We start from the raw sequence: 115,343 nt of genomic DNA, 5'->3' as shown, positions 1-115,343 counted from the left end.
GAAACGGATACCGATACAATAAATCGAGAGCCTCCGCCGAAATTCCGCGTACCGTTTTATCGCTACTCTCTTGTTGTTGCTGAAGAAAAAAGTTCGCCAGCCGCTCAATATCTTCACCTCGCTCACGCAAAGGAGGAACGCGCAAGCTGAACGTTTCCAGACGATAAAATAAATCCTGCCGGAACTTACCCTCTTCAACCAAACGCTCTAAGTCCTGGTGCGTCGCAGCAAGGATGCGAACGTTCACTTGCTCTTCTTTATCGCTACCAACAGCTCTTATAGTGCCTTCTTGTAAAACACGCAATAATTTGGCCTGGAGCGCCATCGGCATTTCGCCAATTTCATCAAGCAATAAGGTGCCGCCATCAGCTTGTTTTAAAAGACCCTGACGTTTATTCTGCGCGCCGGTAAAAGCGCCCGCAGCATGGCCAAAGAACTCACTTTCCATTAAGTCAGCAGGAATGCCCGCACAGTTAACGGCCTGAAACGGTTTGTCAGCTCTGTCGCTCAGTTCATGCAGGGCTTTAGCGACTAGCTCCTTGCCAGTGCCACTTTCACCGGTAATAAGGACACTGCCACCCGTTGGCGCAATGTGCTCAATTTGGTCATAAAGCTTACGCATGGCGGGGCTTTGCCCTACCAGGCCACCGGGACCTTTCTGCTGCTGTTTGTACCGTTTCAGCTCCCGCTGCAATGAACGATGCTCTAGTATCCGATCAACGCTCAACAGTAGGTGCTCGATATCCAGCGGTTTAGTCAGAAAGTCATCGGCACCTTTTTTCAGCGCATCCACCGCCTGGTCAACTGTGCCAAATGCTGTTATCAGCAGCAGTGCCGGTGGGTTATCCTGCTGTTTTAAGCTTTCCAGCAAAGTGAGCCCTGACTTTCCCGGCAGTCGTATGTCGCTGACAATTAAATCGGGACTTGCCTTGCTGCATTGAAACTCTTCTAAGCTTCCCCAGGCGCTCACTTGGTAGCCTTCCGCTTCAAGTTCTTCGACCAAAAGCTCCTGCAAAGCTGGGTCATCTTCAACCACACCAATGACAGCTTTAAGTACAGCCATTATTGTCCTCCTATCACTGACCTATCAGCCAGGCTCGACGCCGGTAAGCTTAAAATAGCTCGACAGCCACCCTTGTCATTATTCGTTAACGTCAATTCACCCTGATGATCACTCAATACATGTTTCACTATGGTCAGCCCCAAGCCGGTTCCTTTACCTTGTGGTTTATTAGTTTCAAACGGGTGCAGAGCTTTTTCTTTCATGTTTTCCGGCAAGCCCTCACCGTCATCGTCGATAATAATATTCAAGGTATTGCGGTTATCGAGCTCGGCATGCAAGTGCACTCTATGTTTTGCTGCCTGTAACGCATTGCGCATGACATTCACCAGCGCCAGTTCAAGCCGCTTACTATCCACTTTTAACGTGACATCCGGTAACTCACCCAGCTCGACTTTGGCTGAGCCTTTATCTTGCTCAAACTGAATACTGGTTACTGCCGTTTCAACCAAAGACTGAAGCGATAAGGTTTCTCTCTGCTGAACCGGTGTTCTGGAGAATGCGAGAAGCTGATTCACCAACCCGGTTAGGCGTTGCACTTGACCACGCACCGCTTGCAGCTGACGCTGACTTTCTTCATCTTTGTGGGTTCTTAGCAACCGACTGGCACGTCCGTCGATAACGGTAAGCGGGGCCCCTAGTTCGTGTGCGACCCCGCTAGCGACGCTACCTATAGCCGCCATTTTTTCCTGTTCGCGCAATGCCTGCTGAAGTGAGGTTTCGTGCTGACGTCGCTGCTCTAGCTCCTTTTCGGCATTTTCAATACTGTCCAGCATTCGATTCAGCCCCTGAGCAACCTCCTGCAGTTCAGAGGGACCTTCAGGCTCTACACGCGCGTTGCGGTTACCTTCCGCCACTTGCAGCATGGCGTCTTTCAGTTTGACAACGTGTCGTCCCACACCGCGATAATGACCGAATACCAATACGGCGATGGTGATAACGGCAAAAGCGCCCCAGGTTAACCAGGCATATTGACTAAGTTCTTCGAAAGACTCATCAAAGTCACTGGCTCGGCGGTTAATTTGCAATAACCCGATAATTCGACCGCCTCTGTCCACTATGGGAAGGAACTGTGAGAAAACATCACGTCCTTCTACCCGTCGGTAGTCGTCCTGTTTTATTCCGGTTTGCACCGTTTGTAACGCTAACTGACTATTACTTAAATCCGTTTCCGTTACCCCCGCCTCAGCAACTTGCTCGCCGTAAACGTTGTAAACCGATGCACCATAAACACGGCCGATACTAAAAACAGAGTCGAGGTTAGCCTGTACCGTATCTAAGTCATTATTAACCAACGCATCACTAATCGGTAAGCTGATAGCGCGCCCCAAAAGCTCTAAGTCGCTTTTTAAACGATCATTAGCTTCCTCTGAAGCAACCTGTAAGCCCACACTGATAGCTACGCCCGAAATAAGCAGCATAGGGAAAACGACGTAAACAAGTAAGCGGCGTTGCAAACTAGAAAGCGGCCATCTGTATACTTTTGTCACACTCTCCTCCTTTGGCTGTGTACTCAGGATACACATTTTCCAAAGCGCCTGCCTTAAAGATCACTCCTTAAATAAAAAGAACATTAATAACAGTGTCTTATAGAGTTGGCACAGTCTTCGCTTTAAATAGAGTGTTAGTTAATCTGACAGAATCAACAAGGAGATTATCATGCAAAAGACAATCATCGCATTAGCTACGGTATTCGCACTGGGTAGCACTGCCGCTATAGCACAGCAGCAACAAGCGCAAGACACCATGGCTCAACAGCAAACTCAGGAAATTACGGAAGGTATGCTGGTTAAATTTGTTTCAGCAATGGAAGAAGTACAGGGTGTTACTGAAAAATACCGTGCAAAATTCCAAAATGCAGAAAACCAGGAAGAAGCTCGTAAAATTCAGCAGTCTGCTCAACAAGAAATGATTGCAGCGGTTGAAGATGCGGGTCTGACGCCTCAGCAGTACAACATGATCATTCAACAAGCACAGAATGATGAAGAGTTACGCGCTCGCTTAGAAGAGTTAACGTCTGACTCTTAATTCGTTTTAATGTAAAGCTGTTACAAAATCCGCAATCAGTTTGGTCTGATTGCGGATTTTTTTGATCATATCTCCTATGCTTTACGTAACTCATTAAACTAAAAAGAATTAAACGCAAGGAGACAGCGACGTGAAAGCATCCGATTTATTCGTAAAAGCTCTGGAAAACGAAGGTGTTGAATACGTTTTCGGCATTCCGGGGGAAGAAAATCTGGACCTATTAGAGTCTCTTTCAAAATCTAAAATTGAGCTTATTTTAACCCGACATGAGCAAGGCGCTGGCTTTATGGCCGCAACTTATGGTCGTTTAACGGGCAAACCCGGCGTTTGTTTATCGACGTTAGGGCCTGGCGCAACCAACCTGGTGACGCCAGTAGCCTATGCGCAACTGGGCGCTATGCCAATGGTGGTTATTACCGGCCAAAAACCCATTAAAGAGCGTCACCAGGGTCAATTTCAGATTATCGACGTTGTCGATATGATGACGCCCATTACCAAATACACACAGCCTATTATCAGCGCCAGCAGCATTCCGTCCCACGTTCGGGAAGCGTTTCGTCGTGCAGAAGACGAGCGGCCGGGTGCGTCTCACCTGGAGTTATCCGACGATATTGCGCGCGAAGAAGTGAACGCTAATCCAATAACGCCGAGCTTCTCGCGCCGGCCTATCACAGAGCATAAAGCGGTTCGTCATGTTCTGCAGCTGTTAAAAGACGCGAAACACCCTGTGCTGCTTATTGGTGCTGCGGCAAACCGAAAAATTACCGCAAAAATGCTCAGAGCTTTTGTCGATAAAACCGGCATTCCATTTATTACAACGCAAATGGGTAAAGGGGTTATTAATGAAGATCACCCTCGCTGGTTAGGTAATGCAGCAGTCTCAGACGGTGACTACCCACACCGGGCAATAGAAAAGGCCGACTTAATTCTGAATGTTGGTCATGATGTTGTCGAGAAGCCTCCGTTTATGATGAAAACCGGAGTCAACGACGAAAGAAAAGTGGTTCATATCAACTTCCAGGGCGCCCAGGTAGACTCGGTCTACTTCCCACACGCCAGTATGATTGGTGACATTGGTAATAGTATTTGGCAGCTAAAAGAAGGCATTGAGCCGCAAGAGCACTGGGACTTTGACTTTATGCTGAAGGTTCGCGACCACATGCGGGATCATACCGATGAAGGTGCCGACGACAGTCGTTTCCCTATTTTACCTCAACGCTTAGTCGAAGACGTGCGGGAAGTCATGCCAGACGATGGCGTTATTGCATTGGATAACGGCATTTATAAAATTTGGTTTGCCCGTAATTATCCCGCTCGCGAACCGAATACCGTATTACTGGATAACGCATTAGCATCGATGGGCGCTGGTTTACCATCAGCAATGGCCGCGAAGCTGGTTAATCCAGAGAAAAAAGTCATGGCAATATGCGGAGACGGTGGGTTCATGATGAACTCACAAGAGCTTGAAACCGCAGTTCGAATGAACCTGGACATTGTCATTGTCATTCTAAATGACAGTGGCTATGGCATGATTAAATGGAAGCAGCAGCACATGGGCTTAAGTGACTATGGTTTGGACTTCAATAACCCAGACTTTGTGAAATACGCTGAGTCTTATGGTGCCAAAGGGTATCGAGTAGATAGTATAGAAAACCTGATACCAATGATGAAAGAGTGCCTGAACAAGCCGGGTGTACACCTGATTGATGTCCCCATGGACTATTCACAAAACGACCGGCTGCTGAACGAGGAAATTCCTGAACGCAGCCGGGCAATAAAAGCCTATTAAGCTTTAGATGGGTCGGTATCCGCGAAGTAGGGGTAGTCGTTAAGCTTATCAACGAAAGCCTCAAGTCGCGGATACTTATCCAAATTAAAACGCTGACGGAATAATCCCCAACTCAAGAAGCAACCTAGTCTTAACTCACCGTCACTAAATGGGTGGGGACCTTCATAAGCGACCGCATGATCCTTTTCTTCCATCAGTTGCAGTATGTCGTTAATACGCTCTTGCTGGCGCTCTAAATAAGGTGCTTGCGTACTTTTTATTCCGTCTTTTTCCAGTAGAAATATATTAATAGCGGCATCCATTGCGGTGTTAACCAGACAATATTGGTCAAAGTCCTTCGTATCGGCAAAAAACCGTTCACCCGCTTTTTCCCGCACATACTTCAAAATACTGGTGGAGTCATGCAGCCTTAAATCGTTATGGTGCAAAAAGGGTACTTTTTTCGCCGGACTCAGCTTTGCACTAGTATCGTAGTCTGTTTCTGTCAGTGAAAACTTAATATCCGTTTCTAAAAGAGCAATACGACAATGCCGTACAAAAGGTGACGTATAGCTGCCAAACAATTCCATGGTAAACCTCCGTTAATGATCACGACAGGCTTCGTCGGGATACTCCAGCTCTATCGTTGTATGAGCTAATTCAAACTCGGCCAGTTGTTCTGATATTTTTTCTTTCAGCACAGCCCTCTCAGTGCTGGTCAACTCCTTTGATACCACAATATGAGCGGTTAATACATGGCGTTCGCCATCGAGCGACCAAAAGTGCAGATGGTGGGCATTATCAACTAAGTCCAGCACCACCAACTTTTTATGAATTTGCTGATAGACCTCCGGGTCAGGGGAAGCTTGGACAAATAATTTAATCGTTGCTCCAAGGTGACGTATCACATTCACCAAAATAAATAACGTAAAAGCAATAGAAAGCAGAGGGTCAAGAATAGGCCAGTCGACAAACAATAAAACAACAGAAACGATCAGTACGGCAACCCAGCCCAAAACGTCTTCCAACAAATGCCAGTTTAAAACCCTTTCGTTCAGGGACTGGCCCTTTGAGAGTTTAAATGCGGCGTAACCATTCACAATAACGCCAAACACGGCCAGTAATGCCATCCCCTCCGCCATGGGCATAACTGGGTTCCACAGCCTCGGGATAGCTTCAAATAGAATCCAAATGGAACCTGCTGTAAGAATCACGGCATTGATAAAGGCACCGACTAACGAGAGGCGCCGATAACCATAAGTGAAGGTGTTGGTCGCGTCTTTTTTGCTGAATTTATCAAGCAACCAAGCCATACCAATAGATATGCTGTCGCCCAAATCGTGTACCGCATCTGCGAGTATTGCCGTACTGTTTGTCAGTATTCCACCAATAAACTCAATAACGGTAAAACACAGATTCAAGAAAAACGCCCAGCCAATGCGTTCAGACGCTGTGTCATGATGATGGTGGTGGTGGTGCATATTATCCCTAATGTTAATAAATGTTTGTTTTAATGACTGAAAAGCCGTTTGAAAAACGTAATTCTTGTTAATGTAACACTCATTTATAACGCAAATGAAGTATTGCTTACACACGTCGAACAGTCCAAAATTTCGCCAACTTTAGATATCGCTAAATTATAGTGTTGTAACCTTCCTTTAGGAGTTTTTCATGAAGTACTCTTTATTAGCTTCTATCAGTGCAACCGCACTGGTTATGAGCTCTTCTGCGCTTGCCCAGGATCAAATTGAATGGAGTGGCTTTGGTAGTATTGCCGCTGGCATGACAACCGGCAGCGACGACCAGCTGTTCGGCTACGATAACGATTTGGACTTTAACCCAGGCAGTCTATTTGCACTGCAAGCAAAAGCGAATTTGTCTGACAAGCTTAGCGCCACTACACAAATTATGTCGCGCGGCTCTGAAGATTTTGACCTTGGCGTTGAGTGGGCATACCTACAGTATCAGCTGACTGACTCAGCCAGCGTGAACGTCGGTAAACTGCGCTTACCTTTTTATATGTATTCGGACTATCTGGATGTCGGTTACAGCTACCACTGGCTGCGCACCCCTCAGAGCGTTTATCGCGTGCCTTTCGATAATTACACCGGCGTTAGCTTTCAGCATAATGCGTTCGTTGGTGACTTCACTTTTAACACGCAACTTGTTGCCGGCAATATGCAGGACGACATTAGTGTAATTGGTGGTGAAACGGCCGAAGCTGAATTAAACAACCTTATCGGCTTTAATACCAGTGCTATGTACAGCAACCTGACGATGCGAGTCGCGTACTACCAAACCAATGACGCAAACATTCAGTTACGCGGTATTGACGGTAATGTAGACGCATTACTTACGCTATTAGAGCAAGTTGGAGCTGATCAAATCATCGCTGAACTTGATGCATCGGAAGATAAAGGCACCTTCGCTGGTGTCGGCGTTATGTACGACAATTTTGATTGGTTTGTCGGTGCTGAATATACGGAACTAGAGTTAGAAAATAGCTACGTTCCAAAACAGCGTTCAGCTTACATTACCGCCGGAAAACGTTTCGATTCCTGGGCACTGCATGCGACTTACGGCAAAACTGACGACAAAGTCATGAATCCTGAGCGCTTTGCTGTACCCGACCCACAATTACAAGTCGTTGTGAATCAAGCAGCCAATATCGTTGTTACCGAAACGGCTTACAGCTCTATCGGTGTTAACTTCAACATTGCGCCAAGTGCGGTTTTGAAATTTGACGTTACTCACGCTGACAACAAGTTAACCGACGATTCTGATGTATTGGCATCAGCTGCCGTTCAATTTGTATTTTAAGGAAGTATGATGAAAAAGTTAGCCGTATTTCTCATCGTGTTGTTCGCCGGTATGCTCAGCTTCTCAGCGTCGGCAAACAATGGTGTTGTCGTATCTCAGACTGAGATTAACGAAGAGTCTATCGCCCGAATTTATTTGGGGCAGTCCCGTGTTTTAACCGGCGTTAACCTGCCTGAAGATTCAGCCACTCGTACCGCTTTTGAAGAAGCGTTAGTGGGTCAAACCGGCAACCAGTTAAAGCGTCATTGGGCTAAATTAAAGTTCACTGGCCGGGCGACGCCACTTGAAACCTTAAACAACGACGATGCGGTCATCGAGTTTTTGAAGAGCAACCCGCAAGGTATTGGGTATGTTTCAGACAAAAGCAAAGTATCCGGTGATTTGAAAGTTATCGCGACGTTCTAAAGAACTTAAGCCCTCAGCCTCCCGCTGAGGGCTTATTTTTTATTGAACTGCGTAAGTCACCATACCGCCTGCTAACCAAAGGACGCTCACAACACATAAAGTGTTCATCACTTTTTCGCCAACAGACGACGACCCGCCGTGATCATGGTGGTGATGATGCTCATGCCCTTTTTGTTTCTTACGCCAAAGTACAATCATGACCACACTGAGCAGCAAGAAAACAATATTGAGGACAAAACCATAGTTCAGTTTGAAATGCTCCTGTTCAGCCGGTGATGACCATTGAGAGGCGTCGGGTAGTGCGTCAAAAGCTAACAGGCCATAATGCATAGATAGCGACGCCGCGACCAGACAAACGAACAACATTAAAGCGATGTACAAGGCCATTTTCCAGCCGTAATAGCGCGCATTAATCTTTAATACCGGCAAGACAATTAAATCAGAGAAAATGAATGCCATAACACCCGCAAAAGCGACACCTTCACCAAAAAGCACCGCCGCCAATGGGATGTTCCCCATGGAACCTATGAATGTGAAAAATGCAGCGATAGGACCAACAACCGCTTGCTGTAATAATGACCAGAAGTCAGGCTCACCCTGAGTACCCACTCCAATAAACAGCCACTCGAAGAAAGTACTGGGCACGAAGGCCGAGATCACACCGGCGACAGTAAAGCCAATAAGGACATCCTGCCAGACCATCTGCCATTCCATCACGTACTTCTGACCAACTTTTTGCCACGTATCGACACTGAGCAAATCGGAAAGCGTGCTTTCATGATGATGTTCGTCGTCTTCATCTTCCTCTTTACGGGCACTTTTAATGAGGTTTTGAGGGTTGGTTAGGGTGATGAATAACCAGACGAAGAGAATAAGCAACAATCCGCCGACATACTCACCAACGACAAATTGCCAGCCTAGAAATATTGAAATAACAAAACCCAGTTCAATAACCAGGTTTGTAGAGGCCAGCATGAAAGCCATAGAGGCGCTAAACGCTGCGCCTTTGTTAAATAAAGCCCGGGTCGTTGAAAGAGCAGCGAAACTACAGGAGCTGGAAATAAATCCAAAAAAGGTACCCAGCGATACTGACTTAAGGTCATTGCCGCCCATTGCCTTGCGCATTCGCCGCTTAGTAATAAGCACTTGAATTAAGCTACTGATCAAATAACCTAATACAAACGCCCATAACGCCATCCAGAAAAAACCGAGGCTGGTATACGCCGATTCGCCCCATAGCGATATGAAATTATCCATAATGGCTCCTTATCGTTACGCTCTTCTATTATAGCTACGTATTTTTTAAGAGTTTGATCGCTTTTCGGGTATTTACTGTGAGAAGAGACGGCAACCAACAAAGCACGTTATGACAATTATCCAACTAAGCTCTTTCTTTATTTTCCCTAGCTTTTAACCAATAAAGAAAAACATCCACCGCTCCACTGAGAGAGGAAAACAAAAAGATAAATTTAGTTGCCTGCCATGAAACTAGACTAAAATGTTGCACAGTCAACTCTTCGTTTAGTCCAAATTTAATAGCGAAAATAGTGAATATAATAGCAGCACTTATGACTAACCAGCGCAGAAAGCCCTTTAGAAAAATTTTTGCTGGAAACCACATATAAGTAACCTACCGTAAGTAATTATTAATCAATAGAAATCATCTCAGTTACCACAAACTTGTCAGCTAAGTTCACTAAAAAGTCCAATAACATGACTATCTCGGCAACATTGTTGGTGAGGTGAGAGTATATTTGCCTAGATCGACCGAGAGATGTAACTTCATCGCTCCATGTCCTTCCTTATATTCTTTTCGCAATCTGCACCTTGCTCAGCAAGTATTTTTTATTTTGCCATTTCATCAACTCGATATGCTTTATTTCAGCATAACCGAGTTTCTATCTTTATCAAGATAAGCTAACTCTGGTTCTTTATTACTAGGTAATAAACTTTATTACTACGCCACAAAAAAGGGCCTTTCGGCCCTTCCTTATTCCACAGTAACTGACTTAGCCAAATTTCTGGGCTGGTCCACATCCGTACCTTTTATCAGAGCTACGTAGTAAGACAGCAGCTGCAACGGAACGGTGTAAACAATAGGCGCTATCACTTCGTCGCAGTGACAAACGTTCAACACGTTCATTGTGTCATCACTCTTGAAGTGGGCGTTTTTATCAGCAAAAACGTACATCAAGCCGCCACGGGCTCGTACTTCTTCCACGTTCGACTTCAGCTTTTCCAGTAAGTCGTTGTTCGGCGCCACAACAATAACCGGCATTTCTTCATCAATCAGTGCCAGTGGGCCGTGCTTTAACTCACCAGCAGCATAGGCTTCTGCATGAATGTAAGAAATTTCTTTCAGTTTTAAAGCGCCTTCCATAGCAATAGGGTATTGGTTACCACGTCCGAGGAACAGGCTGTGGTCTTTATTCGCAAAGTCCTGAGCCAGCTCTTCAATTTCATCAGCCAACGCCACCGCTTCTTCAAGCTTGGTTGGCAAGGCTTGCAGTGCATGAACAACGGCCTCTTGCTGCTGCTCTGGCATACCGCGGTATTTACCAATGCCTAAGGTCAGCATTAATAGACCGGTAAGCTGTGTTGTGAAAGCTTTGGTCGACGCCACGCCAATTTCCGCGCCAGCGCGAGTTAAAAAGGCCAGATCCGACTCGCGCACCATAGACGACGAGCCCACATTACAAATGGTCAGGCTGCCTTTATAGCCCAATTCTTTGGACAAGCGCAGTGCCGCCAACGTATCCGCCGTTTCACCACTTTGGGAAATAGTGACTAATAAGCTGTTCGGATGAACATAGGATTTGCGGTAACGGAACTCTGAGGCAATTTCGATATTGCATGACACATTAGCCATAGATTCCAGCCAGTAGCGGGCAACCATACCAGCATGATAACTGGTGCCACAAGCGACAATTTGGACATGCTCAATGCCCTTTAAAATTTCCGCTGCGTTCTCACCAAACGCGTTATCCAGCACGCTGGTTTCCGACAAACGGCCTTCCAACGTATTACGAACCGCTATTGGCTGTTCATAAATTTCTTTCAACATGAAGTGACGATACTGACCTTTACCGCCAGCGTCATAGCTGACATCAGACTCGACCACCTCACGCTCTACCGAGTTGCCTTCAGCGTCGTAAATAGCAATATCTGTACGGTTGATATCGGCAACATCGCCTTCTTCCAGATAAATAAACTGGCGGGTAACCGGTAACAGTGCCAACTGATCAGAGGCGACAAAGTTCTCGCCAATTCCAACACCGATAACCAATGGGCTGCCAGAGCGAGCAACGACCAGACGTTCAGGATGCTTAGTATCCATAACAACGGTGCCATAAGCGCCTTCCAACTGACGAACAGCAGATTGAACAGCTTCTAACAAATCGCCCTTGGTTTTGCGCTCATGATGAATTAAGTGAGCGATGACTTCGGTGTCTGTTTGTGAATTAAACACATAGCCTTCGGCTTTTAACTCTTCGCGTAGACGTTCATGGTTTTCAATAATCCCGTTATGCACTACAGCAATTTCATCCTCAGAGCGGTGAGGGTGAGCATTCGCTTCGGTCACACCGCCGTGTGTTGCCCAACGAGTGTGTGCAATGCCAATAGTCCCGTCCAGTGGGTTCTGATCTATCGCGTCTTTCAATTCCTGGACTTTGCCGGTTCGTCTGACGCTTTTTAATTCGTTGTTAGCATCAATAACAGCAACACCTGCCGAGTCATACCCTCTGTATTCAAGGCGTTTTAGACCTTCCAACAAAATACCGGCGACACGGCGTTCTGATGTTGCACCTACTATACCGCACATAACTTAACTTCCTTTTTTCTGAGGGCGTTGCCAGCCACTGATATTACGCTGTTTACCACGCGCTACCGCAAGTTCTTCGTCAGCCACTTCCCGGGTCACTACCGAGCCGGCTCCAACGGTTGCATTGTTACCTATTTTTACTGGTGCAACCAACGAGCTGTTAGAGCCAATAAATGCACCATTACCAATTTCGGTCAGGAACTTATTCACGCCGTCGTAGTTACAGGTAATGGTTCCCGCACCAATGTTCGCGTAATCACCAACCTGAGCGTCGCCCAAATAGGTTAAGTGACTTGCTTTCGAGCCTTTACCTAAACGGCTTTTCTTCATTTCAACAAAGTTTCCGACCTGCGCTTCATCAGCAAGTTCCGCACCGGGGCGCAAGCGAGCAAATGGACCCACTTTGCAATTTTGCGCTACTGTCGCACCTTCAATGTGTGAATTCGCACGAACCACGGTGTTGTCGCCGATTTTAGCGTCTTTAATGACACAGTTAGGCTCAATAGTGACGTTATTACCAATAGTGACATCACCTTCAATAACCACGTTAATATCGAAAGTGACATCGTTGCCTACGGTTAACTTACCGCGACAATCGAAACGGGCAGGGTCAATTAAAGTGACGCCCTGAGTCATTAATTCGTCGGCTTTGCGGCGCTGAAAAGCTCGTTCTAGTTGAGCTAACTGCTGGCGATTATTCGCCCCCTCAACTTCATAGGTCGCATCGGGTTGCGCAGTAGCAATTGTCACGCCTTGTTCAGCGGCCATAGCAACAATGTCAGTCAGGTAATATTCTTTCTGGGCATTGTCGTTACTTAAGTTCTCTAGCCACGCTTTAAGCTTAGCGCCATCGGCAATCATAATGCCGGTGTTCACTTCCTGAATAGCGAGTTGCTCGGCATTTGCGTCTTTTTGCTCGACAATGCCGGTCACTTGTTTACCCGTATTTCTGACGATACGACCATAACCGTTCGGGTCGTCGAGAGTCATCGTTAGAAGGCCTAACTCTGTCGTCTGGGTGGCCGTTAAAAGCTTAATTAAGGTCGATTCGGTTAATAACGGCACATCACCGTACAAAATAACCACTTTTTCATCATCATTCAGGAAGGGAATAACTTGTTGAACCGCATGTCCAGTGCCGAGTTGTTCGCGTTGCTCTACCCAGGTTAAATCGTCGCCCTGAATACTTTGCTGTAATTGCTCGCCGCCATGGCCGTATATCAGGTTTATTGCCTCAGGCTTTAACGAGCGCGCCGTATCAATCACGTGCTCAACCATTGGTTTATTCGCCACCTTATGCAGCACTTTGGGTAAGTCCGAGCGCATTCTGGTTCCTTTACCAGCCGCCAGAATCACAACGCGTAACTTCATAATTATCGAGTCCTTAATAAAACATTCATAATCGGCATTGTAACGACAAAAAAGGCCTTGTTGTACTCACAACAAGGCCTTTTACAGGTTATATACAAACTTTTAGCGTCTAAGCTTACGAATAACCTCAAGCTGAGCTAGCGCACGTGACAATTCAGCAATTGCTTCTGCGTAGGTGACATCGGCACCTGAATCGGCAATAGCTTCTTCTGCACGTTTTTTCGCAGCTTCTGCGGCTTGTTCGTCCAGTTCGTCACCACGTACTGCTACGTCAGCTAGTACAATGACGTGACCCGGTTGAACTTCTAAAACACCGCCAGCGACATACATAAGCTCTTCATCACCTGCTTCACTGACATAACGCACCATACCTGGCTTAATTTTTGTCAGTAGAGGTGCGTGACCCGGGTAAATACCCAGCTCACCTTCGCTACCAGAAACCTGAACCGTTTGTACAGCGCCGGAGAAAAGCTTTTCTTCAGCGCTAACAACGTCCAGAGTTAATGTCTGTGTGGCCATTTAAACCTCCAGATTGGTTACAGGTTTTTGGCTTTCTCAACCGCTTCTTCGATGGTACCTACCATGTAGAAAGCTTGTTCTGGCAGATCATCGTATTCGCCTTCAAGAATACCTTTAAAGCCAGCAATCGTGTCTTTCAGCGATACATATTTACCAGGAGCTCCGGTAAATACTTCGGCTACGAAGAACGGCTGTGACAAGAAACGCTGAATTTTACGAGCGCGGGCAACAGTACGCTTGTCTTCTTCTGACAATTCGTCCATACCCAAGATAGCAATGATGTCTTTCAGCTCTTTATAACGCTGAAGTACTTCCTGAACACCCATTGCCGTGTTGTAGTGCTCGTCACCGATAACCTGAGGGTCCAACTGACGTGACGTTGAATCCAGCGGGTCAACCGCAGGGTAGATACCCAGTGACGCAATGTCACGGTTCAATACAACTGTCGCATCCAAGTGAGCGAAGGTTGTTGCCGGAGATGGATCCGTTAAGTCATCCGCAGGTACGTAAACGGCCTGAACAGACGTGATTGAGCCCGTCTTAGTTGAGGTGATACGTTCCTGAAGAACACCCATTTCTTCAGCAAGTGTAGGCTGATAGCCAACCGCTGAAGGCATACGACCTAACAGTGCTGATACCTCAGTACCTGCCAGTGTGTAACGGTAGATGTTATCGACGAAGAACAGTACATCGCGACCTTCGTCACGGAATTTCTCTGCGATAGTCAAACCAGTCAGAGCAACACGCAAACGGTTACCCGGTGGCTCGTTCATCTGACCATAAACCAGTGATACTTTATCCAGAACGTTTGAATCGTTCATCTCGTGATAGAAGTCGTTACCTTCACGAGTACGCTCACCAACACCTGCGAATACTGAGTAGCCGCTGTGCTCGATAGCGATGTTACGGATAAGCTCCATCATGTTAACGGTTTTACCAACACCAGCACCACCGAACAGACCGACTTTACCACCCTTAGCGAATGGGCAAATCAGGTCGATAACTTTGATACCCGTCTCTAACAGTTCGTTAGTGTTTGACTGGTCTTCATAAGTTGGCGCTGCGCGGTGAATAGACATACGCTCTTCTTCACCGATAGGACCCGCTTCATCGATTGGGTTACCCAATACGTCCATAATACGGCCCAGAGTTTTCTTACCTACTGGAACCATGATTGGCTCACCGGTGTTCTCAGCGGTGATACCACGACGCAAACCGTCAGTTGTACCCATTGCGATGGCACGTACAATTCCGCCGCCCAGCTGTTGCTGAACTTCGAGAATCAGACCTTCTAAACCACCGTCGGTCACTTTCAGTGCGTCGTATACTTTTGGTACAGCGTCTTGTGGAAATTCTAAATCCACAACGGCGCCGATAATTTGTACGACCTTACCTTGACTCATGACGTTTCCTCTAACTCTTCAATTCTTTTTACCGTTGCCGCGTTATACCGCTTCGGCGCCGGATACGATTTCCGAAATTTCTTGCGTAATTGCTGCCTGACGCGCCTTGTTGTACTGCAATTGCAGCTGATCGATAAGATCTTCGGCGTTGTCGGTTGCGGCTTTCATCGCAATCATCCGTGCGGCTTGCTCGCTTGCAAAGTTATCTACGACGCCTTGGTACACCTGCATTTCAACAAAGCGGCGAATAAGCGTATCTAAGATACTTTCAGGATTCGGTTCATACAGGTAGTCCCAGCTGCCTGTTTGTACATCATCTTCCGAACCTGTTTGCGGCAATGGCAACAATTGATGAATGGTCGGCTCTTGGGTCATCGTATTCACAAACTTGTTGAATACAACGTACAAGCGATCGATTTTGCCTTCTTCGTAGGCATCCAACATTACTTGGATAGAACCGGTAATTTCTTTCAGCTCAGGTTTTTCACCCATGCCTGATACTTGCGCCTGCAATTTACCAAAGCGCTTAAAGAATCCAGTTCCTTTACTGCCTATCGCAGCAAAATCGGCTTCTACACCTTGCTCTTTCCACTCGTTTGCGTGCTTAACGACTTTCTTGAACTCATTACCGTTCAAGCCGCCACACAAACCACGGTCGGTAGAAATCACAATATAACCCACGCGTTTTACCTGGCGTTCTTCCATAAATGGATGACGATATTCCAGATTACCGCGTGCCACATGACCAATCACCTTGCGAATGGTTTCAGCGTATGGGCGACTTGCTTCCATACGTTCCTGCGCCTTTTTCATCTTAGACGCAGCCACCATTTCCATAGCGCTGGTGATCTTCTGAGTATTACCGATACTCGAGATCTGAGTTTTTATCTCTTTACCGCTGGCCATGACGATTCTCCTGTTAACTCAACGACAAATGGCCGCGAATAGGGCGGCCACGTTCGATTACCACGATTGCGTTTGCTTGAATTTCTCAAGCGCCGCTTTCAACTGGGCGTCGATGTCGTCGTTATAGTTGCCAGTTTTATCAATCTCAGCCATTAGGTCGGCGTATTCACTCGCCATGAAAGATTGCAGAGACTCTTCAAAATCCATGATTTTGTCGACAGCAACGTCTTTCAGGAAGCCTTTTTCAACGGCGTAAATTGATACAGCCATTTGAGCAACGCTCATTGGCTTGTACTGTTTCTGTTTCATCAGTTCGGTAACACGTTGACCGTGTTCCAACTGCTCGCGAGTCGACTCATCAAGGTCAGATGCGAACTGAGCGAAAGCCGCCAATTCACGGTACTGAGCAAGAGCAAGACGGATACCACCGCCCAGTTTCTTGATGATTTTGGTCTGTGCTGAACCACCGACACGAGAAACCGAAACACCCGCGTTAACTGCAGGACGAATACCTGAGTTAAATAAGTCAGTTTCTAAGAAGATCTGACCATCGGTGATTGAGATTACGTTAGTTGGTACGAACGCAGAAACGTCACCCGCTTGGGTTTCAATGATAGGTAACGCAGTCAATGAACCGGTTTTGCCTTTCACTTTACCATCGGTATGTTTTTCAACGTAGTCGGCGTTTACACGCGCAGCACGCTCAAGCAAACGAGAGTGAAGATAGAAAACATCACCCGGGAATGCTTCACGACCTGGTGGACGACGCAGCAACAATGAAATCTGACGATAAGCAACAGCTTGCTTAGACAGATCATCGTATACGATAAGAGCGTCTTCGCCGCGATCACGGAAGAACTCACCCATTGTACAACCTGAGTAGGCTGCCAGGTATTGCAGTGCTGCTGATTCAGAAGCAGAAGCCGCAACTACAATGGTGTTTTCCATTGCGCCGTGTTCTTCCAGCTTACGAACAACTGCAGAAATAGTGGAGTTTTTCTGACCGATAGCAACGTAAACACACTTAATACCAGAGTTTTTCTGGTTAATGATAGCGTCAACGGCTAATGCAGTTTTACCGGTTTGGCGGTCACCGATGATAAGCTCACGCTGACCACGACCAACTGGAATCATCGAGTCAATTGATTTGTAACCAGTTTGCACTGGCTGATCAACAGATTGACGCTCGATAACGCCCGGTGCGATTTTCTCAACCGGCTCATATCCGTCTGCTTCGATAGGGCCTTTACCATCGATAGGCTGGCCTAGCGTGTTAACCACACGGCCTAACAGTTTTTCACCAACCGGAACTTCTAAGATACGACCGGTAGATTTTACTTTGGTGCCTTCTTGCAAATCTGCATACGGGCCCATAACAACCGCACCGACCGAATCACGTTCAAGGTTCAATGCGATAGCGTAACGATTACCAGGAAGCTCAATCATTTCACCTTGCAGACAGTCTGCAAGTCCGTGAACACGAATGATACCGTCTTGAACAGACATAATGGTACCTTCGTTGCGAGCTTCGCTGGTGACTTCGAACTTCTCAATTCGCTGTTTGATCAGTTCTGCGATTTCATTTGAATTCAATTGCATGCTCAAGTCCCCAATTAGGATTGCAGTGCGGTGGCAAGTCTATCGAGCTTGCCACGCAAGGTGCCATCGATAACGGTGTCACCTGCTTCAATTACCAGTCCACCAATGATGGACTTATCAACACTGCAGTTCAGCTTAATTTTGCGTTGCAGACGTTTTTCCAGTGCTTTGCTTAACTCTGTTTGCTGCGCTTTGAGCAAACGAGTGGCTGATTTGACATCGACAGTAACTTCTTTGTCATGTTCTGCACGAAACGCCTGATAAAGCTCACTAACCGCCGGAAGTGCCGGTAAACGTTCGTTTTCCGCCATAACCTTCAGGAAGTTTTTAACGTTTTCGTCGATTTCATCGCCGCAAACACCTAAAAATACTTCCGTGGTTTTCCCAACAGTCGCAGAGCTGCTCAAGAAAGACGCGATAATGTCATCTTGTGCTACCGAAGCAGCAAAAGAGAGCATTTCGTCCCATTTATCAAGCGCTCCTTGTTCCAAAGCAAAATCAAAAGCTGCTTTAGCGTAGGGGCGAGCGACCGTAGTCAATTCTGACATAAGCTCTAAACCCCTTTATTAAAGTTCAGCGACCAGTTTTTCAACAATGTCGCTGTGAGCGTCTTTATCAATTTCACGCTCGATGATTTTCTGAGCCCCTGTTACTGCAAGAACAGCAACTTGCTTGCGCAGCTCTTCGCGAGCGCGGTTACGCTCAGCAGTGACTTCTTCGTGACCCGACGCAACGATTTTTTCACGTTCTTCGTGACCACGTTGAGTTTCTTCCTCAACGATTTTAGCGCCACGTTTTTTCGCCTGTTCAACGATTTCAGCCGCCTGCTGTTTCGCTTCTTTTAGCTGCTCAGCAATTTCTTCCTGGGCTTTTTCTAAATCTTTTTGAGCGCGTTCGCCCGCATTTAGACCGTCAGCAATTTTCTTCTGACGCTCTTCGATAGCATTGATGATCGGTGGCCACACGAACTTCATGCAGAACCACACGAACACGATGAACGCGATCGTTTGTCCAATTAGAGTTGCGTTGATATCCACAACGGACCTCCTTTATCTGGTGACCGTCGAATCGCGCTTAGCCTAACTGAGTTAAGAACGGGTTTGCGAAAGTGAATAGCAATGCAACCGCAACACCGATCATCGCGATAGCATCGATAAGACCCGCTACGATGAACATTTTAACTTGCAGCTGAGGCGCTAATTCAGGTTGACGAGCAGCAGCTTCCAGGAATTTACCACCCAGCATACCGAAGCCAAGTGCTGTACCTAGTGCAGCAAGACCGATCATGATTGATACAGCGATAGCAGTAAAAGCAACTACAGTTTCCATTGATTTCTCCAGTTTTTCAGTAGATTAAAGTTAAAAAGTAAAACAAAAACTTTTCAGTTAAAACGTATTAAAACTTAGTGTTCAGATGACGCCATACTTAAGTAAACAATGGTCAGCATCATGAAAATAAACGCTTGCAATGTAATGACCAGAATGTGGAATACCGCCCACGCAAAGTGCGCCGGTAGCTGGAACAAACCAATCATTGCAATCAGGATGAAGATTAACTCACCCGCATAAAGGTTACCGAACAAACGCAGCGCCAGTGACGCAGGTTTTGCCAGTAAGGTAATGCTTTCAAGCACAAAGTTGACCGGAATAAGCGCCCAGTGATTGAACGGGTTCATGGTCATTTCTTTGGTGAAACCTTTTATCCCTTTGTACTTTATTGAGTAGATAATGATTAGAGCAAAAACACTCAGACTCAATGCAAAGGTGGTGTTCAAGTCCGTGGTTGGAACCACTTTAAAATAAATGTCATGCGGATTTTCAGCAAAACCTAACCAGTAACCAATATACATAGCCGCTGTTGGCAGCCAGTCTACCGGCACAAGGTCCATTAAGTTCATCAGGAATATCCAGACGAAAATGGTTAACGCTAAAGGTGCAATGAGTTTATCTTTGCCGTGGAAGGACTCTTTGACGCTATTATCGACGAATTCGACGATCATTTCGACAAAGCATTGCCACTTACCAGGTACCCCCGCAGAGGATTTTTTCGCTACTTTGCGGAAACTCCACAAAAATAGCGTACCCAGTAACACGGACCAAAGGATAGTATCGACATTAACCGCCCAGAATCCTTCACCAACCTGCCAATTTTGAAGATGGTGTTGAATATACTGAGTCGGAGTTTGCTCTCCACTTATCATGTTGTTTCCCAGTTACGTTGATTTTAAATACAAAATTGGTGCAATCCACTGCATGATGACGGTTAAAACAAAGCCCACCAGTAACCACACAGGATTAAAATTTGTTACCAGCAACGCTAATACGAGTAGCACTGCCGTTAAAATTAACTTTACGCCTTCACCCACAAAAAAACTCTGGACGACTTTTTTATTCGCTCTTGCCCCTGCATAGCGAAACGCAATGACTGCAAATAGAGCGTTGGGTATTACCGCTGACAGCCCACCAGATAAAACGCCGAGGCCTGACTGTAAGCTAAAAATTGTTATCGTGACTAATGATGCAACCAGCAACACCACAAATTGTGTTGCAACGATTTTTCCTGCCAGTTGTTTGCCTACCGCATTCAATGCCTGTGTCACGATGAAAACCTTTTAACTGGCGGCTCTTGTTGCACAGCTTTTAGACAGCTGTAATGAAACTGGCGCTAGTATAAAGATCTACCCCGAAATTGCAAACAAATTTGGCTGTAGGCGTTGTTTTCTATGCCATTTAACAAAAGTTCTACACGTTTCAGTAAGATGCAGATTTTTACTTGATGTGAGTCAGTATTCCGTCCAATTCATCAAGACTTGTATAGTTGATAACCAGTTTACCTTTGCCTTTTCGACCGTGATTAATTTGCACTTTTGCACCAAGTGTTTCTGACAACTTAGTTTCCAAATGTTCAATGTTGGCGTCAGGCTCTGGTTTTTCAGGTTGTTTAGGAGGGTCAATGGTACGGCGAACAAGTTTTTCAGCGTCACGTACGGTCATATCTTTTGCGACGATTTGCTGAGCAACATCAGCTTGTTGCTCACCTTGCAAAGCTAGAAGTAATTTTGCATGGCCAAGTTCGATATCACCGCGCTCTAAAAGTACTTTAACTCCTTCCTCAAGGTTATTAAGGCGCAATAAATTCGTCACAGTGGTACGTGATTTTCCCACGGCTTGAGCCACGTCCTGATGAGTCATTTGAAATTCATCAAGCAAACGTTGTAACGCGGTGGCTTCTTCCATGGCGTTTAAGTCTTCGCGCTGGATATTTTCAATGAGCGCAATAGCAACGGCAGCTTCATCTGGTACCTCTTTCACTAAACAAGGCACCATATCAAGCTTCGCCAGCTGTGCAGCACGCCAACGTCGTTCGCCAGCAATAATTTCGTATTCATCTTCACCGGTAGGGCGTACCACAATCGGCTGGATAATGCCTTGCGCTTTAACGGAAGCCGCTAAATCTTCCAGCGCTTCAGGCGACATGTCTTTACGAGGTTGGTAACGACCCGGCTTTAACTGCTCAATAGGTAACTTCTGCAGTTCACCTTTCGCTTCTTCAGAAGCTTGCTCCGAAGATTGACGCTCAGAGTTTTGCTGGTTACTCGTTAAAAGCGCATCTAAACCGCGACCCAGTCCTCGTTTTTTTGCCGACATGCTGAATAAATTCCCTTGTTAAGATTCTTCTACAACGCTGTTATTTTTGCTTTCTGCTCGTCGAATCAGCTCACCGGCCAATGACAAGTAGGCTTTCGAACCGGTTGACGATTTATCGTAGTACATTGCCGGCGCACCAAACGAAGGCGCCTCGGCTAAGCGAACGTTACGGGGTATGACTGTACGATAGACCTTATCACCAAAGTGATTTTTTAACTGTTCTGACACATCATTTGCCAGGCGATTGCGAGGGTCATACATGGTTCGCAGTATACCTTCAATCTCAAGCCCCGGGTTCACAACATCAGCAAGCTGACGAATCGTCTCCATTAATGCCGTTAAACCTTCCAAGGCATAATATTCGCACTGCATTGGTACTAAAATAGAGTCAGCCGCCGCCATACCATTCACGGTCAACATATTCAGTGATGGAGGACAGTCAATAAAGATAAAATCGTAACTGTCCTGAACCGACTTCAATGCATTACGCAACCGCAGTTCTCGGGCAAACACTTCCATTAATTTTATTTCAGCGGCAGTAGCGTCAGCGTTAGCGGCAATAAGATGGTATTTTCCATTGGTGTCTGTAATAGCAACGTCTTTGACCGGCTTTTCTTCTATCAGCAGTTCGTAAATGGTGTTTTCAACGTCGTACTTATCGACGCCGCTGCCCATAGTGGCATTACCCTGTGGATCTAAATCAATAAGCAGCACTTTACGGCGAGTAGCAGCCATAGAGGCCGCTAAATTCACCGCCGTTGTTGTTTTTCCAACGCCACCTTTTTGGTTTGCAATAGCAATGGTTGTAGCCACGGGTTTGGTAACCTCTTGTTGTTGTCGTCTACTCGACGCTCGGTTTTACGACCGTTTGCTTATAATGACGATATGTCGGCTCGCGTCAATGCCCGGAACGTTAATTTGCTGAATATCATCGACTTCAAAACCCTCAGTCAACTCGTCCAACTCATCTTGAGGGTATAAGCCTTTCAATGCATAAAATTTACCGTTCTTTTTCGGTAAATGCTGACACCAACTCAGCATATCATTAAGCGAGGCAAAGGCTCTACTGATAACGCCATCAAACTGAGCTTCGTCCTGATATTCTTCTACGCGAGCCTGAACAGCCGTGACATTATCAAGTTTTAGTTCATGACAAACTTGACGAATAAAACGAATTCGCTTGCCCAGGCTGTCCAGTAATACAAACTCTTTGTCTGGCTCTGCTATAGCCAGCGGCAGTCCTGGTAAACCCGGACCGGTTCCTACATCGATAAAACGCTGCCCCTGCAAATATGGGCGTACTGTCACACTGTCCATAATATGCCGTGTTAGCATATCGTTCGGATTACGGACACTGGTCAAATTGTACGCTTTATTCCATTTATCCAATAAACCAACAAGCGCGACTTGTTGTTGAACTTGTTGGTCTGTCAGGGTTATGTCAGCTTGCTGTAAATACTGCTTTAACTGCTCTTCCACACTCAATCCTTAAGCACTTTTGCGCAATAACCCTTGTTTTTTAAGATGCACCAATAACATAGAAATTGCGGCCGGCGTAATACCTGAGATACGAGCTGCTTTACCCACGGTTTCCGGCTGATGATCATTCAGTTTCGCAATGACTTCGTTCGATAAGCCTTTAATTTTAGCGTAATCGAACGGCGAGGGCAGCAGCGTATTTTCATGTCGTTGCTGTTTTGCAATTTCATCCTGCTGACGAGAAATATAACCGGCGTACTTAATTTGAATTTCTACCTGTTCAGCAGCTGCAGGATCAGTTACTCCCGGGGCGAAAAATTCTGTTTTAGCCAAATCTTTGTAATGAATTTCCGGGCGACGTAACAGTTCTTCACCGTTAACTTCTTTGGTAACCGGACTTTTCACTAGCGCATTAATCTGCTCAACCGCTGGATGATCTTTATGAACCCAGGTCGCTTTCAAGCGTTGTTTTTCCTGCTCAACAGCTTCCATTTTTTCATTAAATGCCGCCCAACGTTCGTCATCAACTAAGCCCAGGTTTCGACCAATTTCAGTTAAACGAATATCAGCATTATCTTCCCGCAGCAACAAACGATATTCCGCACGCGACGTAAACATGCGATACGGCTCTTGGGTTCCCAGAGTCGATAAATCGTCGATCAATACGCCCATGTAGGCTTGATCGCGACGTGGCGACCAGGACTCTTTACCTTGTGCCTGTAATGCCGCATTAAGACCTGCTATAAGACCTTGTGCACCGGCTTCTTCGTAGCCTGTAGTGCCATTAATTTGTCCGGCAAAGAACAAGCCATTAATAACTTTGGTTTCCAAAGACTGTTTTAGATCTCGCGGATCGAAATAATCATATTCAATGGCGTAACCCGGACGCGTAATGTGGGCATTTTCAAACCCTTTAATGGAACGAACCAACTGCTGTTGCACGTCAAATGGCAGGCTTGTAGAAATACCATTAGGGTAAACTTCGAAGGTATTTAACCCTTCTGGTTCAACAAAGATTTGATGCGATCCTTTGTCGGCAAATCGCATAATTTTATCTTCTATCGATGGGCAGTACCGAGGTCCTACGCCCTCGATTACTCCTGAATACATGGGCGATCGGTCGAGCCCTGAACGAATAATATCGTGGGTATTTTCATTGGTGTGAGTGATATAACAAGGGATCTGTTCAGGATGATCAGCCTGAGAACCCATGTAGGAAAATACCGGGGTTGGATTATCACCGGGTTGTTCCTGCATCACTGAAAAATCAATGCTATGGCTGGCAATACGTGGCGGTGTACCGGTTTTCAGTCGTTCTACTCGTAAAGGCAGTGAACGCAATCGTTTCGCCAATGCGTTTGCCGGAGGATCACCAGCACGTCCACCCTGGTAATTATCTAAACCAATATGAATTTGGCCACCCAGGAACGTACCAACGGTTAATACAACGGTTTTAGCCGTAAATTTAAGACCCATTTGGGTAACCACACCCGTTACCTGATCGTTCTCTACGATCAAATCATCACAGCCTTGCTGGAATATTGATAGGTTAGGCTGTGTTTCTAATGCATAGCGTATGGCTTGTTTATAAAGCTGTCTGTCGGCTTGGGCACGTGTTGCACGTACTGCCGGGCCTTTCGATGAATTCAATGTTCTGAATTGAATGCCTGCTTTGTCGGCGGCTTTAGCCATAACACCGCCTAAAGCATCAATTTCTTTAACTAAATGACCTTTCCCTATGCCACCAATAGCGGGGTTACAAGACATTTGTCCTAAAGTATCAATATTGTGCGTAAGCAATAGGGTATTAACACCTGAACGTGCGGCAGCAAGCGCGGCTTCCGTTCCGGCGTGTCCTCCACCGACAACAATAACATCAAAGTGTTGTTGGCTCTGTTGTGACATTTAAATGACCTTTCGTTAAAGAAGAGAAAAATAGCCGAGTATTTTAACGTGCTTTGACTCAGATCGAAACGGTTAAATTTCGTTCACTGGTTTTGATCTAAAAAAAGATCAATAAAGGATCTTATTTAGATCTTTTATTATTATTACTACTAGCTAGCGGTTTTCTGTGAATAGATCGCTGAATGCTTTTATTTGCAGTGCTTTTAGAGCGATCAAAAAGTGTAGATAACTGCATAATAACCCCGATCATAGATCGTGGATAACTAGGGTAGTTATACACAGATCGAATTGTCCCCACAGTTATACCCACCTCGTGGACAGTGCTTAACTGATCTTATACTTATCTTAATCACAGCTGTATAAGTCTGTGCAAAAGCCTGTGGGTATGATCACAGAGCCTTTAATACATCTGCCATTGACGGGATCCACTGCGACGCTTTTTGTTCTGGATCGTCCTGGAGCATATCTATTTCAAGTCGCTCTAACATTCGGGTACCACCAAGTTCTTGCAAACGTTCGTCACAGTGACGACCTGCTTTGCAGAAGGTGTCATAAGAAGACTCACCGATGGCAATAACCGCGTAATTAAGATCGCTTAAATCCGGTGTTTGTGGAGCAGTAATTTCGTCGTAAAAGTCGAGCATTGAATCAGCGTAGTCACCAGCGCCATGACTTGATAGGAGTACTAACCAGGGTTCTGAGGTTGGTAAGGCTTCAAGCTCCGGTTCATAATGAAGCTCGGTTTCGAACCCTTTTTCTATGAGTTCATCGCTTATGGTGTCCGCTAAAAATTCGGTATTGCCGGAGGTTGTGCCTACTAATATGTGTAAAACAGCCATATTTCGAGTTACCTTTGCTATATTAGAAAAATACGAATCATACAGGAGAACAATTATGGTAAAAGCTTTCGTTAATGTATTAGTACTTATGTGCGCGGTTTTAGTTTCAATGAATGCTCATGCTGGTATTGAGTCACCCAAACAAGTCTCTGATAACCTTTGGGTTATGGGTACGCCGTCAGACGCGCAATTGTCTGAGTTTGCTGAAAAAGGTGGTGAAGTGGTTATTAATTTGCTGTCTCAAAAAGAAATGACGGACAGTAATGAAGCCGCTGTTGTCACAAAAAATGGCATGGCGTATTACCATGTTCCGGTCAACGGCGCTGACGGCGTGACGTTGGAAAATGCTCGTATGGTCGATCGTATATTACTGAAAAATAGTGACAAGAATGTATTGGTTCACTGTGCATCAAGCAACCGGGTCGGGGCATTAATGGCATTACGAGCGGGTTGGTTAGACGGTATGTCTGTCGATGAAGCAATTGCTGTAGGTAAAGAGCATGGTATGACATCGTTAGAAGCGAAAGTAAAAGCTATGTTGTCTCAGTAAATAGTTAAAGAAGGTAAAAAAGCCAGTTCAAAAACGTGAAAACGCTCTGAACTGGCTTTGTATTTTATAAATGTTCTTTGAGTAACTCAGGCTGACGCTCTGGCGTGAATATCTCAATCCAGTAGCCGTCCGGGTCTTTAATGAAGGCAATGCCTTTCATATTACCGTCGTTTGGACGCTTCTGAAATTCCACACCCATTTCTTCAAAACGCTCACAGGCGGCGTCAATATCTGGTACGGCGAAGCCAATATGGCCAAAACCTTTAGGCTCTTCGTTACCGCTGTGGTACGAAACGGAATCGTCGTTTTCGTCGCCCCAGTTGTGAGTCAGTTCTAACATGGCCGGGCGACCAAAGGTTTGCTCAATGCGCTTATCGTGGTCTGTTGACCAGTCACTGCGTTCCTCCGGCGACATAGACGCCATGAAATACAGCGTAAACTTCATTTCTGGGAAGTCCAGGCGTTTTACTAATGTCATGCCCAGTACATCGCTGTAGAATTTTAACGTGCGCTCTGGGTCTTTAATCCGAAACATGGTTTGGTTGAACACAAAATCATGTGTCGCCGGGTCATGGTTTTCAGATAAACCTTTTGCTTCATCGAAATGTCTGCTCATAATGGAATCCTTCTGTGTCTCTTATGCCTCTCTTGGTACACTGTTATCTGAGGTTGATTACCAAAGAGTTCAAGTCATGTCTTGGTTTGTTTACATTCTTAAGTGCTCTGACAATACTTACTACACCGGCGTCACAAAGGATCTAAAACGGCGTGTTGAGGAACATAATGGTGATGACAAAAAAGCAGCGAAATACACGAAAAGCCGTCGACCGGTTTGTTTATTTTGGTCCGAGCCACATGAATCACGTTCATCTGCCTGCCAAAGAGAAGCGGCGATAAAACGAATGAGGCGAACTGAAAAAGTCGAACTAGCCAGTGGCGTTTAGGCGGCTTTGCCCTTCCAGTAATTGTTTGATAATTGGGGATTTGTCTTTCATCGCGAGTTTGTCAGCCAATTGAGTGAGCTTAAATATACGATGGTAAAAGCGTGCTTTGCGGCGTTTGTACTGGCTTAATGTGAGTGATGTTTTGTTGAGCGCTGTTATTTCCTTTTCCAGTAAGTCAAACAGTTGGTTATAGCGCTTTTTCAAGCTGGTTGGATAAATAATTCGATAAGCGAACATTGCTAAAAGTGGCGCAGATATAACTGCTAATGCAATGGTTATTGAGTGGCTCAAATTGAATATATAGGGCACGGTCGGTTGCATGAGCAGTAAAAAAACTAAGTTAAAATCCATGCTGCCATTGGCCGTTTTTTGATGGGACATGGGGAAACCACCCAGTAGAATAATCGGCATAATCGCTATTAGCATCCAAAAAACAGAATGACTGAACTGCCAAATACCCGCTTGAATCAGTATGGCGGTTAGTGCGCCGACACTTTGCCCAAAAAATACGTATTTCATGGTGAGTGCAGGGTTATCGGCGGTTGAAAACAGGGTCAACATAACCGACGCGCCCAGCATTAAATAAGCCATTTGAAACCAGTGGGTGTACCACCACAACGCACCGATTATGGCGAGTATAATGAAAGTTCTAATCGCAGAGTGACGCGCGCCGCGCCAATCTCTGTGCAGTAATGTCGTTGAAAGTAGCGTTGAATTAGCGGTTTTGCCCGTATCTTTGAACGATAAGCGCTCTTCAGTTGCATCGATAAACTCTTTAAAACGACGTTTTACTGCGTCGTTTTGCATTGCCTGATAGGCATTATTTAACGAGCTTAGAATATCCTTTCGGTGTACAGACGCTTTTATTTTATTTGAAGCTTCAAGTAAGTGTGTACTTACTTCTATATTTTCTTCAAAGCCCTGTATTTGTAATTCGGTGATAAAACCAAGTTGGGTGTTGATAACCTGGCGAATGGTTTTTGCTGACTCGTGAGCGCTGACTGAACCGGTACCGTGGTCTAACAGCTGTGACTCTAAATTAGCCAGTTCTGAAAGCTTTTTATCCAGTTGAATAACGGTATTTTTTGGGTCTGAGAATGCTTGAGCAAGCTCATATAGGTTAGCGGCCGTGTGTCGACGTAACTCGTTAATGATGGTTTGTTCAGCACGCTTGTAAGTGAATAGAAAACCAATGATTAACGAGCAAATAATTCCAACGAAAACGGTCAGCAGGCGGTCAATACCCAGCGGAATAAGGGCATCCGGGCTTTGGGTAAGAAGCACCACCATAGAGGCCGAGTAGCCCGCCAAAATAGTGCCGTAGGAGATAAGCCCATGCAGGAGGTTACCCGTGTAAACACACAGCGTTACCCACAATGTCAGCCCTACGACTAACCAAAGAATATCACCGCCTGAGGTAACTACCAGAACCATACCAAATAAGGTTCCGAGCAGAGTGCCTAATGCCCGGTATGCGGCTTTTTCTATAAGAAGACCACGGGTTGGTTGCGATACTGCCCAAACAGTCATAGCGGACCACTGAGGGTGTTCCAGACCTAACGCCCAGGCAAAAAGAAGAGACAGACAGGCAGCAACGCCGGTTCGAAAGCCAAACCGTAAACGGACGTAGTCAAACCCCCATTGCGCTAAGCTGTCTTTCAAAAAAGAGTCCTTATTTGTCGGTTTATTTATTTACCGATGCAGAACGACCCAAAAATTTGGCCCAGTAGGTCATCAGAAGTAAACTCACCGGTTATCTCGTTTAGGTGTTGCTGCGTTAAACGTAGCTCTTCTGCGAGTATTTCACCGGCCATATTGGCTTCAAGTTGCTCCTGACCTTGTAGCAAATGCATTTTCGCTTTGGCAAGCGCATCTAAGTGGCGACGGCGGGCCATAAAGCTGCCTTCTGAGGTCGCATTATAGCCAACACAATGCTTCAGGTGTTCGCGCAATAGCTCTATACCGTGGCCTGTTTTTGCTGACAAATGAACGACCGGAATGCCGTTATGTTCATCGATTCCCGTTGGCTCTTCTGACAAGTCGACTTTGTTACGAATAACGGTGTAAGGCATGTCGTCGGGTAGTTGCGCGAAAAATTCCGGCCAAATATCGTCTGGGTGTATCGCCGAGGTTTCCTGACTATCGACCATAAAGAGTACCCGGTCAGCCTGGCGAATTTCGTCCCAGGCTCGCTCAATACCGATTTGCTCAACTTGATCGGGGCTTTCGCGTAAACCCGCGGTATCAATAATGTGTAACGGCATGCCGTCTATTTGAATGTGTTCACGTAATACGTCGCGAGTGGTGCCTGCAATTTCTGTGACAATGGCCGACTCTCGTCCGGCGAGCGCATTCAGTAAGCTCGATTTACCGGCATTGGGGCGACCAGCAATCACAATACGCATGCCTTCGCGCATTAGCGTGCCTTGCTTAGCTTCCTGTTCTATATGGAACAGCTGGTCGATAATGTCGGCTAAATCGTTTGCGACTTTGCCGTCACTTAAAAAGTCGATTTCTTCATCAGGGAAATCGATAGCGGCTTCGACATACATACGAAGATGAATAACCGCATCAACGAGCTGATCGACCCGGTGAGAAAATTCGCCTTTTAAGCTTTGTAATGCGGCTTTTGCGGCTTGTTCTGAGTTGGTATCGATAAGGTCGGCGATGGCTTCTGCCTGCGTTAAATCGAGTTTGTCGTTCATAAAAGCGCGTTCGCTGAATTCGCCTGGGCGTGCAGGACGTATACCCGGCATTTCCAGTATGGCTTTTATGATCATGTCGATTAATACTGGGCCGCCGTGACCCTGAAGTTCTAGGACATCTTCACCGGTAAAGGAGTTAGGACCTTTGAAAAACAGCGCGATACCTTCGTCCAGTAACTCGTTGTTACTGTCATAAAAAGGAAGGTATTCGGCTTTACGAGGTTTTGGGCAGTGGCCTAAGAGCTGTTCGGCGACCTGGGTGGCAGCCGAACCACTAACACGGACAATACCGACACCACCGCGACCGGGTGGTGTCGCTTGAGCGACTATGGTGTCATCGCTAAAGGTATCGTCCATGCTGCTGTCTATCATGCCTACTTCTTCTTATTACCTCTTACCATCATGCCTTTTTTCTCTAGCCCACGGTAGATAATCAGCATTTGTGCAATGGTAATTAAGTTACTGACTAACCAATACAGCACCAGACCTGATGGGAACCACAGGAAGAATACGGTAAAGATAACTGGCATATACTGGAACAGTTTCTGTTGCATAGGATCTGTTGCCGGCGTTGGCTGCAGACGTTGCATCAGGAACATACTCGCACCCATTAGTATAGGCAGTATGTAATAAGGGTCTTTTGTCGATAGGTCCTGGATCCAGAAAATGAATTCTGAATGACGCAATTCGACACTTTCCAGAAGTACCCAGTAAAGCGCAAGGAAGATAGGTAACTGCAACAGCATTGGCAAACAACCACCAAGTGGGTTTACTTTTTCTGTTTTGTACAGTTTCATCATTTCCTGAGACAGTTTTTGTCGGTCACCGCTGTAACGTTCCCGAAGCTCGGTCATTTTCGGCTGCAACATACGCATTTTAGCCATAGACACGTACTGTGCTTTGGTCAGCGGGAATAACAGCGCTTTGACGATAACAGTCGTTAAGATAATCGCCAGACCCCAGTTAATGACAATGCTTTGTAAGAACTGAAGTAATTTGAAAATAGGCTGTGCTAGCCACCATAGGAAACCGTAGTCGACGGTTAAATCCAGGTGCTCGACTAACTGGGCCATTGAGTCTTGGTCTTTCGGACCTAAATAGACTTTTGATTCAATGGTTTCTGTGCTGTTTGGGTTTACCTGAGTGGCTGGGTAAACCACACCGATAATAGCTTGAGAACCATTCGCTACTCGCGAGAATAAACGATTGGTTTGTTGTTGCGTGGGTATCCAGGCAGAAACAAAGTAATGTTCCAGCATACCGACCCAGCCCGTTTGAGAGGTGACATCCAAGCGCTTATCTTGCATATCTTCGAAGTCATATTTCTCAAACTTGTCATCATCATGAGAATACGCCGCACCGAAATAAGTGGGCATTATCATGCTGCCACTTTCGCCAGTGCCCATTGAGCGTTTTAACTGACCATAAAACTGAGTGCTTAAAGTTTCCGCAGTGTTGTTTTCAATTTCGAAGCGAACATCAACGTCGTAGTGACCGGGTGTAAACGTGAATATTTTACGGTATACCACGCCGGTCTCACTGGTATAAGTGAGAGGCACTTCAACTTTCTCTGAAGTAGAGGAATACTCCGTCTTTTCGTAGCTATAAACAGCTCGGCCGTTTTTGTTATCAATGCCGTCAGCACCAATTAAGCCAGACTGAGCTACATAAACAGCATTTGATTTGTTTTGCAGTAACTGAAAACGCTCGTCAGAGTCGAGCTCTTTTGCAAACTCTAGCAATTTTGCAGAAACAATATCGCCGCCACGTGTATCGATTTGTACATCAAGCACATCGGTTTCTACGTGAATAGTGGTTGCGCTCGGTGTCTTCGAGACACTTTCGGTTTCGGGGACATCACTGGATGCAGCAACTGAACCACTTGGAACGTCGGTTGATCCTGCGCTGTCAGCGGATTGCTGCTGCGTAGGTTCAGAATTTGTTGGAGCCGTTGTACCTGGTGCCGATTCCACAACCCAATTTTGGTAAAGGAAAAATGACACCACTAAAAAGGCAATAAATAATATCGAACGTGGCGAATTCATAGTGATTTCGTCTCTGTTGGCTGTTTCGTTAATGATTGACTGTTATTTTCAGCGTTAGCTTTTTGTTCTTGCTCGCAAGGAGGGACGGGGTCGTAACCGCCCGGGTGACCGGGATGGCATTTACCGATTCGCTTGGTGGCAAGAAAAACTCCACGGATTGTACCGTGTTTTTCAATTGCCTCACAGGCGTAATGTGAACATGACGGATAAAATCGACAACGCGGTCCAAGTAATGGACTTATGACCCATTGGTAGATTTTGATTAGCGCGATTGGTATTGCACGCAACGCTTTGCTAATTTTCGCCATAAATAATTCAACGTATCCCTTAAAGCCGCGTTATCTTGCTCAACGATACCTGGCTTAGCAATAATAACAATGTCGAAGCTCGGTAGTTTATGTTGGCTTAAGCGAAAAGTCTCGCGCATTTGGCGTTTGATGCGATTACGATCAACAGCGCGCTTGGCGCGTTTCTTACTAATAGTAACGCCGATGCGTGGATGGCCTTTCGTGTTGGGCGTTGCCAACATAGTAATGTGAGAGGTAACAGCTTTTACAGGAGGATTTGAGAAAACAGTCTGAAAGTCAGAGGGAGTTAGCAGACGTAACTCCCGTCCGTATGAGGTACTATTAAGCACTCAATACTTTACGACCACGAGCACGGCGGCGAGCCAATACTTTACGGCCGTTTTTAGTTGCCATGCGAGCACGGAAACCGTGAGAGCGCTTGCGCTTTAGTACGCTTGGTTGAAATGTTCTTTTCATAACTAATCTTCCATCGGTCAGTTTGCTAGTTCCCACGCTGGCCGAATAAGTTGAAACCAAACGTGACGGGAATTTTTTAGAGCGCGGATCTTACCGATCTTTTCTCGACGAGTCAACGACTATGCGCGTATTTATTGGTCTTTTTCGGTGGTTTTTTAGTGATTTTAGAAAGTTGGCATCATCCACAATTCTATCTGTATTTTTTTACAGTATGTGGATAATTTTTGACTTATGCACTTTTTATATTTTTAACTATTTTTAGAATGGATGCTTTCAAAGCAAAATATGAGCCAAATTTATGCTTTGCTGTAAAATAAAAAAGTCCTTTATTTATGCCGTTTTCGCGTGTTTTTGACTGGCGGAAAAAGAATGACTGAAGTACAATCGTTGGATACTATAATAAATAAACGATCCAGGAGAAGAGTGTGAATAATTCGCTTTGGCAACAATGTGCAGAGCGACTGCAATCGGAACTTCCGTTACAGCAGTTCAACACGTGGATCAGACCACTTCAAGCCGAACAAAACGGTGACACGCTAACCTTATTTGCTCCGAACATCTATTCGGTTGACTGGGTGCGCGACAAGTACTTAAAAACCATTAATGACTACCTTTCAAACCTGTGCAATGGTGAAACAGCACCGAATGTTGTTTTGAAAGTAGGTGAAGTTTCCAATGGCCGCTCCTCTTCCGTAGCGTCGGTGCAAAAGCGTGCCGCGGCTGTTCGCAAAAAGGCAACTGGATTTTCCGGTAGCAGTAACGAGTCATCAGAGGAATTCGAAAGCAATATCCATCCAGAATACACCTTTGATAATTTTGTTGAAGGTAAGTCGAACCAGTTAGCGCGAGCAGCGGCAATACAGGTGGCTGAAAACCCTGGTGGTGTTTATAACCCGTTATTTGTTTATGGTGGTACGGGTCTTGGTAAGACGCACTTATTACATGCTGTTGGTAATGGCATTATGGCGCACAAAAAAGGCGCCAAAGTGTTCTATATTAGAGCTGAGCGTTTCGTTCAGGATATGGTGAACTCAATCAGAAACAGCTCGACCAACGAATTCAAGCGTTATTATCGCTCTGTAGATGCGTTACTTATTGACGATATTCAGTTTTTTGCGAATAAGAAGGGGTCTCAGGAGGAGTTTTTCCATACCTTTAACGCTTTGTTGGAAGGTAATCAGCAAATCATAATGACCAGCGACCATTACCCGAAGGAAATAGAAGGGGTAGAAGATCGCTTAAAGTCGCGTTTTGGTTGGGGCTTGACCATTGCTATTGAACCACCGGAATTGGAGACGCGGGTCGCAATTCTGATGCGTAAAGCTGAAGAGCGTGGTTTGAATATGCCGCACGAAGTGGCGTTTTTTATTGCTAAACGGTTGCGTTCAAACGTTCGGGAACTTGAAGGTGCGTTGAACCGGGTGGTTGCTAACGTCCAACTTACTGGTCGTCCAATAACCATCGACTTTGTACGTGAAGCCCTACGCGATTTGATAGCGGCGCAGGAAAAGCTCGTTACTATTGATAATATTCAGAAGACGGTAGCCGAGTATTACAACATCAAATTGGCTGATATTTTGTCAAAGCGTCGTAGCCGCTCGGTGGCAAGACCACGGCAATTGGCAATGGCCTTAGCTAAAGAATTGACCAATCATAGTTTACCGGAAATAGGGGACGCGTTCGGTGGTCGGGATCACACAACGGTGCTCCATGCGTGTCGAAAAATACAAGAATTAAAAGATGCTCAGAACGACATAAAAGAAGATTATCGTAATTTAATACGGACGTTGTCGTCTTAAGCATGTCGTCATTACAGGGGAATGAGTCATGAAATTTTCTATTAATCGCGATGCGTTTTTAAAGCCGCTTCAGGTAGTGAGTGGCGCAGTAGAAAGACGTCACACGTTACCAATTCTTTCCAATTTATTGTTGCAGGTTGAAAACGGGCAATTGAAGCTGACTGGCACGGATTTAGAAGTTGAGTTGGTGTCGTCTGTTGCATTGGAATCTGCGGATATGGATGCATCGGTAACCGTGCCGGCAAAAAAATTAGTCGATATTGTCCGTAGTTTGCCCGATGGTTCAGTGATTGAGTTTACCGCTGAGGGTGACAGCGCCACGGTAAAATCCGGCCGAAGCAAATTTAAGCTGAGTACACTTTCTGCGGATGACTTTCCTAATATTGATGATTGGAAAAGCGATATTCAGCTCGTAACAGAGCAGGGCATTTTGAAAGACTTAATGGAGAAAACGCATTTCTCCATGGCAAACCAAGATGTTCGCTATTACTTAAATGGTATGTTGTTTGAAACAGATAGCGGTATGCTTCGCTCAGTCGCTACTGATGGACATCGTTTGGCTATGAGCACTTGCGCAATTGATCAACCAGGGTTAACGCAGCGCCAGGTAATTGTGCCGAGGAAAGGGGTGGTGGAATTGCTTCGTTTATTAGGCGAAGATGAACACGAAGTAACGGTATCGATTGGCAATAATCATATTCGTGTTGAAACACCTGAGCTGATGTTTACCAGTAAATTGGTTGATGGGCGCTTCCCTGATTATCGCCGCGTACTTCCAAGCGGCGGCGACAAAGTTGTTATTGCTGATAGAGACACACTTAAGCAGGCATTCAGTCGTGCTTCAATCTTGTCTAATGAGAAATTTAGAGGGGTTCGTTTGAACCTGAGCTCGGGCGAACTTTGCATTACAGCAACCAACCCAGAGCAAGAGCAAGCTGAAGAGATTATTGAAGTTGACTACCAAGGTGATGATTTGGAAATTGGTTTCAACGTTAGCTATTTGCTTGATGTAATGAATAATATTGATGAAGAGCAGGTGTCTTTCACGCTTTCGGATTCTAATAGCAGTGCGTTGATAGAACCTCAACACGACGAGTCTTGCTGTTACGTTATCATGCCAATGCGTTTGTAATATCTGTTTAGATGTTTATAAACTCGCTCAATTTAAGCCACTTCCGAAACTTCCAGGAAGTGGCCATCTCTCCTGATAGACATATCAATTTAATTACCGGCAGTAATGGGTCTGGTAAAACGAGTCTTTTAGAAGCAATTTACTTATTGGGTTTTGGGCGGTCTTTTCGACCTGGTGGATTTCGGCAGCTTATTAATGAAAGCGCTGAGCAATTTACGATTTTCTGTCGTACAGAAAATCACTCAATTGGCGTTAGAAGGACAACCGCGGGTGAGCAAACGCTGCGACTGGATAATACAAACGCAACAAAAATGTCAGAGGTGGCTCGCTTAGTCCCCGTTCAACTGTTGACGCCTGAGTCTGTAGACCTTCTTTTAGAAGGACCAAGTTTACGGCGCCAATTTTTAGATTGGGGAGTGTTCCACGTGGAACATTCATTTTATCGAAATTGGGTGTCCTACACTCAGATACTGAAACAAAGAAACAGTTTATTAAAGCAATACAAGGCCTCCGCAAATCAGGATAAATATTGGGTCGAGCAGCTTTCGCAGTATGGCGAGCTTATTACGGTTAGCCGTGAAAATTATTTGAAAGAACTGGCGGATTATATACAAGAATTAGCGAAATCTTTCCTCTCAAATGTTACAATCGAGGTTCGATTAAAAAAAGGGTGGGATAGTACCCAGTCACTTTTTTCGGCCTTAGAAAGCCATACAGACAAAGATAAGAAATACGGCTTTACATCGGTAGGTCCGCATAAAGCGGATATTAAAATTTTGGCTGATGGGGTGGATGTAAAACATCGTTTGTCGCGCGGTCAGTTAAAGGTGCTGGTTTCAGCATTGAAATTAGCGCAGGGGAAACACTTTCAGACGATGAAAAATGAGTCCTGTGTTTATTTGGTTGATGATCTGACATCCGAGCTGGATGCAGAAAATCAGCGATTGTTTTGCCAACAGCTTGAACAACTAGATGCGCAAGTATTTGTCACAGCGATTACTGGTAAGCAGTTGTCGGATAAATTTCAAAAATCGCCCAAAATGTTCCACGTGGAACATGGGGCAATAAACGAATGATATCGAGATAATAACTATGGAAGAAAATAACTACGGTTCATCGAGTATTAAGGTCCTTAAAGGATTGGATGCAGTTCGTAAACGTCCAGGGATGTACATCGGCGATACGGACGACGGTACGGGTCTGCATCACATGGTTTTTGAGGTTGTCGATAACTCTATTGATGAGGCTTTGGCTGGTCACTGCTCAGAAATTCTCGTCACCATTCACTCTGACGGATCCGTGTCAGTAAAAGATGATGGCCGTGGAATTCCTGTCGACATTCACGAAGAAGAGGGCGTGTCGGCGGCCCAGGTTATTATGACGGTGTTACACGCCGGTGGTAAATTCGACGATAACTCTTATAAAGTATCCGGTGGTTTGCACGGCGTTGGTGTTTCTGTTGTTAACGCGTTGTCAGAGAAGTTACAACTAACAATACGTCGCCAAGGCAAAGTGTATGAGCAAACTTACCATATGGGTGAGCCGGAAAGTGATGTTACCCCTGTCGGTGAAACTGACTCGACCGGTACAGAGCTACGTTTCTGGCCGAGCAGTGAAACCTTTAGTGATACTATTTTTCATTACGACATTTTAGCTAAGCGCTTGCGTGAGCTTTCCTTCCTAAACTCTGGGGTCGGTATCCGTTTGCGTGATGAGCGTGATGACCGAGAAGACCTCTTTAAATACGAAGGAGGTATTGCTGCGTTTGTTAACTATCTGAATCAGAATAAAACGCCTATTCATGAAAAAGCCTTCCATTTTTCTGCAGAAAGAGAAGATGGCATATCGGTAGAAGTCAGCATGCAATGGAATGATTCATTCCAGGAAAATATTTACTGCTTTACGAATAACATTCCTCAGCGAGACGGTGGTACTCACTTAGCGGGTTTCCGTGCAGCATTGACGCGTACGTTGAATGCTTACATGGAAAAGGAAGGCTTCACCAAGAAGACAAAGACATCGGCGACTGGCGATGATGCTCGCGAGGGTTTGACAGCTATTATTTCTGTGAAAGTACCAGACCCTAAGTTTTCATCACAAACGAAAGACAAACTCGTGTCTTCTGAGGTGAAATCAGCGGTTGAGCAAGCAATGAATGAACAGTTGGCAGACTACCTGTTAGAAAATCCAACTGAATCAAAACTCATTATTAATAAAATTATTGATGCGGCCAGAGCACGTGAAGCGGCACGAAAAGCCCGCGAAATGACACGTCGTAAAGGCGCGTTAGATATCGCTGGCTTGCCCGGGAAATTAGCTGACTGTCAGGAAAAAGACCCGGCACTTTCTGAACTTTATATTGTGGAGGGTGACTCCGCAGGTGGTTCTGCGAAGCAGGGTCGTAACCGTAAGAATCAGGCAATACTGCCGCTTAAAGGTAAAATCCTGAACGTTGAAAAAGCGCGGTTCGACAAGATGCTATCTTCTGCAGAAGTTGGGACGCTAATAACAGCAATGGGCTGTGGTATTGGTCGCGACGAGTACGATCCGGATAAAACGCGTTACCATCGAATCATTATCATGACCGATGCTGACGTCGATGGTTCTCACATTCGTACGCTGCTGTTGACGTTCTTCTATCGTCAAATGCCTGAGATTATCGAGCGTGGCTATATTTATATTGCGCAGCCTCCGCTTTATAAAGTGAAAAAGGGTAAACAGGAAGTCTACATAAAAGATGACCCAGCACTTATTCGTTACTTAACTAGTCTAGCGCTGGATAATGCTTCCTTGCACGTCAATGAGACAGCACCAGGCATATCGGGCGAGCGTTTGGAAAACCTAGTAAATGGTTATCAGATGGCGCAAGAAAATATAAAGCGTTTAAGCCGCCGTATGCCTGAGAAGTTCCTTCAGCGTCTATTCTATGCGCCTCGTTTGACTGACGAGCGCTTAAAAGACAAAAGCTATATGGAAGGTTGGGTTAAGACACTTAATGATGATTTAACCGCTCGTGAAGTGGACTCAGCCAGCTACAAAATGTCATTGCATGAAGACGAAGAGCGTCAAATGTGGCTGCCAACAACCACGATTCGTCAGCACGGTGTCGATACCGACTACCCACTAAACTACGAGTTTTTAATGTCGAAAGATTACGAGCAAATCGTAACGCTCGGCGAAGAAATTGACTCGCTGGTTGAAGAGGGCGGCTATGTACTCCGTGGCGATAAGAAGCAACCAATCGATCACTTTGTAGATGCGGTTGAGTGGTTAATTAGCGAGTCTAAACGTGGTTTGTACGTACAGCGTTATAAAGGTTTGGGAGAGATGAACCCAGACCAACTTTGGGAAACCACCATGGATCCAGAAACGCGTCGTATGCTTCAGGTAACGATTGAAGATGCGATAGGAGCGGATCAGTTGTTTACGACCCTTATGGGTGATGAAGTTGAGCCACGCCGTGCATTTATTGAATCTAATGCACTGAAAGTAGCAAACTTAGACGTTTAGTCTGTTACTTTTGATACAAAAAAGGCGGCTACCGTTTCCGGAGCCGCCTTTTTCTCTATCTTCTAAACGGTTATTGCAGTAATGAAATATCCGCTATTTCCAGGAAAAGCTGGCGTAAACGGTACAGTAAATTCAGGCGGTTAAGACGGATATCATCCTGTTCAGCATTCACCATAACGTGCTCGAAGAATTCATCGACAGGCTCCTTCAGGTTAGACAGTTGCGTTAGGGCATCGGTGTAGTTACCATCCTGAATGAGCGGTTTAACCGTTTGCTCTGTTTCATTTAGCAACTGATACAATGCTTTTTCAGGCGCTTCTTGTAAAAGGCTTGATTGAACCTGACCGTCTATCGACTCCTTGGATTTCGCCAATATGTTACCTACGCGCTTATTTGCGGCAGCTAAACTCTCTGCTGAATCCAGCGACTTAAATGCTTCAACGGCCTTAACACGCCTGTCGAAATCAACCGGTTTTGACGGTGAGCGAGCAAGTACCGCCTGAATGACATCAACGGAAATGCCTTGCTCTTGATACCATGGGCGGAAACGTCCGAGTAGGAAGTCGAAGACATCCGCTTTAACCGCTTGGTTAGACAGCTTATCTCCAAAACCGTCGGCAGAGGACGCTAAAAGCTCATTTAAGTCGAGTGGTAAGTCACGCTCGACCAATGTGCGTAAAAGCCCAAGCGCAGCTCGGCGCAGAGCGAATGGGTCGCGGTCCCCTTTAGGCACTTGGCCAATACCGAAAATACCGACCAGAGTATCTAGCTTATCCGCAAGCGCAACAGCGCATGCTTCTTTGCTTTGAGGTAAATGGTCCCCTGAGAAACGAGGCCAATAGTGTTGCTCTATAGCCTCTGCAACACTGGCTGTTTCGCCATCATTAAGCGCGTAATGCTTTCCCATAACGCCTTGTGTTTCAGGGAATTCTGAGACCATGTCGGAAACTAAGTCAGCCTTACACAGCAGACCGGCGCGCTTAGCTGCTTGAGCGTCAGCTTTAAGAAGCGACGCAATTTTTTCTGCTAATTCAGCAATGCGGCGAGCTTTGTCGCCAATACTGCCAAGTTGCTTCTGGAAAAGAACCGAATCGAGTTTGGCAATTCGTGACTCAAGCGTTTGCTTCTTGTCGGACTCAAAGAAGAACTGAGCGTCTGCCAGGCGAGGGCGAATAACTTTCTCATTACCATGAATGATTTGCTGTGGGTCGCGGCTTTCTATATTCGTAATGAATATGAACTGCGGCAGTAACTGACCGTTATTGTCCTCGACCGGGAAATAACGTTGATCGTCTTTCATGGTGACAATAAGCGGCTCTTTAGGTACATCCAAAAAGCCTTTATCGAAACTTGCCGTTAAAGCAACTGGCCACTCGACTAATGCAGCAACCTCTTCGACTAAATCATTGTCCTGAATAACGCGACCACCAAGTTCGTTTGCTAAACGCGTAACTTCGGACTGGATAATATCAATGCGCTCTTCGAAGTTAGCAATCACTTTCGCTTCACGCAGCTTACTTAGGTAGTTATCAACGTGGTCGAGCTCGAAACCTTCCGGTGAATGGAACCGGTGACCTTGAATAAAGCGGGCGCTTTTGGTTTCCAGTACTTCGGCTTCAATCAGTTCACCGCCAAGCATGACGGTCAGTGTGTGCACCGGACGAATAAATTGAGCCGTACTGTCGCCCCAGCGCATGGGTTTCGGAATCGGTAGTGTCTTAATCGCTGACTCAATAAATCCTTGCGCTAATTGTGTTAAAGGCTGGCCTTTAACCGTTGCGTTATGAAGTAGCCATTCGCCTTTATCGGTTTTTAAGCGCTCAGCCTGGTCAACCGTAATGCCATTAGAGCGAGCCCAGCCTTCTGCTGCCTTGGTCGGGTTGCCTGCATCATCAAAGGCTACGTTAACCGCAGGGCCTCGTTTTTCAACAACTTTGTCTTGTTGTTCTGTCTCTACCTGATTTACAAGCACCGCTAAACGACGTGGTGTTGCATAAGCTTCAATGCTTTCGAAAGAGAGTTCAGCCGATTCCAAACCTGCTTGTATGCCCGACTTAAAACTGTCACGTAATGCTTTCAAAGCCTTTGGAGGAAGCTCTTCCGTGCCTAATTCAATCAGTAGGTTGTCTTTATTCACAGCTATGCTCTCCTTAGTCTTCGGCTTTCTTGTCGGCCATAGGGAAGCCTAACGCTTCTCGTGCCTGATAATAAGTTTCAGCAACTGCCTTAGCCATGGTTCGCACTCGCAATATATAACGCTGCCTTTCGGTTACGGATATGGCGTGTCGGGCGTCTAACAAGTTGAACGCATGTGATGCGCGCATTACCTGCTCATAAGCGGGTAGAGGCAGGGCCTTTTCTATCAGCAATTGGCATTCTTTTTCGCAGTCTTCAAAACGCTGAAACAGCACATCGACATCAGCGTACTCGAAGTTATAAGTGGATTGCTCAACTTCGTTTTGATGAAAAACATCGCGATATAAGATTTTTCCACGTGGTCCGTCTGTCCAGACTAAGTCGTAAATGCTGTCCACGCCCTGAATGTACATTGCCAGGCGTTCAAGGCCGTAAGTAATTTCGCCGGCAACCGGACGACACTCTAAACCACCGACTTGCTGGAAGTAGGTGAACTGGGTGACTTCCATACCGTTCAACCAAACTTCCCAACCTAAGCCCCAGGCACCGAGCGTTGGCGACTCCCAGTTGTCTTCCACAAAGCGTATGTCATGCGTCAAAGTGTCAAAACCGAGCATTTCTAAGGAGCCCAAATAAAGCGCCTGGATGTCTTTTGGCGACGGCTTCATAATGACTTGAAACTGATAGTAATGCTGAAGACGGTTCGGGTTCTCGCCGTAGCGTCCGTCAGTGGGGCGGCGACAAGGCTGTACATAAGCGAAGCTAGCCGGCTCCGGCCCTATTGAACGCAGAAAGGTCATTGGATGAAATGTACCGGCGCCCACCTCCATATCCAGAGGTTGAACCACGGCACAGCCTTGCTGAGCCCAGTAATCTTGTAAGGCTAGAATAAGCCCCTGAAAGGTTTTTACATCGTATTTCGACATACGCGTTCTCTGCTTTGTTATTTGTGGTTGACCGATGGTCGAAAAATATGCGTAGATTATACCCTCTGAAGCGCCTTGGTTATAGGGGATGGCTTGACAAATAATCAGCCGGAGCGGTGTTCGTGGTGTGAATCGGCCGATGACTATAGGGCTTATCATGACAATGTCTGGGGAAGGCCGGTACGAGAATCGCAAGAACTCTTTGCGAAGTTGTGTCTGGACGGCCAACAAGCGGGTCTTAGCTGGATAACCATTTTGCGCAAACAAGCCGGTTACGAAAAAGCCTTTTTAAACTTTAATCCACAGGCTATTGTGGCAATGAGTGACGAACATCGGGAAGCGCTTTATACCAACCGTGATATTATTCGCAGTAAGAAAAAAATTGACGCCATATTTACCAACGCCGAAGCGTATTTAGCGCTTGAAAAACAAGGCGAAGACTTTGGTCGGTGGTTGTGGTCTTTTGTTGGTGGAAAACCTGTTATCAACAGTTATAAGACACAAGCGCAAATTCCCACCGAAAATGAAGCCTCCAGAGCAATGGCCAAAGCGTTGAAAAAGGCAGGATTCAAGTTCGTTGGCCCCACCATTTGCTATGCTTTTATGGAAGCAGTTGGTATGGTTAACGACCATGTTGTTAGCTGTCATTGTTACGAACCTGTCGTACAGCAAATGAAGCAATTTACGTTGTAAAACGTTGTTAAAAGAGCGAAGGAAGAATGATTGATATAACATTAGCGGATTACAGCAATCCCAAACATCGCAGCGCGGTTATCGCAATGCTTGACGCCTATGCTAAAGATCCCATGGGTGGCGGAGAAGGTATTTCTGAAGAAGTGAAAGAAAACCTGATTGATGAGATGGCAAAAAGAGATCATGTTTTTTCATTGCTGGCGTACGACGGTGACACTCCGGTTGGCGTTGCTAACTGTGTGGAAGGCTTCTCTACATTCGCTGCTAAGCCGCTGATGAACATTCATGATATAGCTGTTATACCGGAATACAGGGGTAAAGGAGTTGCACGTAAACTGCTGGACGAAGTGAAAACGTTGGCAGAATTTCGTGGCTGCGTGAAGCTGACCCTGGAAGTACTGGAAAATAACGACCGAGCCAAGCAAGCGTACAAAAATTTCGGCTTTGAACCTTACGAGCTCGGCGATGTTGGTCAGGCTGAGTTCTGGGAAATGTATTTAAATAAAGACAAAACCTGACACCCAAACGTCAGGCTCTTAGTGGGACTTCCTAACCCAGTAGCGGTAAGGCATATCTTCGGTTTCAGAGCCCACTAATTCATGCTCCATAAACTCGCAAAAGCCCGGAATGTCCCGGGTTGTTGCGGGGTCGTCCGCTATAATCAGTAACACTTGGCCAACTTCCATTTTACGAATAGCCGCTCTTACCAGCATGACGGGCTCCGGGCATTTAAGACCAAGGGTATCGAGTTCTTTGTCGCAGGTAATTTGAGTCATTAGCTTTAAAAAATTAAGTGGAATTAACGGAGAGTTTAACACTTTCGCGCTTAAGAGGTGAGGGGGAGAGGAGCCATTTGGCAGCTCCTCCTTTTATTTAACGCAGGGTACTCAGAAACACGCCGTGAACCCATCCCTGGGGGCTTGACTGCAGCCATCCATGGCTGCAGACAGTTTCTGAGTACCCTACGTCAATTAACAGCGGAGGAGCTACCAAATGGCTCCTCTACTGAGAGCGTCGTATTAAACCGCCCTAATTTTGCTGTTTCTTTTAAACGCGTTCGAAGACAGTAGCAATACCCTGACCTAAACCAATACACATGGTTGCTAAGCCAAGCTTCGCGTCTTTCTCTTCCATCAGGTTGATCAGCGTCGTTGAGATACGTGCGCCGGAACAGCCTAACGGGTGACCTAATGCGATAGCACCGCCGTTCAGGTTCACTTTTTCTTCCATTTTGTCGAACAGCTTCAAGCCCTTAAGAACAGGCAGAGACTGTGCGGCAAAGGCTTCGTTCAACTCAACAACGTCGATGTCGTCAATAGACACACCAGCACGTTTAAGTGCTTTCTCGGTTGCCGGTACTGGTCCGTAACCCATGATAGAAGGATCGCAGCCTGCAACCGCCATTGAACGGATTTTAACGCGTGGTTTGAGACCCAGTTCTTTGGCTTTGTCAGCCGACATAACCAACATGGCAGCTGCGCCGTCAGACAAGGCTGACGAGGTACCTGCGGTTACCGTGCCGTTGGCAGGGTCAAACACCGGGCGAAGCTGTGACAGGCCTTCTGCAGTGGTTTCCGGACGAATCACCTCGTCTTCAGTGACACGTACCAGCTCACCGTCGGCGTTGTGCCCGTTAATTGGATAAATCTCTTTTGCAAAACGGCCTTCCACGGTCGCTTCGTGCGCTTTCTTGTGAGAGCGAGCGCCGAATTCGTCTTGTTGTTCACGGGTAATACCGAATTTACGAGACAACAATTCAGCGGTCATACCCATACTGCCCGACGCTTTTGCTACAGACTTATTCATGCCCGGGTGAAAGTCGATGCCGTGAGTCATTGGTACGTGACCCATGTGCTCAACACCACCGGCCATAAAGATCTCACCGTCGCCATTCATAATAGCGCGGGCTGCGTCGTGCAGCGCCTGCATTGAAGAGCCACACAGACGGTTTACGGTAACGCCGGCCACTTTATGCGGAATACCCGCAATGAGTGCTGAGTTACGCGCAATATTGAAACCTTGTTCTAAAGTTTGCTGCACACAACCCCAGTAAATGTCTTCCAGTTCTTCAACATCTACTTCCGGATTACGTTCAAGTAAGCCCTTCATCAGCGCAGCTGAGAGGTCTTCGGCACGAGTATGGCGGAAAACACCATTTTTTGAACGCCCCATTGGCGTACGAATACAATCTACAATGACGATGTCTTTCATTTTAATAACCTCCTCAAGCCTTACTTCGCGCTGGTTGTGTCAAAGTAAGATTTACCGGCTTTAGCCATTTCGCGCATGCCGTCAGTCACTTGGTAAATTTCGCCTAAGTGTGCGTATTTGTCAGCCAGTTGAATAAAGTTGTCGATACCCACTGTTTCCAGATAACGGAATGGACCGCCTCGGAATGGAGGGAAGCCTAAGCCGTAAAGTAATGCCATGTCTGCTTCGGCAGCAGAGCCGACAATGTCTTCTTCCAGACAGCGAACGACTTCGTTCACCATGGGGATCATGCAGCGAGCAATGACTTCGTCTGCGTCCAGCTTTTTGCCTTGCTCACAGCCAAGTAATTCGTAAGTCGCCGGATCCGCTTCTTTGGTTGGCTTACCTTTTTTGTCGGTACCGTATACGTAGAAGCCTTTACCGTTTTTCTGACCGTAACGCTCAGCCGCTGCCAGTTTGGCTATAGCGCTTGAGGTGTCACGTTTCATGCGGGTAGGGAAGCCGTCTTCCATAACTACCGTACAGTGGTCTGCGGTGTCGATGCCGACAACGTCGCTTAAGTACGCAGGACCCATCGGCCAACCGAACTGCTTCTCCATAACCTTGTCGATGCCGACGAAGTCAACGCCTTCATCAACCATACCGGCAAAGCCTGCCAGGTAAGGGAAGAGTACGCGGTTTACCAGGAAGCCTGGGCAGTCGTTAACAACGATAGGTGTTTTGCCCAGCTTCAGAGCGTAGGCAACTACCGCATTAACGGTTTCGTCTGAGGTTTTTTCGCCACGAATAATCTCAACCAATGGCATTTTATGTACCGGGTTGAAGAAGTGCATACCGCAGAATTTTTCAGGGCGTTTCAGGTTTTTAGCCAGTTCAGTAATCGAAATGGTTGAGGTGTTTGATGTTAAGATAGCGTCGTCACCAATGACACCTTCAATTTCAGCCAGCACCGACCCTTTAATTTTTGGGTTTTCAACAACGGCTTCTACGACAATATCAACGTCTTTGACTGCTTCATTCAGCAGGGTCGGAGTAATTGACGACAAGACTTTAATCATCTTCTCGTTATTTACTTTGCCGCGCTCAACGCCCTTTTTCAGGATCTTACCGGCTTCTTTCATGCCCAGATCCAGTGCGTCTTGCTTAATGTCTTTCATGACAGCAGGAACACCTTTAAGCGCTGACTGGTAAGCGATACCGCCGCCCATAATACCAGCGCCTAATACACCCGCAGTTCTGATTTCTTTGGTTGCGGCTTTGGCGTATTTCTTGGACTTACTTTTAACAGCTTGATCAGCCAGGAATATACCAACCTGTGCCTGGCATGCGTCAGTTTGAGTCAGGTCGAAAAACGCATTATTTTCTGCTTTCAATGCGCCTTCGCGATGTTCGCGAGCACCTTTCTCAATTGCTTCTAGCGCCTTGTGTGGTGCCGGGTAATGTTTACCGGCTTTCGCTGCGATCAAGCCTTTTGCTGTAACCAGAGTCATCATTAACTCGGTATCGTTAGCTTTCAGCGGCTCTAACTTCGGCTGACGCTTGGCTTTCCAGTCTTGCTCACCGGCAGCAGCAGCTTTTGCTAAATTCAACGCCGCTTTTGTCAAGTTCTCTGGTTCAACAACCGCATCGACAGCACCCACTTTAAGGGCGGCTTCTGCTTTGTTGTTTTTGCCGGTAGTAATCCACTCCAAAGCGTTGTCCGGACCAATCACCCGTGGTAAACGCATGGTGCCGCCAAAGCCCGGGATAAGACCCAGCTTAACTTCTGGCAGACCGATGGTTGCTGTGGTGTCTGCTACACGGTAGTCACAGGCTAATAGGGCTTCACAACCACCGCCTAACGCGAAACCTTTAACCGCACCAACTGTTGGTACTGGCAGGTCTTCCAATTGGTCAAATACACGCGATGCTTTTGCTACCCAGCTGCGGGTTTTTTCCTGATCAGAGAATAGTGTCAGGAACTCTGTAATGTCAGCGCCGACAATAAAGGTCGACTTGCTACTGGTGACAATGACGCCACGCAGGTCATCGGTATTTTTAAGTTTTGTCAGCGCTTCGCTGAATTCTTCTAATGTTGCCTGGTCGAATTTATTAACCGAGCCTTTCGCATCAAATTGTAATTCTGCGAAACCTGGTTCGATAAAATCGACCCGAATGCTTTCACCTTGATAGATCATCTTGGGTCTCCCACGACTTCCATTAATTTGTTGCTGTAAAGAAACTGATTCTGTTATAGCTTTGGGTTAAGGTAGAGAGAGTTTGGCGCGAATACGCTAATTTTTCAACGGTTATTTAAACATGCGTTTGAATTAATGAAGAAGCAATCGTTTATCATTCGTTACAGTCGGCCTTTTATTCTCGCTTGTGCAATTGCTGCAGGCGGGATCTCGCATGCAGAGCCTGCGGTAACAGAAATCATGGGCTCAGAACAACGAGAGCAGCAGCGCGAGTTATTCAAAAAAGCGGAATATGCCGCCAAAAGAGGGCGCTTAAATGAATATCGGCAGTTACTTCAGGAATTAGACGGTTATCCGTTAAAACCTTACCTAGAGCTAACTCGGCTCGAGCAGGTGGGTTATTTGGCGAATGAAGACAGAGTGCTTCAGTTTTTAAAAACCTACGAAGGCACCCCTTTGGACTGGCAGTTACGCCAGCCCTGGCTCAGTTATTTGGCAAGTGAAGGTGAAAACAAGCGCTTTATTCGTGATTTCAGGCATCCAGGCACGCTGACGCATCGTTGCCAGTTTATTCATGCTCGCCGTGAAGAAGGGCTTGAAGATGGCCCGTTTAAGCGACAAGTCGACGCGATTTGGCAGCATGGGTTCTCTTTGCCTCAGGCTTGTGATCCCATCTTAAAAGAGTGGACAGAGCTGGGTGGGCGAACGGACGAGATGGTTTGGGAACGGTTGCGGTTGGCCGCCACCAGTGGCAACGCAACACTAATTCCTTACTTAACGGGACTGTTACCAGAACTCCAGCAATATTTAGGTGAGTTTTATCATAAAGTGCGCTATTCGCCCGCGGCATTAGAAGATTCAGGTTGGTTCAAAGGTCGTTATCCATCGCGTGAAGCTGAAATTGCTACCTTCGGTTTGAAAAAATTGATTTGGCGGGACGAAAATATCGCTCTTAGAGCGTATGACAAGCTGAAAGACAGCCTTCCATTTCGCGAAGAGCAGTTGGCAGAGATTGCCGAAGAGTTTGCGGTGGCTCTTAGCTTGGACGACCACCCAGAAGCGCGAATATGGCATTCGCGGGTTCCACCGGAAGCCCTTAACGAACGAGTATTGCAGTGGCGACTGGCCGTTCATATAAAGGACAACGATTTTCAAGGTTTAAAAGCGGTTATCAACGCGTTGCCGATGGCCATAAAGCAGGGGAATCAGTGGCGCTACTGGTTAGCCAGGAGCGAAGAAAAGCTGGGGAATGACTTAGCGGCGCAACAGCTTTATGAAGACCTGTCAGATGAACGACATTACTATGGCTTTCTCTCCGCCGCTCGTTTACAAAAGCCAATCAGCTTAGAGCAGGAAAAGCTGGAAGTCAGCGTGGTTCAGCTTGAGCAGGTGCGAAGTCATCCCAGTGTCCAGCGAGCCTATGAATTTATTCAATTAGAGCGATGGGTGGACGCACGCCGAGAATGGAACCATTTACTGACACAGCTTGACGGCGAAGAGCAAAAAGTTGCTGCGTACTTAGCAAGTGAGTGGGGATGGCACGATCAGGCCATTTGGACACTCGCGCAAATTGGGCACTTTGACGCCGTGGGTATTCGCTTCCCGCTTGCGTATCAGGGAATTTTAAGTCGGGCGTCTCAAGCGGCAGGAATCGATGAAGAATGGGCTCTGGCTATTACGCGTAGAGAAAGTGCGTTTCGGCATGACGCTTACTCAAGTGCCGGCGCCCGCGGGCTCATGCAAATATTGCCGAGCACCGCCAAAAAACTTGATGGTAATTCGAATTGGCGTCGTCTTAATAACCCGTCGGTCAATGTGCGCTTAGGTACGTATTATTTAGGCCGTCTAAAACATCGCTTCGAGAATAACTGGCTGTTGGCCACTGCAAGTTATAACGCGGGCTATTACCGTGTTAGGGAGTGGTTGCCCGAAGAACCGATGGAAGCAGATGCATGGATTGAAACAATACCCTATTATGAAACCAGAGATTACGTCAAAGCGGTATTAAGTTATCAACAAATTTATCGAATGCTGGGTGGTAAAGAAGATAACTTATTTGAAGACGTGATAGACATGAAAATTGTTGGTTCAGAATAGGACGACTATATGATCGCATCGGCCGGTTTATGGCGGTTGTTTCAAAGCCACATTGATGAATTGCAAAAACGCTCAGAGCGTTTGTTAGAGCGCGAAAACTTAGAGTTATTGGCCATTCATTCGGGGCAGCAGAAGCGCTGGTTTCTGGATGACATGAATTATCCCTTCAGAGCTAACCCTCATTTCAAAGCCTGGTGCCCAGAAACACAATTGCCCAATGCTTGGGTAATTGTTCAGCCTAAGACGAAGCCGACATTGGTTCTGTTGGCAGCGGATGACTTTTGGCACACGGTCAAGTCGGTGGAGTCTGAAGATTGGACACGGGCGTTCCACGTGGAACACCTGAAAACGCCAGAGGCTATTGAAACCCTTTTACCTTATGACAAAAAGCACGCCGCTTATATCGGTGAACATATAGAGGTGGCTAAAGCGCTTGGTTTTGACAATATAAACCCCGACCCAGTTTTGCATTTTTTTCATTATCATCGATTATTTAAAACAGACTATGAGTTGGCGTGTCTGGAAGAAGCAAACGCGCTAGCGGCAAGAGGACATATTGCGGCAGCAGAGAGTTTCGCTGAAGGCGCCTCGGAGTTTGAGTGCCTTTTAAGCTATATGTCAGAAACCCGGCAGGGGCAGAATGAAGTACCTTACGGCCATATTATTGGGCAGAATGAAAACGCTAGCGTCCTGCATCACTGGCAGCTAGCTACCGCTAACAGAACCTCGTTGCGGTCAATGCTTGTGGATGCAGGGGCAGAAGTCTGTGGCTACGCGGCGGACATATCCCGCACCTGGTCGTATGAGCACAACGAATACGAAGAGCTTATTGCGGCGATTGATCAAATTACGTTAGCGCTGATAGATAAGCTAAAACCGGGCGTTAGCTTTCCGGACTTGCATACACTTGCTCATGAGCAAATCGCGAACCTATTATTTGCCTTCGGATTTGTCCGTTGCAGCCCTGATCAAATGGTTGAAGATGGCATCACTACAGTGTTTTTCCCGCATGGGCTAGGGCACCCGCTTGGCTTACAAGTCCATGATGTCGGTGCCGCCCAAGCCGACGAACGTGGCACGCCAATCCCTTCACCAAAAGGACAGCTAACGCTGCGGACAACTCGTACGGTTGAAGCGAGGCAGGTTTATACCATAGAGCCTGGTATTTACTTTATTGAGCCGATGCTTAATAAGTTGGCGTCTTCCAATAAAAAGCACCTGATAAACTGGAAACGCGTGGACGAATTTCGTCCTTACGGCGGTGTTCGTATTGAAGACAACATTGTTGTTTACCGAGAGAAAAATGATAACTTAACGCGCCGAACCGAGCTGAAAGACTTTAAATTGAAGGTGAACTGACGTTGTCGGGTGAGAATTATTTAATAGCCATAGAAGGCGCTGAAGCCGAAATTGAGGTGAAAGGTAGTCGATTTATTGCCTGCTTAAGTCCGACAAAAACATCGGAAGAAGCGTTGGACTTTAAAGAGACGATTAAAAAGCGCTACCCTAAAGCCAGTCACTATTGTACCGCGTCAGTGTTTGGTCACCCCGAGGACAGTCACGGTTATGCCTACAGCGATGACGGCGAGCCGTCAGGAACGGCTGGCAGGCCTATGTTGATGGCACTGTGTGACGTTGGTATAGGACAGGTAACGGCTGTAGTTGTCCGGTATTTCGGAGGGACAAAGCTAGGCACCGGAGGCCTTCAGAGAGCTTATAAAGATGCCGTGTGTGAAGCGCTGCCCAATATAAAAGCGGAAACGCTCGTGTATAAACAGTCGTTCTCAATCCGCTTTGACTATACCGATCAAGGTGCCGTTGAGCAGCTTTTTGAACGCTATGATGCAGAAGTTCGGGAAGCAGAATACAGTGACATTATTGCTCAGGAAGTACGGCTAGAGCCTTCGAAAGTGAATGAATTGCAAGAAAAGCTACAGGCCGCCACACAAGGGCGCGTACAATTGCGCCCGTACTAGAAGAACATGGCACTGGGCTGGAAGACTCTTTCTACCTGATCGATGTATTTTTTATCGAGCAAGAACAGAATAACGTGGTCGTCTGAGTGAATGATGGTTTCGCTGTGCGCCATTAATACTTCATTACCACGCACAATTGCGCCAATGGTGGTGCCTGGTGGTAGTTTGATGTCTTTTATGGCTTTGCCTACTACTTTTGAGGTGTCCTCGTCGCCGTGCGCAATAGCTTCAATCGCCTCAGCGGCACCTTTTCGTAGCGAGTAAACGTTCACAATATCGCCACGACGGACGTGAGTCAGTAGCGCTGATACCGTTGCGCGTTGCGGAGAAATAGCAATATCGATTTCACCGCCCTGAACTAAGTCGACATAGGCACTGCGCTGAATAAGCACCATGGTTTTGCGAGCACCCATACGCTTAGCCAGCATGGCCGACATAATATTCGCTTCGTCGTCGTTGGTGACAGCAATAAATACATCTATATCTTCAACGTGCTCTTCTTCTAAAAGCTTCTGATCAGACGCATCGCCCCGGAATATAAGAGTATGCTCTAAACGCTGAGACAACTCTTCGGCTCGTGTCTCAGAACGCTCAATCAGCTTCACCCGGTGGTCATCTTCAAGCTGTTTTGCTAAGCCGGCACCAATATTACCGCCGCCAACAATCATAATCCGGCGATACTTGTCCTCAAGCTTCTGAAGCTCTTGCATTACCGTGCTAATGTGTCGAGTATCGGCAATAAAGAAAATTTCATCGTCCGCTTCAATCACTGTTGTGCCAGTTGGGCGAATGGGTTTGCCCTGACGGTAAATAGCGGCAACACGAGTGTCGATATTGGGAATATGCTCGCGCAGGGTTGAAATAGCATGACCCACAAGTTTACCGCCATAGTATGCTTTGACGGCGACAAGAGATGCTCGACCGCCGGCAAATTCCATAACCTGCAGGGCGCCGGGGTAGTCAATTAAACGTTTAATATAATTGGTAACAAGCTGCTCAGGTGAAATGATGTTATCGACCGGCGCATCCTGATTATGAAATAACTGGTCTTTGTAACGAATGTATTCTTCTGAGCGAATACGGGCAATTTTCTTTGGCGTATTAAAAATAGAGTAGGCGACCTGGCAGGCAATCATATTGGTTTCATCGCTACTGGTCACCGCAATGAGTAAGTCAGCATCGTCTGCACCTGCGCGTCGTAAAACGTCCGGATGTGCGCCGTTACCAGCCACGACACGTAAGTCGTATTTGTCCTGTAAGTCGTCCAATAGGTCGGCGTTTGTGTCGACAATCGTAATATCGTTTTTTTCGCCGACTAAGTTTTCTGCCAGCGTACCGCCAACCTGACCAACACCCAATATGATTATTTTCATTGTGCTTTTTTAAGTCTCGCGTAAAAGAAGCCGTCGCCGTCAGCATCACCTGGTAAAATTTGAACCATGGTCTGATCCGACTCTATGGGTATGAGAGTAGCATCGCTGTGCTGCTTTAGGAAAGTCTCTATCTGAGACTGATTCTCTACCCGCATCACTGAACAAGTTGCGTAAAGGAGTTCGCCCCCGGGAGTAAGCGTCTCCCATAATGCGTTCAGTATGTGGCCCTGAAGTTCAGCAAGCTCGGTGATATCACTTTGTCTACGCAGCCATTTGATGTCCGGGTGCCTACGAATTACGCCAGTCGCAGAACAGGGTGCATCTAATAATATGCGGTCAAAAGGCTTGCCGTCCCACCACTTTGACGGGTCGGCCGCATCCGCACAGTGAACCTCTGCCGAAAGCTGCTGGCGTGCTAAGTTCTCGTTGATGCGTTCTATTCGGTTTGCGTCAAGTTCGACAGCGTGAACCGGGCAGTCAAAAGAGTGCCTTTCCAATAAGTGTAAAAGTTTTCCGCCCGGCGCGGCACAGCAGTCGAGTACCCGGTGGCTGTTATCCACATTAAGATAGTCAGCGGCCAGTTGTGCCGAGCGATCTTGCACAGACACAGCGCCGTCATGAAAATGAGGTAATTTATCGACAGGGCATGGCGTTAGCAATTTAATCGCGTTACGTGCTTCCGTGTCTGGCACCGCGTCAATACCTTCGCTTTTCAGTTGCGCCATATAGTCATCGCGGGAGAACTGGCGCTCGTTAACGCGAAGCCACATCGGAGGGTGCTGGTTATTTTCCCTGAGAATTGATGCCGCTTTATCGCCGTGGTCAGTTTCAAACTGTTGTACTAACCAACGAGGGTGGTTGTGAGCGTTGTCCTCAGGTAAGTGCCGCTCAAAGTTCTCATCGGCGTCTGGCGCTTCGCGTAATAGCTGGCGCAAAACTCCGTTTATAAGCGCTTTGTTACTGCGCTTTTTCAACACAACGGCAGCTTCAACCGTTGCGCTCACTGCAGCGTGGTCTTTGATACGCTGACAATAGAGCTGGTACGCGCCAACCAATAGCAGGTAGTGCAGGACTTTCAGTTTGCCTTTAAGTGGTTGTTGCAGCTTGGCGCCAACAAGCTTGTTTAACGTAGGAAGAACGCGCAACACGCCGTAGCTAATTGCACTTGCTAAACGCTTGTCCTGCGGGGAAAGCTTTGCGGTGGCGTTGGGCAGCGCAGTGGATAACGACTCGCCTTTTTCTAATACCTGGAAAAGCGCAGTCGCTGCAGCAGCTCGGCTCGTTGCACCTGATCCTTTGCTCTCACTTTTGTTTGACTCACTCATAATAGCTGTAAGCCTTCAGTAAAAACCTTGGCATAACCGTTAATGAGTGTTGCGGCTGGCTGAGGCTTTTTTCCTGGCATTTGTGCTTTCGTGATTCGTAAAACACCATCACCCGTGGCAACATCGATACCGTCGCTAGAGGTTTGTACAATAGTCCCCGGCGCTGCTTGGCTTGCACCCTGTGCAATTTCCGCTTCAATAACTTTTATGGTTTTTTGTTCACCCAATTGGCCGGACTCGCACCAGCTCACCGGCCAGGGGGTAAATGCCCGGGTACAACGCTCAATAAAGGCCGCAGACTTATTCCAGTCGATTTTTGCTTCCGCCTTAGTGAGTTTTTTGGCATAGGTGGCTTGTTGGTCATTCTGAACCTGGGCTTTGGCGTGGTATGCGTCTAAGTTTTTCAGTGTCTGAATTAAAGCTTGCGGACCCAGTGCTTCAAGCTTTTTATACAACGACGCTGAGGTCTCATCAGGGTCAATTGCGCAGCGTTTTTCCAGCAGTACGGGACCGGTATCTAACCCCGCTTCCATTTGCATCACAGCAACGCCGGACTCAGTGTCGCCCGCCCATATCGCTCGTTGAATAGGCGCTGCGCCGCGCCACCTTGGCAGCAGTGAGCCGTGCACGTTCACACAGCCCCGGGTTGGAATATCGAGCACAGACTGAGGCAATAATAAACCGTAAGCCACCACAACCATGACGTCTGGTTTTAATGCCTTTAGCTCTTCTTGCGCTGCTTCTGTTTTCAGCGACTCAGGCTGAAACACGGCTAACTGGTTAGCTTCAGCCAATTGCTTTACGGCACTGGGTTGTAGTTTTTTTCCACGTCCTGCAGGGCGGTCAGGCTGTGTGTAGACACCGACTACGTTAAAGTCGGCGTCTAAAAGATGCGACAAGTGCTGTGCCGCAAAATCAGGGGTTCCGGCAAAAACGATGCGCATTATTGGGCTTCCGACGCAAATTTTTCAGCTAAACGCTGCTCTTTTTCCAGTTTTTTGCGAATGCGCTCACGTTTTAGCGGGGACAGATAATCGACAAACAATTTGCCGTTTAAATGGTCTATTTCGTGTTGAATACAAATAGCCAGTAAGCCTTCTGCATTCAGTGAGAACTCTTCACCGTTTTTATCTAACGCTTTGACGGTAATGGTTTCGGCTCGTTCAACTTTGGCGTAAACCCCCGGGAACGACAGGCAGCCTTCGTCATTTTTAAAATGACCTTCGGCCTTGGTGATTTCCGGATTAATGAACACTAACGGCTCATTTTGATCTTCGCTGCAATCGGCGACGAATAAACGCTGATGCACATCCACCTGCGTTGCGGCCAGTCCGACACCTTGTTCGTCGTACATGGTTTCGAACATATCATCGATAACCGCACGAATAGTATCGTCTACTTTCGGAATTACTTGTGCGACTTTACGTAAACGTTCGTCGGGATATTTAAGAACTGTCATTTTTGCCATAGAAACCTCCAAAACTTCATCTACCCTATAGTTTACCTTAAATTGACCGGTGAAGGACAGGGCATGGATGCTGAGCACTTATGTTTATTAATGGGGGCGTCAAAGGCGCCAAACAAGGTACAGAAAGCGGCGAGAGAGAGCACCTCCATTGCGGAGTTATCGGAACGATGGGGGCAATCGTTTAAACCGGTCAACCCTAAATGGATAAACGCAGCCAAAACATGGGCGCAAACGGAGCGGCAGGGCGTCATTTCGTATTTTTGTGACGACTATCCGGAGCCGCTAAAATCCATTCAAAATCCGCCGTGGCTGCTGTATTACCGGGGGCGCAAAGAATTACTGCAAGGTGCAGGTGTCGCTGTTGTTGGGAGCCGAAAAGCATCGCATAGTGGTTTGCAAATTACGGACTGGATAGCCAAAGATTTGGTTGCTGCCGGTATCGTCGTGGTGAGCGGCCTGGCAATGGGTATCGACGCGCAGGCACATAAAACAGCGGCCGATAAAGGGAAAACCATTGCGGTGCTTGGGACGGGAATAGACCAGTATTACCCGCGCAGGAATAAAACCTTGCAGGATTTCATTGCTCACCAGGGATTGCTGATTTCTGAATTTCCGCCGGGGCAGACCGCCAGAATTGATCACTTCCCCCGCCGCAATCGTATTATTAGTGGTATTAGTCAGGCTGTTGTTGTGGTCGAGGCGGCTCGTAAAAGCGGCTCGTTGTCGACCGCCATTCATGGTCTGAACGAAGGTCGAGAAGTGGGTGCGGTGCCGGGCTCCGTTTTAATGCCGGAGCATCAGGGGTGTCACTGGCTATTGCAGCAAGGCGCTAAGTTGATTAACACGCCACAGGACATCCTCGATTGGTTTGATGTCAGTGCGGCTGGCTCTGTCGATGACAACCGACTGAACGGCGAGAATGAAAGCTTGGCAAACTGCCGTTTGTTCGCTAGTCTGAATTCAGAGCCACGAACAATTGATGACATGGTACAATTGTCCGGACTCGAGGTTGCTGAAGTCATGGAGAAGATAGTGTTATACGAATTAGATGGACTTGTGGCAGCCGTACCAGGCGGTTATATCAAAGTGGGGAGGCGCTAAATCATGTTTGATATCCTCATGTATTTATTTGAAAACTATATCCATTCTGAAATGGAAGTGGTGGTCGATCACGACGAGCTGACCAATGAATTAACGCGCGCTGGTTTCCGTGAACAGGAAATTCAAAAGGCGTTAGCGTGGTTAGAGCGCTTGGCCGACTTACAGGAATTAGAAACCAAATCTTATATTGATGCGTCCGCTACCCAAGCGACTCGCATTTACACAGCCGATGAAATGACTCGCCTGGACAGCCAGTGTCGTGGTTTTATCATGTATCTGGAAAACTTGGGCGTGTTGGATTTTGCCACACGTGAAGTGGTCATTGACCGTGTCATGGAGCTGGAAACAGCCCGCTTTACATTAGACGATCTGAAATGGGTTGTTTTGATGGTGTTGTTTAATGTCCCCGGACAAGAAGCTGCTTACGACCAAATGGAAGGGCTTCTGTTTGAAGAAGCAGATGGACCCTTACATTAATGTCCGCTGATGAACGCTGCCCGCGTTGTCAGCGGCCGTTAGTTATAAAACACGTTGGTCATAACAGTTTTTTAGGTTGTACCGGTTACCCGGACTGTGACTACAAGCGTGGCTTAAGAGAACAGTCTGAAATAGAGCCGGAAAACTTAGGCGTTCCCTGTCCTGAGTGTGGCGAAGAACTGCAATTGAAAAGCGGCCGCTATGGCTTATTTGTCGGGTGCAGCAACTTTCCTGACTGCGAGTTCGTTACTGAGCCTGACGCGGGCAATGACGACACCATTCAATGCCCTGAGTGTAAAAAAGGTCAGTTACGACAAAAAACGTCCCGCCGAGGCACCGTGTTCTATGCCTGTGACCAGTATCCGACTTGCCAATTTACGGTGAATCAGCCGCCGGCCGATGAGTCTTGCCCTAAGTGTGGTTTTGCATTATTAGTGAAGCGGAAAACAGCCTCTGGTATGCGAAAAGTCTGTATACAAAAGCAATGCGACTATAAATCTGACACGCTATAATACCCCGCAACAATTTAACGAGAGAGTGTGTTATGTCTCACGACTGGGAAGCCGCGAAAGAAGCGGTAAAAACCGGGGTGATAGCGTACCCAACAGAAGCCGTTTTTGGGCTTGGCTGTGACCCGTCCAACGAAATTGCTATTCAACGACTACTCAGCTTGAAACAGCGTCCGGCAGAAAAAGGCGTTATTTTAATTGCCGCTGATTACAGCCAATTGCTGCCGTATGTTGATGACACGGCCATACCGCAGGATAAACGGTTTTCTGTGCTTTCGCACTGGCCGGGTCCTGTGACGCTTATTCTGCCGGCAAGGAAAACAACGTCGCGACTGCTGACTGGCGGACGAGATACCATTGCTGTGCGTGTTTCCGCCCACGAAGCAGTGCGGGAGTTATGCCGTGAGCTGGGTCATGCGCTGGTGTCCACCAGTGCCAACCTAACCGGCGAAGAGCCGGCACGTACCGCTGAAGAAGTTACGCAGCAGTTTGGTGACAAAGTCAGCTGGGTAATGGATGCTCCAACCGGCGGCGCTAAGAACCCGACTCGTATTATCGACCCATTTAGCAATAAGGTGCTTCGAGACGATGCATAGTAGCTATTTAACGCAAGTAAAAGACTACTTAATGGCACTGCAGGACAGTATTTGCCAGCAGTTAGAAGAGGCAGACGGTGCAGAAAGGTTTCAGGAAGACAGCTGGGACCGACCAGGCGGGGGCGGCGGGCGCTCTCGTATTTTGAAAAACGGTGCGGTTTTTGAGCAAGGCGGCGTCGGTTTCTCGCATGTGTATGGTGAAAAAATGCCTGCCTCTGCAACCGCGCACCGACCGGAACTGGAAGGTCGTGACTTTAATGCCTGCGGCGTGTCGTTGGTGTTGCATCCTAAAAACCCATTCGTACCAACCGTTCACATGAATGTGCGCTTTTTTATTGCCCAAAAGGAAGGGGAAGAGCCAGTTTGGTGGTTCGGAGGTGGCTTTGATTTAACGCCGTTTTATGCGTTTGAAGAAGACGTCGTTGGCTGGCATAAAACAGCGAAGCAGGCGTTAGACAGCGTTGATAAAGCCTTTTATCCAGAATACAAGCAATGGTGCGACGACTACTTTTTTTTAAAACACCGCAACGAAGCGCGCGGTGTGGGTGGCGTTTTTTTTGATGATTTGAATGACCGGCCATTCGAAGAATGCTTTTCGGTGATAAAGGCGGTGGGCGATGCCTTTACCCGGGCTTATTTGCCGATAGTCGAACGCCGTAAAGAGACCCCTTACACCGAGCAGCACCGAGACTTTCAGCTGTATCGACGTGGGCGTTATGTTGAGTTTAACCTGGTGTGGGACAGAGGAACCCTGTTTGGTCTGCAAACAGGTGGCCGTACCGAGTCCATTTTAATGTCGATGCCTCCGCTTGTGCGCTGGGAGTATAACTGGACGCCGGAGCCTGGTTCCCCCGAAGAGCTGCTAACGTCTTATTATTTGCAACCACGAGATTGGTTGGCAGAGCAATGACGAGTCCAGTGCGTTTGGGGGTTTTCGGGAACCCGGTGGCTCACAGTTTGTCACCAACCATTCATAGTTTATTTGCAGAGCTTCGCGATGAGCGTATTTTGTATGAGCGAATGCTAGCAACGCCGGCTCTTTTTCCAAAAGCAGTAGCGGAGTTTTTTCGAAATGGCGGATTGGGTGCGAATGTTACCTTGCCATTTAAAGAGCAAGCAGCACAACTGGCAAACATCTTAACGGATAGAGCCCGGGTTGCTGGCGTAGTAAACACGTTAATGAGAGTTGGCTCAGGCTTTGTTGTTGGAGACAACACCGACGGTGAAGGCTTAGTTAAAGATTTAAATAGCAAAGGCTTTCGTGTAAGTGGGCGCTCACTTGTTTTGTTAGGTGCAGGTGGCTCAGCTCGCGGCGTGTTACCTGCGTTACTGAGTTTGAGTCCGGCGAAAGTGTATTTGGTTAACCGAACGCTGGAGAAAGCCCAAGTTCTTAAGCAGTTGCTTGTCGACTTGAGTGTTCTCGATGCCGAGAATATTCAGGTTGTATCAAATGCCAACAGTATTAACGAACAGATTGGTGCAGTCGTAAATGCCACCAGCAGCAGTCTTCACAATATGGATATTCCGTTGCCGGGACGTTTTACTTACGACGCCTGGGGCTATGATTTAATGTACAGCGATACCCCCACTCATTTTCTGAAGCAACTGGAAAAGGCTGGCGTTAAAAACCGTGCCGATGGATTGGGAATGTTGATTGAGCAGGCGGCTTCCTCTTACCAATTATGGATGGGTGGAGAGCGGCCGAATACCACCTTTGTTATGTCCAAAATACGAGGCTGAACCCACTGATTTCTAAGTGATTTATAAAAAGTTTTATAAATCCGAAAAATTACCGAACAAAAGAATATAAAAAAATGGATTTTGGTAGTAGATCATCCCGAATTTTGTGGTAGTCTGTTTGACCGGTTTGGGAAAAGTTTTTTCAGTCTTACTGAAGACCAAATCAATAAGTTTCCACAGTGAAGCTTTAGCAATAAAAATAATAAGGTAAGCTAGGGTACCTGCCGTTTTAAACCCATCAATATCAATAAGTTAGCTATATTTAAAGACACGGGGAAACTTTGTTTTCTGACTGTGGAATAGATCGTTGTCAACAAACATATCAACAGCTTATGCACAGTCTGTTCAGTGGTGTGAAACCGCCAGATGTGGCATCCTATTAGGAAATGTTTAATCGGACACAAAACCTATGTCGGCAACCGTTCCTGAGAACCCTTTTATTCTTGTTGATGGCTCATCGTATTTATTCCGTGCGTTTCATGCGCCGCCACACTTAACTAACTCCAATGGTGAACCAACCGGCGCGATATATGGTGTGGTAAATATGCTTCGCAGCCTGTTAAAAAAATACCAGCCCTCGCACATGGCCGTTGTGTTTGATGCGAAAGGTAAAACCTTCCGAAGTGATATCTATGAGGAATACAAAGCGCACAGACCGCCAATGCCGGATGATCTTCGAAGCCAAATTGAGACACTCCACAGTATTGTTAAAGCAATGGGTCTGCCGCTATTGTGCATTGACGGTGTCGAGGCCGACGACGTTATTGGCACATTAGCGCAGCAAGCCGGCGATCAGGGCCGTTTTACGCTCATCAGTACGGGCGATAAAGACATGGCGCAGCTGGTGAATGATCACGTTATGCTGATAAACACCATGACCGATACACTCATGGATACTGAGGGTGTTGAGAAGAAGTTTGGTGTTAAACCTGAGCAAATTATTGATTACCTGGCACTCATGGGCGACAGCTCAGATAATATTCCTGGCCTGCCCAAGGTCGGTGAGAAGACGGCTCAGGCCATGCTTCAGGGCATACCCAGTATTGATGAAATTTACGACAATATCGACGCGGTAACGTCCCTATCATTCCGCGGTGCTAAGTCGATGCCGGACAAGCTTCGTGAGTACAAAGACCAGTTGCTGATGTCGCGTGAATTGGCCACTATCAAACTCGATGTTGAGTTGCCCATGCACCCGGATGATCTCCATATTCAATCAGCAGATGCGGAAAAATTAGCAGAGCTTTATGGTCAGTGTGAATTCCGCCGTTGGCTGGGAGAGCTTATGGAGCAGGGCGCTGCGACTGATCAAGCGCTGGGTGAAGAAAGCTCTGATAAGGTCAGTAGCGATATTTCCTCAAAGTGCTACCGAACGCTACAAACCGAAAAAGACGTAGAAGACTATCTCAATGGGCTTTCTGACGCGGATTTTGTGGCATTTGATACCGAAACCACTAGCTTGAATTATATGCAGGCTGAGTTAGTTGGCGTGTCATTAGCAACCGAGCCAGGTGAAGCGGTTTATATTCCGGTGGGGCATGATTATATGGACGCACCTGAACAGGTGGGCCGCGACTGGTTGCTGAAAAAGCTAAAACCGATTTTAGAGGGCGACAGCCCGAAAAAAGTGGGTCAGAACTTAAAATACGATGCGCATATTTTGCGTCGCTATGGCATTCGGTTGGGTGGCATTTTAAATGACACCATGCTGGCGTCTTATGTGTTTAATAGCGTGGGTACGCGCCACGACATGGACACTCTAAGCCTGCATTATTTAAACCATAAAACCATTGGCTTCGAAGACATTGCCGGTAAAGGTGCGAAGCAGCTGACCTTCAATCAAATTGAGCTTGAGAAAGCCGCCCCTTATGCCGCTGAAGACGCGGATATTACGTTGCGTCTGCATGAGGTACTTTGGAAAAAAGTGGAGGAAACGGGCAGCGAGCTACAAAGTGTTTTAACCGATATTGAGGTGCCGCTTATTTCTGTGCTGTGCGATATGGAGCAGTACGGTGTGCGTATTGACGCTAATTTGCTGGGCAAGCAAAGCCAGGAAATTACCGAAAAGCTGGCTGAGCTTGAGAAAAAAGCGTTCGATATTGCCGGAGAAGAGTTTAATTTAGGTTCGACTAAGCAGCTACAGCGCATTTTCTTTGAAAAGCTGGAGCTTCCGGTCATTAAGAAAACCCCTAAAGGTGCCCCGTCAACGGCAGAAGAAGTGTTGCACGAGCTAGCGCATGATTACCCGCTGCCGGATGTGATATTGCAGCATCGAAGCTTGTCTAAGCTGAAATCAACCTACACTGACAAGTTGCCTAAAATGATAAACCCCGAAACGGGGCGAGTGCATACGTCGTATCAGCAAGCAGTTGCAGCAACTGGACGACTGTCATCGACGGATCCAAATCTGCAGAATATCCCGATTCGAACCGCGGAAGGTCGTCGAGTTCGTCAGGCCTTTGTTCCTGAAGACGGGTATAAAATCGTTGCGATTGACTACAGTCAGATTGAGCTGCGGATTATGGCTCACTTGTCGCAGGATAAGTCACTGTTGAATGCCTTTGCCGAAGGTCTGGATATTCACAGGGCGACGGCGGCAGAAGTCTTTGGATGCAAAACCGAAGAAGTCACGGACGAGCAGCGTCGGCAAGCCAAGGCGGTAAACTTTGGGCTTATTTACGGTATGTCGGCATTCGGCTTGGCTCGTCAGCTGGGCATTGCCCGTAACGATGCTCAGCATTACATGGATAAATACTTTGAGCGTTTCCCCGGCGTCTTGAGATACATGGAAGACACCCGAAAGCAAGCGAAAGACCAAGGTTACGTCAAAACCTTATTTGGTCGCCGCTTGCCGTTGCCGGACATAAAAGCCAGTAACGGCGCGCGTAGAAAGGGTGCTGAACGAGCGGCAATTAATGCGCCAATGCAGGGCACTGCGGCGGATATTATTAAAAAGGCGATGCTGCAGGTGGCTGACTGGATTCAGAAAAATAACTGCCAGGACGATGTCCGTATGCTGATGCAGGTGCACGATGAGCTTGTTTTTGAAATAAAAGAAGCAAAACTGGACGACTATATTAAGGAGTTAACAGCGGTTATGGAAAACGCTGCACACCTTGATGTGCCTTTGATTGCAGAAGCGGGCAAAGGAAAAAACTGGGATGAAGCGCACTAGATTCAAAAAAAGCTGAACTTTTTTTGAGCACCCTAGTCAGATTAATTGAGGGAAATAATCCACCCTCAACAAATTGTTCTCCCTGGATTACTTTTACCCGGCTCTATTGAGCCGGGTTTTTTATGTTTCTTTCTGAGTTGCGGTGTTTTTGCTTTTATCCCGCGCAGGCATGCCTGCAAGCCCTGAACGACCTTTTCGGTTAGCAAACCAGACACCAACTAAAATGGCTGCCATGCCGATACCATGCTGAAACCAGAACGGTTCGCCGTCGAGTACACCCAGCAACACGGCAACAACTGGAATAAGGTAAGTGACTGAACTGGTAAATACCGTATTGGTTAGGCGAACGACGTGGTTAAAAATAACCAAGGCTCCGGCTGTACCAATAATGCCTAATACTAATACCGACACCAATGACAGCATCGCACCCGGTTGTTGAACTTGTGTCACAAACTCGGTACCCACAAACAGGTAGATGGTAGCTGGTACCGCCGCCATTAATAAGGAAATGCCGGTAATTGTCAGCGGCGCCAAATCGGTTATTTTGTGTTTTATCAGGTTGAGGTTAAGTCCGTAACAAACGGTTGCGGCCATGACCAGCAGTGCGTAGAGATTAAAATCCCAACCACCATTCGCTGAGGCCGTTATTAGTAACAGTGTACCGCCTAAACCAATGATAATACCGATAACCTGAGCCACTTTGGCCGACTGATGGAAAAATAGCGCGCCGATAACCAGTGTGGTGATGGGCGTTAATGCATTCAACACGCCGGTGACACCACTGGCGAGCTGCGTTTGTGCAATGGCAAACATGAAAGCCGGTATGAAGCTGCCGACCAATCCAACGCTGGCCAGCTTCAACCAGTGTTTACGAGTAATTTTATTCAGACGTTTTGCTATAAAGGGCGCTAATACAATACCTGCAGAGCTAATTCTTAAAGCGCCCACTTCCATGGGACCAAATGCGATAAGGCCCTTTTTAATCAACAGAAATGAGCTCCCCCAAATAAGGGAAAGTAACCCCAATAACAACCAAGCGCTGAGTGGGTGTTGATTATCCGTCATCTTGGCTGCTAAACCACTCGTTGAGTTTGTTTTCAAGTTGCTCTACGCCAATGCGCTTTAAAGAGGAAAAGGCTTCAACCTGGACGTCACCATTGAAGGCAATGGCGGCTTGTCGAGCTTGCAGAACCGTCGATTTGCGTGGACCTTGCTTTAACTTGTCTGCTTTGGTCAGCAACGCGAGTACAGGAATACCGCAGTCGGCTGCCCAGTAGATAAGCTCTTGATCCGTTTCGCGGAACGGATGGCGAATATCCATAAGTACCACAATGCCTTTTAAGCTGTCGCGTTTTTGCAAGTATTCAGCCAACGCCTTTTGCCACTTTTCTTTAACTGCCATAGGCACTTTCGCGAAACCATAACCGGGTAAGTCGATGAGTCGCTCGCCGCTGTCGAGTTCAAATACGTTAATTAACTGCGTACGGCCCGGGGTCTTACTGGTTCTGGCCAAAGCTTTTTGCCGTGTTAACGTGTTGAGAGCACTTGACTTACCGGCGTTAGAGCGCCCGGCAAAAGCAATTTCAATTCCCGTATCAGGCGGCAATTTCGTTATGTCTGGTGCGCTGGTGACGAAGCTAGCGCTTGCGTAGTTCAGAGGTTTCATTGACACAGATAGGGTCACTTATTGGTTAAAAAATCTAAAACAGACCCCATTATGAATGATCTCAGCACGTCAGCCAACGACGAATTCCAGATAGATTAGCTATTAATCATTTAATCCACACAAGTTTTGTGTAAAATAGCAACCTGTTTAAGGTGATTTGTTGGGGCGCGTGGCGCCATCCAGAACAGAAGAGAAGCAAACATGAAAAAATTCGCAATCTTATTGGGACTTTTCTTCGGTACCACGGGTATCGCATTAGCGCAAAGTGGCGATGCCGAAGCTGGTAAAGAGAAATCACAGGTATGTGCGGCTTGTCATGGGCCCAATGGTGAATCTCCAACCGATATGTACCCGCACTTAGCCGGTCAACACGAAAAGTATTTGTATAAGCAGTTGATGGACTTTAAGCGCGCCTCTGAAACGGGCGGTGAAGAAGGCCGGAACAACCCGATTATGATGGGACAAGTAGCAAGCTTATCTGAACAAGACATGGCGGATCTGGCTGCATTCTATGCATCGCAGGACGAGCCAAAAGGCGAAACACCTAAAGAATTAATTGCAAAGGGCGAAGATTTCTTCCGCCGCGGTAATCCCGAAACCAATATTCCATCATGTGCAGCTTGTCACGGTCCGCGTGGTAACGGCATGGGCTTAGCGGCATTTCCTGACATTTCAGGTCAGCATGCAGCCTACACGGAGTCTCAGTTGAAAATGTTCCGTAGCGGTGAGCGTGCAAATGATCCAAATGGCATGATGCGAGGCGTTGCTGAGAAAATGACGGACGAAGAAATTGAACTCATGTCGAAGTTTTTGAGCGGTTTGTACTAATCGTTGCTCAAAATAGAGTCAATTTGAAAGAAAGCGGCTTGTGGCCGCTTTTTTTATAACTAAGCGCATAAAAAGTCAGTGCTTTTTTGTTTTGTTATCAAAAAGTAATAAAAAAGTTGTTTTTTAGATCAAGAAAGTTGTTGAATTAATATTTGGTTCAAGTATTGTTAACAACGCTCGAGGACGGTCTAGCCTGACAAAAACAAAAATAATTGGCTTGTAGCCCTTGAGAAAATAATAAAAAGACTGTAAAAATACAGCTAACTCGATACAAAAAAATAACAAGAGGTCGAGGCGATTATCGAAAAGTTAGATTTCCGTTTTGTAAACAGTCATCTCATTTATCGATAATCCAGGGAGTAAACAGCCGAGAGGCTTGCGGTTGCTCCATTTAATAATAACAACAATAAAAACAGGTTACGGAAGACCGCAATAACAACTCGGAAGCAGTGACAACCATTCTCATAGTAGCAGTGCGCTGCCCGTCTTATGAGAAAGCAGGCGATGGCAACATCGCCTTTTTTCTTTTCTACACCCTCATTCTTATTCCAACAATGACGTTTTACGCATTCTTGCGTTACAATACCTCTATATCTTTACTTTAACGTTTTCCTAACCAGGAGCGACAATGACTCGCCGAAAGAAAACACGTAAGACAGGTCCTTTGGCACCCTCGAAGCAGCCAAAAGACAAGCGCCCAAGTGAAGTAAGCACTAAGGGGAAAAAGAAAGGGAAAGGTCTGCGGCCGGGCCAGCGCCACCTTGAGCATCAAAAAGCAACCGCGACTCAAAGCGAAAGTTCGGATGAGAAAGATCCTCGCGTTGGCAGTCGCCGTAAAATAGAACTTGTGATGACGCCTGAGCAGGAGTTGCAGCAGCTGCAAAACGATGAGCGCCTACAAAGTTTGGCTGAACGCTTTGAAGAAGGGGAAACCTTGAGTGCCGAAGAGCAGCGCTATTTGGATGAAAAGTCAGAGCGTTACGAAACACTTATCAGCAAGCTGGGTTACGAGCTTGATGACGACTGGGATGACGAGGAGTACTAATGTCCAGTGAACTACTTTGGGTAATAGCCATAGTTGGGCTCGTTATTATTATCGGGCTTGGATGGTATGCGGCAACGCTAATGTTACGACTACGTGGTCAGAATAATATACGCAAAGCGGCCGTACAAAAGCGTGTTGATCGAATTGACGAAAGTATTATTACGATAGCTAAGGCAATGCAACAAGAGCAGTGTCCTTTGTCTGAAGGGTGTTTACGAATCGTTGTGCTGCTCGATCATCGGCCGGAAGCGGTCAAATATGACTACTCGCAGGACTATCCGGCGATGCATGACATGTACGACAAAATTAAACACATGCCGACGCATGAAAACCGCAAAAAGTTTCCTAAGAAAAAGATTCGTGAGCTGGATGATGAGCGTGAAGGATACGAGAAAAGCATGCGCGACATTATCCTTGCCGACGTCGACAAGCTATTGAAGAATTTTCCCGCCGCCTGAGGAGGCCGCATGGCGTTTTTTAAAGGAATGAAAGAAGACATCGCCAGTGTATTCGATCGTGACCCGGCTGCTCGCAATACCATGGAGGTACTGTTCCATTACCCTGGGCTGCACGCCATTTGGTTTCATCGTATAAGCCATAAACTGTGGACGTGGAAGCTTTACTGGTTGGCTCGTTTTCTTTCAAACGTTGCGCGTTGGCTGACCGGTATTGAAATACATCCGGGCGCTAAAATAGGGCGTCGCTTTTTCATCGACCACGGTATGGGCGTTGTGATTGGTGAAACCGCGGAAATAGGTGACGACGTTACGTTGTATCACGGTGTCACTTTAGGCGGCACCAGCTGGCATAAAGGCAAAAGACACCCAACGTTGAAAGACGGTGTTGTTATTGGTGCCGGTGCAAAAGTCTTAGGGCCGCTCACTGTTGGCCAGCAGGCGAGAATTGGCTCGAATGCCGTGGTGGTACGCGATGTTCCTGAGCTAACGACGGTTGTTGGTATTCCTGCTCGTGTGGCGAAGTCGGGTGTTGATAAAGAGACCAGTGAACGCCGGGAAAAAATGGCGCGAGAGTATGGCTTTGATGCATATGCGATTTCGGCGGATAACCCTGATCCCGTCGCGACAGCGATAGGTCGTATGCTTGACCATGTTCAAGTTTTAGATACCAAGGTCGCTGATCTTTGCCAGGCAATCAATAAGCTTGGTGGTGATGTATGCGGCGAAATTCCGGAAGTTGATGTCGATGATGTCGACTTTTTGGAAGAAACTGAGCGCGCCGCTGAGCGACGCACTCATCATAAAGAGCAGGATAACTCTTAAGACTTCAGGTCAAAGCGTTCAATAAGCGAGTAGAGCTGCTTAATGGTTGATTGCAGCTCTGTGCTTGAACTTTGAGTCTGCTCTGACGTTGCCTGAGTTGAGCGTGCAGTGTCCGCAATCGAGGTGATTTGCTCGCTGATATGCTCCGCAACTCCGCTTTGCTCTTCAACGGCCGACGCCATTTGGGTGGACATATCTGAAATTTCCTGGATAGCCGTCGATATTTCGCCCAACGCTGCGTCGGCTTCCCGAACCTTGTTGACCCCATCAGCCGCAGCTTCTTCACCTTTGTTCGATACAGAAACCGCGTTACCCGCTTTATCGCGCAGTTGTTGAATGACCTGATGAATGCTGTCTGTTGATTGAGTTGTGCGTTGCGCCAAGTTACGTACTTCGTCTGCTACTACCGAGAACCCACGACCGTGTTCACCGGCACGTGCTGCCTCAATGGCGGCGTTAAGAGCCAGTAGATTGGTTTGGTCGGCAATCGATGAAATTAAATCGGCTGCTTCGCCTATGGCTCCGGTTGACTGATCGAGCTCATGAACCGTTTGAGCAATTTCCTTAACCGCATCGTGCAAGCTGACAATAACATCACTGGCCTGACGGGCTAAGCGGACACTGTTCTCAACGTTCGCATTAGCAGACTCGGCTTGCTGCGCATTACGCTCTACCGTATCAGCCACTTCTTGAATTGCTGAAGACATTTCGTTCATCGCCGTTGCAGTTTGTTCGGTCGATGCTGTTTGCTTGTCTATTTGCGCTTTACTGTCCGCTGCTTGTTGGTGAGTGTCATCTGCTATCGCTAAAAGCCCTGAAACTGCATCTTTCATGCGGCTAAGGGCGGTTCGGTTTCGTGCGCCTTCGCTTAATAGCTGCATCGCCAATTTGGCTTCTCGCCCCTGCATATCGAAGTAGGTCATTCCTACTAACTCAGAGTCGAAGGCTTCGGGACGTAGGTTAAGTAGTCCTTGCAGCATCCGGCCAATATAAGCGCCATAGGCAAAGGTCGTTACGGCGGTCGCCGCAAGTGCGATAAGCGCAGGCACGGGTTGACCCATTAGTGCAATGACCGCACTGGCCGTAACGCCCGGAATCACAACCGGCATGAGGTCTTTGCAGCCAAGCCATAAACGCTGTGTTAGAGGTAGGGCATGTTTGTCGGCATTTAAGCGATCGTAAATAGCTTGAGCGCGTTTTTTACGCTGCTCGGATGCGGCAACGCGAACGGACTCAAAGCCTTTAGGTTTTCCATCTTCCATAATAGGCGTGACATACGCACTGACCCAGTAGTGGTCGCCATTTTTACAACGGTTTTTGACCAAACCCATCCAGGGCTTGCCGCGCTTAATGGTTTTCCACATTTGCTCGAAAACGCCAGCCGGCATATGGGGGTGACGAAGAATATTGTGGGGAGAGCCAATTAATTCTGCACGAGTATAGCCACTGACATTGACGAAATCTTCGTTGCAGTGGGTGATAATACCCTTGAGATCTGTCGACGAAATGAGTCGATAGTGATCGGGAAAGCGGTTTTCCTTGCCGGTGACCGGACCATTGTTTTTCATAAGAGCCTTTTTGAAAAAGTTTGATTAACATCAATGTTAGTAAGGTTATCGTATTTTTGAAGGGAAAGTTTAGGAATAAAGCAAATAAAGTAATTGGAAGCATAAAAAAACGCCGCTTAAAAAAGCGGCGTTTCGAAATTCTTTAAAACGCTTAATGCACTATGCGCACTAAGAGTTCCTTACATAGGAACTACGTTTTCAGCTTGAGGACCTTTAGGACCTTGAGCAACGGTGAAAGAAACTTGTTGGCCTTCAGCCAAAGTTTTGAAACCGTCTGCTTGGATAGCGCTGAAATGTACGAATACGTCTGCGCCGTTTTCTTGCTCGATGAAACCGAAGCCTTTTGCTTCGTTAAAGAATTTTACTTTACCAGTAGTAGTAGACATGCTGATATTTCCTCGTAGTGCATGTTAAAAACAAAAATGCTCAAAAAACTTGGTATTACTTGGACTTACAAAACGAGGTACAGCAAAAAAGGACTTCGTAAATAATCTCAAATCAATAGCCGAAATTTTCTCAGCGGCTTCGAGTATACGCTTTATACAGCCCGAGTCAACAAGACCTTGTTTTATTTTAACCAGTTACGACTAATGTGGCGGAACGTATCGGTGCCGGACTTCTCAAGCCACTCAAACGCCGCCATTTCGGAAGTAATAATTTCAATGCCGGAGTTTCTCATGCGCTCTATCGCACATTCTTTGTCTGTGGGGCGTCTTGAGCCAACAGTATCAGACGGTAAAAACACCTGGTAGCCGGCGTTTTGCATATCTATGGCGGTTTGCATGACACAAACGTGCGTTTCCATGCCCATGACGACAATGTGTTTTTTATTGTATTCACTAAGAACATCGCGGAAGGTTTGCTCTTTTAATGCACTGAAGTGCGTTTTCTCAACCACACGACCGGCTTCAATAATTTCCTGTAGAGAACTGACGGTGTAGCCCAGGCCTTTGGGATATTGCTCGGTAATTAAAATGGGCACGTCCAGCTGCATAGCAATTTCGCCCAGCCAGCGCATACGTGAGGTGACAACGTCACGTTGGTGAATGGCCGGTAACAGCCGTTCCTGAGCATCGACAATAAGAAGCAGCGAGTCTTGGGCTGAAAGCAACATGGAATACCTCATTAGCAATGTTTTATAGCATTCTACCTTAGCGGATTAACAAGGCGATTAGCAAAAAGTCGTAGCTTGCTTAAAAAATCCGCAGTAAATTTGCAGTCGCGCCCGCCAATAGCTACAATTCCCGCCTTTCCAAATACAGACGCACATCCAAACAGTAAATAAAAGGTGACACCATGGCTCCGGTATTGATTCTAATGGGTTCCCAGTCCGATTGGCCGGTAATGCAGAAAGCAGCAGAGATGCTGGAATCGCTGAACGTAAAGTGGCAGGCGAAGGTCGTTTCTGCGCACCGCACGCCGGACTTATTAAAGTCGACGATGGAACAAGCCGAGCAAGACGGGGTGCCTGTGGTTATTGCCGGTGCTGGTGGTGCTGCTCACTTGCCCGGTATGCTGGCAGCTTATACCGCTATTCCAGTGTTTGGTGTGCCGGTTCCAAGCAAACAGCTGAAAGGTTTGGATAGCCTACTCTCTATTGTGCAGATGCCTAAAGGTGTTGCCGTGGGAACCTTGGCTATTGGTGATGCTGGAGCAGCGAACGCCGGTTTGCTGGCTGCTCAGGTTATTGGCAGTTTTGACAGCGACGTGCGTAAACGTGTCCATGAATTTCGCAAAGCGCAGAAAGAAAAAGTCATGGCGAATTCAGACTTGGAGCTGGCAAAATGAAAATTTTGATCCTTGGCAACGGGCAGTTGGGTCAAATGCTGGGTAAAGCGGTTATTCAGCAGGGGCATGAATGTGTCTTATACAGTGACCGACTGGATAAGGTGATGGCTTTAGGTAGCCAACAACCGTTAGCAATGACGTTAGCCGAGGCCAATGAGTGGGCGGATGTGACCACCTGGGAGCACGAGCACTTAGGCGAAGAACTGGTTGCCCAAACGGCCGATAAATTTTTATTGAAAGCCGAGCGCTTTAACGAATTGGTTGATCGCCGTACGCAAAAAGCGCTATGCGATGAGCTGGGTATTCCCACATCCGCCTGGAAGGCTTATGAGAATGTAGCTGAGCTGACGGCTATTTTAGAAGGCTGTAACCATGCGGTTGTCATTAAGTCGGCGAAAGGCGGCTACGACGGCAAAGGCCAGTGGCGCTGGAAGCCGGGTGAAGACATCGCTGTTGTCGCTGAAGAGGCTGGACAACGCCCGGGCATTGTTGAAGACATGATTAACTTTACCGACGAAGTGTCGGTTGTTGGCGCTCGCTCGCATAAAGGTGAGCAGCGCTGTTTTCCGCTGACTTTGAATGTTCATACGCAAGGTATTCTGTCTTACAGTTTGGCGGGCGCAGAGCACTTTTCTAAAGCGCTTGAAGCGTTAGCCAAAGAGCATCATAAAAAGCTGACCGATGCACTCGACTACGTCGGCGTTTTGGCTATAGAGTTTTTCGTGGTTGGAGAGGGTGACAACCAGCATTTGCTGGTGAACGAAGTGGCTCCGCGAGTTCATAATTCAGGGCACTGGACGATGAGCGGTGCTAACTGTGACCAATTCAACCTGCACATTCGTGCGATTACCGGCTTACCGCTACCAGAACTGCTTATCGCGCCGACATTAATGGTTAATGTGATTGGCGTGGCCGGTATTCCTGAAGCCTTGTGGGAAGCGGCTGCCGCTGAATGTCATTGGTATGGCAAGGATGCGCGACCGGGTCGTAAAGTCGGTCACGTGAATATTATGATCGACTCGTTTGAGCGGGGCGAGAATTTAGCTTCTACGTGGGCGGATAAACTGCAACTGTTAGCGAGTTAATTCCAGCTTAGATGAGCGGTTAAAACCGCTCATCCAGCCATTTCTGCATATCCTGAACCTGCTCTAAGCACAGTGAGTGCGGCATTGGGTAGGTTTGATACGTCACTGAAAACCCTTTCTCTTTCAAAATTGCACAAGCTTTCTGGCCAAGAACTTCCGGAACCACAGGATCTTGGGTACCGTGTTGCACCAAAATGGGCAGTTGTGCATTGGCTTCATTGACCTGAATATCGTCGGCTGTCGCAAAGTACGTAGAATGCGCCATTAAACCCGCCAGCGGTTTCGGGTAGGTTAAAGCAGCTTCATAACCCACGGCGCCGCCCTGTGAGAACCCGGCAATGATAATGCGTTTACTGTCTATGCCTTGAGCAACTTGCTCGTCTATCATGGCGTGTACTTTAGCCGCCGACTCGCGCAGCTGTTTGCTGTCTATCTGGCGATCGATGCTCATGTCGGTAATGTCGTACCAGGCAGGCATAACCATGCCCTGGTTTATAGTGACCGGCATTTGTGGTGCGTGAGGAAACAAAAAGCGAACCTGCGCGTTGGCAAATTTCAGGTGTTCGGTCATAGGCACAAAGTCATTGCCCGAGGCACCTAGACCATGTAGCCAAATGATAACGGCGTCGGCTGTGCCTGCCGGTTCGTGTTTTATAACTTCCAGAGACATTACTGCTTTCCTATTTCTGCGGCCGGGTAAGAACCCAGCCAGTGAATGTTGTTCATAGCGGCCAATTCTTCAAGAGCCAATGCGACACCCAGTTCGCTGCGGTGGCCATCAAAGTCGATAAAGAAATGATAGTCACCAAACTGACTACCCGCCGGCCGCGACACGATAGAGGTTAAGTTGATTTGCTGCTTTGCAAACACCTGCAAGCTGTCGACCAGTAAGCCGGGATGGTCGTTGTCATCAATGAGCAGCAAGCTGCTTTTCCAACGCTTGTCCTTAATGAACTCAGGCTCTTCAGATGTTGCGGATAATACCACGAAGCGCGTTTCGTTGCGTGGGTTGTCAGCGATATTGTTATTCAATATCTGCAACGTCTCCGGGCAACTAATGTGTTGGGGAACGATGGCTGCAGACGACTCCTCAGCTGTCAGTAGAGCTTGAAGCGACGCGGCGTTGCTGGCCGTATGAATAATAGGCAGTCCGAGCTTGTGTAAGTACGAGTTACATTGTCCGGCTGCGACAAACTGCGCCCATATCTGCGTAGGATTTGCGTTGTTGCTAAGACATTGGAAGCCAACAGGAATGCGAATTTCCGCCTGAATGCGCAAGGGTCGTTGAACCAAATAGTCGACGACCGGAGAAACGAAGCCTTCGGTCAAATTTTCAATAGGAACAACGGCAGCGTCGCATTCTCGTCCAACCGATTCCAGGCAGCTAACCAGGTTATCCAGTAACTGAATGTCGTGATCTTGTTCAGGCTGGTAAAGCCCTGCAGCAACCTCGGAAAAGGTGCCGGCAGGACCTAACGTGGCTAGCTTCATTTCTTATACTGCTCAAACCAGGCCAGTGCATGCTCAATTTTGGCAATCATGTTGGAGGGTCGAGCCGTCACCCCATGAAAGGCATCCGGAACACGAACCATAGCCGTATCTACTTTTTGCAGCTTCAATGCCTGATAGAACTGCTCGGTTTCAGATATCGGCGTACGACGATCTTTCTCTCCGGTAAACAGCAACACTGGCGTTTCGACGTCGCCGACCATAGACAGTGGTGAACGTTGCCAATAGTGCTCTAGCTCTTCCCATGGCATACCCGGGAATTGGTTGGTAATTTGACCAATTGAGCTGTCAGCGGTCAGTACTTTACTCACCCAGTTAATGACCGGGTTCGTAGCTGCCGCAGCGTTGAAACGGTTGGTTAGACCTACGGCGTAGGCTGTGGCGATGCCACCTGCAGAACCGCCGGCAATAAAGAGGTTGTCTGAGTCGGCAATGCCCTTATCAATGAGTAAATCAATGCCAGTCATGTGATCAGCAAAGTCATAAGGTGACGAGTAGTTGCCGTCCAGCAGCATGGCAAAGTCTTTACCGTATGAAGTACTGCCGCGATGGTTTACATAAAGCACCACATAGCCTTCGGCTGCATAGCGCTGGTGTTCTGCAGCAAAATGCGGACCGTAAGACAGGTGAGGACCGCCATGTATTTCTAATAGTAACGGGTACTCTTTGTTTTCATCGTAGTTTGGCGGAGTAATGTACCAGCCATGAATCTCTTCGCCGTCATAGCGCGACTCATAGCGAATTTCGTGAACTTCACCCAACTCACGGTGACCAAGAAGGTCTTCATTAAGCTGAGTAAACTGAACCGCTTCGCCATCTTGTGGCTGATAGCCGACATCAGCCGGGCGGTATTCGGAGCCTTTGGTGTAGGCAATAGCGCCGGTTTTTGACGCTGTAAACGAGCCCATGGTGTAAGGGCGGCTGACGTAAACACCGGACACATCATCCACCCGATTCGTCAGCTCGTTGCTCAAGGTGACATCAGCAACCACGGTTTTGCCCTGGTCGGCGTATGAAACCGCCAGTGATTCATTGCCTGTCCACTGTGGCGAGCTGAAAGAACGATCGAAGTCAGCCTGGAGTTCAGTTTCTGAGCGTTCGCTCCAGTCCATGATCCATAGTTGTGATTTATGGTAAGGCACCGGCTCGTTCGAGCTGTGTAAGTAAGCCAGACGCTCGCCGTCAGGAGAAAATTGTGGTGATGACTCGCGGCCAGGCTTGTTCGTAACTTGTGTTACTTCTTTTGAGCTCAGGCTGACGCTGTAAAGGTCGCTTTCATTCACCTGATACGCCCAGTCTTCCGAGCGGTTGCCGGAAAACACGATTTGACCATCATCTTCTGTCCAGGCCAGTGGTCCGCCATGTCGGTAGGGGCCGTCGGTTAGTTGGCGAGCGGTGCCACCCTCAGCGGGAACCACGAAGAGTTGGGTATGTGCCGGCTCCAGAACGCCGCGACCATCGCGCTGATAATAAGCTTCTTCCACAATAATCGGCGATTCAGACCATTTAGCGCCCTTGGGTTTTTTCGGCTTTTTCACGCTTTTAGCGAATGGCGTAGGCTCTGCATTCACCGACATGGTGAAGGCTAATTGAGAGTCGTCGTTTGACCAGCTGATACTGCCGGGGCTATTGCTCACGTGCGTGACTTTTGCGGTACGCTGCTCTTTAATCCAATGAACATGAATTTGGTTTTTATTAGAGCGGTTAGACGCAAAGGCAATACGAGTACCATCATTCGACCAGGCCAGACTGCCGTAGCTGAATTGATCGTCAAAAATCGGTAAATGTTGACCGGTTTCAGTATCAATCAGCCATAATGAGCGACGCGTATTGTCTTCCATATCGTCGAAACTGTTGCGTATGTAGGCAATGTATTTGCCGTCTGGCGAAATACTGACTTGATTGGCGTATTCAAGCTGGAAAATATCTTCCGCCTGGAATGTTGTCTTGGCGGCGTCTTGAGCCAAAGCTGGCACGGAAGTGAAAAGTAGCGCTATGCTACCTGCGATAACGGATTGCTTTAACCACATTGTTGTTCTCCTTTCGGTTATGGCTTTACGTTACTCAAGCTGACGAAGCGATGCAAAGAGTTCCGTTCAAGTTCGCAGAAAATACGGTAAACTGACGCTCTGCCTCCAAAACAGGAAAAAAGGAAATCCCATGCACTACCGCCAAACTCGCGCCGAAATATCGACTGCAGCAATTGTGCATAACGCTCAGTGGGTACGTAAGACAATGAATGGCGGAAAGCTATTAGGCGTAGTAAAAGCGGATGGGTACGGGCATGGTGTTGCGCCTGCTGCTCAGGCGTTGGAGCCTCATGTGGATGGTATGGCGGCGGGTTTTATGGAAGAAGCCTTAGCGGTTCGAGAGGCAGGTTACACCGGGCCCTTAGTCATTTTAGAGGGCTGCTTTTCAGAGTCCGAACTTTCCGTGTGCGCAGAGCATAACCTAAGCCCGGTAGTTCACTGTGAGCAGCAGCTAAAAGCTATTGAACAGAGTACGTTAAACAAACCGCTGTGGGTATGGCTAAAAGTCGATACCGGCATGCACCGGTTGGGTTGGTCTGAAGAGCAGACTCAGCAGGCCATGGTACGGCTAAACGCAAGCGAGAATGTCACGGGCGTCACTCTTATGTCGCATTTAGCGAATGCGGATGCAGACCATGAGCTGAACGCCGAGCAGAAGCGACTGTTCTGCCAGCTGTCAGAAAGCACCAAAGGCTACCAAGCTCGCAGTTTTCATAATTCAGCTGGCTTATTGAATCCGGAAACCCAGTGGGTGCTGCAAGAGAATGACTGGGTCAGGGCCGGATTGTTGTTGTACGGGGTTAATCCGTCAACGGTCACAGAAGTGCAGGCGTGTTTAAAGCCAGCCATGCGCTTAGTTGCTCCCATCATTGCGTTGCATAAGCTAGAGAGAGGAGAGTCGGTTGGCTACGGTAGTGCGTGGACCGCTCAACGACCAAGTCTTATAGCAACCGTGGCAATGGGCTATGCGGACGGGTATCCGCGCCAGGCTGAAAATGGAACGCCTGCTATGGTTCGTGGGCAGACCGTTGGTTTAGCTGGTCGTGTGTCAATGGATATGCTGACCATAGATGTGACGGATGTTGCTGATGTACAAATTGGCGATGATGTTGAACTCTGGGGTCCGAATATCGACGTGCGTCAAATTGCCGCATGTGCTGGTACTATTTCCTGGCATTTGCTCACGGGGGTTAGTGTGAGAGTGCCGAGAATTAAGGTGTAGCGGCTTATCAGGCTATTAGCCATACAAAAAGTATGGCAATTATTAGTATTTGTCCTGCAAGCGTACCTGATCTTTATCAATAAGGGCGTATACTGAAGGCAATCCTAAACAACCGGTGCTTGCCATGTTTGAGAGTTTTGACGCGCTATTTCTGGCGCGCTTTCAGTTCGCTTTTACTGTTGCGTTTCACATTATTTTCCCTGCCTTCACGATTGGGGTGGCTAGTTATTTAGCCGTTCTAGAAGGGCTATATCTAAAAACCAGAAATCCGGTCTACCAGAAATTATTCCGATACTGGGTCAAGATTTTCGCCGTCGCTTTTGGTATGGGGGTAGTCTCCGGCATTGTGATGAGTTACCAGTTTGGTACGAACTGGTCGGTATTCTCAGACAAGGCAGGGCCGGTTATCGGGCCGCTAATGGGCTACGAAGTGCTGACAGCTTTTTTCCTTGAGGCGGGCTTCTTAGGCGTGATGCTGTTTGGCATGAATAAAGTCGGCGAAAAACTGCATTTCTTCGCTACCTTGATGGTGGCATTTGGCACAGCCCTTTCAGCGTTTTGGATACTGTCGGTAAACAGTTGGATGCAAACTCCGGCAGGCTACGCCATGAATGATGTGGGTCAATTTGTGGTGACCGATTGGTTTGAAGTGGTGTTTAACCCTTCTTTTCCCTACCGGCTGGCGCACATGCTGCTGGCGGCTTATCTGACCGTCGCTTTTGTGGTGGGGGCAGTCGGTGCTCTGCATTTGCTGAAAGACAAAACCAATGCGGCGGCACGTAAAATGTTTTCTATGGCCATGTGGATGGCGCTTATTGTGGCTCCGCTGCAAGTTCTTGTTGGCGACTTTCATGGACTGAATACGCAGGAGCATCAGCCGGCCAAAGTTGCAGCAATGGAAGGACACTTCCATACGGAAGCTGAAGCGCCTTTATATCTGTTCGGCTTGCCCAACGAAGAAACGGCGAAAGTGGACTATGCACTAAAAGTCCCCGGCCTTGCCAGCATTATTCTTAAGCACGATATTAACGCCGAAGTCACTGGTCTTGACCAATTTCCGCGTGAGGAATGGCCGCCGGTGGCAATCGTGTTCTGGGCATTCAGAATTATGGTTGGTATTGGTGTGTTAATGGTGCTTGCAGGGTTATGGTCTGGTCTGCAGCGGTTACGCGGTAAGCTTTACGACAACAGCCTGCTGTTGCGCTTCAGTGTGTTTATGGGGCCAATGGGTTTTGTTGCTGTTATTGCTGGTTGGATAGTCACCGAAGTTGGGCGTCAGCCTTGGGTTATTCAGGGCCTTTTACGCACCGCCGATGCGGCGTCTCCTATTGATAAGGCCGGTGTCGCAGGCAGCCTAATCGCCTTTATTGTGGTGTACTTCCTCGTTTTTGGTGCCGGCACGTTCTATATTCTGCGCAAAATGGCTGGAGACCCTGAGAAAGTGACCATTCCTGATTATGCTAAGCATAAGCCGACAATGGCGGCTGAACGCATTTACGATGAGGAGGCCTAAGCTATGGATTACGCACTGATTTGGGCAATACTAATTTCGGTTGCCGTATTTGCTTATGTGGCACTGGACGGCTTTGACCTGGGAATTGCACTGCTTTTCCCCTGGTTTAAAAAAGAAGAAGACCGGGACGTCATGATGAACACCGTGGCGCCAGTCTGGGATGGTAATGAAACCTGGCTAGTGCTTGGCGGCGGTGGCTTGCTGGCGGTGTTTCCGCTCGCGTATTCGGTGCTCATGCCGGCTCTTTATATGCCGGTTATTGCGATGCTGCTGGGACTTATTTTTCGCGGTGTGGCTTTTGAGTATCGCTTTAAAACCAAGCGGGCGAAAGGCATCTGGGACTTGTCTTTTATCGTTGGCTCGCTAATAGCCGCACTGAGTCAGGGGATTATGTTAGGTGCAATGCTACAGGGTATAGAGGTTACTGATAGGGCGTATTCTGGCGGTTGGTTTGACTGGCTGACCCCATTTAGTTTCTTCTGCGGGGTGGCTGTGGTTATTGGTTACATGATGCTGGGAGCGACTTGGCTGGTCATGAAAACCAAAGGCGACCTGCAGCGTCAAAGTTATCGCGCGGGCTGGTATAGCGCCATTTTACTGGTGGCCTGCATTGCCTTTGTCAGTCTTTATTTGCCTTACGTTGACAGCTACATTGCTGAGCGTTGGTTTACTTACCCAGCATCGGTTGGCTTGTGGGTGTTACCAGTATTGTTGGTGGTTATTACTCTGGGCTTACTGCGATCGTTACAAAAACGGCAGGAAGGACGGCCTTACCTCTGGGGGCTTGGTCTGTTTTTACTGTCCTTTGCCGGGTTTGCGGTCAGCATTTTCCCTTACCTGGTACCGCGCAGCATTACCTTGTGGCAGGCCGCCGCGCCGGACAACAGCCTGAAGTTTTTACTTATTGGCGCTGTAGTGCTCTTGCCGATTATCTTTGCCTACACGGGTTATACCTATTGGGTGTTCAGAGGTAAGGTAGACCCGAACAGCGGGTATCACGACTGATGAAACCGGTACTTAAAAAGTGGCTGTGGTTTGTCGGACTATGGTGTTTGGGTGTGCTGGCTGTCACGTTAGTCGGCGGCCTTATCCGCTGGGCGTTACTGTAAAAACAGGAAGGCACCCATTGCGGGGTGCCTTTTTATTTGAGATCTAATGTTGCTTAGTTTTCTAACTGATGAACCCACTCAGTTAATAAGCGCACCCCAAAGCCGGTTGGTCCTGCCGGATGAATACCGGTATCTGAGCTGACCATTGCGTCAGCGGCCATATCGATATGGATCCACGGCGTGTCGCCGGCAAAGTGCTTAAGAAATGCTGCACCTGCCTGAGTACCCGGAGAACCAATGTTACGAATATCAGCCAACGGGCTGTCGATAATACCGTCGTAGCCTTCTAATGGCAGCTCCCAGACTTTCTCACCAGTGATATTGCCAGCCTCGATAATGGCTGAGCGTAAGTCGTCCTGGGACGCAAATAAAGCAGCGTAGCCGGTACCCAATGCACCAACTTTCGAACCGGTTAAGGTCGCAATATTGGCAATGGCGCGAGGTTTGAATTTGTCGTTGGCATACCAGTTACCGTCGCCAAGAATCAGACGGCCTTCGGCGTCGGTGTTGGCAATTTCTACCAAAGTACCGTCACCGGCTTTAACCACGTCTCCCGGTAACGTTGCTGAACCAGAAATAAGGTTGTGCGACAGCGGTGCTACAGCAACCACATTGACCGGTGCTTCTTGCGCTGCCAGCGCCATAACCGCGCCGATAACGGCTCCAGCGCCAGCTTTGTCGGTTTGCATGCGCAAAATAGACGAAGAACTGGTTTTTAAGTTATAGCCACCAGTGTCAAAGGTATTGCCTTTACCGACCAATGCAATTGGGTCGGCGTTACTGCCTTTATAGTGCGCGGCCAGCAGGTAAGAACCGTGTTGGCTGCCCTGGCTAACACTTTTTAATAAGCCCATACCCATTTCGTCGACCTGCTCAGGCGTGACAATGGTCAGCTCAATGTTTAAGTCTTTCATGGCTTCCTGAGCTAATTTCACAATAGCTTCAGGGTAGCCGTCGCTGCCGGGCAGAGCGGTAATGTCGCGGGCAACAAACACGCCTTCAGCAATGGCGCGCGAGGCCAGATATTTCTTCTCTGCCATGTCAGGGCTTTTCACTAACCAATGGTAAGCCGTTTGTGGACGCTCTTTTGGCTCGGACTGATAACGGTCAAAGCGATAGTTGCGCAAGTCGATGCCATGAGCAATGTGTGCACTCAGCTCAGCAGCAATGCCTGGGTTGCTGATCAGGCGTGTATCGAAAACAACGCTTTCTAACTCAGGCTTTAAAGCAGCGGCAATAGACGCGCCTAACTTCTCGGCTTCAAAACGGGAAAGTTCAGCCGGGTTACCGACGCCCGCCAGAAGCAGGTGATTGGCCTTGGTGTCTTCCGGGGCAATCACTGTGGTTAACTGTGACGCTTCGCCTTTAAATTCTTCAATTTCTGCAGCGCGGCTAACGGCATTTACATCAGAGCCTGACCATTCTGGTAGCTCAACTGTCGTACCTTCTGGTACGAAAATAACGCGAGTTTTGGTGTTTTTGTTTTCATCAGAAAAGCTCGTGGACGTGTCCAGGTAGTCACTTGCCAACGCAGGCAGCGACAAAACCGAAGAAACAGCCAAAGCACTCATGACTTGTTTTAACGACATAGTGTTTTCCTTGAATTAGGTTTTCTTGAGTTGTCTGTGCTTAATATAAAACCATAACCCACTGACAGGCAAAGCGATTAAGGCCAAACCCGATAAAAGCACGACGAATTCAGTTTCAGCTATAGTTGATATCGGTAAAAATTAAGTCGGTTGTGGTAGTCTGTTAGAAAACAAGAAAAAGGTTAGATCATCATGAAAACGCTCTCCAAAATTTTGTGTGTTAGTGCCATTGCTGGCGCTTTAGTGGCTTGCTCTGACAGCGTAAAGGTTGAGCAAGAAGAAGGTACTTCACTCGAGCAAAAAATTCGCCAGACCGCAGAGCAGTCGTTGGATGCTTTTAACATTCCGGGCTTGGCGGTAGTTGCGGTAAAAGACGGTGAAGTTATTCTGGCCGAAGGCTTCGGTGTGCGCGATATGGAGTCGCAGCAACCGGTTACGCCAACCACCTTGTTTGGCATAGCTTCTCATACCAAGGCATTTACCGCTGCGGCTATGGCGACTCTGGTTGAGCAGGGCAAGTTAGACTGGAATGACAAAGTCATTGAACACTTACCCAGTTTTAAACTGGCAGACCCGTACATTACTCGCGAACTGACCATTCGTGATTTATTGAGTCACCGCGCTGGTCTTGGGCTAGGTGCCGGTGATCTGATGATTTGGCCGAACACCGACAAAACCACAGATGAAGTGATTGCCGGGTTGGCGAATGTGCCTATTCAACACGGTTTTCGCGAACGCTTTGACTACAACAATTTAATGTTTGTGACAGCCGGCGAGGTGATCAGCGAAGTATCGGGTATGCCGTATCATCAGTACGTTGAACAAACACTGTTTGAACCGATGCAAATGGATGAAAGTACCATTGGCTTTTCTCGTATTGATGAAAGCTATGACAATGTAGCCGTCGGCACTATTGAAATGGACGGTAAGTTACATCGTTTTCCGCTCGACTTTTTGGAAGACTTTTCTGCCGCCGGCGCAACCGCAGCGAGTGTTGATGATATGAGCCGCTGGTTACTGACCCTTTTAAATGAGGGAGAGACGCCTAACGGCGAACGCTTGTTTAAGGAAGAGTCGCTGCATGACATGTGGCAACTGACTACGCCACTGCCGGTATCGGCTAACGCTTCAGAGCAGGGTACCTACTTCCGTGGTTATGGTTTGGGCTGGTTTGTGAAGGACTACTACGGCGTTAAGCACGTGTCGCACAGTGGCGGTATTCTAGGCATGCTGTCTTTCACAACGGTTATTCCGGAAAAAGAGTTTGCTATTACCGTTCTGAGTAACCAGCAGGCGTTTGGTGCGTTAACCGCAATAGTGCAAGAGTCTCTGGAAGAAGTCCTGGGTGTGCCGGACCAGGATTGGGTTGCTAATGAAAGTAAGAAGTATCATGAGTTCATTCAGAAAAAAGCGGATTTTAAAGTAGAAGCCGTTGATGAACCACAGCCATCGCTGGCGTTATCGAAATATGCGGGAACCTATACCGATGCATGGTACGGCGACGTGGCTATTTCAAAGCAGGATGATACGCTGCGTATAGACTTTACGCACACCGATATGCTGAAAGGCTCACTGGAGCATTACAACGGCAATACCTTTATTGTGCGCTGGGATGAGCCCTTGTTGGAAGCCGATGCCTTTATTGATTTTGATGTGAACAGAAACAACGAAATAAAGACGGCAACCATGGAAGCAGTGGCAGACTTCACTGATTTCAGTTTTGACTTTCACAACCTGAAACTTGAGAAGCAGTAACCATGTGAACTCTGGACATAGCGAGGGCCAGTCCCTATAATGCCCTCGCTTTTCACAAAGTATGCGCACCCTTAGCTCAGCTGGATAGAGCGTTGCCCTCCGGAGGCAAAGGTCATAGGTTCGACTCCTATAGGGTGCGCCATCTCAGCGAGACTTTCCTTGATAGTACCCGCTTACTAAAAACGTCATGTGTCCAAATTGTGGTCGAATATTTTCGGACTAACGTTTCATAAACTAAACTCAGCTTGCCACTGTACATTAATAAGGTACTACCATATTAAAAAGGCGAAAGAGTGTTAAAACCCAAAGCTTTGTTTCCTCAACAGTTCATAGACGGGCACCCGATTCATCAAGGGGAAGAGTTTGGAGTGCTGTGTTGGAATACGCAAAAACTTACTGAGAGAAAAGGTTTTCAGCGCACCCTAGAGCAAGTTTTAGCAGAATCTCCCTGTTTGTTTTTGTTGCTGCAAGAGGTGAAGTTGAGTGCGAAAACTAATTGGTTTCTTCCGCACTGGTCTTATGCTGTTGCGCCGAATATGGAAACACGTCGTTCTGTTTATGGTGTCCTCACGGCAAGTCGGTATGGGTTTAAAGAAGCTCAGGCAAGGCTTAGTAGAAAGCGCGAAGGCATGTTCGCAACACATAAAAGCTACATGCTCTCTTATCACTCACTAGCTGAGGGTGGGTCATTATTAGTGGTCAATGTCCACGCGATTAACTTTGTTCGTGCGCGCCGATTTTCCCAGGAAATAGAGCTCATCAAACAAGAGATATTAGGACATAAAGGACCACTTATTGTGGCTGGTGATTTTAACGTTTGGAGTCGCCGGCGCCGCCTAAGCTTGCTGCAGTTCTGTCGTAGTGTGGGTCTTCGCCAAGCCATTATGGTCGACCCCCATCATGTTAAAGCCTACCGACAGCACCCTCTTGATTTTATCTTTTATCGCGGTCTTGCGTTGCAGGAAACAATAGCGATCGATACCAGTACAGTGTCTGATCACAACCCGCTTTATGCGCGATTTAAGCTATAGCCATTCTTAACTTGGCGTTGCTTTATCACAAAAAAGTGAGCCCCTGCTACAGAGCTCACTTTCCTTAAAATATGTATATAAACCCAAAGCCGATTTCGGCTTCGTAATTACTACGAGCGATTGGGCTATCGCGAACGTCACTACTGTAATATTCAAACAAGGCTTCGCCGTAGAGCTGCCAGTTGTCATTGATGTAGTGGCGATAGTTGTAGTCAATGCCAATTGAGCGTAATCCGCCACTCATTGACGTTTGCGGTAGGGCGGACGCTGCGGCTTGACCTGCATCTATGCCGAAGCCTTTATTGGCGTACTCGCTGTCGTGAAACGTTGCCACGACATTAATTTCTGAGCCAGTGCCATCCATTTGCTCGCCAAAGCGGCGGCCGACACCAAACAGCGCGAGATTTCCTTCATCACTTGCTACAACACGGCTGACTAACCAATAACGCCAATCGTCATCAAGTGCGCGGCGTGCTTGCAGCACCAGTTCAGCCCCTTCGTCCTGATCACCAAGCCCATCCAAATAGCCGTCTTCGGAATCATTCTCTTCACGGCCTTCATCGAAGCCAATGGCTGCCTCTAAAAGCCAGTGCTCGGCGCGCAAACCACGCCAGCCGAGTGCTTCACCCGCAAAGTAGAAAATGTTGTCACCGCTACGCCATTGCACAGCGCCCGCAGGCTGAGGCTCAAATTCAAATTCGTCCGAACCTTCGTAGGCGGTTTCGTATTCAACCGTTAATCCCAGACCAAAAGCCCAGCCATCCTCTCCTTTAGAGAAGTCGTCTTGTGAGGGTAAGGGCACCATCGCCGTTTTTTCATCTTGTGCCATTGCCGTTTGGGCGGTTAGCCCGCTGATGCACACAGCAAACAGTAAGCCAGTAAATCTTTTCATGTCGAACTCACTCTAATAAGTGTTGGTCATATTAATTCTGGTTCTAAAGCAGAAAAACGCAAAGTTTTTGTGATTAGATCAAACGCCGGCAATAAAGGTGAGAGGGTCACCAATGAATGGCGGCCAGAAACCCCGTTAGAAATATACTTAAGTACATTGGGGCGTAGCGTTCGAGACGTTAAAGATAATGCCGCAAGAAGAGTTCAACCTGTTCAATCGTTTCGAGTTGTCCCGCTTGCGCTTGCTGAACAATCTGATGTTTAAGAGGGTGATCGCTGGTTTCTTCAAGGGCACTCAAGTTAGAAATAATATGGGCTAGAGCAGCATGAATGTTTCCTTCAAGCAAATAAAACTGGCAGCTTTGCACGATGCCGCTTATGTAATCATCGATATGCTCGTCTTCCATTCTTAGCCTTGCATGTAATTAAAGATGTCGCGTTCTGCTTCGTCTTGAAAATACTTAGATAAATTCAGCCAATACTCACCACAATCTTGTATGTTGTCGTCCTTGTCGAAGCGACATATTTCGTATATCGGCTTTCCGGAAAAGGGCTTACCGTAAAATTTAGGTCGGTATTGGTAAGAGTACCCATAGAGATTAGAAAGCCCCTCTTTATCAATAAAGGTCACCTTAAACGTATCATTATTATCAACACGTCTCGCATGTACGGTTGTCAGCTTTGCCGGAAAATCTTTCGACTTTAATAACGCCGTGAACTGATAAGGGCCGATTTCCTCCACCAACGTAATATGGATAAGATCAGCAGGTACTTGAGGGTGATCAAGTTGACCGTATGAACCAAACGCCTTTTCTGCTTTTTCTACGCTGCTTTTCACCACTCGTTTGGCTAGTGTTTGCTGAGACTTGGAGAGTTCACCCGCGACTTTAAACTCTAACAAGTCTTCATATTCATAGTAGTGCAGCGTAGAAGCGACGACTCTTGCTTTGCCAGAGGTAAATACGTGTAAAACCTGCCTCTCCGTTAAGTTTACAGGATCCATGTACTTTTCATCCCCCTCAATTTGCTCTAGCAGAGTATGGGACAGGCAAACGCGAAACTCAGTATAGGGTGGTTGCTTTAGGCACAGGGTTATTGTGCCGTTTAAATAGACATCAATAGGGTACTGGACGCCCGAGGTTGCTTCGACGTATCCCGTAAAGACCCCGGAGTCCTCAATGTTATCAATATAAACGGTTTGGTTGGTTATGGAGTTTGATAATAACGTAGCTTGCTCGGCTGGTTGAGGCAGACCGGTTTTGCTTTGCATAGCGAGCGTTGCAAAACTGATAAGGTAGATAAAACTCGAGCACAGGGTCGTGATGTAACGCATTGAAAGCTTCCAACTCTTAATTTTTATAAGAGTTTAGTCGAGTGTTATGAAAAAGTTAAGCTTAACGCGTACTAAAACAGCTGCGTAATGCCCAGCAAAATAGCGTAACGACCCGATTTACTGACGAAAACCAGAATCAGGAACTGCCAGAAGGTGAGTCGAAGCATACCGGCAATAAAGGTAAGGGGATCGCCAATAAATGGGGCCCAGGCCATAAGGAGAGACCACTTACCGAAGCGCTCAAACCAGCGATGACCACGCTCCAGAGATTTAGGTTTGAACGGGAACCAGCGACGATCCTGATACTGCACCAGGAATCGGCCCAGAATGTAATTCACCACAGACCCTAACGTATTGCCAATTGAGGCCAGCCACCATATCGCCCAAATGTTGTAACCCATCTGTTGAGCACCCGCGACAACAAACTCTGACTGAGCGGGTAAAATCGTAGCGGCGAGAAATGCTGTAAGGAATATGGTTAAGTACATAGGACCATAGTTATTTTGAGTAGCTTACATCGATTAAAAACCATATTACACTTACGTAAATAAACACCGTTATAGTTTATGTTGAGTGAAAGACAACAGGAAGCAAACTCAATGACTGAAAAAATGATTGTCGCGTGCCCTTCATGCCACAAGAAAAACCGCATTGCGGTCGATAAGAGAAACGAGAACGCCGTCTGCGGTCAGTGTAATTCATCGCTTTTTAGCGGAGAAGTTATTGTCGTAAATAGCGATGAATTTAGAGCGCATCAGAGTGCCGATATGCCGTTAGTTGTCGACTTCTGGGCGAGTTGGTGTGGCCCTTGCAAACAATATGCCCCTCACTTCGAACAGGCGGCTATGAATATGCGGTATGACGCTCAATTTTTAAAGATAAGTACGGAGCAAGAGCCCCATTTAGCACAACAATATGCTGTACGAAGTATTCCGACAACATTGTTGATTAAGAATGGACAGGAGGTGGCGCGCCAGGCGGGTGTTATGTCTGCGTTACAGCTTCAGCAATGGGTAGGCCGCATTTCATAAGCGGCCATACCCTATTAATTAAAGACCCTGTTAACGCTTTTCTTTTTCTAATAAATCTAAGAAAAAGGCGTATTCCAGCGCCGTGTTTTTTAACCGTGCAAAACGACCCGAAACACCACCGTGACCAGCTTCCATTTCTGTTTTGAACAGTAATAGGTTGTCATCGGTTTTGTAGTCGCGCAGCTTAGCAACCCATTTGGCTGGCTCAAAGTATTGTACCTGAGAGTCATGCAAACCAGTGGTGACTAATAAGTTAGGGTAATCCTGCTTTTTGATTTGGTCATAAGGTGAATAGGAAAGCATGTAGTCATAGTACAGCTTCTCTTTCGGGTTGCCCCATTCATCAAACTCGTTAGTCGTTAGCGGGATACTTTCGTCTAGCATGGTGGTGACAACATCGACAAAAGGAACATGTGCAGCAACACCCCGATATAACTCGGGAGCTTGGTTAATTACAGCACCCATGAGTAAGCCGCCGGCACTTCCGCCCATAGCAAATACTTTATCTTTTGCTCCATAGCCTTTCTCAACGAGAGCTTTAGTGACATCGACAAAATCGTTAAAGGTGTTTTTCTTGTTTAGCTTTTTGCCGTCTTCGTACCATGGGCGGCCAAGCATTTGTGAACCACGAATATGTGCAATAGCAAAAACGAAGCCGCGATCTAATAAACTCAGACGGTTACTGCTAAAGCTCGGATCAGAGGTAGAGCCATAAGACCCATAACCATACTGATACAGCGGGTTGGTACCATCTTTGTTGAATTTATCTTTGCGGTAAACCAGCGTTACCGGCACTTCGGCGCCATCACGTGCAGTCACAAATAAACGCTCAGACGCGTAATTGTCAGCATTAAAGTCACCCAGTACAGGTTGCTGTTTTAAAAGCGTTTTATCTAAGCTGTTAAGGCTGACATCATAATGACTACCGGGTGTTGTCATGCTGGTGTAGTAAAGGCGCAACGAGTCGTTGTCGAGCTCATTATTACCGTATAGGTAAAGCGTGTAAGCTTGGTCGCGGAAGTTTAGTTGCTGGTCGTTATTGGTATCCAGGTTGCGAACAAACACCTGAGTTTGACCGCGCTGGCGTTGTTTGTAAACCAAATGCTCGTCGAACAATTCAATATCTTCCAGGCGAGTATCGGCTTTGTGAGGAATGACTTCTTCCCAGTTCTTTTTGTCGCCGATCTGGCTTGCCCTTACGCGCATTAGACGAAAGTTCACGGCGTCCAGATTGGTTAATACATAATAGTCGCTGCCGTGTTTGGCAATGCTGTACTCCAGTCCATCTTCTCTTGGCACAAACTCAACAGGCTTGGCGTTTGGATCGTTTGCGTCAATGAGCGAAACCCCAGATGACTCTGTGGCATCGTGAATAATATAAACTTTCGAATCGTCTTTGCTCTTGGCTATGCCAGTATAGAAGGTCGTATCCTTCTCTTCATAAACGAGTTCGTCTTCTTGTTGCTTGGTACCGAGTGTATGGCGGTAAACTTGGTAGCCTAATAAGGTTTGAGGATCCTTTTTAATGTAATAGAAGTGCTGACCATCGTTGCCCCAGACAATACTGCCTGACGTGTCTTTAATCTGGTCAGGAAGCAGTTCACCTGTTTCCATATCTTTCAGTTTGATCTGATACATACGGCGACTGACCGTATCTTCGCTGTAGGCCATCACTTTGTCGTCTGGGCTTATAGCGAGTGTACCTAGCGAGTAATAGTCTTCACCTTCAGCAAGTTTGTTGACGTCGAGCAGAACTTGCTTGTCAGTACCTTCGAAGTCGGTGCTTCTAACGTAAATTGGGTATTCGTTGTCGCCACGCATTTCAGTCGAGTAAAAATATTCGCCGTCGCGTGTGGGTACTGAATTGTCATCCTTCGCTATCCGGCTTTTCATTTCTTCAAATAGCGTTTGCTGTAGCTGTTCTGTGTGAGCCAGTTTCTGTGCTGCATATTCGTTTTCAGCTTCGAGATAACTGAGAACTTTAGGATCTTTGCGTTCGTCGTCTCGCATCCAGTAGTAATTATCGATGCGAGTATGACCATGAATGGTCATTTCGTACGGTATTTTTTCTGCGACAGGGGCTTGCACACTGTCAGAGCGAGAGCTTTGGCTCGCCGGTGAGCATGCCTGGAGGAAAGCCGCACCCAAAAAGGCAATATAAAGTGCTTGTCGTCTATGCATTTGAATTTCTCTTTGTGATTGTTGTTTTTAAATTAAGTTTGGTAGAAGTCGTTTCATTACCCGGTCGCTAAAACCGCTCTATTTCGACCGCTTTGCTTCGCTTTGAAAAGCGCTTCGTCTGCGCGAGTCAAATCGTACTGGTAGTCCGGATGACCAGAGTAAACGGAGATACCGATACTGACGGTGACGTCTATTGTTTGTCCGTCTAATAATTGAAAACTTTCTTTGAAAACGGCCGCTCGTATTTTTTCCGCTAACATTTGCGCTCTTTTCTCATCAACATCGACGAGTAAGACCATGAATTCTTCACCTCCGAGCCGAAACGTATAATCCCCGCTTCGGGTGGTATTCGTCAGTAAAACAGCCAGTTGCTGTAAAACACGATCGCCGTTGTCATGACCATAGGTATCATTAATTTTCTTGAAGTGATCAACGTCTATAATGAGTGCGGCGTATTTTTCTCCGCGTCGTCGCGCCATCTCAAGTTGCTTTGACATAACGGCCGGCAGAAACTTACGGTTAAGTAACCGGGTAAGAACGTCTTTTCCTGCCTCCAGCTCTTCACTTCTTTGGAACAGGCTATCAACGCAATAAAGCACGTTTTTCAACGCAGCCCGTAATTCGCGTATATGCTTGATGGTCGGGCGTGCATCACCTTCTAACGTCGGAAGAAGGTTGTTATCGATATTCTCCATTTGCTCCAGCACCTGGTTACATTCAGGCGCTCCCTCAAAGGCATGCAGGCCTTTGTGACGGAACCAGAGTCCAAATTCGGACTGTGTAATGCGCATGACTTTATTTTTACCATCGGCTTCAGCATACGAATAAAGCAATTCATTTTCCCAATCCAGCAATGCTGCACGCTGAAACTCTTTCTCGCGACCGATATTTTGGGTAATTGAGAACAGTCGGTATGCCTCTTCTTCTCGGCTATTTCGCTCACTGTTTTTATGATACGCAATTGACATGATCTCTAAGGCTGTATCGATAAGCTGTGAAAAGAAGTTAAAATCTTCAATTGATGGAGCGTGTCGATTTAAATATTCCTGCTTCAATACTCTGCCGCCTCTTGAAACCAAATGTACGGGGATATTAATTCGACCGTGTACTTCGCCGATGTGAAGCTGGGTCTGAATGGTATTATCCAGGTCTTCCTCTCCCACATTTGGATCGAAAAGCTTTGTGAGCCAAGTTTGGAGTGAGCCTTTAAGGCGTGTCTGTACGACTTGGTTGTCTAAATACTGAGAGGCCTCTTTATGAGAAAGCATCACCTCATAAAAAGATTCAGCCAGTTCCGTTTTAATCTGACAGACGTTTCTTGCGATCTGTTGACGAGTTGACTGAGTCACGCTCTTTAGCGTGATGGCGTAATCCTGTTTTAGCTGATCAAGAAACATCTATTACTTTATCCTTAACAAATTTTAGGCTGGCACTGCATTGTAAAAAGCTCAAGCGTATTGAAACTCAAATTTACCATGATTCCAGCCTGGTTATTACTCTTCTTTAGCTGCCGATTTAGCGATGACGTTTTAACCGTTGCCTTGCACATTTGAAAGGAATTTTGATCTAAATCATATAACCTTACTTTTAACGTGGTTATTATGCAGCTTGTCGCAATCAGTTAACAAGTTATTAAAAAGATAGCTAATTTTTATACGTTTTTTTAACAATTTGAAGTGCGCTGAATACTTCGCAGCTTTGGGATGCCTTTATGAAACAAAATCTTCCAATAACGGGAGTAGAACAAGAGTTTTCAAATAGAGCGAATATTTTATCAACGACGAATTTAAGAGGGCAGATATCCTATATAAATCAGGACTTTGTTGACATTAGTGGGTTTTCCCAAGATGAGCTGATAGGTCAAAGCCACAACATCGTCCGGCACCCAGAAATGCCTCCATCCGTTTTTAAAATGTTTTGGTCCGATTTGAGAGCTGAACGGTCATGGATGGGTATTGTTAAAAATCGTTGCAAAAACGGTGATCACTATTGGGTCGATGCCTACGCTACACCGATAAAGAAAGAAGGCAAAGTAGAGGAGTATCAGTCGGTTCGTCGTAAAGCTAAGCCTGAATTTGTAGAGCGGGCAAAGGCTGTTTACGAGTGTATAAATAAGGGCGCTAACCATCGAAAAACGAAGCAGCCTGTACCCTTTCCAGTAAAGTTAGCGATGGCTTTTTCTTTATCTTTTATTGTGCCATCGGCCGCTTATCTTTTAGGAGCCGGATTACTCACGTTTTGGTTCGCATCGTTGGTGAGCTCGGCTATTGTTTTTGCCGTAATTTTGACTCTTTTGAAACCAATACAAAATGCCGTCGCTGCTTGTGTAAAGATATCCAACGACCCGGTTGCAAGGTTCGTTTATACAGGACGGTCTGATGAAGCAGGGTCAATTCTGCTCGCGATTAAAAAGCTGGAATCTGAAAATGCAGCTCTTGTTGGCAGAATAAATGACATGTCCGGCGCTTTATCAGAAAGCACCGATAGTTTAAGTAGCGCGGTTGTTCAGTCGGAAACTGGCACGAAAGAGCAGTTTGAGCAGACCGAGCTTGTGTCTGCCGCTATTGATCAAATAACCAACTCAATACACAGCGTGGCTAATCATGCGAATGAGGCAGCTGACGCCTCCAGCAATGGTCATCGGGTAGCGACTCAGGGGAAGGTAACTGTTAATGAGAACTCTCAATCGGTTAACTTACTTAAGAATCAAATAAGTAAAACGGCACAACTGATTAATGAAGTTTCACAGAATAGCGGCAGTATCGAAAATATCCTTAACGTTATAACGGGAATTGCAGAGCAAACAAATTTGCTGGCGCTAAACGCAGCTATCGAGGCAGCCAGGGCCGGAGAAACAGGGCGCGGCTTTGCTGTGGTTGCAGGAGAGGTTCGATCTTTGGCGAATAGAACTCAGGATGCAACGGAAGAAATACGTACCGTTATCGAGCAACTTCAAACGGGTGTTAACAAAGCCGTTAAAGCGATGAGTGACGGTGAACAAATGGCTGCTGAGAGTGCCGAGAAAAGCTCTCAAACTGCTGAGAATCTTGAGCAGATAGTGGCCGCCATCACACAGATTTCAACTATGAGCCAGCAGATAGCCACCGCGATGAAAGACCAGGGCATAGCGGCTCAGGAAATTAATACCAGTATTGGCTCGATAAGGACGAATGCTGAGCAAAACTTGGAGGCAGTAAAGTTGAGTAGCGATGTTAGCAACGCAACGGTCGCTATTACTAACCGCCTTGAACAACTGACCGCCCAGTTTTGGGAAAGCCAACAACATGGTTAGCTTATGCAGCAGTTAACGCATCGCTTTGTTAGTAATGAGCAATTAACGAGTTTTATTGATCGGCACAGGCTTAGAAATGAGCGAGGTATGGTGCAGGTGGCTTCGGGCGTTAACGAAGAACAAATTGCGCCAATTTTAAAGCGATTGAGGCGACTCTTGCCCGAATTCTCAATCATTGGCTCGTCAACGTGCGGAGAAATAGTTCAAGGGCAGTGCTACTCAAATTCAGTCGCCTTACAGTTCTGCCTTTTTAATAAAGGAACTGAGGTAGTCGTTACCCCTCTTGATGAAATGACAACTCAAGAAGGTGAGTTAAACCTCCCATTTTTATCCGGGGCTTCCCCAAAAGTGGCCATTATTTATGTTAATGCCTTTAGCGTAAACCCAGATAAGGTTATTGAGCATTTGTCGGCAGCGAACCCGGACTGCTGCGTTGCCGGTGGGGTTGCCGCTGATAACGGTCAGTTTCAATCGGCATACACAATAGCTGGAGACCGAATTCTAAAGGCTGGCTCTGTGTGTGCGTTTTTATATGGTGAGAATCTACATTTTTCTGTGGACAGCTATCAGGGGTGGAGACCGATAGGGAAAACGTTTACCGTAACTAAAGCGGCCGGAAACCATGTGTATGAGCTCGATAGAAAGCCTATTCTTACGGTCTATCAAGAGTATATTGGCGAACATATTGCGGAGCAGTTCCCCAGAAATGTTATTGAGTTTCCCTTGATGATTCGCCGTCGGGAGTGCTTTGTCTTGCGAGCACCTATCGGTTATACGCATTGTCAAAGCGGTATAAAGTACGCGGGCACTGTTAAAGAGGGCGACAAAGTCTCGTTTTCTTTTGCAGACGTATCGGCCATTTTGGCGTCAACGCCTGAATTTGAACCGCAACCGAATGTTTGTACGCTAACTTTTGCATGTGCTGCCAGACGCTCCTTCTTAAGAGGGCGTATGAGTGAAGAGGTTGAAAGAGTAGCAGCAAAGACATCGGCTATTGGGGGCTTTTTTTACGGTGAATTTTCAACCATTGAGGGTAAAACGGAACTGTTAAACTTGAGTACCACAGTTTTGCAGCTTAGCGAAGAACCACTTAAACGATCCTGTAAGAAAACCACACAGCAGTCGTTGCCAAATTCAACTCAAGCATTAGCAAATTTAGCGAGTAAAGCGAGCCTGGAGCACGAAGAGCTGCTTTTTTCCCTGCAGCAGCACCAACGCGCGTTAAGCAAGAGCTCTATCATATCGGTCACCAATTCAATGGGTGTCATTACCTATGTTAATAAAAAGTTTGAACAAGTAAGCGGCTATGGCGCTAATGAGCTAATCGGTAATACCCATAGCGTCATTAGACATCCTAAAATGAAAGACAGGGTGTTTCAGCAGTTGTGGCACACCATCACCGCGAAAAAACGCTGGCAGGGACTTCTTCGTAACCGCCGCAAAGATGGCTCTTCATACTATGTAAAAACAGTGATTTATCCCATCACGGATGCAAGTGGTGAAATAAAGGAGTTTTTTAGCATTCGCAACGATGTGACTGACATCGTCACGGCCAGAAAAACCATCCAGAAGCACAATATTGACACATTGACTCAACTACCAAACCGAGCAAAGCTCTCAAGGGACTTGGAACGAACGCCGGTTGACTGTGTGGCTATCTTGGATGTGAAGAACTTCAAGGTACTTAATGACTACTGGGGGGTTAACCATGGTGATTTTATCATTAAGGGGATAGCGGAGCGGCTGCGATCATGCTGTATGAATGACTCGCTTAAGGTTTACCATATTAACGGTGCGGTATTTGCGCTCAGACCCCTTAAACCAATTTCCACTGAGGCTTTCAGAAGCCAGGTACTGCGTATTAAAGACGCACTCGAGTTATCGGATATCGTTATTGACGAACACCACCATGAAATTAATTTCTCAATTGGTATAGGCGCCTCTTCAAAGCGAGCCTTAGCTTATGCTGAGAGTGCTGCTATCGAAGCGAAAAATGAACACTTTATTACAAGCATAATTATTAAAACAGAGGACTCGCAGGCAAATAACTTCTACTTTTGGTTAGAAGAAGTAAGGCTTGCCTTACAGGAAGAAAGAGTTCTTCCGTACTTTCAGGAGGTCGCGACAGTTGCTGAGAATCCGCTGCCAAATAAGTACGAGGCTTTAGCCAGAATTCAGTTACGTAATGGCGAGGTGGTTTCTCCTGGGGTGTTTTTGAACTATTTAAAGAAAACACGTTATTACCCTCAGCTAACCCGGTTAATGGTCGGCTTTGCCGTCAAGCAGTCCATTCTTTCTCGGTGTCCTATTTCAGTCAATTTAGCGAGTCAGGATATTCTTAATAGGGAGACCGTTAACTATATTACCGATGCCTTGCAGGGGAACCCTGAAGCTAAGATCATTTTTGAAATGACGGAAACCGAATCTATAAAAGACTTTAATGCGATGAATCGATTTATTCATCATATTCGTTCGTTTGGCGCAAAGGTTGCCATTGATGATTTTGGTAGTGGGTACTCAAATTTTGTCTACTTAGTTGAGATGAAGCCTGACTATATAAAAATAGATGGCTCTATTATTAAATCGATATGCACGAACAAAAACAGTCTCCATGTTGCTCGAAGCATTGTCGACTTAGCCAGGGGGTTAAACATTAAGACGATTGCTGAGTTTGTGTGTGATAGGGAAACCTTAGTGACCCTGACGGAAATCGGGGTGGATTATGCTCAAGGGTATTTTATTGCTGAGCCAAAAGCAGAAATAACGCATTAGTAAAAGTCCCATCTTAATAAACAAACTCGCCGTTTATTTTGAATGAAACAGCGTTTAAAAGCTTACTTGATGCCAGTGAATTGTTTTTCGCAATCTGAGATAATTGCTAAGAATTAATAGCAAACAAGGTTCCAGATGCCCTACGGAAAATATCAAAACCTTCCATTGACCGATCGTCTCATGATGATGCTTGAAGCGACTCAAGCAGGAACATGGGAATGGAATGTGCAAACCGGAGAGTGCTACTTTAACGAGCGCTGGGCTGAGATTATTGGATATACGTTAGACGAGTTAAAACCTCTTTCTATCGAGACGTGGCTAGAGTATGTCCACGCCGAAGATGGACAAGTCTCCGATAAAATTCTGAACGAACACTTTGATGGCAAACGCAGCTTTTACGAATGTGAAGCTCGGATGCGTCACAAAGATGGGCACTGGGTTTGGGTGCGGGACTATGGAAAACTTGTTTCCCGAACCGCCGATGGTAAACCTGAGTGGGTGGTTGGCACCCACATCGATATTAGTGGACTAAAAGAACTTAGCCAGCGTTTTGAAGCTTTTGCCGATCTCTTACCTGGTGTGGTCTATCAATATGAGCAGCGTCCTGACGGCAGCTCATGCTTTCCATTTGCTAGTCAAGGACTACGCCACATTTACGGTGTATCACCTGAAGCCGTTAAACATGATGCATCATCGGTGTTTGATGTTATTCACCCAGATGACTTGCCTCGCGTAGCAAAGACAATTACGGAGTCTGCTGAAAGAGGTGTTGACTGGATTTGTGAGTATCGAGTTATTCATTCTGGTAAGACTCGATGGGTTTTCGGGCACGCTAGACCGCAATCAGGTATTGATGAATCAACGCTTTGGTATGGCATGATCATCGATATTACTGAACGTAAAAACCTCGAGCTAGAGCTCGAGAAAAGCCAAGCCAACTTAAAGTTGGCCCAGAGAATCGCACGGACAGGTCACTGGGAAGCCAATATGGCGTCGGGTGAACTTTATTGGTCGGATATGGTTTATGAAATTCTGGGTTATGAACGAGGCGAACTTGAACCGTCTGTCGAGCTCTTTAGAAGTTTGGTTCCCGATGAAGACATGACATCCGTTGCTCGTAGCGAAGAGAGAGCTCAGAAGACAGGGATTCACGACGTTCAACACCGAATGACAACTCGTGATGGCAGCCTGATCTGGGTGCACGAACTTGCAGAGCTACAGAGCGACGGTATTACGCTAATTGGTACAGTTCGAGATATTACTGAACAAAAAAATCTTGAGTTAAAATTACAGCAGCAGGCTGTTATTGACCCCCTAACCCAAATTGGGAATCGCCGAGCATTTAATAAAGCGATGGATAGAGAGTTTAACCGCTACTCTCGCTATAAAAAGCCCCTTTCGCTGATAAGTTTCGACCTTGACCACTTTAAACGAGTAAATGATAACTATGGTCATGCAGCCGGAGACAAAGTCTTATCAGAGGTGACGGCAGCTATAAAAGTCGAGCTTCGTAAGGAAGATGTTTTTGCCCGGGTTGGTGGTGAGGAATTTGCCGTACTACTTCCTGAAACCGATAAAGAAGAAGCATTTCAAGTTGCCGAAAAAATAAGAACGCTTATTGCGAGTCTGAGCATTAACTATGAAAATCAAGACATTGCAATTAGTGCCACCTTTGGCTTAGTGACTGTTTCAGAGCAAGAGCAAATTTCAAGCCAAGAACATTTACTGCAAATTGCGGATAGGGCGTTGTACAAAGGTAAAACAAATGGTCGAAACCAAGTTGTTGTAGCTGATAAAAGTTTGTTTGAGTCGACTGGCAAATAATTTTTTTGCTAAAAAGAAGGGCGGTGCTTAACCGCCCTCTATCGTTTATTTATAGCTCTTGCTTAGTAGGACGAATAACCATTTCATTCACATCAACCTCACCGGGCTGCTCAATAGCAAAAGTAATTGCTCTGGCTATTGAGTCCGAATCAATGGCGTCATTGTATAAATCATCTGCCATTTCTTTCGAATCTTTATGCGAAATATGATCCGTCAACTCGGTGGCTACTGCCCCCGGCGAAATGTTGGTTGAGCGAATTTGGCCATTAGATTCCTGACGAATGCCTTCGCTGATCGCTTTAACAGCGAATTTGGTTGCACAGTAAACCGTGGCGCCGGGGAATACGACGTGGCCAGCGACTGATGATAAATTGATAATATGACCGCTTTCCTGTTTGCGCATGGTGGGTAACACAGCGCCAACACCATACATGACACCTTTTATGTTCACATCAATCATCTGATCCCATTCATCAACTTTGAGCTCATCCAGTGGAGCCAGTGGCATTAGACCGGCGTTGTTGACGAGCACATCAATGCGCCCAAATTTATCAAGCGCAGCATCGGCCAAGGCTTCTACCTCGCCGCGCTTAGTGACGTCAACGGTCTTATAAATGGCTTCACCGCCATCGCTTGTAATGTCATTAACCAGCTGTTGTAACCGTTTCTCGCGTCGTGCGCCCAGCACTAGCTTAGCTCCTTTCTCTGCCAGCATTTTTGCGGTGGCTTCACCTAAACCACTACTCGCGCCGGTAATAACAACTACTTTTCCTGCTACTTCAGACATAACATTCTCCGTTTTTAAACTGTTCTTATGTCTACGAATTCAGCTGTGTTTGGATTACTTAGTTGGAAGGCTCTTTTTCAGTTAGCGAAATAAACGTTGCCTTGATCGTTTTCGATGCGCTGACCATACTCATAAGAGACAGGTTGTTTATTATTCAATAAAAGCTTGGAGGTATGCATGAGTAATAAAGATGCATTTGAGAAAAAGCACGAAGCTAAGATCGAGGAAATGAAAGCAGAAATTGATCGGTTAAAAGCAAAGGCTAAGCAGTCAGAGGCTGATACTCAAATAAAATATGAAGAGAAAATTAGCGAACTTGAAGCATTAAAAGAGCAGGCAGAAGAAAAGCTGGAAGGTTTAAAAAAGTCGAGTGAGAACGCTTGGTCTGATATTAGTAAGGGTCTTGAATCAGCCACCCAGTCTTTAACGACCGCCGTTAAAGCGGCAAGTAGCGAGTTCAAAAACTAACCATTGCTTCGGAAGTGGGGCGCAGTATCCCTACTTTCTTTTGATGAGGTTAACGTCGAGACGACGCCACGCTTAATACCGTTACTGTCACTAAAATAATGACGATGCCGGTCAGCTGCGCTATGGCTAACTGATCTCCTAACACAACCACACCGAACAACGATGCTGAAATCGGTTCAGCCAAAGCCACAACAGAGGCAATTGCCGGAGCGGTTTTGCGTAGTCCGAACAAATAGAGAATGAAGGACGTACCACCACCTAACACACCAAGCAAAATCAGCAGCGGAAGCTGCTCTGATACTAAAGCGGCAATAATACTTGATGGCTGACTAGGTACGAATAACGTTATCAGAACCACTAAAAATGAAATCGACAAAATAGATTGTGGACTACCGTGACGGGTTGCGTACTTAAAGGAAAAAATGAATAGGGCGAGAGAGGCTCCCGCGAGCAGCCCAAAAAGGATCCCCAATACATTCATATTTGAGCCGTCGGCTTTATAGACTTCCGTCAGAAGCGTCACGCCTACGACAACGAAACCTATACCAATAAATTTTAGGAATGTTGGTTTCTCGAGTTTTAAAAGAAATGAGAGTAAATAGACGAATATGGGGGCGCAATACATTAGGGTTGCCGCTATAGATACACCGCTCTCAGAAATACTGAGAAAATAAAACGAGAAGTTTCCGGCAACCCCGAGTCCCGCAAGGAGAGACCATAACCATAGCTTTTTTTTATGCAGCCCGCTCTTTGCTGGCGCTAAAATTAACCAACTTGAAAAGGCTATTAGTCCTATAGCCGCACGATAAAATGATATTAGGAAAGGACCCCATCCTTCCTCAATGAGAAGGCCGGCGATACCTCCGGAAAGCCCCCAGCAGATAGCCGCTGAGAACACTAAAAAGGTACCGCTGTTTGGCGTTTTGGCGCGAATTTTACGTAAATTTTTATGCGTTCGGATCGGTTGCCTCAAGCCGTTGCACTCCTTACGTATTTACTCAAAAGTGTAGTCGTGCTTAAAAAACTTGTCGAACCGGCAAACGCTGCGTTTTAAGTTGATATATCCGCGCGAGCGAGGTACGTTTGCGGACACTTTTAATTAACAGTAAGTTCATATGCAACGCCTCATTAATTGGTTAAAAACACTTAGCGCTATTCCCCTGACACTGGGTGTCATCTTTCTCGTGCTTTTGCCCTCAATTTTACTGTCGATGCTGATTGTGGGTGTGTTCGATTTGTTGTTTCTGGAGCTTGCCTGGATGTCCTGGACCGCGTTTTGGTGGGTATTGGGCACTTGGTTTGTTTTGGCGTTTTTAATGGTAGCGAACAGTTCGGATAAAATATTATTCGGTTTGTGGCGTTAATAACTAGCGCCGTTGGAGTAAAATAATCCGGTTGCTGACTATTTCAATGTCTAGCGCAAATTGTTTTGCTATCCAATGCATAGTTTTGGGCGAATAGAAACTAACATGTGTCGGATCGTTTTTATATTGCCACTGCTTAAAGAATTCAGGCAACTCTCTGGTAAACATGGATGTCATAATACCGAGCCATCCGCCACGCTTGACTAAGCCAACCAGCTGGGGCCAGGCTTCACTGGGTTTATAGAAGTGTTCGACAACTTCCGTACTGGTCACAAAGTCGTATTGACGAGCTACCTTGTTCTTGTCTGGGACATAGTAAATGTCGTATACCGACATACTCATACCATGTTCTTCCATCATCAGGTTAAGAACTGGACCAGGCCCACAGCCAAAATCCAAACCTTCCATACCAGCAGAAAGTTTACCGAGAAGTGGCGTTGCCAGCTGGTTTAGAAACTGGCGGTAGCGATCGTCATTAGGATCGTTTTCGTGAAAGTCATAAATCGCTTTTTCGTCGCTATCGTTCAGGTAACTGTCGGGGGAGGCAAAGACTAAGTCACACTCAGTACAGCGAAAGTACGGGCGCTTTTTGTCTTCACAAAAGAAAGTAGCTGGTGCATGGCATAAGGTGCAGTTCATAGACGTATGGTATGTCAGTTTGAAGTTTTGTCAAAAGGCGACGCGACTCATTCGATCTTTTCCTTTCTTTGAGCTGTATCTATAAAACCTATTAAAGCAAACGGTATGTTGCCTTGGAGGCATTAGCAAACCGTTGCTATAACTATTACAACAAAGTTAATAGTTCACTAGAAAGAAGGAAGACGTAATGAGTAGCTCAAACGGTGGCGGTAAATGCCCAATTATGCATGGCAGCATGACGTCTGCTAAGAAAACCAATACGCATTGGTGGCCTAATTCATTGAAGCTGGAAATTCTGCGCCAGCACGACACAAAAGCCAATCCAATGGACGAAGACTTCAACTACGCAGAAGAATTCAAAAAAATTAATTTAGAAGAATTAAAGCAAGACTTAAAAGACCTCATGACCGACAGCCAGGACTGGTGGCCAGCTGACTGGGGACACTACGGTGGTCTAATGATTCGTATGGCTTGGCATTCGGCTGGCTCGTACCGCTTAGCGGATGGTCGTGGTGGCGGCGGAACGGGTAACCAACGCTTCGCCCCGTTAAACAGTTGGCCAGATAACGTCAGCCTGGACAAAGCTCGCCGTCTGTTATGGCCGATTAAGAAGAAATACGGCAACAAACTGTCGTGGGCGGACTTATTCATTCTGGCCGGCAACATGGCTTATGAGTCGATGGGTCTTAAAACCTTTGGTTTTGCAGGCGGCCGCGAAGACATCTGGCACCCTGAAGAAGATATTTACTGGGGCAGTGAAAAAGAGTGGTTGGATGCGACCAAAAACCGTTACGACTCGGACCAAGAACGTGACTCTCTGGAAAACCCATTAGCTGCTGTACAAATGGGCTTAATTTACGTGAATCCGGAAGGCGTTGACGGCAACCCTGATCCATTGCGTACCGCTAAAGACGTGCGCGAAACGTTTAAACGCATGGCGATGAACGACGAAGAAACCTGTGCGCTAACCGCGGGTGGTCATACGGTCGGTAAGTGCCACGGTAATGGCAAAGAAGAAAATTTAGGTCCTGAGCCAGAAGCGGCAGACGTTGAAGAGCAAGGTTTTGGCTGGCGCAACAGCGGCGGCAAAGGTATGGGTCGCGACACGGTAACCAGTGGCATTGAAGGTGCTTGGACCACAGAGCCAACCAAGTGGGACAACGGCTATTTCTACTTGCTGTTCAACTACGAGTGGGAGCTTAAGAAGAGCCCTGCTGGCGCATGGCAATGGGAGCCGATAGACATTAAAGAGGAAGACAAACCGGTCGATGTGGAAGACCCGTCTATCCGTCGTAACCCGATTATGACCGACGCTGATATGGCGATGAAGATGGACCCTGACTACCGCAAAATTGCGGAGAAGTTCTACAAAGACCCAGAGTACTTCGCAGAGGTATTCGCGCGTGCTTGGTTCAAACTGACACACCGCGACTTAGGTCCCAAAGATCGTTATTTAGGACCGGACGTGCCAGAAGAAGACCTAATTTGGCAGGATCCGATTCCAAAAGTGGATTACACGCTGAGTGAAACAGAAATTGCTGACCTGAAAGACAAGTTGCTAAACAGCGGTTTAACCTCTTACGAGCTAATTTCTACCGCATGGGACAGCGCGCGTACATTCCGTGGCTCAGACTTCCGTGGTGGTGCAAACGGTGCCCGTATCCGTTTAGCGCCGCAGAAAGACTGGCACGGTAATGAGCCGGAAAAACTGCAAAAAGTATTGGCAAAACTGGAAGAGGTGCAGTCATCACTGGACAAGAAAGTAAGCCTTGCTGATTTGATTGTTCTGGGCGGTACCGCAGCGGTTGAAAAAGCAGCGAAAGAGGCAGGCTACAATATTACTGTGCCGTTTGCTCCGGGTCGTGGTGACGCAACAGACGAACAGACTGACGCCGAAAGCTTCGATGCGTTAGAGCCGTTGCATGATGGTTATCGCAATTACTTGAAGAAAGATTACAACGTGCCTGCAGAAGAGTTAATGCTCGACAGAACTCAATTAATGGGCTTAACAGCGCCAGAAATGACGGTTCTTGTTGGCGGGATGCGCGCGTTAGGTGCGAACTACGGCGAGTCTAAGCACGGTGTATTTACGGATCGTGTCGGCGTATTAACGAATGACTTCTTCGTTAACCTGACCGACATGAACAACGTTTGGAAAAAGGCGGGCGACCACTATGAAGTTCGCGACCGCAAAACGGACGAGCTTAAGTGGACAGCGAATCGCATTGATTTAGTCTTCGGTTCAAACTCTATTCTGCGTTCTTATTCAGAGCTTTACGCTCAGGACGACAACCAGGAGAAGTTTGTGAAAGACTTTGTGAAAGCCTGGACGAAAGTCATGAATGCCGACCGATTTGATTTAGCTTAAGGAGGAAGCATGTCGAAAGTACTACTGATTACCGGTGCCTCAAGTGGCATCGGTGAAGCGACAGCGCGTAAAGCGGCGAAAGAGGGGCTAAAACTGATACTAACGGCTCGTCGGAAAGAAAAGTTGGATGCGCTGGTTGAAGAATTTGGCTCTGAAAATGCTATTGGTGTTGCAGCCGATGCCGGTAACTATGATGAGCTTGAGCAGGCTGTTAAACAAGGTGTTGATAAGTTTGGTCAATTAGATGCGGTGTTCGCCAATGCGGGAACCGGTGTTTCAACGCCGGGAACAGAAGAAGGCGACCCGGAAGAATGGAAGCAGATGGTGGATGTGAACGTCAACGGGCTTCTCTATACGGCGAAGCTGACGTTGCCGCACTTGCGTAAAACCACCGGCCATTTCTTAATGACGGGCTCTGCTGCCGGGCGCATTACATTGAAAGGCTCGGTGTATGGCGCTACGAAGTGGTTTGTACATGGCTTTGCACAAAACCTGGCCGAAGAAATGAAAGAATGGAATGGTCGCTGTACTACCATTGCTCCGGGGATGGTGAACACGCCGTTCTTTGATGAACCTAAGCCAGACAAGCTGGATCCGGATGATGTTGCCGATGCGGTACTTTACGCAATAAACGCAAACCCGCGTAACTGTGTGCGCGAAGTATTCTTAATGCCGGCATATTAACGGGCAAGTCTTAACGTCTTGTTTTGACATACTTTCTCCGCCCCCTCATAATCTCAGGCAGATACGAAGGGGTGGAGAATCATTCATGACAACCGAAAGTAAGGATGTGCAAAAGCCCCAAGCCTCAGGGAAGCGACTCGCGTTATTTGCATTGCTGTTCATTGCGCTAACAGCCGCTGGGTTCTACGCCATTTATGATCACTTTTCTAACCGCGAGCTTACCTTCGACTTTCGACTATTTGCCCCGGAAGTTATCAGCCTGACTATTTTGTTGTTAATGGTGTACTTTGCCGCCGATGGATTACGACTTTATTACACCTTAAGAGCGCTGGGCTACCGTATACCCAAAAGAGCAATGGCCAAGCTGGTGTTCATTAATATTTTCTTCTCAAACATTACCCCTATGGCTACGGGGGGCGGCTTTGCGCAAGTGTGGTTTTTGCACCGACATGGTGTGCCTATAGGCAGAGCAACCGCAGCGACAACCATTAGAACCGTATTGGCGATATTCTTTATATTTTCGCTAACGCCGGTGTTTTTGTTGACTCTGGCCCCTTTGCAGCATGAGGCGTTTATCAGCGATATTGGCGGCGCATTGGCGGTCTTTATTGTTCTCTACTTGGCGTTTTTCACTATTGTTCTGCTAAGAGCACACTGGCTGATTGGCCCACTCAGTAAGCTGTTTTTAAGTCTGCATAAGCTGAACTTAATCAGCGAGTCACGGCATCAACGATGGCAGTACAAAGCTCGTCGGGAAATGCTGCGTTTTAGCCGAAGTTTCTCTGAATACTTAAGAGGCTCTAAGTCAGCTATTGCAATGTCGGTAGTCTTTACGGCTGTATTTTTAATCAGTCTTTTCAGTTTCCCGGCACTGCTAATGTGGGGGCTGGGTTATGATGTCAATTACCTTGTCAGCTTAGGCTTGTTGGTCGTTACCACCTTCATTATGTATTTCGCCCCAACCCCTGGCGCATCTGGTATATCAGAAGGTGTTTTTGGCAGTTTCTTTAATGAAATTTTGGCGAATAATCATTTATTGCTAGTCACGTTCAGTTGGCGATTTTTAACGATTTATCTCGGAATGCTGGTCGGCTTAGTTGTACTGCAAAGGTATCTCGTTAAATCTGTTCAAAAGCAGGATGTATCATGACAAAAACGAAGCTTTTAAAAATCCTGTTTTACTTAAATATCGCCATTATCGTTGGCCTTATTGGTTATAAAATTTACCTGAATTTGGTCACCTCAGAGTTCAAGGCGGAACACACAGATCAGCTGGCTGCCATTAGCGCACGTCTGGAAGGTCAAGACAGTTATAGTTTCGCAGTTGTCGGCAATATTAATAACTCGGTAGGGATATTCGAGCGCCGCATTATTCCTATGCTGAACAAAGACAATATCGACTTTGTTATTTCTGCTGGTAACGCGGTGAGCGGTGGTGGGGAAGATAAATACCGTGCCTTGAGAGGCACATTGTCTCATTTGGACATGCCCTATTTGCTGACGTTCGGCGCTAATGAATACGAAGAGTTTGGAAGTTTTCGTTTTTATGATCACTATGGACCGCATTTCTTCAGTTTCACCGCGGGAAACAGTCGTTTAATATTTTTGGACAGTACTGGTAAAACACCATGGCAATGGCAGCTACGCTGGCTTAACGATATTTTAAAGGCGGATTCCTCAAAGCACCGCTTCGTTTTTATTGGGCACCCTCCAGTGGAGCCTGAGGATGAATTTATTCTCGCGGAAGAGGAAGACTATCTGCAGCCCGTTGAGTTTCGATCTGCACTGCAGCAAACACTCAGTAATTACGGCGTCGATCGTGTGTTCTCTTCCAACATCTCTATGTACTCTGAGAGTGAACAAAATGGCATACCTTATATTACTACCGGTGGTGCAGGTGGGTTGGTTCTTAATCAGGACGAAAGCTTTTATCACTACGTAAAAGTGACCGTGAATGCCGACGGCAGTGTTGAGCACTCCGTACAAGAACTGGAAATTGGTCAGCATCCAATACTGAAGCAATTAGAGAGCTTCTGGTTTTTCATTCACTCTCTGTTTTATGTGGGCTACTTAAACTTCATTCTATTGCTCGCGGTATTCCTGGTTATTAGTACCAAGCTCTACAATGCGGTATTTGTAGGAAAAGATTATTACCCGGATTACGACATTGACCCTGATCCATGGTTAGGCCGCCAATTAAAAGTGGCGATGTTTACCAACAATTACCTACCGTTCATTGGTGGCGTGCCTATTTCAATAGAGCGTTTGCGCTGCGGCCTGGAAAAGTTAAAAGACACGGTGCTTATTGTTGCGCCGCGCTACAAGAGTAAACGAGAGAAAGAAAAAAACGTCATACGTATGCCGTCTATTTTTTCTTTTGGTGAAAAGAGTGAGTTTCGCTTTGCGAATATCTTCTCGTCGGCGGTGCGTAAAAAAGTTAAAGCGTTTAAACCGGATATTATTCATGTTCACCACCCGTTTTGGATCGGCTCGCTTGGTGTTTATATGGCGCGCCGCTTGAAAGTACCGGCCGTTTATACTTACCACACGCGACTGGAGCATTACTCGCACTTTGTGTTTTTACCCGGCTCGCTGTTCCGCAATATTATTGCGCACTTTCTGGTGCGTCGTTTTGCGAACAAATGCGACGCTGTTATTGTGCCAACCGACTCAACAGAAGAATACTTGCGCATGATAGGCGTGACGGCACCGACCTATGTGCAGCCGACAGGCATTGAATATGACCGCTTCCAGCACGTAGAGCCAGCCGAAGTTGAAAAGCTGAAAAAGCGACTGAAAATAAAAGACGAAACGGTTTTTGTGAGTGTGTCACGGCTGTCGAATGAGAAAAATATCGACTTTATGATCGATGCGCTGGCAGAGTTGAAAAAAGCCACTGACAAGCCGTTCAGGCTGCTAATCGTCGGCGATGGGCATCAGAAACAGCGGTTACAAACGAAAATTGACGAGCTCGGTTTAAAACAAACCATTCAGTTAGTCGGCTCCGTGGCGCCGGAAAAAATGGCCAACTGGTATCAACTAGGCGACGCCTTCTTATTCGCGTCTCAGTCAGAAACGCAGGGTATGGTTATTCTTGAAGCGATGGCGGCTGGTTTGCCGGTTGTTGCGGTGCGCTCCAGTGGCATTGACGACGTTGTGGATGATGGCTTTAACGGCTACAAAACGCCTGCGAGACAAGCGGTTTGGCTAGAACGAGTGGAACGCCTTCTTAACGACGAAGAGCTGCTCGGGCAGTTGTCCGGTAACGCCGAAAATTTTGCCAAGGCATACTCTGTTGAACGCTTTAGCCAGGATGTCCGTCACATTTATGCGGAAACCCTGGCTCGTTATCATGAGCATAAGAATTAGAGAATATGGTTTCCGAATACTAACAGTTCGCAAACGATTACCGCTGACGTCAATATTAAGCGGATGCGGTAATACCCCATATAAGACGTCATGGCGGAGCTTCTTGCCAGCTTCTGTTCAAAGAAAAGCAATATGGCAAATCCCGCCATTTGCAGGCCGAGCGACCAAGCAGATGAGTCGAGTAATAGAGTCAGCCAGGCAAGCAAGGCAAAGACATTACTCAGAATAAGCAGCGCATTCGTTGGCTCACTTTCCGCACGGTGCAGCGCGCGTCCCCACAGGACACCACCAAGAAACGTCAAAATAATTGCACCGTAGGTAATGAGCAAGTTGAGTGGCCGAAAGCCAAATATAGAACCGACCTGCATAAGCTCCGCAAGCGAGCTGACAATAAATGGAACAAGTCCTAAAAATCCGAGTGTGTAAATAAGCTTATTTTTGGCTGTGTTCATAATGAGCGAGTCTTTTTTTGTGTTTTATTTAAGTGTAGAGTAAAGAAAAATAACGACCACTCTACAACCGAATGATTTTAGGTCGTTGAAATTTATCCCTGTTAGCTTCTACGTACGTGCAAACTAAAAAGTTGCTTATCGTTATGTAATGTAGGTTATCGGTAGGCTCGAACGGTTGCGCTAAAATCTCTAGTAACGGCTGTCCCGACGCTTTTGCGTAGGCTTCCGCAAGCGTCCAGCGGTAAAAGAACGCTTCTTTTGTCGTTACTCCCTTCAAAAAAGCGTGCGCATAATGCTCTCGTATACGACGGTAATCTTTATTTGATTCTAAGTTCTCGACATCAACGCCTATGGGGTACGCGGCGGAGTATCCGGCAACGACACAGTTGTTTTTATGGCTAATAGAACAATAGGCGTTAGTATCGGCAATGGACAATTGAGGTGCACCATTGTCATCCTTTTTAACGGAAATATCAGTTTCGGTCACGCCAGCTTCTTGCGCAACTAATTGTTTTAATAGTTTTCTTGCCTCTGAGGACGTTTCTTTGCGGCTTAAGCCGCAAGGGAGTAGCCTATATCCGATAACCATACACAATGTTATATTTTTGAAAGTTGACGCTAAATTCTGTACTATTCCGCATCTTTTTTGAGTACCTGAACAAATACATTATGAGAGTTTCTCAAGCGAGGGTCTTCGTCGCTGATAGTACCTTAGTTACCAGTGAATGTCGTGACCGTTTAAAGCGTGTCCCGGCGTCAATGCGACGTCGTTTGAGCTCGTATTCCAAATTAATTGTAACAGCCATAATAGAGCTTGCAGAAAGGGAAGAAGGTATACATAACATTCCTGTCGTTTTGGCCACACGTCATGGCGACTTGCACCGTACCGAAAAGCTGTTAAGAACATTGGTTCAGGGTGAGGTGTTATCACCGACTCAATTCGGGTTGTCGGTAAATAATGCGGTATTGGGTCAGTACAGTATGGCGGTTGGTAACCAGCAGGCTATGACCACGGTGTCCGGTGGCGAAGAGACTTATCCGTTAGGATGGCTGGAAGCCATTGCACAAGTATCGAATGAGTTTGACCAAGTCTTGCTGGTAGTGGCTGATGAAACGCCGCCTGAAGTATATAAAAAGCAGCAAAATTCGCCGATTCATGCATTCGCTCAGGCGGTTTTACTCGATAGGAATAACGGTCGCGAAGTGATTTTGGATCAATCCGGAGAATCGGCTAAAAACGATGACGCTTACGAGGTCGTCGAAAAGCTTCAACATTGTCTGGAGCAAGGCCAGCAAAGTTTAGTCGTCAACTATGGCAGCAAAGCGTGGAGTTGGCATGTTGATTAGACTCTGGAAGTTTATTAACCGAACCTGGCGTCGTTTAGCGACAGGGCTGTGTTTTGCCATTTTTGGTATTGGTGGCGTGATTTTATCGGTCACGGCATTGCCTGCGCTAAAGCTGGTGTCGGGAGGCAACGAAGAATTGCGTCAAGCGCGAGCAAGACGCTTGGTTCAGCTCACGTTTCGCTGGTTTATTGGTGTCATGAAATGGACGGGCGTGTTCAACTTCGATTTCAAAGCGGCAGAGCAACTTAAACAGGTGAAAGGGCAGGTGATTATTGCGAACCACCCTTGTCTTATTGACGTGGTGGCGCTCATTTCCTTTGTGCCAAACCCTGACTGCGTAGTGAAGTCACATTTGTGGAAGAATCCCTTTATGAAAGGGGTTATTAAATCGACCGGTTATTTAAGTAATGAAGATCCGGATGAGCTGGTGAATGACTGTCAGGAGTCTCTTGAGCAGGGTTGTAACCTGATCATTTTCCCGGAAGGCACACGCACAACGCCAGGCTCTGGAATACGTTTTCAGCGTGGGGCAGCGCATTTAGCCTTGCGAACAAAAGCGAAAGTCACCGCGCTTTGGGTTGACTGCTCGCCCGTGACACTCATTAAAGATGAGATGTGGTATCAGGCACCGAAAGACAAGCCGACACTTTCTGTTCATTACTTGAAAGAAATCGATACCCAATCTTATCGCAATGAAGAAAAACTGAGTATTGCCGCGCGCCACTTAACGCGTGACTTGCAGAATTACTATGAAAAGGTGTTAGAAGATGACAGACAGTCTGAAGACAGAGATCAAGCACTTGATTATCGAGTCGCTGGATCTTGAAGACGTAGAAGTATCCGATATTAACGACTCGGCAGCGCTATTTGGCGACGACGATGACGGCTTAAACCTCGACTCGATAGATGCATTAGAGTTGGGGCTAGCCATTAAGAAAAAGTTCGATGTGAAGCTGGATGCGAATTCTGCGGAAACGAAAAGGCACTTCTACAGCGTGGATACGCTGGCTGACTTTGTTGCAGAAAACCGTGGTTGATTAACGAGGGAAAGATGAAAACGAAAGACGAAGTATACGCCAGGCTCAGCCAAATTCTTGAAGAGGATTTCGAGATAGAGTCGGATGACATTTCATTAGACGCCAACTTATACGAAGATTTAGACCTGGACTCGATCGATGCAGTGGATCTGGTCGTTAAGCTACGCGAAATAACGGGTAAGAAAATTAGCCCGGATGCCTTCAAAGCCGTGCGCACGGTTGAAGATGTTGTTAACGAAGTTTATAAGCTTGTTCACGGCGAATAATGAAACCCTTGCTGCGCGCTTTAATCAGTTTAATGCTGATTGCCTACCCACTATTAGTCTGGTGGTTAGCGCAGCAAGGATTGACTGACGGCCTGCTGTTTTTACTCCTCGCGGTACTGCTGTTACAAGTGGTTGTGCAGGGAGTAAAGGCTCCCAAAAGCTGGCTCTCAGTAGCGGTTCTTATTGTTGTTACTATCACCTTTTTGCTGACCGATCAGTTGACCAGCGTTTTGCTCTATCCTGTTTGGATGAATGTCGCAATGTTGACTGTGTTCTCGCTGTCTTTGTGGTTTAAACCCGCCGTTATCACACGTCTGGCTCGCTTAATGGAGGGGGAACTATCGGAAAAAGCCGTTGCTTATACTGAAAAGGTGACCGTGGTATGGATAGGTTTTTTCCTCATAAATGGTGCGGTTTCGCTTGCCACTGTACTCTATGGCGATATGGATATCTGGAGCCTTTATAACGGGTTTATCGCCTACGTGCTGATGGGCTTATTGTTTGCTATTGAATGGAGTGTGCGTCGTGTTGTTAAAGACAGACACTGACCGCTGGAAACTGTCCTTTCGGGCGCCGACGACAGCTTGTATGCAAACGTCGCAGGGTGAAGTGGACGCTGAACAATGGCTTGCGGAAGTGTATGGCGCAGTAAAGTGGCTTGAGAGTCATGCCGGCAGAGTACTTTTGTACCGCCGAGACTTATATGAGTTCAGTGTTTGGCTTTTTGCGTTGTTAAGCCTGGGTCGCGATATTGTGCTGCCTTCCAACGACAAACCTGCCACATTAGCTGAACTGAACGAGAGTTATGATGTGTTGCCACCATCATCTTTGCCGGGCTTTGATGAGTCCCCGGAAACGCTGGCGCTTAATGGCACGTTAAACAGTCAATTGACGTTTTTCACCTCAGGCAGTAGCGGTAAGCCTAAGCCTGTTATTAAAACAGTTCGCCAGCTGTTCAATGAAGTTGAGACGTTGGAAGCGACTTTTGGCGAGTTGATAGCGGGTAGCCGCATAGTTTCAACCGTCACCCATCAACATATTTATGGCTTGCTGTTTACCGTGCTTTGGCCGTTGGCGAGTGGTCGGGTCGTTAATACGCAGCTCGTTGAATACCCAGAACAGCTTGCCGAGGTGCTAGCGGATAACGATCAGCGTCATGTGTTAGTCGGCAGCCCTGCGCATTTGCAGCGACTGGATAACCTGGATGAACTTAGCGCACATAAAGAAAAGCTAACCGCCGTGTTTTCGTCAGGTGGTCCGTTACCAAATCAGGTGCCTGTCGACTTTAAGAAACACGATTTAACGGTGCCTATTGAAGTCTATGGCAGTACAGAAACCGGGGGGATCGGCTGGCGTCAGCGCGATGACAAAGGAGACACCTTTAGGCCGCTGTTAGGGGTGAAAGTCAGAGTAACGGAAGCTGGCGTATTAGCTGTGAAGTCGCCCCATTTAAGGTTCCCTGAGGATGAGTTTATTTCCGAGGATAGGGTTAAACTTGAGCCGAACGGGCATTTCCAGTTACTGGGCAGAAAAGACACCGTCGTGAAAGTGGCTGAGAAACGAGTGTCATTAAATGAAGTTGAAGTTTTTGCGGTTCAGCATGACTGGGTAAGCCAGGTGAAAGCCTGTTTGCTTGAAGGTAAACGACATGAAATTGGCTTGGTTATAGTACTAAGCGATGCAGGCAAAGAGGCACTCGATAGTGAAGGTCGCTTTTCCGTTCGACAGGCATTAAGACACCATCTACAACAACGGTTTGAAAAAGTTGTCGTCCCCAAACGGTTTCGGTATGTTGCCGCGTTTCCAATTAACGAGACGGGCAAAGTAACCCAGGCTGCACTGCAAAACCTCTTTACCGATACAGGAAGCGACACAGGAAGGAATGACTGAAATGAAAACGCAGCTACCGGAATTTTTATCACTGAATGAACGAGCGAACGATGCTGATAAGCCTGAAATAGTCGGTCAATTTCGGTTAAGTGAGGACTGCATCTATTTACAGGGACATTTTCCGTCGGCGCCTATTTTGCCAGGTGTAACGCAGCTTGATTGGGTGGTACAGCTGGCATCGCAGTATTGGTCTACGCCGGTCAGTATTCAACGCGTCGAGGTGTTAAAGTTCAACGATATGATTTTACCCGGTGCGGAGGTAGATTTGGTGATACAACGTAAGCGTGAGGACTGCATTACGTTTAGCTATAAGAAGGGTGACCAGGCGCTATCGTCTGGCCGCTTGGTGTTTTAAGTGACCGCTATGCCTGATCCAAGATTTTGTTTTCTTATTCCTATTTATAACCACCACCGTACTATCGAAGCAACGGTGGAGCAGCTTCTGAGTTATGCACTGCCCATTATTATTGTTGATGATGGCTCTAACGAAGAGACAAAAAAAGTACTGTCTCAGTTGACTGAGCGTTTTGCATCCGAGGTGTTGCTGCATACGCTTCCTGAGAACACGGGTAAAGGTGGTGCCTGTTTAGCGGGGTTCAGGGTTGCCTCAGAGCAAGGCTATACCCACGCCCTCCAAATTGACGCTGATGGTCAGCACGACAGCGCTGATATTCCTCAATTTTTAGAGCTCGCCAAACAGCGGCCAGAGGCTCTCATCAGCGGGCACCCGCAGTATGATGATTCCATGCCAACCGCCCGTCGAATTGGCCGAAAGATTACGCATTTTTGGGTGCATATTGAAACGCTTTCTATGTCAGTCAAAGACACCATGTGCGGATTCCGAGTGTACCCGTTAGCGGCTACCACTGAACTTATGGATAAGGTCAACATTGGCACGCGAATGGACTTCGACATCGAAATTATGGTCAGGCTGTATTGGCGGGGAGTACCCGTTTTGTTTATCCCCACTAAGGTTATTTACCCCGAGCAGGGGCAGTCACATTTCCGGGCATTTAAAGACAATGTGAAAATATCCTGGCTGCATACGCTGCTGTTTTTTGGCATGTTGCCCCGCGTACCAATGTTATTGGCGCGGCGGTTTAAGAGTTAACTCATGGCAGATAAGCATTGGGCGCAAACTGATGAACGAGGCAGCTATTGGGGCATTTTGTTTGTCCTGAGAGCTTATCAGTATGGCGGACATTGGCTGATGCGCTTGGTGTTGGCGCCTGTCATTACCTATTTCTTTCTAACGGGAAAGGCGTCGCGCCGGGCATCGCAGCAATTTTTGCGGCGTGTTCATGAATTTGCGGGGGGCGAGAGCCCATTTACCCAGCCGCCCGGTTGGCGGAAAAGCTGGTATCATTTTTGGCAGTTTGGTTTGCATGCCCTGGAAAAGATTGATGCCTGGGTCGGCAAGTCCCCAAAATATACCGTCCGCAACTGTGGCGATACGCAATTCTCTGAACTGGAAAAGCGACCGGAAGGCGGACTACTGGTAGGAAGTCATTTAGGCAACTTAGAAGTCGCTCGGGCAATGGCCGGTAAAAAATACAGTCGACGCCTGAATGTGCTGGTGTTCACCCAGCATGCTCAGTCGTTCAACAAAGCATTAAAAGCCGTTAACCCGAAGGCGGATATTGACCTGATTCAGGTGACTGACATTGATATGGGGCTGGCCATTATGCTTAAGGAGCGTATTGATAACGGCGAGTATGTCGTTATTGTTGGTGACAGAACGTCGGTAACGGCACCTCAGCAGTCAGTGAGCCATGAGTTTTTAGGGGAATCAGCGCCCTTTGCTTTGGGACCGTGGATATTAGCGAGCGTGTTAGAATGCCCCGTATACTTTTTATTCTGTTTGAAGAACCCGGAAGACGGCAACTACGATCTGTATTTAAATTTCGCTTGTGAGCAATTAAAGCTTCCGCGAAAAAATCGGCAAGAGGCCTTGCAACCGGTATTGAAGAAATACGCCGGGCAATTAGAGCAGCTCGCTATTCACTACCCATACCAGTGGTTTAATTTTTTTGATTTTTGGCATAAGGACAGTCAGTAGTATGACGACATCAAACGTTTGTTTTGGCGAACAGCCGGTCACCATAAAAGATGTTGTAGCGCTTGCTAACAACGAGGTGAAAGCAACCTTGAGTAAAGCACCGGACTTTGCCGCCCGAATTGACGCTGGTGTTCGTTTCCTTGATGACTTGTTAGAACAGGATGGCGTTATTTATGGTGTGACCACGGGGTATGGTGACAGCTGTACCGTTTCTGTGCCTGACAACCTAGTTTCAGAGTTGCCTATTCATTTAACGCGCTTCCACGGTTGCGGCTTGGGTGACTATTTCAACGAGCAGGAAACCCGCGCTATTTTAGCCGTGCGCCTTGCGTCATTGACTCAGGGGTATTCGGGCGTCAGCTGGCCGCTGTTAGAACGCCTGGTCTTTATGCTGAACGAGAACATGCTGCCGCTTATTCCGAAAGAGGGTAGTGTTGGCGCCAGTGGTGACTTAACACCGCTGTCTTATATTGCCGGTGCTCTCATTGGTGAGCGGGATGTGCTCTTTAAAGGAGAGATTATGCCAAGCGCGGAAGCCTTTGAAGCGCTCGGTGTTGAACTGCATACGCTGCGTCCTAAAGAGGGCCTGGCCATTATGAACGGCACGGCGGTGATGACAGCATTGGCGTGTTTGGCCTGGGACCGGGCTGACTATTTGACCCGCCTGTCCAGCCGTATTACGGCGTTAGCCAGCATTGCGTTAGATGGTAACTCGAACCATTTTGACGAACTGCTGTTTGCCGTTAAGCCGCATAAAGGCCAGCAGCAAGTCGCTAAGTGGATACGTGACGACTTGAATCATCATGAGCATCCGCGTAATTCATCCCGGCTACAGGACCGCTACTCTATTCGTTGTGCGCCACACATTATTGGTGTGTTGAAAGACGCGCTGCCGTGGTTCAAAGAAACCATTGAGAACGAGCTGAACAGCGCCAACGATAATCCGATTATTGATGGCATTGGCGAGCATGTTTTGCATGGTGGTCATTTTTACGGTGGCCATATTGCGATGGCCATGGATTCGATGAAAGCGGCGGTAGCGAACCTGGCCGATTTGCACGACCGTCAAATGGCGTTGTTACTTGATACGAAAATGAATCATGACCTGCCATCGAATTTGTCGGCTGCAGAAGGCAACAGAAAAGCAATTAACCATGGCTTTAAGGCCGTGCAAATTGGTTGTTCTGCCTGGGCGGCGGAAGCATTGAAGTTGACCATGCCGGCGAGCGTATTCTCACGCTCGACTGAGTGCCATAATCAGGACAAAGT

At 47.0% G+C, this 115,343-nt stretch carries 111 protein-coding genes, 1 tRNA gene and 1 pseudogene (2 of these 113 cut by a window edge); 54 read left to right on the top strand and 59 right to left on the bottom strand.

Annotated features, from left to right (window positions below; genetic code table 11):
* Together EST55_RS07240 and EST55_RS07235 are read right to left on the bottom strand one after the other, a co-directional pair.
* A protein-coding gene (locus tag EST55_RS07240) for a sigma-54 dependent transcriptional regulator (RefSeq protein ID WP_100691147.1) crosses the window boundary here: on the bottom strand, nucleotides 1-1,063 show its 5' portion. The gene continues 278 nt to the left of window position 1, outside the view; only the first 1,063 of its 1,341 coding nucleotides appear in the window; the start codon lies at nucleotides 1,061-1,063; the stop codon falls past the left edge of the window.
* Nucleotides 1,063-2,550, bottom strand: coding sequence for a HAMP domain-containing sensor histidine kinase (locus EST55_RS07235; protein ID WP_240665272.1), 1,488 nt, complete (start codon nucleotides 2,548-2,550; stop codon nucleotides 1,063-1,065). The genes EST55_RS07240 and EST55_RS07235 overlap by 1 nt, the downstream gene beginning before the upstream one ends.
* A gap of 169 nt (nucleotides 2,551-2,719) precedes the next feature.
* On the opposite strand from EST55_RS07235, the gene EST55_RS07230 reads away from it, so the two are divergent.
* Nucleotides 2,720-3,088 (top strand): DUF4168 domain-containing protein, encoded by a 369-nt coding sequence (locus EST55_RS07230; RefSeq protein WP_129496983.1) that lies wholly within the window; start codon nucleotides 2,720-2,722, stop codon nucleotides 3,086-3,088.
* Nucleotides 3,089-3,218: 130 nt separating this feature from the next.
* A complete protein-coding gene (locus tag EST55_RS07225; RefSeq protein WP_129496982.1) occupies nucleotides 3,219-4,877 on the top strand; it encodes an acetolactate synthase large subunit in 1,659 nt (552 codons plus the stop codon).
* On the opposite strand, the gene EST55_RS07220 is transcribed toward EST55_RS07225, so the two are convergent.
* Both EST55_RS07220 and EST55_RS07215 read right to left on the bottom strand, forming a co-directional pair.
* On the bottom strand, nucleotides 4,874-5,446 hold the full coding sequence (locus EST55_RS07220) for a glutathione S-transferase family protein (protein WP_129496981.1): 573 nt from the start codon (nucleotides 5,444-5,446) through the stop codon (nucleotides 4,874-4,876). The two genes, EST55_RS07225 and EST55_RS07220, sit on opposite strands and share 4 nt — an antisense overlap.
* Nucleotides 5,447-5,458: 12 nt before the next feature.
* Nucleotides 5,459-6,337, bottom strand: coding sequence for a cation diffusion facilitator family transporter (locus EST55_RS07215; protein ID WP_129496980.1), 879 nt, complete (start codon nucleotides 6,335-6,337; stop codon nucleotides 5,459-5,461).
* A gap of 190 nt (nucleotides 6,338-6,527) precedes the next feature.
* Between EST55_RS07215 and EST55_RS07210 the strand changes: the two genes are divergently transcribed.
* Nucleotides 6,528-7,676, top strand: coding sequence for a hypothetical protein (locus tag EST55_RS07210; RefSeq protein ID WP_129496979.1), 1,149 nt, complete (start codon nucleotides 6,528-6,530; stop codon nucleotides 7,674-7,676).
* 9 nt (nucleotides 7,677-7,685) lie between these two features.
* Nucleotides 7,686-8,081: a phosphate ABC transporter substrate-binding protein gene (locus EST55_RS07205; protein ID WP_088767125.1), complete on the top strand. Its 396-nt coding sequence runs from the start codon at nucleotides 7,686-7,688 to the stop codon at nucleotides 8,079-8,081.
* A gap of 39 nt (nucleotides 8,082-8,120) precedes the next feature.
* Here EST55_RS07205 and EST55_RS07200 read toward each other — a convergent pair whose 3' ends face one another.
* The 18 genes from EST55_RS07200 to EST55_RS07115 all read right to left on the bottom strand — a co-directional run bounded on the left by EST55_RS07200 (nucleotide 8,121) and on the right by EST55_RS07115 (nucleotide 25,573).
* A complete protein-coding gene (locus EST55_RS07200) occupies nucleotides 8,121-9,338 on the bottom strand; it encodes a permease (RefSeq protein WP_129496978.1) in 1,218 nt (405 codons plus the stop codon).
* 124 nt (nucleotides 9,339-9,462) lie between these two features.
* Nucleotides 9,463-9,702 (bottom strand): hypothetical protein, encoded by a 240-nt coding sequence (locus EST55_RS07195; RefSeq protein WP_129496977.1) that lies wholly within the window; start codon nucleotides 9,700-9,702, stop codon nucleotides 9,463-9,465.
* 369 nt (nucleotides 9,703-10,071) lie between these two features.
* Complete coding sequence (gene glmS, locus EST55_RS07190; protein WP_129496976.1) at nucleotides 10,072-11,904, bottom strand: glutamine--fructose-6-phosphate transaminase (isomerizing); 1,833 nt, start codon at nucleotides 11,902-11,904, stop codon at nucleotides 10,072-10,074.
* Between the two features lie 3 nt (nucleotides 11,905-11,907).
* Nucleotides 11,908-13,275, bottom strand: a complete 1,368-nt coding sequence (gene glmU / locus EST55_RS07185; protein WP_129496975.1) for a bifunctional UDP-N-acetylglucosamine diphosphorylase/glucosamine-1-phosphate N-acetyltransferase GlmU — start codon at nucleotides 13,273-13,275, stop codon at nucleotides 11,908-11,910.
* Nucleotides 13,276-13,377: 102 nt separating this feature from the next.
* Entirely contained in the window at nucleotides 13,378-13,794 is a 417-nt protein-coding gene (locus EST55_RS07180) for a F0F1 ATP synthase subunit epsilon (RefSeq protein ID WP_053954494.1), read from the bottom strand.
* A 17-nt stretch (nucleotides 13,795-13,811) separates the two neighbouring features.
* Nucleotides 13,812-15,197, bottom strand: a complete 1,386-nt coding sequence (atpD, locus tag EST55_RS07175) for a F0F1 ATP synthase subunit beta (RefSeq protein ID WP_058576458.1) — start codon at nucleotides 15,195-15,197, stop codon at nucleotides 13,812-13,814.
* A 42-nt stretch (nucleotides 15,198-15,239) separates the two neighbouring features.
* A complete protein-coding gene (gene atpG, locus EST55_RS07170; RefSeq protein WP_053954492.1) occupies nucleotides 15,240-16,103 on the bottom strand; it encodes a F0F1 ATP synthase subunit gamma in 864 nt (287 codons plus the stop codon).
* Between the two features lie 57 nt (nucleotides 16,104-16,160).
* The gene (gene atpA, locus EST55_RS07165) at nucleotides 16,161-17,702 is read right to left on the bottom strand and encodes a F0F1 ATP synthase subunit alpha (protein ID WP_129496974.1); all 1,542 of its coding nucleotides are present in this window, start codon (nucleotides 17,700-17,702) and stop codon (nucleotides 16,161-16,163) included.
* A 14-nt stretch (nucleotides 17,703-17,716) separates the two neighbouring features.
* Entirely contained in the window at nucleotides 17,717-18,250 is a 534-nt protein-coding gene (gene atpH, locus EST55_RS07160; protein WP_129496973.1) for a F0F1 ATP synthase subunit delta, read from the bottom strand.
* Between the two features lie 18 nt (nucleotides 18,251-18,268).
* Complete coding sequence (gene atpF / locus EST55_RS07155) at nucleotides 18,269-18,739, bottom strand: F0F1 ATP synthase subunit B (RefSeq protein ID WP_053954489.1); 471 nt, start codon at nucleotides 18,737-18,739, stop codon at nucleotides 18,269-18,271.
* 37 nt (nucleotides 18,740-18,776) lie between these two features.
* Nucleotides 18,777-19,031: a F0F1 ATP synthase subunit C gene (gene atpE, locus EST55_RS07150; RefSeq protein WP_053954488.1), complete on the bottom strand. Its 255-nt coding sequence runs from the start codon at nucleotides 19,029-19,031 to the stop codon at nucleotides 18,777-18,779.
* A 74-nt stretch (nucleotides 19,032-19,105) separates the two neighbouring features.
* Nucleotides 19,106-19,903: a F0F1 ATP synthase subunit A gene (gene atpB / locus EST55_RS07145; protein ID WP_129496972.1), complete on the bottom strand. Its 798-nt coding sequence runs from the start codon at nucleotides 19,901-19,903 to the stop codon at nucleotides 19,106-19,108.
* A gap of 12 nt (nucleotides 19,904-19,915) precedes the next feature.
* Complete coding sequence (locus EST55_RS07140; protein WP_129496971.1) at nucleotides 19,916-20,302, bottom strand: ATP synthase subunit I; 387 nt, start codon at nucleotides 20,300-20,302, stop codon at nucleotides 19,916-19,918.
* A 169-nt stretch (nucleotides 20,303-20,471) separates the two neighbouring features.
* Nucleotides 20,472-21,350: a ParB/RepB/Spo0J family partition protein gene (locus EST55_RS07135; protein ID WP_129496970.1), complete on the bottom strand. Its 879-nt coding sequence runs from the start codon at nucleotides 21,348-21,350 to the stop codon at nucleotides 20,472-20,474.
* Nucleotides 21,351-21,368: 18 nt separating this feature from the next.
* A complete protein-coding gene (locus EST55_RS07130; protein ID WP_088767112.1) occupies nucleotides 21,369-22,163 on the bottom strand; it encodes a ParA family protein in 795 nt (264 codons plus the stop codon).
* 45 nt (nucleotides 22,164-22,208) lie between these two features.
* Nucleotides 22,209-22,829 (bottom strand): 16S rRNA (guanine(527)-N(7))-methyltransferase RsmG, encoded by a 621-nt coding sequence (rsmG, locus tag EST55_RS07125; protein ID WP_088767111.1) that lies wholly within the window; start codon nucleotides 22,827-22,829, stop codon nucleotides 22,209-22,211.
* A gap of 9 nt (nucleotides 22,830-22,838) precedes the next feature.
* Entirely contained in the window at nucleotides 22,839-24,734 is a 1,896-nt protein-coding gene (mnmG, locus tag EST55_RS07120; RefSeq protein ID WP_053954482.1) for a tRNA uridine-5-carboxymethylaminomethyl(34) synthesis enzyme MnmG, read from the bottom strand.
* Between the two features lie 389 nt (nucleotides 24,735-25,123).
* A complete protein-coding gene (locus EST55_RS07115) occupies nucleotides 25,124-25,573 on the bottom strand; it encodes a flavodoxin domain-containing protein (protein ID WP_129496969.1) in 450 nt (149 codons plus the stop codon).
* A gap of 55 nt (nucleotides 25,574-25,628) precedes the next feature.
* On the opposite strand from EST55_RS07115, the gene EST55_RS07110 reads away from it, so the two are divergent.
* Nucleotides 25,629-26,123: a protein tyrosine phosphatase family protein gene (locus EST55_RS07110; protein WP_129496968.1), complete on the top strand. Its 495-nt coding sequence runs from the start codon at nucleotides 25,629-25,631 to the stop codon at nucleotides 26,121-26,123.
* A gap of 64 nt (nucleotides 26,124-26,187) precedes the next feature.
* On the opposite strand, the gene gloA is transcribed toward EST55_RS07110, so the two are convergent.
* Nucleotides 26,188-26,739 carry a lactoylglutathione lyase gene (gloA, locus tag EST55_RS07105; protein WP_058576464.1) on the bottom strand — a complete coding sequence of 184 codons (552 nt, stop codon included), beginning with the start codon at nucleotides 26,737-26,739 and terminating at the stop codon, nucleotides 26,188-26,190.
* Here gloA and EST55_RS12420 point away from each other — a divergent pair.
* Complete coding sequence (locus tag EST55_RS12420; RefSeq protein ID WP_346437776.1) at nucleotides 26,657-27,067, top strand: GIY-YIG nuclease family protein; 411 nt, start codon at nucleotides 26,657-26,659, stop codon at nucleotides 27,065-27,067. The genes gloA and EST55_RS12420 overlap by 83 nt on opposite strands.
* Here EST55_RS12420 and EST55_RS07095 read toward each other — a convergent pair.
* Genes EST55_RS07095 through rpmH form a run of 6 tightly spaced genes read right to left on the bottom strand, consistent with a single transcriptional unit; the run spans nucleotide 27,050 to nucleotide 32,581 of the window.
* Complete coding sequence (locus EST55_RS07095) at nucleotides 27,050-28,729, bottom strand: FUSC family protein (protein WP_129496966.1); 1,680 nt, start codon at nucleotides 28,727-28,729, stop codon at nucleotides 27,050-27,052. The two genes, EST55_RS12420 and EST55_RS07095, sit on opposite strands and share 18 nt — an antisense overlap.
* 26 nt (nucleotides 28,730-28,755) lie before the next feature.
* Entirely contained in the window at nucleotides 28,756-30,129 is a 1,374-nt protein-coding gene (mnmE, locus tag EST55_RS07090; RefSeq protein ID WP_129497027.1) for a tRNA uridine-5-carboxymethylaminomethyl(34) synthesis GTPase MnmE, read from the bottom strand.
* Nucleotides 30,130-30,146: 17 nt separating this feature from the next.
* Complete coding sequence (gene yidC, locus EST55_RS07085) at nucleotides 30,147-31,817, bottom strand: membrane protein insertase YidC (protein WP_129496965.1); 1,671 nt, start codon at nucleotides 31,815-31,817, stop codon at nucleotides 30,147-30,149.
* Nucleotides 31,814-32,125: a membrane protein insertion efficiency factor YidD gene (yidD, locus tag EST55_RS07080; protein WP_100691122.1), complete on the bottom strand. Its 312-nt coding sequence runs from the start codon at nucleotides 32,123-32,125 to the stop codon at nucleotides 31,814-31,816. Before yidD ends, yidC begins: the two co-directional genes overlap by 4 nt.
* The gene (rnpA, locus tag EST55_RS07075) at nucleotides 32,080-32,454 is read right to left on the bottom strand and encodes a ribonuclease P protein component (protein WP_129496964.1); all 375 of its coding nucleotides are present in this window, start codon (nucleotides 32,452-32,454) and stop codon (nucleotides 32,080-32,082) included. Before rnpA ends, yidD begins: the two co-directional genes overlap by 46 nt.
* A complete protein-coding gene (rpmH, locus tag EST55_RS07070; RefSeq protein ID WP_011235863.1) occupies nucleotides 32,447-32,581 on the bottom strand; it encodes a 50S ribosomal protein L34 in 135 nt (44 codons plus the stop codon). The genes rnpA and rpmH overlap by 8 nt, the downstream gene beginning before the upstream one ends.
* Nucleotides 32,582-33,006: 425 nt before the next feature.
* On the opposite strand from rpmH, the gene dnaA reads away from it, so the two are divergent.
* Genes dnaA through gyrB form a run of 4 tightly spaced genes read left to right on the top strand, consistent with a single transcriptional unit; the run spans nucleotide 33,007 to nucleotide 39,022 of the window.
* The gene (gene dnaA / locus EST55_RS07065) at nucleotides 33,007-34,380 is read left to right on the top strand and encodes a chromosomal replication initiator protein DnaA (RefSeq protein ID WP_088767102.1); all 1,374 of its coding nucleotides are present in this window, start codon (nucleotides 33,007-33,009) and stop codon (nucleotides 34,378-34,380) included.
* A 28-nt stretch (nucleotides 34,381-34,408) separates the two neighbouring features.
* Nucleotides 34,409-35,512 carry a DNA polymerase III subunit beta gene (gene dnaN, locus EST55_RS07060; protein WP_129496963.1) on the top strand — a complete coding sequence of 368 codons (1,104 nt, stop codon included), beginning with the start codon at nucleotides 34,409-34,411 and terminating at the stop codon, nucleotides 35,510-35,512.
* Between the two features lie 11 nt (nucleotides 35,513-35,523).
* Nucleotides 35,524-36,588 carry a DNA replication/repair protein RecF gene (gene recF / locus EST55_RS07055; RefSeq protein ID WP_129496962.1) on the top strand — a complete coding sequence of 355 codons (1,065 nt, stop codon included), beginning with the start codon at nucleotides 35,524-35,526 and terminating at the stop codon, nucleotides 36,586-36,588.
* 16 nt (nucleotides 36,589-36,604) lie between these two features.
* Entirely contained in the window at nucleotides 36,605-39,022 is a 2,418-nt protein-coding gene (gyrB, locus tag EST55_RS07050) for a DNA topoisomerase (ATP-hydrolyzing) subunit B (RefSeq protein WP_129496961.1), read from the top strand.
* Nucleotides 39,023-39,092: 70 nt separating this feature from the next.
* Here gyrB and glyS read toward each other — a convergent pair whose 3' ends face one another.
* Together glyS and glyQ are read right to left on the bottom strand one after the other, a co-directional pair.
* A complete protein-coding gene (gene glyS / locus EST55_RS07045; protein ID WP_129496960.1) occupies nucleotides 39,093-41,159 on the bottom strand; it encodes a glycine--tRNA ligase subunit beta in 2,067 nt (688 codons plus the stop codon).
* Between the two features lie 13 nt (nucleotides 41,160-41,172).
* Entirely contained in the window at nucleotides 41,173-42,084 is a 912-nt protein-coding gene (glyQ, locus tag EST55_RS07040) for a glycine--tRNA ligase subunit alpha (RefSeq protein WP_129496959.1), read from the bottom strand.
* A gap of 93 nt (nucleotides 42,085-42,177) precedes the next feature.
* On the opposite strand from glyQ, the gene EST55_RS07035 reads away from it, so the two are divergent.
* Together EST55_RS07035 and EST55_RS07030 are read left to right on the top strand one after the other, a co-directional pair.
* The gene (locus EST55_RS07035; protein ID WP_129496958.1) at nucleotides 42,178-42,777 is read left to right on the top strand and encodes a DNA-3-methyladenine glycosylase I; all 600 of its coding nucleotides are present in this window, start codon (nucleotides 42,178-42,180) and stop codon (nucleotides 42,775-42,777) included.
* Nucleotides 42,778-42,803: 26 nt separating this feature from the next.
* Nucleotides 42,804-43,295 (top strand): GNAT family N-acetyltransferase, encoded by a 492-nt coding sequence (locus tag EST55_RS07030; RefSeq protein ID WP_129496957.1) that lies wholly within the window; start codon nucleotides 42,804-42,806, stop codon nucleotides 43,293-43,295.
* An 18-nt stretch (nucleotides 43,296-43,313) separates the two neighbouring features.
* On the opposite strand, the gene tusA is transcribed toward EST55_RS07030, so the two are convergent.
* The 3 genes from tusA to fadB all read right to left on the bottom strand — a co-directional run bounded on the left by tusA (nucleotide 43,314) and on the right by fadB (nucleotide 47,165).
* Nucleotides 43,314-43,553, bottom strand: a complete 240-nt coding sequence (gene tusA / locus EST55_RS07025) for a sulfurtransferase TusA (protein WP_129497026.1) — start codon at nucleotides 43,551-43,553, stop codon at nucleotides 43,314-43,316.
* Nucleotides 43,554-43,824: 271 nt separating this feature from the next.
* On the bottom strand, nucleotides 43,825-44,988 hold the full coding sequence (gene fadA, locus EST55_RS07020; protein ID WP_129496956.1) for an acetyl-CoA C-acyltransferase FadA: 1,164 nt from the start codon (nucleotides 44,986-44,988) through the stop codon (nucleotides 43,825-43,827).
* Between the two features lie 20 nt (nucleotides 44,989-45,008).
* Nucleotides 45,009-47,165 (bottom strand): fatty acid oxidation complex subunit alpha FadB, encoded by a 2,157-nt coding sequence (gene fadB / locus EST55_RS07015; RefSeq protein ID WP_129496955.1) that lies wholly within the window; start codon nucleotides 47,163-47,165, stop codon nucleotides 45,009-45,011.
* A 135-nt stretch (nucleotides 47,166-47,300) separates the two neighbouring features.
* Here fadB and EST55_RS07010 point away from each other — a divergent pair, with 135 nt between their 5' ends.
* Genes EST55_RS07010 through EST55_RS07000 form a run of 3 tightly spaced genes read left to right on the top strand, consistent with a single transcriptional unit; the run spans nucleotide 47,301 to nucleotide 51,238 of the window.
* Nucleotides 47,301-49,262, top strand: coding sequence for a transglycosylase SLT domain-containing protein (locus EST55_RS07010; protein WP_129496954.1), 1,962 nt, complete (start codon nucleotides 47,301-47,303; stop codon nucleotides 49,260-49,262).
* 9 nt (nucleotides 49,263-49,271) lie between these two features.
* Nucleotides 49,272-50,621, top strand: coding sequence for a Xaa-Pro dipeptidase (gene pepQ / locus EST55_RS07005; protein ID WP_129496953.1), 1,350 nt, complete (start codon nucleotides 49,272-49,274; stop codon nucleotides 50,619-50,621).
* A 2-nt stretch (nucleotides 50,622-50,623) separates the two neighbouring features.
* The gene (locus EST55_RS07000; protein WP_129496952.1) at nucleotides 50,624-51,238 is read left to right on the top strand and encodes a YigZ family protein; all 615 of its coding nucleotides are present in this window, start codon (nucleotides 50,624-50,626) and stop codon (nucleotides 51,236-51,238) included.
* Here the strand turns inward: EST55_RS07000 and trkA are convergent.
* Genes trkA through def form a run of 4 tightly spaced genes read right to left on the bottom strand, consistent with a single transcriptional unit; the run spans nucleotide 51,235 to nucleotide 55,404 of the window.
* The gene (gene trkA, locus EST55_RS06995) at nucleotides 51,235-52,611 is read right to left on the bottom strand and encodes a Trk system potassium transporter TrkA (RefSeq protein WP_100691109.1); all 1,377 of its coding nucleotides are present in this window, start codon (nucleotides 52,609-52,611) and stop codon (nucleotides 51,235-51,237) included. The genes EST55_RS07000 and trkA overlap by 4 nt on opposite strands.
* On the bottom strand, nucleotides 52,608-53,936 hold the full coding sequence (rsmB, locus tag EST55_RS06990; protein WP_129496951.1) for a 16S rRNA (cytosine(967)-C(5))-methyltransferase RsmB: 1,329 nt from the start codon (nucleotides 53,934-53,936) through the stop codon (nucleotides 52,608-52,610). The genes trkA and rsmB overlap by 4 nt, the downstream gene beginning before the upstream one ends.
* Nucleotides 53,933-54,880, bottom strand: a complete 948-nt coding sequence (gene fmt / locus EST55_RS06985; protein ID WP_129496950.1) for a methionyl-tRNA formyltransferase — start codon at nucleotides 54,878-54,880, stop codon at nucleotides 53,933-53,935. The genes rsmB and fmt overlap by 4 nt, the downstream gene beginning before the upstream one ends.
* The gene (gene def / locus EST55_RS06980; RefSeq protein ID WP_100691106.1) at nucleotides 54,880-55,404 is read right to left on the bottom strand and encodes a peptide deformylase; all 525 of its coding nucleotides are present in this window, start codon (nucleotides 55,402-55,404) and stop codon (nucleotides 54,880-54,882) included. The genes fmt and def overlap by 1 nt, the downstream gene beginning before the upstream one ends.
* 63 nt (nucleotides 55,405-55,467) lie before the next feature.
* On the opposite strand from def, the gene dprA reads away from it, so the two are divergent.
* The 7 genes from dprA to polA all read left to right on the top strand — a co-directional run bounded on the left by dprA (nucleotide 55,468) and on the right by polA (nucleotide 63,002).
* Complete coding sequence (gene dprA, locus EST55_RS06975) at nucleotides 55,468-56,505, top strand: DNA-processing protein DprA (RefSeq protein WP_240665270.1); 1,038 nt, start codon at nucleotides 55,468-55,470, stop codon at nucleotides 56,503-56,505.
* Between the two features lie 3 nt (nucleotides 56,506-56,508).
* The gene (locus tag EST55_RS06970; protein WP_088769298.1) at nucleotides 56,509-56,982 is read left to right on the top strand and encodes a DUF494 family protein; all 474 of its coding nucleotides are present in this window, start codon (nucleotides 56,509-56,511) and stop codon (nucleotides 56,980-56,982) included.
* Complete coding sequence (locus EST55_RS06965) at nucleotides 56,982-57,494, top strand: type I DNA topoisomerase (RefSeq protein ID WP_129496949.1); 513 nt, start codon at nucleotides 56,982-56,984, stop codon at nucleotides 57,492-57,494. Before EST55_RS06970 ends, EST55_RS06965 begins: the two co-directional genes overlap by 1 nt.
* A gap of 32 nt (nucleotides 57,495-57,526) precedes the next feature.
* Nucleotides 57,527-58,087, top strand: coding sequence for an L-threonylcarbamoyladenylate synthase (locus EST55_RS06960; RefSeq protein WP_129496948.1), 561 nt, complete (start codon nucleotides 57,527-57,529; stop codon nucleotides 58,085-58,087).
* Nucleotides 58,080-58,997, top strand: coding sequence for an oxygen-dependent coproporphyrinogen oxidase (hemF, locus tag EST55_RS06955; RefSeq protein WP_129496947.1), 918 nt, complete (start codon nucleotides 58,080-58,082; stop codon nucleotides 58,995-58,997). The genes EST55_RS06960 and hemF overlap by 8 nt, the downstream gene beginning before the upstream one ends.
* Nucleotides 58,994-59,827: a shikimate dehydrogenase gene (aroE, locus tag EST55_RS06950; RefSeq protein ID WP_129496946.1), complete on the top strand. Its 834-nt coding sequence runs from the start codon at nucleotides 58,994-58,996 to the stop codon at nucleotides 59,825-59,827. The genes hemF and aroE overlap by 4 nt, the downstream gene beginning before the upstream one ends.
* A gap of 409 nt (nucleotides 59,828-60,236) precedes the next feature.
* Nucleotides 60,237-63,002: a DNA polymerase I gene (gene polA / locus EST55_RS06945; protein WP_129496945.1), complete on the top strand. Its 2,766-nt coding sequence runs from the start codon at nucleotides 60,237-60,239 to the stop codon at nucleotides 63,000-63,002.
* A 120-nt stretch (nucleotides 63,003-63,122) separates the two neighbouring features.
* Here polA and EST55_RS06940 read toward each other — a convergent pair whose 3' ends face one another.
* Nucleotides 63,123-64,067, bottom strand: coding sequence for a DMT family transporter (locus tag EST55_RS06940; RefSeq protein ID WP_100691100.1), 945 nt, complete (start codon nucleotides 64,065-64,067; stop codon nucleotides 63,123-63,125).
* Nucleotides 64,057-64,674: a ribosome biogenesis GTP-binding protein YihA/YsxC gene (yihA, locus tag EST55_RS06935; RefSeq protein WP_129496944.1), complete on the bottom strand. Its 618-nt coding sequence runs from the start codon at nucleotides 64,672-64,674 to the stop codon at nucleotides 64,057-64,059. The genes EST55_RS06940 and yihA overlap by 11 nt, the downstream gene beginning before the upstream one ends.
* Before the next feature lie 195 nt (nucleotides 64,675-64,869).
* Here yihA and EST55_RS06930 point away from each other — a divergent pair, with 195 nt between their 5' ends.
* The 4 genes from EST55_RS06930 to cysE all read left to right on the top strand — a co-directional run bounded on the left by EST55_RS06930 (nucleotide 64,870) and on the right by cysE (nucleotide 67,821).
* On the top strand, nucleotides 64,870-65,496 hold the full coding sequence (locus EST55_RS06930; protein WP_088769290.1) for a c-type cytochrome: 627 nt from the start codon (nucleotides 64,870-64,872) through the stop codon (nucleotides 65,494-65,496).
* Nucleotides 65,497-66,124: 628 nt separating this feature from the next.
* Nucleotides 66,125-66,541, top strand: a complete 417-nt coding sequence (locus EST55_RS06925) for a GTPase-activating protein (RefSeq protein ID WP_129496943.1) — start codon at nucleotides 66,125-66,127, stop codon at nucleotides 66,539-66,541.
* A complete protein-coding gene (locus EST55_RS06920) occupies nucleotides 66,541-66,999 on the top strand; it encodes a DUF2489 domain-containing protein (RefSeq protein ID WP_100691096.1) in 459 nt (152 codons plus the stop codon). The genes EST55_RS06925 and EST55_RS06920 overlap by 1 nt, the downstream gene beginning before the upstream one ends.
* Before the next feature lie 9 nt (nucleotides 67,000-67,008).
* Nucleotides 67,009-67,821: a serine O-acetyltransferase gene (gene cysE, locus EST55_RS06915; RefSeq protein ID WP_129496942.1), complete on the top strand. Its 813-nt coding sequence runs from the start codon at nucleotides 67,009-67,011 to the stop codon at nucleotides 67,819-67,821.
* Here the strand turns inward: cysE and EST55_RS06910 are convergent.
* From EST55_RS06910 to EST55_RS06900, 3 genes are all read right to left on the bottom strand, one after another.
* Nucleotides 67,818-69,389, bottom strand: a complete 1,572-nt coding sequence (locus tag EST55_RS06910) for a PAS domain-containing methyl-accepting chemotaxis protein (protein WP_129496941.1) — start codon at nucleotides 69,387-69,389, stop codon at nucleotides 67,818-67,820. The two genes, cysE and EST55_RS06910, sit on opposite strands and share 4 nt — an antisense overlap.
* 179 nt (nucleotides 69,390-69,568) lie before the next feature.
* Nucleotides 69,569-69,775, bottom strand: coding sequence for a cold-shock protein (locus EST55_RS06905; RefSeq protein WP_006954095.1), 207 nt, complete (start codon nucleotides 69,773-69,775; stop codon nucleotides 69,569-69,571).
* A gap of 182 nt (nucleotides 69,776-69,957) precedes the next feature.
* On the bottom strand, nucleotides 69,958-70,503 hold the full coding sequence (locus EST55_RS06900; protein WP_129496940.1) for a hydrolase: 546 nt from the start codon (nucleotides 70,501-70,503) through the stop codon (nucleotides 69,958-69,960).
* Nucleotides 70,504-70,685: 182 nt separating this feature from the next.
* Here EST55_RS06900 and purE point away from each other — a divergent pair, with 182 nt between their 5' ends.
* Nucleotides 70,686-71,177 carry a 5-(carboxyamino)imidazole ribonucleotide mutase gene (purE, locus tag EST55_RS06895; protein ID WP_129496939.1) on the top strand — a complete coding sequence of 164 codons (492 nt, stop codon included), beginning with the start codon at nucleotides 70,686-70,688 and terminating at the stop codon, nucleotides 71,175-71,177.
* On the top strand, nucleotides 71,174-72,262 hold the full coding sequence (locus tag EST55_RS06890; protein ID WP_129496938.1) for an ATP-grasp domain-containing protein: 1,089 nt from the start codon (nucleotides 71,174-71,176) through the stop codon (nucleotides 72,260-72,262). The genes purE and EST55_RS06890 overlap by 4 nt, the downstream gene beginning before the upstream one ends.
* Nucleotides 72,263-72,281: 19 nt before the next feature.
* Here EST55_RS06890 and EST55_RS06885 read toward each other — a convergent pair whose 3' ends face one another.
* The 3 genes from EST55_RS06885 to EST55_RS06875 are packed head-to-tail and all read right to left on the bottom strand — an operon-like array spanning nucleotide 72,282 to nucleotide 75,801.
* Nucleotides 72,282-72,932 carry a dienelactone hydrolase family protein gene (locus EST55_RS06885; protein WP_129496937.1) on the bottom strand — a complete coding sequence of 217 codons (651 nt, stop codon included), beginning with the start codon at nucleotides 72,930-72,932 and terminating at the stop codon, nucleotides 72,282-72,284.
* Entirely contained in the window at nucleotides 72,932-73,753 is an 822-nt protein-coding gene (locus EST55_RS06880) for a prephenate dehydratase domain-containing protein (protein ID WP_129496936.1), read from the bottom strand. The genes EST55_RS06885 and EST55_RS06880 overlap by 1 nt, the downstream gene beginning before the upstream one ends.
* A complete protein-coding gene (locus tag EST55_RS06875; RefSeq protein ID WP_129496935.1) occupies nucleotides 73,750-75,801 on the bottom strand; it encodes a S9 family peptidase in 2,052 nt (683 codons plus the stop codon). Before EST55_RS06875 ends, EST55_RS06880 begins: the two co-directional genes overlap by 4 nt.
* 130 nt (nucleotides 75,802-75,931) lie before the next feature.
* Between EST55_RS06875 and alr the strand changes: the two genes are divergently transcribed.
* From alr to cydB, 3 genes are all read left to right on the top strand, one after another.
* Nucleotides 75,932-77,023, top strand: a complete 1,092-nt coding sequence (gene alr / locus EST55_RS06870; RefSeq protein WP_129496934.1) for an alanine racemase — start codon at nucleotides 75,932-75,934, stop codon at nucleotides 77,021-77,023.
* Nucleotides 77,024-77,147: 124 nt separating this feature from the next.
* Nucleotides 77,148-78,536, top strand: coding sequence for a cytochrome ubiquinol oxidase subunit I (locus EST55_RS06865; RefSeq protein WP_129496933.1), 1,389 nt, complete (start codon nucleotides 77,148-77,150; stop codon nucleotides 78,534-78,536).
* Between the two features lie 3 nt (nucleotides 78,537-78,539).
* Entirely contained in the window at nucleotides 78,540-79,541 is a 1,002-nt protein-coding gene (gene cydB, locus EST55_RS06860) for a cytochrome d ubiquinol oxidase subunit II (RefSeq protein ID WP_129496932.1), read from the top strand.
* A 157-nt stretch (nucleotides 79,542-79,698) separates the two neighbouring features.
* Here the strand turns inward: cydB and EST55_RS06855 are convergent, their stop codons facing one another.
* Nucleotides 79,699-81,234: a leucyl aminopeptidase family protein gene (locus EST55_RS06855; RefSeq protein WP_129496931.1), complete on the bottom strand. Its 1,536-nt coding sequence runs from the start codon at nucleotides 81,232-81,234 to the stop codon at nucleotides 79,699-79,701.
* A gap of 192 nt (nucleotides 81,235-81,426) precedes the next feature.
* On the opposite strand from EST55_RS06855, the gene EST55_RS06850 reads away from it, so the two are divergent.
* The 3 genes from EST55_RS06850 to EST55_RS06840 all read left to right on the top strand — a co-directional run bounded on the left by EST55_RS06850 (nucleotide 81,427) and on the right by EST55_RS06840 (nucleotide 84,020).
* Complete coding sequence (locus tag EST55_RS06850) at nucleotides 81,427-82,989, top strand: serine hydrolase (RefSeq protein WP_129496930.1); 1,563 nt, start codon at nucleotides 81,427-81,429, stop codon at nucleotides 82,987-82,989.
* 65 nt (nucleotides 82,990-83,054) lie between these two features.
* A tRNA-Arg gene (locus EST55_RS06845) sits at nucleotides 83,055-83,131 on the top strand.
* Between the two features lie 151 nt (nucleotides 83,132-83,282).
* On the top strand, nucleotides 83,283-84,020 hold the full coding sequence (locus tag EST55_RS06840) for an endonuclease/exonuclease/phosphatase family protein (protein WP_129496929.1): 738 nt from the start codon (nucleotides 83,283-83,285) through the stop codon (nucleotides 84,018-84,020).
* 64 nt (nucleotides 84,021-84,084) lie between these two features.
* On the opposite strand, the gene EST55_RS06835 is transcribed toward EST55_RS06840, so the two are convergent.
* The 4 genes from EST55_RS06835 to EST55_RS06820 all read right to left on the bottom strand — a co-directional run bounded on the left by EST55_RS06835 (nucleotide 84,085) and on the right by EST55_RS06820 (nucleotide 86,732).
* Nucleotides 84,085-84,912 (bottom strand): MipA/OmpV family protein, encoded by an 828-nt coding sequence (locus EST55_RS06835; protein WP_129496928.1) that lies wholly within the window; start codon nucleotides 84,910-84,912, stop codon nucleotides 84,085-84,087.
* A 178-nt stretch (nucleotides 84,913-85,090) separates the two neighbouring features.
* A complete protein-coding gene (locus EST55_RS06830) occupies nucleotides 85,091-85,318 on the bottom strand; it encodes a hypothetical protein (protein WP_058576521.1) in 228 nt (75 codons plus the stop codon).
* 2 nt (nucleotides 85,319-85,320) lie between these two features.
* Entirely contained in the window at nucleotides 85,321-86,244 is a 924-nt protein-coding gene (locus EST55_RS06825) for a hypothetical protein (protein WP_100691076.1), read from the bottom strand.
* A 71-nt stretch (nucleotides 86,245-86,315) separates the two neighbouring features.
* Nucleotides 86,316-86,732, bottom strand: a complete 417-nt coding sequence (locus EST55_RS06820) for a YqaA family protein (protein WP_088769256.1) — start codon at nucleotides 86,730-86,732, stop codon at nucleotides 86,316-86,318.
* A 111-nt stretch (nucleotides 86,733-86,843) separates the two neighbouring features.
* Between EST55_RS06820 and trxC the strand changes: the two genes are divergently transcribed.
* The gene (trxC, locus tag EST55_RS06815) at nucleotides 86,844-87,275 is read left to right on the top strand and encodes a thioredoxin TrxC (RefSeq protein WP_129496927.1); all 432 of its coding nucleotides are present in this window, start codon (nucleotides 86,844-86,846) and stop codon (nucleotides 87,273-87,275) included.
* Nucleotides 87,276-87,305: 30 nt separating this feature from the next.
* Here trxC and EST55_RS06810 read toward each other — a convergent pair whose 3' ends face one another.
* Both EST55_RS06810 and EST55_RS06805 read right to left on the bottom strand, forming a co-directional pair.
* Nucleotides 87,306-89,456, bottom strand: coding sequence for a S9 family peptidase (locus EST55_RS06810; RefSeq protein WP_129496926.1), 2,151 nt, complete (start codon nucleotides 89,454-89,456; stop codon nucleotides 87,306-87,308).
* A gap of 56 nt (nucleotides 89,457-89,512) precedes the next feature.
* On the bottom strand, nucleotides 89,513-90,853 hold the full coding sequence (locus tag EST55_RS06805) for a GGDEF domain-containing protein (protein WP_129496925.1): 1,341 nt from the start codon (nucleotides 90,851-90,853) through the stop codon (nucleotides 89,513-89,515).
* A gap of 314 nt (nucleotides 90,854-91,167) precedes the next feature.
* Between EST55_RS06805 and EST55_RS06800 the strand changes: the two genes are divergently transcribed.
* From EST55_RS06800 to EST55_RS06790, 3 genes are all read left to right on the top strand, one after another.
* Nucleotides 91,168-92,748, top strand: a complete 1,581-nt coding sequence (locus EST55_RS06800) for a PAS domain-containing methyl-accepting chemotaxis protein (RefSeq protein WP_129496924.1) — start codon at nucleotides 91,168-91,170, stop codon at nucleotides 92,746-92,748.
* A gap of 3 nt (nucleotides 92,749-92,751) precedes the next feature.
* Entirely contained in the window at nucleotides 92,752-95,520 is a 2,769-nt protein-coding gene (locus EST55_RS06795; RefSeq protein WP_129496923.1) for an EAL domain-containing protein, read from the top strand.
* Between the two features lie 135 nt (nucleotides 95,521-95,655).
* Nucleotides 95,656-97,344: a sensor domain-containing diguanylate cyclase gene (locus EST55_RS06790; protein ID WP_129496922.1), complete on the top strand. Its 1,689-nt coding sequence runs from the start codon at nucleotides 95,656-95,658 to the stop codon at nucleotides 97,342-97,344.
* A 49-nt stretch (nucleotides 97,345-97,393) separates the two neighbouring features.
* On the opposite strand, the gene EST55_RS06785 is transcribed toward EST55_RS06790, so the two are convergent.
* Nucleotides 97,394-98,131, bottom strand: coding sequence for an SDR family oxidoreductase (locus tag EST55_RS06785; RefSeq protein ID WP_100691071.1), 738 nt, complete (start codon nucleotides 98,129-98,131; stop codon nucleotides 97,394-97,396).
* A 177-nt stretch (nucleotides 98,132-98,308) separates the two neighbouring features.
* Here EST55_RS06785 and EST55_RS06780 point away from each other — a divergent pair, with 177 nt between their 5' ends.
* The gene (locus EST55_RS06780) at nucleotides 98,309-98,599 is read left to right on the top strand and encodes a coiled coil domain-containing protein (protein ID WP_129496921.1); all 291 of its coding nucleotides are present in this window, start codon (nucleotides 98,309-98,311) and stop codon (nucleotides 98,597-98,599) included.
* A gap of 49 nt (nucleotides 98,600-98,648) precedes the next feature.
* Here the strand turns inward: EST55_RS06780 and EST55_RS12365 are convergent, their stop codons facing one another.
* A complete protein-coding gene (locus EST55_RS12365; RefSeq protein ID WP_240665278.1) occupies nucleotides 98,649-99,122 on the bottom strand; it encodes a DMT family transporter in 474 nt (157 codons plus the stop codon).
* Nucleotides 99,123-99,572: pseudogene (locus EST55_RS12360) on the bottom strand (DMT family transporter); the annotation flags it as partial. It lies immediately after the preceding gene.
* Nucleotides 99,573-99,714: 142 nt separating this feature from the next.
* On the opposite strand from EST55_RS12360, the gene EST55_RS06770 reads away from it, so the two are divergent.
* Nucleotides 99,715-99,963 (top strand): hypothetical protein, encoded by a 249-nt coding sequence (locus tag EST55_RS06770; protein ID WP_129496920.1) that lies wholly within the window; start codon nucleotides 99,715-99,717, stop codon nucleotides 99,961-99,963.
* Nucleotides 99,964-99,966: 3 nt separating this feature from the next.
* On the opposite strand, the gene EST55_RS06765 is transcribed toward EST55_RS06770, so the two are convergent.
* Nucleotides 99,967-100,602 (bottom strand): class I SAM-dependent methyltransferase, encoded by a 636-nt coding sequence (locus EST55_RS06765; RefSeq protein WP_129496919.1) that lies wholly within the window; start codon nucleotides 100,600-100,602, stop codon nucleotides 99,967-99,969.
* Nucleotides 100,603-100,789: 187 nt separating this feature from the next.
* Here EST55_RS06765 and katG point away from each other — a divergent pair, with 187 nt between their 5' ends.
* The 4 genes from katG (at nucleotide 100,790) to EST55_RS06745 (ending at nucleotide 107,023) form a co-directional block, all read left to right on the top strand.
* Entirely contained in the window at nucleotides 100,790-102,970 is a 2,181-nt protein-coding gene (gene katG / locus EST55_RS06760; protein ID WP_129496918.1) for a catalase/peroxidase HPI, read from the top strand.
* A gap of 9 nt (nucleotides 102,971-102,979) precedes the next feature.
* Entirely contained in the window at nucleotides 102,980-103,654 is a 675-nt protein-coding gene (locus EST55_RS06755; RefSeq protein ID WP_129496917.1) for an SDR family oxidoreductase, read from the top strand.
* 85 nt (nucleotides 103,655-103,739) lie between these two features.
* Entirely contained in the window at nucleotides 103,740-104,804 is a 1,065-nt protein-coding gene (locus EST55_RS06750; protein ID WP_129496916.1) for a lysylphosphatidylglycerol synthase transmembrane domain-containing protein, read from the top strand.
* The gene (locus EST55_RS06745; protein WP_129496915.1) at nucleotides 104,801-107,023 is read left to right on the top strand and encodes a glycosyltransferase; all 2,223 of its coding nucleotides are present in this window, start codon (nucleotides 104,801-104,803) and stop codon (nucleotides 107,021-107,023) included. Before EST55_RS06750 ends, EST55_RS06745 begins: the two co-directional genes overlap by 4 nt.
* On the opposite strand, the gene EST55_RS06740 is transcribed toward EST55_RS06745, so the two are convergent.
* On the bottom strand, nucleotides 107,020-107,475 hold the full coding sequence (locus EST55_RS06740; protein WP_100691062.1) for a DUF3429 domain-containing protein: 456 nt from the start codon (nucleotides 107,473-107,475) through the stop codon (nucleotides 107,020-107,022). The two genes, EST55_RS06745 and EST55_RS06740, sit on opposite strands and share 4 nt — an antisense overlap.
* 61 nt (nucleotides 107,476-107,536) lie before the next feature.
* Entirely contained in the window at nucleotides 107,537-107,962 is a 426-nt protein-coding gene (locus EST55_RS06735) for a hypothetical protein (RefSeq protein WP_129496914.1), read from the bottom strand.
* Nucleotides 107,963-108,144: 182 nt separating this feature from the next.
* On the opposite strand from EST55_RS06735, the gene EST55_RS06730 reads away from it, so the two are divergent.
* The 10 genes in view from EST55_RS06730 to EST55_RS06685 are tightly spaced (at most 40 nt apart) and all read left to right on the top strand, a layout consistent with a single transcriptional unit that may run on beyond the window.
* Nucleotides 108,145-108,822 carry a beta-ketoacyl synthase chain length factor gene (locus tag EST55_RS06730; protein WP_100691060.1) on the top strand — a complete coding sequence of 226 codons (678 nt, stop codon included), beginning with the start codon at nucleotides 108,145-108,147 and terminating at the stop codon, nucleotides 108,820-108,822.
* On the top strand, nucleotides 108,812-109,648 hold the full coding sequence (locus EST55_RS06725; protein ID WP_129496913.1) for a lysophospholipid acyltransferase family protein: 837 nt from the start codon (nucleotides 108,812-108,814) through the stop codon (nucleotides 109,646-109,648). Before EST55_RS06730 ends, EST55_RS06725 begins: the two co-directional genes overlap by 11 nt.
* Nucleotides 109,590-109,859, top strand: a complete 270-nt coding sequence (locus EST55_RS06720) for a phosphopantetheine-binding protein (RefSeq protein ID WP_129496912.1) — start codon at nucleotides 109,590-109,592, stop codon at nucleotides 109,857-109,859. Before EST55_RS06725 ends, EST55_RS06720 begins: the two co-directional genes overlap by 59 nt.
* A gap of 14 nt (nucleotides 109,860-109,873) precedes the next feature.
* The gene (locus EST55_RS06715) at nucleotides 109,874-110,125 is read left to right on the top strand and encodes an acyl carrier protein (RefSeq protein ID WP_100691057.1); all 252 of its coding nucleotides are present in this window, start codon (nucleotides 109,874-109,876) and stop codon (nucleotides 110,123-110,125) included.
* Nucleotides 110,125-110,673, top strand: coding sequence for a hypothetical protein (locus EST55_RS06710; RefSeq protein ID WP_129496911.1), 549 nt, complete (start codon nucleotides 110,125-110,127; stop codon nucleotides 110,671-110,673). The genes EST55_RS06715 and EST55_RS06710 overlap by 1 nt, the downstream gene beginning before the upstream one ends.
* Before the next feature lie 40 nt (nucleotides 110,674-110,713).
* The gene (locus EST55_RS06705; protein WP_240665268.1) at nucleotides 110,714-112,015 is read left to right on the top strand and encodes an AMP-binding protein; all 1,302 of its coding nucleotides are present in this window, start codon (nucleotides 110,714-110,716) and stop codon (nucleotides 112,013-112,015) included.
* 1 nt (nucleotide 112,016) lies between these two features.
* A complete protein-coding gene (locus EST55_RS06700) occupies nucleotides 112,017-112,370 on the top strand; it encodes a hydroxymyristoyl-ACP dehydratase (protein ID WP_100691054.1) in 354 nt (117 codons plus the stop codon).
* Nucleotides 112,371-112,379: 9 nt separating this feature from the next.
* Nucleotides 112,380-113,126, top strand: a complete 747-nt coding sequence (locus tag EST55_RS06695) for a glycosyltransferase family 2 protein (protein WP_129496909.1) — start codon at nucleotides 112,380-112,382, stop codon at nucleotides 113,124-113,126.
* Between the two features lie 3 nt (nucleotides 113,127-113,129).
* On the top strand, nucleotides 113,130-114,074 hold the full coding sequence (locus tag EST55_RS06690; protein WP_129496908.1) for an acetyltransferase: 945 nt from the start codon (nucleotides 113,130-113,132) through the stop codon (nucleotides 114,072-114,074).
* Between the two features lies 1 nt (nucleotide 114,075).
* On the top strand, nucleotides 114,076-115,343 hold the 5' portion of the coding sequence (locus EST55_RS06685) for an aromatic amino acid ammonia-lyase (RefSeq protein ID WP_129496907.1). It continues 280 nt past the right edge of the window; only the first 1,268 of its 1,548 coding nucleotides appear in the window; its start codon is at nucleotides 114,076-114,078; its stop codon lies off the right edge, out of view.

The organism is Idiomarina sp. 29L (assembly GCF_004123135.1).
Lineage (GTDB): Bacteria > Pseudomonadota > Gammaproteobacteria > Enterobacterales > Alteromonadaceae > Idiomarina.
Note: the sequence above shows the minus strand (reverse complement) of the source record. Positions and strands in the feature narration are given on the sequence as shown.

Bases quoted from the DNA above. Each gene is read 5' to 3' on its own strand.
- EST55_RS07230 (WP_129496983.1), top strand. From the start codon at position 2,720: ATGCAAAAGACAATCATCGCATTAGCTACGGTATTCGCACTGGGTAGC.
- EST55_RS07220 (WP_129496981.1), bottom strand. From the start codon at position 5,446: ATGGAATTGTTTGGCAGCTATACGTCACCTTTTGTACGGCATTGTCGT.
- EST55_RS07215 (WP_129496980.1), bottom strand. From the start codon at position 6,337: ATGCACCACCACCACCATCATCATGACACAGCGTCTGAACGCATTGGC.
- EST55_RS07210 (WP_129496979.1), top strand. From the start codon at position 6,528: ATGAAGTACTCTTTATTAGCTTCTATCAGTGCAACCGCACTGGTTATG.
- EST55_RS07205 (WP_088767125.1), top strand. From the start codon at position 7,686: ATGAAAAAGTTAGCCGTATTTCTCATCGTGTTGTTCGCCGGTATGCTC.
- EST55_RS07200 (WP_129496978.1), bottom strand. From the start codon at position 9,338: ATGGATAATTTCATATCGCTATGGGGCGAATCGGCGTATACCAGCCTC.
- EST55_RS07195 (WP_129496977.1), bottom strand. From the start codon at position 9,702: ATGTGGTTTCCAGCAAAAATTTTTCTAAAGGGCTTTCTGCGCTGGTTA.
- glmS (WP_129496976.1), bottom strand. From the start codon at position 11,904: ATGTGCGGTATAGTAGGTGCAACATCAGAACGCCGTGTCGCCGGTATT.
- glmU (WP_129496975.1), bottom strand. From the start codon at position 13,275: ATGAAGTTACGCGTTGTGATTCTGGCGGCTGGTAAAGGAACCAGAATG.
- EST55_RS07180 (WP_053954494.1), bottom strand. From the start codon at position 13,794: ATGGCCACACAGACATTAACTCTGGACGTTGTTAGCGCTGAAGAAAAG.
- atpD (WP_058576458.1), bottom strand. From the start codon at position 15,197: ATGAGTCAAGGTAAGGTCGTACAAATTATCGGCGCCGTTGTGGATTTA.
- atpG (WP_053954492.1), bottom strand. From the start codon at position 16,103: ATGGCCAGCGGTAAAGAGATAAAAACTCAGATCTCGAGTATCGGTAAT.
- atpA (WP_129496974.1), bottom strand. From the start codon at position 17,702: ATGCAATTGAATTCAAATGAAATCGCAGAACTGATCAAACAGCGAATT.
- atpH (WP_129496973.1), bottom strand. From the start codon at position 18,250: ATGTCAGAATTGACTACGGTCGCTCGCCCCTACGCTAAAGCAGCTTTT.
- atpE (WP_053954488.1), bottom strand. From the start codon at position 19,031: ATGGAAACTGTAGTTGCTTTTACTGCTATCGCTGTATCAATCATGATC.
- atpB (WP_129496972.1), bottom strand. From the start codon at position 19,903: ATGATAAGTGGAGAGCAAACTCCGACTCAGTATATTCAACACCATCTT.
- EST55_RS07135 (WP_129496970.1), bottom strand. From the start codon at position 21,350: ATGTCGGCAAAAAAACGAGGACTGGGTCGCGGTTTAGATGCGCTTTTA.
- mnmG (WP_053954482.1), bottom strand. From the start codon at position 24,734: ATGTCACAACAGAGCCAACAACACTTTGATGTTATTGTTGTCGGTGGA.
- EST55_RS07115 (WP_129496969.1), bottom strand. From the start codon at position 25,573: ATGGCTGTTTTACACATATTAGTAGGCACAACCTCCGGCAATACCGAA.
- EST55_RS07110 (WP_129496968.1), top strand. From the start codon at position 25,629: ATGGTAAAAGCTTTCGTTAATGTATTAGTACTTATGTGCGCGGTTTTA.
- EST55_RS12420 (WP_346437776.1), top strand. From the start codon at position 26,657: ATGGTTTGGTTGAACACAAAATCATGTGTCGCCGGGTCATGGTTTTCA.
- gloA (WP_058576464.1), bottom strand. From the start codon at position 26,739: ATGAGCAGACATTTCGATGAAGCAAAAGGTTTATCTGAAAACCATGAC.
- mnmE (WP_129497027.1), bottom strand. From the start codon at position 30,129: ATGGACGATACCTTTAGCGATGACACCATAGTCGCTCAAGCGACACCA.
- yidC (WP_129496965.1), bottom strand. From the start codon at position 31,817: ATGAATTCGCCACGTTCGATATTATTTATTGCCTTTTTAGTGGTGTCA.
- yidD (WP_100691122.1), bottom strand. From the start codon at position 32,125: ATGGCGAAAATTAGCAAAGCGTTGCGTGCAATACCAATCGCGCTAATC.
- rpmH (WP_011235863.1), bottom strand. From the start codon at position 32,581: ATGAAAAGAACATTTCAACCAAGCGTACTAAAGCGCAAGCGCTCTCAC.
- dnaN (WP_129496963.1), top strand. From the start codon at position 34,409: ATGAAATTTTCTATTAATCGCGATGCGTTTTTAAAGCCGCTTCAGGTA.
- recF (WP_129496962.1), top strand. From the start codon at position 35,524: ATGTTTATAAACTCGCTCAATTTAAGCCACTTCCGAAACTTCCAGGAA.
- gyrB (WP_129496961.1), top strand. From the start codon at position 36,605: ATGGAAGAAAATAACTACGGTTCATCGAGTATTAAGGTCCTTAAAGGA.
- glyQ (WP_129496959.1), bottom strand. From the start codon at position 42,084: ATGTCGAAATACGATGTAAAAACCTTTCAGGGGCTTATTCTAGCCTTA.
- EST55_RS07030 (WP_129496957.1), top strand. From the start codon at position 42,804: ATGATTGATATAACATTAGCGGATTACAGCAATCCCAAACATCGCAGC.
- tusA (WP_129497026.1), bottom strand. From the start codon at position 43,553: ATGACTCAAATTACCTGCGACAAAGAACTCGATACCCTTGGTCTTAAA.
- fadA (WP_129496956.1), bottom strand. From the start codon at position 44,988: ATGAAAGACATCGTCATTGTAGATTGTATTCGTACGCCAATGGGGCGT.
- fadB (WP_129496955.1), bottom strand. From the start codon at position 47,165: ATGATCTATCAAGGTGAAAGCATTCGGGTCGATTTTATCGAACCAGGT.
- EST55_RS07010 (WP_129496954.1), top strand. From the start codon at position 47,301: ATGAAGAAGCAATCGTTTATCATTCGTTACAGTCGGCCTTTTATTCTC.
- pepQ (WP_129496953.1), top strand. From the start codon at position 49,272: ATGATCGCATCGGCCGGTTTATGGCGGTTGTTTCAAAGCCACATTGAT.
- trkA (WP_100691109.1), bottom strand. From the start codon at position 52,611: ATGAAAATAATCATATTGGGTGTTGGTCAGGTTGGCGGTACGCTGGCA.
- rsmB (WP_129496951.1), bottom strand. From the start codon at position 53,936: ATGAGTGAGTCAAACAAAAGTGAGAGCAAAGGATCAGGTGCAACGAGC.
- fmt (WP_129496950.1), bottom strand. From the start codon at position 54,880: ATGCGCATCGTTTTTGCCGGAACCCCTGATTTTGCGGCACAGCACTTG.
- def (WP_100691106.1), bottom strand. From the start codon at position 55,404: ATGGCAAAAATGACAGTTCTTAAATATCCCGACGAACGTTTACGTAAA.
- dprA (WP_240665270.1), top strand. From the start codon at position 55,468: ATGGATGCTGAGCACTTATGTTTATTAATGGGGGCGTCAAAGGCGCCA.
- EST55_RS06970 (WP_088769298.1), top strand. From the start codon at position 56,509: ATGTTTGATATCCTCATGTATTTATTTGAAAACTATATCCATTCTGAA.
- EST55_RS06965 (WP_129496949.1), top strand. From the start codon at position 56,982: ATGTCCGCTGATGAACGCTGCCCGCGTTGTCAGCGGCCGTTAGTTATA.
- EST55_RS06960 (WP_129496948.1), top strand. From the start codon at position 57,527: ATGTCTCACGACTGGGAAGCCGCGAAAGAAGCGGTAAAAACCGGGGTG.
- hemF (WP_129496947.1), top strand. From the start codon at position 58,080: ATGCATAGTAGCTATTTAACGCAAGTAAAAGACTACTTAATGGCACTG.
- aroE (WP_129496946.1), top strand. From the start codon at position 58,994: ATGACGAGTCCAGTGCGTTTGGGGGTTTTCGGGAACCCGGTGGCTCAC.
- polA (WP_129496945.1), top strand. From the start codon at position 60,237: ATGTCGGCAACCGTTCCTGAGAACCCTTTTATTCTTGTTGATGGCTCA.
- EST55_RS06940 (WP_100691100.1), bottom strand. From the start codon at position 64,067: ATGACGGATAATCAACACCCACTCAGCGCTTGGTTGTTATTGGGGTTA.
- EST55_RS06930 (WP_088769290.1), top strand. From the start codon at position 64,870: ATGAAAAAATTCGCAATCTTATTGGGACTTTTCTTCGGTACCACGGGT.
- EST55_RS06925 (WP_129496943.1), top strand. From the start codon at position 66,125: ATGACTCGCCGAAAGAAAACACGTAAGACAGGTCCTTTGGCACCCTCG.
- EST55_RS06920 (WP_100691096.1), top strand. From the start codon at position 66,541: ATGTCCAGTGAACTACTTTGGGTAATAGCCATAGTTGGGCTCGTTATT.
- cysE (WP_129496942.1), top strand. From the start codon at position 67,009: ATGGCGTTTTTTAAAGGAATGAAAGAAGACATCGCCAGTGTATTCGAT.
- EST55_RS06910 (WP_129496941.1), bottom strand. From the start codon at position 69,389: ATGAAAAACAATGGTCCGGTCACCGGCAAGGAAAACCGCTTTCCCGAT.
- EST55_RS06905 (WP_006954095.1), bottom strand. From the start codon at position 69,775: ATGTCTACTACTACTGGTAAAGTAAAATTCTTTAACGAAGCAAAAGGC.
- EST55_RS06900 (WP_129496940.1), bottom strand. From the start codon at position 70,503: ATGTTGCTTTCAGCCCAAGACTCGCTGCTTCTTATTGTCGATGCTCAG.
- purE (WP_129496939.1), top strand. From the start codon at position 70,686: ATGGCTCCGGTATTGATTCTAATGGGTTCCCAGTCCGATTGGCCGGTA.
- EST55_RS06890 (WP_129496938.1), top strand. From the start codon at position 71,174: ATGAAAATTTTGATCCTTGGCAACGGGCAGTTGGGTCAAATGCTGGGT.
- EST55_RS06885 (WP_129496937.1), bottom strand. From the start codon at position 72,932: ATGTCTCTGGAAGTTATAAAACACGAACCGGCAGGCACAGCCGACGCC.
- EST55_RS06880 (WP_129496936.1), bottom strand. From the start codon at position 73,753: ATGAAGCTAGCCACGTTAGGTCCTGCCGGCACCTTTTCCGAGGTTGCT.
- EST55_RS06875 (WP_129496935.1), bottom strand. From the start codon at position 75,801: ATGTGGTTAAAGCAATCCGTTATCGCAGGTAGCATAGCGCTACTTTTC.
- alr (WP_129496934.1), top strand. From the start codon at position 75,932: ATGCACTACCGCCAAACTCGCGCCGAAATATCGACTGCAGCAATTGTG.
- EST55_RS06865 (WP_129496933.1), top strand. From the start codon at position 77,148: ATGTTTGAGAGTTTTGACGCGCTATTTCTGGCGCGCTTTCAGTTCGCT.
- cydB (WP_129496932.1), top strand. From the start codon at position 78,540: ATGGATTACGCACTGATTTGGGCAATACTAATTTCGGTTGCCGTATTT.
- EST55_RS06855 (WP_129496931.1), bottom strand. From the start codon at position 81,234: ATGTCGTTAAAACAAGTCATGAGTGCTTTGGCTGTTTCTTCGGTTTTG.
- EST55_RS06850 (WP_129496930.1), top strand. From the start codon at position 81,427: ATGAAAACGCTCTCCAAAATTTTGTGTGTTAGTGCCATTGCTGGCGCT.
- EST55_RS06835 (WP_129496928.1), bottom strand. From the start codon at position 84,912: ATGAAAAGATTTACTGGCTTACTGTTTGCTGTGTGCATCAGCGGGCTA.
- EST55_RS06830 (WP_058576521.1), bottom strand. From the start codon at position 85,318: ATGGAAGACGAGCATATCGATGATTACATAAGCGGCATCGTGCAAAGC.
- EST55_RS06825 (WP_100691076.1), bottom strand. From the start codon at position 86,244: ATGCGTTACATCACGACCCTGTGCTCGAGTTTTATCTACCTTATCAGT.
- EST55_RS06820 (WP_088769256.1), bottom strand. From the start codon at position 86,732: ATGTACTTAACCATATTCCTTACAGCATTTCTCGCCGCTACGATTTTA.
- trxC (WP_129496927.1), top strand. From the start codon at position 86,844: ATGACTGAAAAAATGATTGTCGCGTGCCCTTCATGCCACAAGAAAAAC.
- EST55_RS06810 (WP_129496926.1), bottom strand. From the start codon at position 89,456: ATGCATAGACGACAAGCACTTTATATTGCCTTTTTGGGTGCGGCTTTC.
- EST55_RS06805 (WP_129496925.1), bottom strand. From the start codon at position 90,853: ATGTTTCTTGATCAGCTAAAACAGGATTACGCCATCACGCTAAAGAGC.
- EST55_RS06800 (WP_129496924.1), top strand. From the start codon at position 91,168: ATGAAACAAAATCTTCCAATAACGGGAGTAGAACAAGAGTTTTCAAAT.
- EST55_RS06795 (WP_129496923.1), top strand. From the start codon at position 92,752: ATGCAGCAGTTAACGCATCGCTTTGTTAGTAATGAGCAATTAACGAGT.
- EST55_RS06790 (WP_129496922.1), top strand. From the start codon at position 95,656: ATGCCCTACGGAAAATATCAAAACCTTCCATTGACCGATCGTCTCATG.
- EST55_RS06785 (WP_100691071.1), bottom strand. From the start codon at position 98,131: ATGTCTGAAGTAGCAGGAAAAGTAGTTGTTATTACCGGCGCGAGTAGT.
- EST55_RS06780 (WP_129496921.1), top strand. From the start codon at position 98,309: ATGAGTAATAAAGATGCATTTGAGAAAAAGCACGAAGCTAAGATCGAG.
- EST55_RS06770 (WP_129496920.1), top strand. From the start codon at position 99,715: ATGCAACGCCTCATTAATTGGTTAAAAACACTTAGCGCTATTCCCCTG.
- EST55_RS06765 (WP_129496919.1), bottom strand. From the start codon at position 100,602: ATGAACTGCACCTTATGCCATGCACCAGCTACTTTCTTTTGTGAAGAC.
- katG (WP_129496918.1), top strand. From the start codon at position 100,790: ATGAGTAGCTCAAACGGTGGCGGTAAATGCCCAATTATGCATGGCAGC.
- EST55_RS06755 (WP_129496917.1), top strand. From the start codon at position 102,980: ATGTCGAAAGTACTACTGATTACCGGTGCCTCAAGTGGCATCGGTGAA.
- EST55_RS06750 (WP_129496916.1), top strand. From the start codon at position 103,740: ATGACAACCGAAAGTAAGGATGTGCAAAAGCCCCAAGCCTCAGGGAAG.
- EST55_RS06745 (WP_129496915.1), top strand. From the start codon at position 104,801: ATGACAAAAACGAAGCTTTTAAAAATCCTGTTTTACTTAAATATCGCC.
- EST55_RS06740 (WP_100691062.1), bottom strand. From the start codon at position 107,475: ATGAACACAGCCAAAAATAAGCTTATTTACACACTCGGATTTTTAGGA.
- EST55_RS06730 (WP_100691060.1), top strand. From the start codon at position 108,145: ATGAGAGTTTCTCAAGCGAGGGTCTTCGTCGCTGATAGTACCTTAGTT.
- EST55_RS06725 (WP_129496913.1), top strand. From the start codon at position 108,812: ATGTTGATTAGACTCTGGAAGTTTATTAACCGAACCTGGCGTCGTTTA.
- EST55_RS06720 (WP_129496912.1), top strand. From the start codon at position 109,590: ATGACAGACAGTCTGAAGACAGAGATCAAGCACTTGATTATCGAGTCG.
- EST55_RS06715 (WP_100691057.1), top strand. From the start codon at position 109,874: ATGAAAACGAAAGACGAAGTATACGCCAGGCTCAGCCAAATTCTTGAA.
- EST55_RS06710 (WP_129496911.1), top strand. From the start codon at position 110,125: ATGAAACCCTTGCTGCGCGCTTTAATCAGTTTAATGCTGATTGCCTAC.
- EST55_RS06705 (WP_240665268.1), top strand. From the start codon at position 110,714: ATGCAAACGTCGCAGGGTGAAGTGGACGCTGAACAATGGCTTGCGGAA.
- EST55_RS06700 (WP_100691054.1), top strand. From the start codon at position 112,017: ATGAAAACGCAGCTACCGGAATTTTTATCACTGAATGAACGAGCGAAC.
- EST55_RS06695 (WP_129496909.1), top strand. From the start codon at position 112,380: ATGCCTGATCCAAGATTTTGTTTTCTTATTCCTATTTATAACCACCAC.
- EST55_RS06690 (WP_129496908.1), top strand. From the start codon at position 113,130: ATGGCAGATAAGCATTGGGCGCAAACTGATGAACGAGGCAGCTATTGG.